This window comes from Bradyrhizobium sp. SZCCHNS3052 (assembly GCF_032484495.1).
Lineage (GTDB): Bacteria > Pseudomonadota > Alphaproteobacteria > Rhizobiales > Xanthobacteraceae > Bradyrhizobium.
In genome coordinates this window covers 1-114587 of record NZ_JAUETB010000007.1, presented here as the reverse complement: position 1 = coordinate 114587, position 114587 = coordinate 1, and the positions used below count along the sequence as shown (strand labels likewise).

The window sequence follows — 114587 nt, the reverse complement described above, 5'->3', positions numbered from 1 at the left end:
GTTTCGTGTCGTTGGGGCAAAGTCACGGCGAAGATCGCGACATGCCCGATCGTCAAAGAGTGCCGCCTGTCCCCACCGGCTTCAAGGCACTTGCTGCGTGGAAGTTGTCCCCGGCGACACGGGAATAATTCCCGAATGGAACGGGAAGCCCCTCACCTCTGGGCCAAAAGAAAAGGCCGGGATTGCTCCCGGCCTTCGTGATGGGATCGCCCGGTCGAGCCGGGCGATGACTTCAGAGCGTTGGCTCACTTCGCCTCGGCGCGCTTCGGCGGGGTGGCCGGCCACGACTTGATCAGGGTGTCGTAGTCGATCGTCTCGCCCTTCGGCTTCTCGTTCGCGAGCTTGCGCTGCGGAGCGATGTTGCCGTCCTTGGCCGACTTGTTGAACCAGAACTCGGCCGATTCCTTCTTGTTCAGCTTCGGACCGCACTCGCCCTGGACCTTGGACTTCTCCAGACGCTCGAGGACGGAGTCCTGAGCGGCCGCGAGCGCGTCCATCGCCTGCTGCGGGGTCTTCGCACCGGACGACGCATCGCCGATGTTCTGCCACCACAGCTGCGCCAGCTTCGGATAGTCGGGCACGTTGTTGCCGGTCGGGGTCCACTGCACGCGCGCGGGCGAGCGGTAGAACTCGATCAGGCCGCCGAGCTTCGGCGCACGCTCGGTGAACGACTTGTCCCAGATGTCGGATTCACGGATGAAGGTGAGGCCGACATGGCTCTTCTTCAGCGACACCGTCTTGGAGACGATGAACTGCAGGTACAGCCAGGCGGCCTTGCGGCGATCCGGCGGGGTCGACTTCAAGAGCGTCGCAGAACCGGCGTCCTGGTAGCCGAGCTTCATGCCCTCCTTCCAGTACGCGCCATGCGGCGACGGCGCCATGCGCCACTTCGGCGTGCCGTCCGCATTCACGACCGGCAGGCCGGGCTTCACCATGTCGGCGGTGAAGGCGGTGTACCAGAAGATCTGCTGAGCGACGTTGCCCTGCGCCGGGACCGGACCGGCCTCGGAGAAGGTCATGCCCTGCGCCTGCGGCGGCGCATACTTCTTCATCCAGTCGAGATACTTCGCGATCGAGTAGACGGCCGCCGGGCCGTTGGTGTCACCGCCGCGCTCGATCGACGAGCCGACCGGACGGCAACCTTCCATGCGGATGCCCCATTCGTCGACCGGCAGGCCGTTCGGGATGCCCTTGTCGCCGTTGCCGGCCATCGACAGCCAGGCGTCGGTGAAGCGCCAGCCGAGCGAGGGATCCTTCTTGCCATAGTCCATGTGGCCATAGACCTTGACGCCGTTGATCTCCTTGATGTCGTTGGTGAAGAACTCGGCGATGTCCTCATAGGCCGACCAGTTCACGGGCACGCCGAGGTCGTAGCCATACTTGGCCTTGAACTTGGCCTTGTAGTCCGGATTGGTGAACCAGTCGTAGCGGAACCAATACAGGTTCGCGAACTGCTGGTCGGGCAGCTGATAGAGCTTGCCGTCCGGAGCGGTCGTGAACGACTTGCCGATGAAGTCGTTGACGTCGAGCATCGGATCGGTGACGTCCTTGCCCTCGCCCTTCATGTAGTCCGACAGCGCGATCGTCTGGCCGTAGCGGAAGTGGGTGCCGATCAGGTCGGAGTCGTTGATCCAGCCGTCATAGACGTTCTTGCCGGACTGCATCTGGGTCTGCAGCTTCTCGACGACGTCACCTTCCTGGATGATGTCGTGCTTGAGCTTGATGCCGGTGATTTCGCTGAACGCCTTGGCGAGAGTCTTCGACTCGTATTCGTGAGTCGTGATGGTCTCGGAGACGACGTTGATCTCCATGCCCTTGAAGGGCTCGGCGGCCTTCGCGAACCACTCGAGCTCCTTCTTCTGCTCTTCCTTCGACAGCGTCGAAGGCTGGAATTCGCTGTCGATCCACTTCTGGATCGTGGCGTCGTCCGCACGTGCCGGCACGGACAGCGTCATAGTGGCGGCGAACAGCGCAGCAGCGCTGGTCATCGCGAGATAGCTCGCCTTGGTCAGGTGATGCTTCCTAGGTTTCAAGTGTCGCATGCTTTCCTCCTTGAGCGACAGACGTATCCAGGTCCGGGTTGCCCCCGGATCTGCCCCTTTTCACCTGCGTCAGACGGTGCGGAAGATCGCAACGGCTGATGCAAGCGAAATTGCGGTCGCGAGCCACAGGCTCGAAACCTCAAACCCTTCCTCGCCGATCGGCAAGGTCGCAATCGTGTCGGTGCCGACCAGACCGATCCATACGAGATGAATGACGGCGGCCGAGATCAGCGAGATGAACAGCCGGTCGCCGCGCGTGGTCGGGATGCGCAGTACGCCGACCCGCTCGGCCTCCGGGTAGCGCGCGGCGAGCACGATCATGACGCCGAGCGTGCATGCGAGCGCAGCAAAGAAGATCGCGGTCGGCAAGGTCCATGCCATCCATGCGATGCTGTTCATGGCTATCGGCTCCAGGCGGTAATGGGCCCCCTCCCCCGCTTGCGGGGGAGGGTTGGGGTGGGGGCGCCGCGCGTCGGAGCACCCGAGAGGAGAGATGCCCCCACCCGTATCGCATCTGACGATGCGATACGGCCTCCCCCGCAAGCGGGGGAGGCGGAACGGAGGCCGTGGCAACAAGCGTGCGTCATCACACCCGTCCCAGCGCGAAGCCGCGCGCGATGTAGTTGCGGACGAACCAGATGACGAGCGCGCCGGGGATGATCGTGAGCACGCCGGCAGCCGCGAGCAGGCCCCAATCCATTCCGGACGCCGAGACGGTGCGCGTCATCACCGCCGAGATCGGCTTGGCGTCGACGGAGGTCAGCGTGCGCGCGAGCAGCAGTTCGACCCAGGAGAACATGAAGCAGAAGAAGGCGGCGACGCCGATGCCGCTCGCGATCAGCGGCACCAGGATCTTCACGAAGAAGCGCGGAAACGAGTAGCCGTCGAGGAACGCCGTCTCGTCGATCTCGCGCGGCACAGACGACACGAAGCCTTCGAGGATCCAGACCGCGAGCGGGATATTGAAGATGCAATGCGCCAGCGCCACCGCCCAGGGCGTATCGAACAGGCCGATCGCCGAATACAGATTGAAGAACGGCAGCGCGTAGACCGCAGCCGGCGCCATGCGGTTCGACAGCAGCCAGAAGAACAGGTGCTTGTCGCCAAGGAAGCGGTACCGCGAGAATGCATAGGCCGCCGGCAGCGCCACGAGGATCGAGATCACCGTGTTGATGATCACGTATTTCAGCGAGTTGATGTAGCCGGAATACCAGCTCTCGTCGGTGAAGATGCGCATGTAGTTGGCCAGCGTCGGCTGATGCGGCCACAAGTTCATCGTGGTGACGATCTCGTTGTTGGTCTTGAAGCTCATGTTGACGAGCCAGTAGATCGGCAACAGCAGGAAGACCAGGAATAGCGAGATGATGATCCGACGGCCCGGAATGGTGTTCATCACGCGCCCCCTTTCACCGGCCGCCGCTCGGCGCCGGCATTGGTCATGATGGTGTAGAACACCCAGCAGACGATCAGGATGATCAGATTGTAGACCAGCGACAGGGCAGCCGCCTTGCCGAGATCGAACTGGCCGAGCGCGATCTTGACGAGCTCGATCGAGATGAAGGTCGTCGAATTGCCCGGCCCGCCGCCTGTGACGACGAACGGCTCGGTGTAGATCATGAAGCTGTCCATGAAGCGCAGCAGCACGGCGATCAGCAGCACGCGATGCATCTTGGGCAGCTGGATCGCGGTGAACACCGCCCAGCGCGAGGCGCCGTCGATCTGGGCAGCCTGGTAATAGGCGTCGGGGATCGACTTCAGGCCGGCATAGCACAGCAGCGCTACCAGGCTGGTCCAGTGCCAGACGTCCATCAAGATGACCGTGAACCAGGCGTCGGCGTCGTTGGAGACGTAATTGTAGTCCAGGCCGATGGCGTTGAGCGTGTAGCCGAGCAGGCCGATGTCGGAGCGGCCGAAGATCTGCCAGATCGTGCCGACCACGTTCCACGGAATCAGAAGCGGCAGCGCCAGCACGACGAGGCAGAACGCCACGGTCCATCCGCCCCGCGGCATCGACAGCGCCACGACGATTCCGAGCGGAACCTCGATGGCCAGGATCGCGAGCGAGAAGATCAGGTTACGCCCGAGCGAGGCGAGGAAGCGGCCGCCGAGATCGGTCGAGGGATCGAGCAGCTCCTTGAACCAGCCGACGCCATTCCAGAAGAACTGGTTGTTGCCGAACGTGTCCTGCATCGAATAGTTCACCACCGTCATCAGCGGCAGGACAGCGGAGAACGCCACCAGCAGGAACACCGGCAGCACCAGGAACCAGGCCTTGTTGTTGATGGTCTTGTCCATCACTCAGGCTCCCTCGACGAGACGGCTGTCGGCATAGACGTGGACATAGGCTGGATCGAACTTCAGCCCGATCGCCGAGCCCTGCGGCGAGAAGCCGGCCGGCAGGCGCGCGGCGAACTTGACGTCGCCGACGCGGACGCGCGCGAACCGGATGCGGCCGAGATCGTCGACGCGCTCGATATTGGCGTCGAGCAGGCCCGGTCCGGGCTGAGCGACATCGACGAATTCCGGGCGGACGCCGATCTCGATCTTGGCGCCGGCCGGCAGCGCGTCGTAGCTGCGCGACAGCGTCAGGGTGTGGCCATCGATGCGGGCCTCGCGGCCCTTCACCTCGGCGGAGAGGATGTTCATGCCGGGCGAGCCGATGAAGTAGCCGACGAAGGTGTGCGCGGGCTTGTCGAACAATTCCGCCGGCGTGCCGCTCTGCACGACGCGGCCGTCGTGCATCACGACGACGGTGTCGGCGAAGGTCAGCGCCTCGGTCTGGTCGTGGGTGACGTAGATCATCGTCAGGTCGAGCTCGCGATGCAGCGCCTTCAGCTTCGAGCGGAGCTGCCATTTCAGCTCGGGATCGATCACGGTCAGCGGCTCGTCGAACAACACGGCGGCGACGTCGGAGCGCACCAGGCCGCGGCCGAGCGAGATCTTCTGCTTGGCGTCGGCGGTGAGCCGTGTCGCCTTGCGATGGAGGTCCGGCGTCAGGTCCAAGAGCCGCGCGATCTCGGCGACGCGCTTGTCGATCTCCGCTTTCGGCACGCCGCGGTTCTTGAGCGGAAAGGCGAGGTTCTCGCCGACCGTCATCGTGTCGTAGATCACCGGAAACTGGAACACCTGCGCGATGTTGCGCTCGCGGGTCGAGGCTTTGGTGATGTCGGTGCCGTCGAACAGGATCTTGCCGTGCGAGGGCGTCAGAATGCCGGAGATCAGGTTGAGCAGCGTGGTCTTGCCGCAGCCGGACGGGCCGAGCAGCGCATAGGCGCCGCCCTGGCGCCAGGTCATCGTCACCGGCTTCAGCGCGTAGCTCTCGATATCGCCGCTGTTGCCGTTGTAGGCGTGGGCGAGATCGACGAGGTCAATGCGGGCCATGCGGCATCTCCCTCAGATCGCCGGCGCGGCGACCAGGCGGTCGCCGGCGTCGAACACGAACACATTGGACGGATCGAGCACCGCGTCGAGGATCTCGCCGGGCTCGTATTCATGGACGCCGTGCAGCACGGAGACCCAGTTCATGCCGTCGCGCGTCAGATGCACGAAGCTCTCCGATCCCGTGATCTCGGTGACCGAGACGATCGCAGGAAAGGCATGGCGGCCGTGGCTGCCGTCGCCTTTGCCAAGCCCGAGCTGATGCGGGCGGAAGCCGACGCGGTAGGCGCCATCGGGCAGATCAGCATAGAGGCCTACCGCCGGCGCCTTGACCCCGCCGGCGTACTCCACGCTCTCGCCGCGCTTCTGGATCTCGACCGTATTCATCGGCGGGTCCGAGAACACCTGGCCGACACGCAAGGTGTCGGGTCGGCGATACACGGCCGCGGTATCGCCGGCCTGCAGCGCCTGCCCTTCCCACATGCAGATGGTGCGGCCGCCGAGCAGCAGCGCCTCCGACGGCTCGGTGGTGGCGTAGACGAAGATCGCGCCGGATGCCTCGAAGATGCGCGGCAGCTCGGTGCGCAGCTCCTCGCGCAGCTTGTAGTCGAGATTGGCGAGCGGCTCGTCCAACAGCACGAGGTCCGCACCCTTCACCAGGGCGCGCGCGATCGCGGTGCGCTGCTGCTGGCCGCCGGAGAGCTGCAGCGGCGTACGCTTCAGATAGGGCTCGAGCCGGAGCAGCCGGGCTGCTTCCGCCACGCGCTTCTCGATCTCCTGGCGCGACTTGCCTTGCACGCGCAGCGGCGAAGCGATGTTCTCATAGACCGAGAGCGAGGGATAGTTGATGAACTGCTGATAGACCATCGCGACCGAGCGCTGCCGCACGTCGGCGCCGGTGACGTCCTTGCCGTCGACCAGCACCCGCCCCGTGGTCGGCCGGTCGAGGCCGGCGAGCAGGCGCATGATCGAGGTCTTGCCGGACAGCGTCGGCCCGAGCAGCACGCTCAGCGTACCGCGCTGCAACGTCAGCGAGACGTCGCGAATGGTGGTCACGCCGTCGACAATTCGGGAGACGTGATCGAGCGTCACGCTCATGCGCGCCCTCCCGCCTCACGCGCCGGCACGGCGGAGCGCTCGCGATTGGCTGTGATCCACGCATCGAGCGCGGCGATCTCAGCCGCCGACATCCGCAACCCCAGCTTCGATCGCCGCCACACGATGTCCTCGGCCGTCAACGCCCACTCGTTCGTCATCAGGTACCTGACTTCACGCTCCGTCAAGGTGCCACCGAAATCCTGGCCGAGATCGGCCAAAGATGTCGCACCGGCGAGCATGGCCGCAGCCCGCGTGCCATAGGCATGGGCGATCCGCTTCGCATGTGCATCCGACAGGAACGGATAGGTCTTGCGGAGATCCGCAATCAACGGCCCGACGGCCGAAACCTTCATGTCGCCGCCGGGCAGCGACGCCTTGCCGGTCCATCCCTCCTCCGCCTTGCCCCCTTTCAGATAGGGCGCGAGACGCTCCAGCGCCTCTTCCGACAGGCGCCGGTAGGTGGTGATCTTGCCGCCATAGATCGACAGCAGCGGCAAGCCGCCGGGCGTATCGAGCTCGAACACGTAGTCGCGGGTCGCCGCCTTGGCCTCGCTGGCGCCGTCGTCATAGAGTGGCCGCACGCCGGAATAGCTCCACACAACGTCGGCCGGCGTCACCGGCTTGGCGAGATATTCCCCGAGCGCGGCGCAGAGATAGGCGATCTCCTCGTCGGTCGCCTTCACCTTGGCCGGATCACCCTGATAGTCGCGATCGGTGGTGCCGATCAGCGTGAAATCCTGCTGATAGGGAATGGCGAAGATGATACGGCCGTCGGCGTTCTGGAAGATGTAGGCGCGATCGTGATCGTAGAGCTTGCGCACCACGATGTGCGAGCCCTGCACCAGCCGCACCTTGGCCTTGGCATTGACGCCGGCGCCGGTCGCCAGCACCTGCTCGACCCAGGGACCGGCGGCATTGACCAGCGCGCGCGCCTTGATGGTCTCGCGCTCGCCGGTCTGCATGTTATCGGTCGTGACCAGCCAATGGCTGCCATCCTGACGGATCTCGGTCGCGCGCGCGCGGGTGCGGATGACGGCGCCGCGATCGGCAGCATCCCGCGCGGTCAGCACGACCAGACGCGCATCGTCGACGAAGCAGTCGGAATATTCGAAGCCCTTGCTGTAGCGCCCGGGGATCAAGGGGCGGCCGACCTCGTCGCTGCGCAGGTTCACCGACCGCGTCGGCGGCAGCAGCTTGCGGCCGCCGAGATGGTCATAGAGGAACAGGCCGAGGCGCAGCAGCCAGGCCGGGCGCAGCCCCGAATGATGCGGCAGCACGAAGCGCAGCGGACGGATGATGTGGGGCGCGATCTGCCACAGGACTTCGCGCTCGATCAGCGCCTCGCGGACCAGCCGGAACTCGTAATATTCGAGATAGCGCAGGCCGCCATGCACGAGCTTGGTCGACCAGGACGAGGTTCCGCTCGCCAGATCATTCATTTCACAAAGGAAAACGGAATTTCCGCGTCCGGCCGCATCGCGCGCGATGCCGCAACCGTTCACGCCGCCTCCGATAATGGCGAGGTCGTAGATCCGCTCCAACAGACGCATCCCCCGGCAATCGCCTTGACTGCGGCGATTTCACTTTCGGTTTCGAGTTAAACACAAACGAAAGTGAAAGCAAATCGAAATTCGCATGTTGGGCCGCGGTTGGGCAAAACCTGCCCAAACCGGGATCAAGGAGCCTGCGAGAGTGGCGGAAAGTCAGGCGCGGCGGAGCACGGCGGACCCCGCCGTTTCGGTTGCCTCTGCGGCGTCGTCGGCCTCGTCGGCGGACATCGCCGAGACCACCTCGATGCCGCGGCTATGGCAGAGGCTGGCCAGTCCGTCCGGCAGCGGCCGGTCGGTGACGAAGGTCTGGATCTGGCTGAGATGGGCGATGCGCACCGGCGCGCTGCGGTGGAGCTTGGTGGAATCGGCCACCAGCATCACGCTGCGGGCATTGGCGATGATCGCCTGCGCCACCTGGACCTCGCGATAGTCGAAGTCGAGCAGCGCGCCTTCCTCGTCGATCGCGGATGCGCCGATGATCGCATAGTCGACCTTGAACTGGCCGATCAGCTGCGTCGCGGTCGATCCGATCACGCCGCCGTCTGAGCGCCGCACCGTGCCGCCGGCCACGATCACCTCGATGCGCGGATGCGGATAGAGCAGCATCGCGACGTTGAGATTGTTGGTGATGACGAGCAGGTCCTGGTGCGACGACAGCGCGCTCGCCACCTCCTCCGTCGTGGTGCCGATATTGATGAACAGCGAGGAGCCGTTCGGAATCCGCGCGGCTGCGACCGCACCGATCGCCTTCTTCTCCTCGGCAGCGACGAAGCGCCGCGCCTCGTAGGCGAGATTCTCGACCCCGGAGGCGATGATGGCCCCGCCATGGATGCGCGTCAGCGCGCGCTGCTCGCACAGATCGTTGAGGTCCTTGCGGATGGTCTGGGCCGAGACTTCGAAGCGGCGCGCGAGATCCTCCACCATGACGCGGCCGGAGGCGCGCGCGATGTTGAGGATGTCGGTCTGGCGTTGAGAGAGGACGGCCATGGCAAGCTTTCGGGGACAAGCTGCACCATGGTGATGCTGATCGAGTCAAGCGTCAATCGGCAAGCACTGGGCGCATCGCAGCAATCGCCTGAAACGTCGCGCGCGGTCTGGTCCGGCCGACGTCCACCGCGTGCGCCCGTCTGCTCAGGCGGCTGCGCTCAGCTCGCCGGTCACGAGCCGAATCGCGGCGCGTTCGGCTTCGCGGGCATTGCGAAACACCTGGCCCTCGAGGGCATTGAAGCGATGGGACGCCGCGAAGAAGCGGAAGCCGCCGCGGTCGCGGACGACGATCCCCGCCGCCTGGGAGCTGACCTCGATGATGTAGGTGTCGGACATTGCGCAATCCCGTCGTTCATTCCGGGGCGTATAACCGAGCTCCATGACGAATGTTCCGTGCAGGGAGCCACCGGCCATTCCGATGTGAATGCCAACAGGAAATTGTGTGGATGTTATGTTGGCTGCGCTGCACGCACTCACGCCGTGACCCCTTGCCGAATCAGTGCGGATCATCCGGCACGAGCGTCACCTTGCGCAGCGACGCATCGGCTCCGCCGAGACGGTGTTGATGCTGACCGAGCAACTGATAGATCGTGCGCAGATCCCTCAACACCTCGACGTGATGTTCACGAAACGCGCTGAGCTGATTCTCGTAGACGCAAATCCTGCGCTCGGCGTGGAGAAGCCGCTGCTGCAGCTTCTTCAGGACCTGCAAGGTCAGTTTCTCGTCAACGTCCGACATGGACTTCCTCCCACCCTGTTCGCGCAACACGCCCCCGCCGTTTCCTCTGTGCCGGCAATTTTTTCCGGCTGGCATTTTTTGCCTTGTGGATCGAAAACGAACTGCCGTCAGCGCTGCTCGTCCGAATGTGTCACTCGAAGCGCGCAATACGGCAGAGACGCGGCAACGCGCAGCCAAGCAACCAGAACTTGCAATTATCGTAAAGACGCCCGTCCTGTGGACAAGGCGCATCTCGCGCGAGAGTGATCGCGGCAGCCGCCGAGCGCGCATGCTCGGCCTTCGCGTCTCCGTCCCGCCCGACCCAAACAAACGCGCATCGCCGGATCGCGGTTCCTTATGCCGAGCGAGCGACATATGCGGCGGATTAACAGAGGTTACTTGCGCCGACAGACCGCGAATGTGATCAGGCTGTGACGGAGCCGTCGCGCCGGATCGGCTGCGGCCGGCCATCGTCGTCGATCGACACGTAGGTGAAGTTGCCGTCGGTGACGAGGATCGGCTGCTCCTCCTTCCGGCGCAGCACCCAGGCTTCGAGACGCACTGTCATCGAGGTGCGGCCGACGCGGACGAGATGCGCATAGACCGAAACGAGATCGCCGACATACACCGCCTTGCGGAAGTTCATCGCCTCGATCGCGACCGTCACCGTGCGCGACTTCGCGACCTTGGCGGCGTACACGCCGCCGCCGACGTCCATCTGGCTGAGCAGCCAGCCGCCGAAGATGTCGCCATTGGCATTGGTGTCGGCCGGCATCGCCAGGGTGCGGATGCAGAGATCGCCGCGGGGCTCGGTCGGCGCGGACAGCGCGGCATGGACGGTCGCTTCGGTCACGTCGGGTGGTCTCCAATTGCAGCAGCGTTCAAGAGGCGCAAGTCCGTCAGTCCGGCCTCGCCATTTCGAACATCGCCTCCTGCATGATCTCGAAATAGTCGCCGCGACGCCCGGCACGGACGATCGGATGCGCCAGCGCCGTCTGGTAGACGCCATCCTTGATCAGCGTCTTGTCGATATGCACGCCGACCACCTCGCCGAGCGTCAGCCAGGCCTGCGCCTTGGCACCGTCGGCGCCCTGCAGCTGGATGATCTGCGTCACCTTGCACTCGAACGCGACAGGGCTTTCGCCGACGCGCGGCACGTTGACGAACTTGCAAGCTACCGGCGTCACGCCCGCAAGCTTGAACTCGTCGACCTCGCGCGCGACATGCGCGGCGGTCGCATTCATCTGCGTCGCCAGGCCGCGCGTCACCAGGTTCCAGACGAACTCGCCGGTGTCCTGGATGTTGGCGACCGAGTCCTTCCACTGCGTCGAGGAGAAGCCGATGATCGGCGGCGTGTAGTTGAAGGCGTTGAAAAAGCTGTACGGCGCAAGGTTGACGTGACCGTCCGGATCACGCGACGAGATCCAGCCGATCGGACGCGGCGCGACGATGGCGTTGAAGGGATCGTGGCGCAGGCCGTGGCCGTTCTTCGGTTCGTAGAAATGCAGATCCCGTTCGGTCACGCCGTCGTCCCTTCCGTCATTGCGGGGAGCGCAAGCGACGAAGCTTCGCTCGAATGACGGCGAACTTAGCTTGCAGCGCGCCTGGAACCAAGGCCTGACAGCACGAAATCGATCATCTCGTCGATCGTCGGGCCCGGCTTGGTCGCGCATTGCGCGATCATCTGCGGATGGAAGAAGCGCATCATCGCGGTCGTCGCACATTTTGCCGCCAGCGGCAGATCGGTGACCGCGAATTCGCCGGACGCCGCGCCCTGCCCGATCACCCGGCCGATGATTTCGGTGATCAGCAGCATGTGCGCCTCGCAGACGTCCCAGCTCTCCTCCATCGCCACCGCGACCATCTCGTGCAGCTTGCTGTCGCCGACATAGCGCTCGGTGTTCATGCGATGGATCGTGCCGAGCAGCTCGCGCAGCCGCGGCGCCGCCGGGCCGGGCCGCTCCGCGATCATGATGGCGGCCGCCTCGACCTGGGCCATCAGCGTGTGGGCGACCCCCCGGTGGATCGCCTTCTTGGAGTCGAAGAACCGGTAGACATTCGCCGGGCTCATACGGAGCTCCTTGGCGATGTCGGCGACGGTCGTCTTCTGGTAGCCGATCTGTCGAAACAGGCGCTCAGCAACGACGAGAATGCGCTCGTGCGTATCGGATTCGATATGGTCGGAAACCAGGGTCATCATGCCTGCGATCTTGTTGGTCCTTCATTCGGCGGCCTCGGCCAGAGGAAGCGCGGGCCTCGGCACGTCAGTGTGCTGCGCTGCGGAATGATCCGCGTCTTTCGCTCCGCGCTCGTCCAGACTCTTGCGGAACCATAGGGCATACAATCCAGGCAAGTACAGCAGCGTCAGGAAGGTTGCAACGAACAACCCGCCCATGATGGTGATCGCCATCGGGCCCCAGAACGCCGAGCGCGACAGCGGGATCATGGCGAGGATCGCGGCGAGCGCGGTCAGCACCACGGGGCGGGCACGGCGCACCGTGGCCTCGATGATCGCCTCCTTACGGGTCAGGCCATGGGCAACGTCGGTCTCGATCTGATCGACCAGGATCACCGCGTTGCGCATGATCATGCCGGCGAGCGCGATCAGGCCGAGCAGCGCCACGAAGCCGAACGGCGCGTTGGCGACATTGAGCCCGAGCGAGGCGCCGACGATGCCGAGCGGCGCGGTCAGGAACACCAGGATCAGCCGTGAGAAGCTCTGCAGCTGGATCATCAGCAGGGTCAGCATCACGATGACCATCAGCGGAAACAGCACGAAGATCGAGGCATTGCCCTTGGCGGATTCCTCGAACGCGCCGCCGGCCTCGATCCGGTAGGCGGGCGCGAGGTGGTTGCGGATATCCTGCAGCTTCGGCGAGATCTGGTTGGTGACATCCGGCGCCTGGACGCCATCCGCCACGTCGGCGCGCACCGTGATCGCCATGTCGCGGTTGCGACGCCACAGGATCGGCTCCTCGTGGGAATACTCGATCTTGGCGATCTGCTGCAGCGGCACGGCCACGCCGTTCTTCGAGGTGATGGTGAGGTCGCCGACATGGGCGAGATCCAGCCGTTCGGACGGCGCCGCACGGGCGACGACGCCGACCTTCTCGATGCCGTCACGGATGGTCGTGACCTGCACGCCGGAGATCAGCATCGCCAGCGACTGCGACACGTCCTGCGGGGTCAGGCCGAGCGCGCGGGCACGATCCTGGTCGACGACCAGCTTGAGGTAGGGCGACTGCTCGTTCCAGTCGAGCTGCGGATCCCTGACATTCGGGTTCTGGCGCATGACGTCGCGCACCTGATGGGCGATCTCGCGCACCTTCGCCGCATCCGGGCCAATGACGCGGAACTGGACCGGGAAGCCGACCGGCGGACCGAAATTGAAGCGATCGACGCGGACGCGCGCTTCGTTCAGCTCGCCATTCGCAGCCGCGGTCTCGATCTTGGCCTTGATGCGCTCGCGCGCGGCGACGTCCTTGGCGACGATCACGATCTCGGCGAAGGCCTCGTTCGGAAGTTGCGGGTTGAGGCCGAGCCAGAACCGCGGCGAGCCCTGCCCGACATAGGCGGTGTAGGTCTCGATGTCCTTGTCGTCCTTGAGCAGCTTCTCTGCTGATTTGGCAGCCTTCTCGGTGACACCGAATGCGGTGCCCTCCGGCAGCCGCAACTGCAGGAACAGCTCGGGGCGTTCCGACAGCGGGAAGAACTGCTGCTGGACGTGGCCGAAGGCCACGATCGATGCCGCGAACACGCCGACCGTCGCAGCGACTGTGGTGATGCGGTGATCGACGCACCAGCGGATCACGCGGCGCAGGCCGCGATACATGCGCGTATCGTAGATCGCGTGCTCATCATGGTCGTGATGAACCTTGATGTCGGGCAGCAGCTTGACGCCGATATAGGGCGTGAAGATCACCGCGACGAACCACGACGCGACCAGCGCGATGGCGACGATCCAGAAGATGCTGCCGGCATATTCGCCGACCGCCGAATTGGCAAAGCCGATCGGCAGGAAGCCGGCGGCCGTGACCAGGGTGCCGGTCAGCATCGGGAACGCGGTGGATTCCCAGGCAAACGACGCGGCGCGCATCCGGTCCCAGCCCTGCTCCATCTTCACCACCATCATCTCGACCGCGATGATGGCATCGTCGACCAGCAGGCCGAGCGCGATGATGAGGGCGCCGAGCGAGATGCGGTGCAGGTTGAGCCCCATGATGTTCATGACGATGAAGACGAGTCCGAGCACCAGCGGCACCGACAGCGCCACCACGATGCCGGTGCGCCATCCCAGCGCCAGGAACGAGACGAACAGCACGATCACCAGCGCCTCGACGAACGAGTGCACGAACTCGCTGACGGCGTGCTCGACCACCTTGGGCTGGTCTGCGATCTGCTCGATCTCGATGCCCTGCGGCACCGCCTTCATGAAATCGTCGGCGGCGGCGTGCACCTCCTTGCCGAGCTCCAGGATGTTGGCCTCCTTGGCCGTGACCACGCCGATGCCGAGCGCGGGCTTGCCCTCCTGCCGCACCTTGAAGCTCGGCGGATCGACGTAGCCGTGGGTGACGGTCGCGATGTCGCCGAGCCGGAACACGCGTCCGTTGCTTTCGACCGGCGTCTCCGCCACCGCCTTGGCGCCGTCGAGCGCGCCGGTAACGCGCAGCGGCACGCGCTGCGACGAGGTCTCGACCGTGCCGGCCGGGGTCACATTGTTCTGCTTGGCCAACGAATCGAACAGGGCCTGCGGTGTGATGCCGAGCGTGGCGAGCTTGGCATGGCTGAACTCGACATAGATGCGCTCGTCCTGGGTGCCGTAGAGATTGACCTTGGTGACGCCGGTGACCTTGAGCAGGCGCTGGCGCAGGCCTTCGGCGGTCTTCTTCAATTGCGCATAATCGGCGCCGTCGCCGGTCATCATGAACAAGATGGAATCGACGTCGGAGAACTCGTCATTGACGAACGGCCCGACGATGCCCGACGGCAGCGACGACTGCACGTCGTCGAGCTTCTTGCGGATCAGGTAGAACAGATGCGGCACCTCTGCCGGCGGCGTCGAATCGCGGAAGGTCACCTGCATCGCGGTGAAGGCCGGCTTCGAATAGGTCTGCACCTTCTCGAAGTAAGGCAGCTCCTGCAGCTTCTTCTCGATGGGGTCGGCGACCTGGCTCTGCATCTCGGCCGCCGTCGCGCCCGGCCACATCACCGAGACGTTGACGACCTTGACGGTGAAGAACGGATCTTCGGCACGGCCGAGCTTCTGATAGGAGAAGAAGCCGGCGACGCCGAGCGCGATGATCAGGAACAGCACCAGCGGCGGATGATTGACCGCCCAGGCCGACAGGTTGAACCGCTTCATGGGTGCTCTCCGATGATCCGATATCGCTATTCCAGGCCATTCTCAGTGATCGTCATTGCGAGCGAAGCGACTTGTCCGCCATAGCCCGAAGGGCGACGGTGGAAGCAATCCAGGAATCCTTCCGTGGAAACAGTCTGGATTGCTTCGTCGCTTCGCTCCTCGCAATGACAACCATTACTTTCGTCATTCCGGGGCGATGCGAAGCATCGAACCCGGAATCTCGAGGTTCCGGGTTCGCACTGCGTGCGCCCGGAACGACAGGAGAACTAGAACGTCAGCGCTGACACGACCCGCACCTTCTGGGCGGGATCGATCTTCTGCACGCCGAGCGCCACGACCTTGTCGCCCTCGTCGACGCCTGACGTGACGAGCACATCCTTGCTGTCATAGGCCTTCACCTTCACCGGCTTCAGCGTCACCTCGCCCTTGTCGTTGACGACATAGAGCGACGGATCGCGGCCCTCGCTGAACAGCGCCGACAGCGGCAGCCGCGCGACGCGCGTGGTGGCGGGATCGGCGAGCGTCAAGGTCGCGGTCATACCGAGCGAGACGGCTTCGCCGGCGTCCGGCAGCGAGAACTTGGCGAGATAGGTGCGCGTCGCGGAATCGGCGGTGGGCGCGATCTCGCGCAGCTTCGCCGCATATTTCTTGTCGGCTTCCGACCACAGCGTGACGTAGGCGCTACCGGTCTTGGCGCGTTCGAGCAGGGTCTCCGGGATCGCGACCACCGCCTCCTTCTCTGCGAAACGCGCGACACGGATCGCCGCCTGGCCGGCGGCAACGACCACGCCTGGCTCGATCATGCTCGCGGTGACGACACCGCGCGCGTCCGCAACCAGCGTCGCGTAGGACAGCGAGTTGCGGGTCAGCTCGACCGAGCGTTCGGCACGGTTGAGCCGTGCCCTCGCCTCGTCGGCGGACGCCCTGGCCTGGTCCATCTGAGCATCGGTGGTCCAGCCCTTGGCCCGCAGCTCCTTGGCTCGGGTCTCGGCGGCGGACGCCTGCGCAAGCACGCCGGTGGCGGCGCGGAATTCGGCTTCGGCCTGCTCGGCCTGGAGCTTCAGGTCGACCTCGTCGAGCGTGGCGAGCGGCTGGCCGACATCGACGGTCTGGCCGACCTCGACCAGGCGCTTGGCGACCTTGCCGGCGACGCGGAAGCCGATATCGGCCTCGATGCGCGGCCTGATGGTGCCGACGAAGCTGCGTTCAGGCGTCTCGGCCTCGTAATGCACGGGGGCGACCAGTACCGGCCGGATTGGCTCGGCTTTCTGGGCGACGGTTTCATTGCACCCGGCCAGGGCGACGGCCATGGTGGCCAGCGCAAGACCAGTCAACAGCTTGGAATAGCTCGCGAAAATCAGGCGGATCAACATGGGGCACCCTCGCTGCAGTTGCGAGGAAGTGTCGAATGTTGAGTGACGATTGTCAATATTCGTCAGTGATCATGACTTCGTGAACATCTGGACAATGTTGCCGCAGGTGCTCATTGGCGCGGCAGGCGGGCTCTGAACTGCGTCAATGCCCACCCCCGCCGTCCTTTCGGGGCCGTGCCGGACAACGGTCGAAAGCCGAATGCCGATCACAGCATGCACGTGGGACTCACTCCGCCGGCGCCTGGTCCGCGAATTCGACCCTGCTCTCATGGCCGCCGAAGAACACGAGCAGCCCGGCGATCAGCGGCAACACCGACAGCGCGAGCAGGCCGTGGGTGGTGGAGCCGGTGGTGTCCTTGATCCAGCCGACCAGATAGGGACCGCCGAAGCCGGCGAGATTGCCGATCGAGTTGATCAGCGCGATGGCGCCGGCCGCTGCCGTGCCCGACAGCCACGCCGTGGGCAGTGTCCAGAACACGCCGAAGACGCAGAACACGCCGATCGCGGCGACCGTCAGCGCGACCATGGTGAGCGTGGGATCGCCGATCACGCTCGAGGCGGCCAGCGCGACAGCGATCAGGATCAGCGGCGCGCCGACATGGATCACGCGCTCGCGCGTCGCATCGGAATGCCGCGCCCACAGGATCATCGCGACGGTGCCGAACGCATAGGGGATCGCGGTGACGAAGCCGGTCTGCACATTGGTCAGTCCGAACGCCTTGACGATCTGCGGCAGCCAGAACTGCATGCCGTAGAGCGCGCCGACGAAGCCGAAATAGATCAGGCTGAGCACGATCACCTTGGGCGACGCCAGCGCCTCACCGAGCGTCATGTGTCCGGCGGCCTGCTTCGCCGCCGTTTCGGCCTCGAGCCTTGCCGCGAGCCAGGCCTTCTGCTCCGCCGACAGCCAGGTCGCGTGCTCCGGCCGGTCGGTCAAATAGAACCAGGTGACGACGCCGAGGATGATGGACGGAATTCCCTCGATGATGAACAGCCACTGCCAGCCCTGCAGCCCCATCAGGCCGTGCATGCCGAGCAGCAGGCCGGAGACGGGCGCGCCGATGACGGTCGAAATCGGCACGGCAACCGCGAAGGCGGCGAGGAAGCGCGCGCGATACTGCGCGGGATACCAGTAAGTGAGATAGAGGATGATGCCGGGAAAGAATCCGGCCTCGGCGACGCCGAGCAGGAAGCGCAGCGTGTAGAAGCTCCAGGGGCCGGAGACCACGGCCATCAGCGCCGAGATGATCCCCCAGGTCACCATGATGCGGGCGATCCAGCGGCTGGCGCCGAACTTCTCCAGCGCGAGATTGCTCGGCACCTCGAAGATGAAATAGCCGATGAAGAAGATGCCCGCGCCCCAGGCGAACACCAGCGGCGAGAATTTCAGCTCCGCGTTCATGGTCAGCGCGGCGAAGCCGAGATTGACGCGATCCAGATAGGAGAAGAAATAGGCGAGCACCAGAAACGGAATCAGCCGCCAGGAGATCGCGCGGATGGTCGCGGCCTCGATGTCGGAGCGGCCGGGTGCGGCCGGAGTGGTGGCGGACGGACTCATCGATCTCCTCCCGGGAGCTTTCTGGACATTGATAGTTGAAGGCGGTGTTGAGCATCGGTCGTGGCAAGTCAATCGGAAAACCTGACATCCCACAGCCCACCGGCGCATCGCGGGGGCGCGGCGCGCGCATGACGCCGCTATCCTCCTGGCGGCCGCCGCGCGCCGGCAAGCGCCGCCGCGCCGCGATGGCGTTTGCGACGGCACTGATCATGATCGCGCTCGGGCTCGGCCTGCGCTTCCATGGTCTCGGCCTCGGCCTTCCCGCCTTCATCGTCAAGTATGGCGGCTCGGTGCTCTGGGCGACGATGGTCCATCTGCTGCTCGTCGCACTGCTCCCGCTGATGTCGTGGCGGCTGATTGGCGGGCTCGCGATCGCAATCGCCGCCATCGTCGAAGCCTCCAGGCTGATCCACACGCCCTGGCTCGACAGCTTCCGCTTGACCTTGGCCGGCGCGCTGCTGCTCGGACGGATCTTCTCGCTGTGGAACATCGCGGCCTATGTCGTCGGCGTCGTCATCGGCATCTGGATCGACCGATGCGCGACGCGGCCTGCTGCGGCATAGGCCTGTCCACGGCAGGCCGCGATATCAACCGACAGCTCAGATCGGCCCCGCGCCGGCGCGGCCGAAGAAGGCCTTCAGCTCCTCCGCCAGGATGGCAGGCTGTTCTTCCGGAATGTAGTGACCGCACCCGGAGATGATGATGCCCTCGACGTGATCGGCGACCTCCCTGAGCGGCGCGGCCATGTCCACGATCGATCCCTGGTCGGCACCGACGGCCAGCACCGGCGGCTTCAGCTTGCCCCTTTGTTTCAGCTCGCGGTTCTGAAGCGCGGACAGTGCGGCGGCACGATAATAAGCGAGCCCGGCGCGCAAGCCGCCGGCCTTGGTCAGCACGCGGGCGTATTCGTCGAGATCGCTTTCGGAGAACGCCTGGGGATCGGCCCCTTTGCGGCGCAGGAACCACGCGAGATAGTCGCGTTCGCGGCCATGGATCAGCATCTCCGGGAGATCCGCGACGGCGTGGAACGCGAAGTGCCAGGTGCGCCACGCGCGGTCGGGCGCGAACGGCAGCGCCTCGGGCAAGGTGACGCCCGGAATTCCTGCATCGAGCAGGGCCAGACTGCGCACCTCGGCTTCGAACAGGGCCGCATAGGGATAGGCCACCCACGCGCCGATATCATGGGCCACCAGATGATAGCTGGTGACGCCGAGCTGCTGCAGCAGGCGATGCACCGCCGTGGCCAGGGCCTGCGTGTCGTAGCCTTCCGCTGGCCGGTCCGAGTCGCCCTGCCCCGGGAGATCCGGCGCGATGACCCGATAGCGCGACCCGAGCAGCGGCATGACCTTGCGCCAGGCAAACCAGCTTTCGGGGAAGCCTGCGAGCAGCACCACCACCTCGCCATCCGGCGGGCCACCGCTGACATAGTGCAGCCTGACACCCTCGACTGTCTCGAAGCGGTGGGTGAATCCCGGCAACGAGGGCTCGGCGCGACAGAACGGCTCAGCCGCGACCAGGCGCGACGGACTTTGGGCAGAGATGGCGTTCATCAACTCGGGCACGATCATTCTCCTTATTATAGAACAAATGTTTCCTAATTTGGCACGATGTCACGCGAACAAGGTCGCGGCTTGATTTGCGACGCTCATCATCTCGCTCTTGGCACGCCCCGTCTTGCCGACCACCCGCAGCCCCTGGATTACACAGAAAAGAGCGCCAGCCACGGCTTCCGCGTCGAGATTCGGCCGGATCGATCCGTCGGATTGTCCGAGCTTGATCAGATCGCACACCAGGCTCTCAACCCGGCGCATCGCCCCGCGGACCTTGGCGGCGGCCTCCGCATCCAAGGTGGCGAGCTCCGCCGCGCTGGTGACGACCATGCAGCCGCGCCGGCCCTCGCCGTCACTGGCGGACTCGGCATAGAACTGCAGCAAGGCCCGCAGCTTGTCGCGGCCGCTGTGCTGCGCATCGAGACGTTCGCGCACCTGTCGGTCACGCCGCGCGATGTAGTAATCGAGTGTCGCGAGGAAGATCGCGCGCTTGTCCTGGAACGCCTTGTAGAGACTTCCCGTCGCGAGCTTCATCGCGGCGCGTAGCTCGGCCAGCGACGCCGCGTGGTAGCCGCGCTCGCTGAAGACCACCAGCGCCCTGCTCAAGGCGGTGTCCATGTCAAACTCGCGCGGCCGGCCAGGCCCACGGCGCTCGACGGCATCCTTCGGAGACTTCATCATGGCCGGATAATAGGAAACAATCATTCCCAATTCAAGCGAAAACGGACCCGTTGCTCCCGGCCTCAATCTCCAAGCTGAAACTTCTGGAACCGGTGCAGCTCATCCTCGATCTGCCGCTTCAGCGCCTTGCGCCGCTCGCCACGCGCGGCCTTGCCCTGGCCGACCCAGCTCCATTTCTGCATCAGGAGCTTGCCGTTCTGGCGGTCGGTCTTGAGGTCGAGCGCGGCGACGATCTCGTCGCCGACCAGGACGGGCAGCGCGAAATAGCCGAACAGGCGCTTGTCCTTCGGGACATAGGCCTCGAAGCGATGATCGTAGTCGAAGATCGCCTGCGTCCGCTTGCGCTGGATGATCAGCGGATCGAACGGCGACAGAATGTGCACGCGCGCCGGATCGATCTCGATCGGCGCTGCCAATGCAGCAGGCGTGATCCAGTGCTCCTGCTTGCCGGCGCCCTCCGCCGTCACCGGCAGCAGCTCGCCGCGCCGGACCCTGGCATCGATGACCCGGCGCACCGCGGCTTTGCTCGGCGCATTGAGATGGCAGAGCGAATCGAGGCTGACGACGCCTTGCGCGCGCAGGCCGCGGTCGAGCAGATAGGCCGCGATCTCGCGATCATTGGCGCCCTTCGGCAGCCGTTCCCAGCCGAAATGCCGGGTGGTGAGGTCGTAGGTCTTGAGCATGCCGTCGCGGCCTGACACCGTCAGCACGCCCTCGTAGAAGCCGAGCTGCAGCGCGCGCTTCGACGGCTTGCGGCTGGCCCAGGCGTGGTCCTTCTCGCGCAGAACGTCGTCGTCGATGTCGCGGATCGTCAGCGCGCCGCCTTGGCGGATCAGCCGCATGACCTTGCGCGTATCCTCAGGCTTCACGGTCGTGAGCCAGCGATGGCCCTCGCGGCGGTGGCGGCGCATCGCCGGAACGAAGTAGCGGAAGTCCTGCACCGGAATATAGGACAGCGCGTGGGTCCAATATTCGAAGACGGTCTTGTCGGTGCTCTGCGCCTGCCTGAGATCGGCGCGGCGATAGGCGGGAATGCGGCTGAACAGGATGTGGTGATGGCAGCGCTCGATGACGTTGATGGTGTCGATCTGCACATAGCCGAGATGGGCAATGGCGGCGGCGACCGCCTCGGGGCCCGCGCCGAACGGCGCCTCGGCATCGAGCCGCTGCGCGCGCAGCCAGATGCGGCGCGCCTGCGGCTTGGGGAGCGGGATGGGCGTGGAAACGGCGGGCATGCCGCGCAATGGTGCGAGATTCGCCCCCGCTCCCGCAACGGCAAATCAGGCCGGCGAGATCCCCTAGCGGAACCTCAAGGCTTGGACTTGTCCGGAATGCTGCCGGTGGCGATCTCGGCCTTGCAGCTGGCGCGGCCGGGATCCGGCGCACGGCACTTGTAGATGCGGCCGGTCAGGCGGTCGACCAGCCAGGCCGTATCCTCGGAGGGACTTTCCAGGCCGACATAGCGGTTGCCGACCGCAGTGATCAGCGTCGACAGCAGGATCGATGCCGCAATGATGCCAGCTCCGATCAGCGTCGACATGGAACCCACTGATCCCGTCTGATCCTGACTGCTTGCCCGATGGGACTGATAGTCGCGCCTGTGCGATGGGTTGAACACGGCTTTGCTTTTCTGTTCGCGTTTCTTTGACTACGAATCCACTCGCCGTTCGCGTCCCTCAGGTTTGCGATTTTTTCCCGGCGAGCGCTATCCGGTAGAACCGCATCTGGCCGATTTGTTGTTCGCGGACCGGCCACCTGCCGATCGCTTTGCGGCAGCGCGCGGCGCATCCCGCGGACCACTCGCTTCGCCCCTCAAGGGCCGCCCGGTCCGGCAACGTGACGTCGATCACATTTGATGCTTTGAACCCGTTCTATCGTTCACGCATCCAATGGCCATAGGGCATGACGACCCGAGGATAACGACGATGACCCCATATTTTGGACGCTTTGCAGTTCAGGCGGCGGCGTTCTCCGCCATGCTGGCGATCGGCGCAGGCACCGCGCTCGCCGGCGAGGCCGTGTCGGCCGACAAGATCCTCAACGCGCTGAAGCCGAAGGCCGTGACGCGCGGCATTTCGGTCGGACCGCAGGCGACCCCGCAGGCCGACGCGGCAGCGCAGGCGAAGCAAGCGGCCTTCATCGACAGCATGCGCAACCGCAAGACCCGCTCGCTGTCGCTCGGCGAGCGCGAGCAGATTGCCGAGATCGCGGCCACCAAGCCCAAGATCGATCTCGAGATCCAGTTCGACTACAACTCGGCCGAGATCAGCAAGGCCTCGATGCCGGCCGTGCAGGAGCTCGGCAAGGCGCTGTCCGATCCGAACCTGAAGGGCTCGACCTTCGTGGTCGCCGGCCATACCGACGGCATCGGCAGCGACGGCTTCAACCAGGATCTCTCCGAGCGCCGTGCCGACACCATCAAGCGCTATCTGGTCGAGAAGTTCGCCCTCCCCGGCCAGGACCTCGTCACGGTCGGCTATGGCAAGACCAAGCTCAAGGACGCGGCCAACCCGGCCGATCCGCTCAACCGGCGGGTCCAGGTCGTCAACATGGACACCAAAACCGCGGCGAAGTGAGCGCTCCGCCGCGCATCGCCCCGCCTGCCCACGGTCCCTGGCGGGCGGGGCGCTTTTTGTCCGGTTTCAGATCCAGCTCTGGAACAGCATCAACCGGGTGAAGGTCTGCATCGTCGTGCCGATGAAGGCGGCGCTGACCGGCAGCATCGCGACGAAGCCCAGGATCGCGACGGCGACATAGCTCAACAGCACCCAGCGCGGCCAGCGGGTCAGCACATGGACGAGCGCGAGGCTCGCCAGCGTCGCCGACGGCAGGTAGTAGTAGATGAAGCTCAGCGCGCGCGGCAGCAGCGCCCAGGGCAGATAGCAGCCGAGATAGAACGCTAGGATCAGGAACGCCGTCGCGCTGCGCGTCGCGATGAAATCCCGGACGCAGATCGCGATCGCGGCAAGCGCCGGCCACAGCACCAGCGGATTGCCGAGCAGCACCACCGCGGCGATGTCGGTGTCGCTCGTCTTGTCGAACAGGAACCAGACCGGACGGACCAGCAACGGCCAGGTCGGCCACGCGCTCATATAGGTGTGGCCGGCGATCGCCGTGGTGACGCTGTCGTCAAAGATGCGCCGCTGCGCCTCAAAGAGGCCCGCGACGGACAGGCCGTGCAGCGGGACGAAGGTCGCGAGATAGCAGACGGTGGGCATCGCGACGAGGCACAGCACGATCTGCAGCCAGCTCAGTTGCGGCCATTGCTCGGGCCGATACCAGTCGGTCGGCTCGCCATCGCCGAACGAGGTCTGCCAATGCTGCAACAGCTTGATGAGACCGACGATGAGAAGCGCCGTCAGCAGCGGAAACAGCCCGCTCCATTTGCAGGCGATCGCAAGGCCGAACAGCGCGCCCGCCAGCGCGAACACGACCTGCGGCCGGCGCTGCCGGAACGAAAACAGAAAGGCCGCGATCCCGAGTAGGCTGAAGGCGAGCGCGCCGATGTCGAGCATCGCGATGCGCGCCTGCACGAACAGCATCTGGTTGAAGGCCGCGAGCAGCGCCGCCGCAATGGCGGGCCATTGCGCCGCGAACAGCGCCAGGCCGCACAGATAGATCGCGGCCACGGCGAGCCCGCCGAGCACGGTACCGGGATAGCGCCATGCGAAGGCGTTATCGCCGAACGTCCTGATCGACAGCGCAATCAGCTCCTTGGCGAGCGGCGGATGCATCGGGTTGAGCTGCGGCGTCGCCGGCGCCAGTCCCAGCATCTGCCGCGCCGCCGGCACGTAATGCACCTCGTCGAAGACGAATTTCGGCGGCGAGGCGAGCCCGATCATCAGCACGACGTGCGCGATCGCGAAGATCAGCAATGTCGTCATCACACAGCGGCGGACCGACAGAGCGCCATCCTGCGCAACCTCGCCGTCCTCTTCGTCGTCATCGCGGCGAGCAGCAGATACCTTCATGGGCCTCCGCGTTGAACTGATCTCACGGTGGCGGCAACTAACCACCGAACGGTCATAGAGGCAAACTTGTGCCTATTTTACAACAACCCCGCGCGCCGTCTTCGGCTAGATTGGGCAAGGAACAATCTTCGGTGTGGATATGAATCAGCGTCGCCGAGCCTGTGTCGCTGCAATCTCGGCCGCCGCCCTGCTGGGCTTGGCGGGCGGGGCAAGCGCCGACGGCCGCATCGGCGAGGCCGTGCTGGTGCAGAAGGACGTGCTGCGCGTGGCAGGCGCGTCGAGCAGTCCGATCAATGTCGGCGACGGCGTCGTGCGCAACGAGACGGTGCGCACCGGCAATGACAGCGCCGCGCGGCTCGTCATGATCGACAGCACCAATCTCTCGCTCGGCGCCAACGCCACCCTGACGCTTGACCGCACCGTCTTCAACGACGAGACCAGCTATCGCGACATCGCGATCCGGCTCGGCACTGGCGCGTTCCGCTTCGTCACCGGCCATTCCGAGAAAACCGCCTACAAGATCAACACGCCGCTCGCGACCATCGGCGTGCGCGGCACCATCCTCGACATCCGCTCGCAGCGCGGCCAGACCATGGTCGTGCTGCAGGAAGGCGCTTCGCGGGTCTGCACCCTCACCTTCCAATGCCTCGAGCTGACGCAGCCGGGCGACACTGCGATCATCACCGCGACCGGCAACGGCCGAAGCGCAATCAAGAAGACCAGCAATCCGTCCTGGAGCTTTGCAGCAACCTGCGCGTCGACATCGGGCCTTTGCACGGTCACCGATCTCGCCAGCAATGCGCCGCCGCAGGACTTCACCGGCATCCTGTGCGGGCGATGACGATGAGAACGCACCGCGGTCAGCTTGCTCTCCTGATGACCGCCATCGCCGGCGGGCTGCTCGCGCTTGCGCTGCAAGCCGCGCCGGCCGCCGCGCAGAGCAGTTGCGGGGTGGACAATTTCGCGGCGGCGCCGTGCCCCACCCCGTCGCCGTCGCCGACCTCCTCGCCCACCGCGACGCCGACGCCGTCGGCCACGCCGACATCGACCTCAAGTCCGACACCGACGCCCTCTCCCTCGATCTCGCCGACCCCGTCGCCGTCGCCCACCGGCGCGGGAAACAGCGCGAACGCGATCAACGGCCTCGCCGACCAGCGCTTCAACCAGATGATCACCAACCGCGTGCTCGGGCTGGTGCTGCTAGGCGTCAACGAGCAGGTCAACTGCAACGACTGCATCAGCGCATTCGGCTCGGCCGGCTCGTTCTCGGCCGGCATCCATGGCCGCAAGCAGCTCACAAACAATCTGGCGCTGCTCGCGGGCCTCGCCTACACGCACTACGACGAGAACGGCTACCACGTGACGTCGGCGCCGATCGGCGCCTTCGCACTGCGCTACGACTTCGTCGACTGGGGCTCGTCGCGGCCGTTCTTCGACGTCGGCACGATCCTGACGCCCTATGAGCGCGTGCGCTACGGCCGGAGCTATGCAACGAGCCTCGGTAACGTCACGGTGGACGGCACCACCACGGCATCGAACTACGCGGTCTACGGCCGCGCCGGCTGGATCAGCCGGCTCTCGCCGCGCGACGAGCTCGCGGCGTCGGTCGAGCTGTGGCAGTTGTGGCAGCACGTCGCCGGCTATCGCGATCCCACGGTGGCCTTCAACCCGTTCGATGCGACGATCGCCGGCGGCACCGACCGCACCAGCCTGGTCAAGGTCGGTGGCCAGTGGACCCACCTGTTCGGCACGAGCATCGAGGCCAACATCAATGGCGGCTACGTCCAGTCGTTCGCGACCAGCTCCGGCATCGTCGCCACCGTCACCGGCAACGGCACGGTGACGCCGACCATGGGCAACCAGGGCTGGTTCGAATATGGCGGCCGACTCGGCTTCCGCCTCCCGCAGGGCTGGATCGCCGATCTGTTCGTCAACGGCACGCTCGGCCCGCAGCCGGTCGGCAACACCATCCACGGCGGCATCGGCCTGCGCGTCCATTATTAGCGGCTGGCGCTGGCCCCTGGCGGGTGCACCAGGGCCGGCTGTTCGCCGACATCCTGCGAGTCGGGCTGCCGAGCGCGCTCAACGCGGTCATGGTCAATCTCACCGTCATCCTGGTGACCGCGCTCTACGCATTGGTGTGCAGCCGCGTTCTCTCGCCCCGGATCTGGCGCTCGCCTCGTTAGCGCGACATCCACCGGCGGGCGCAATCCGACCGCTTGCAACTCACAAGCCGTCACCGCCAAATACAGGCAATTCGCGCGACTGCTACCAATGAGTGGTGCGAACGGGCACCTGTCGATGATCCGGCAAACGGGCTGATAACCTTCCGCTTCCGCTACTCCGCTGCCGGTTTCCTTTACGGAACCGGATTCAGCATGCGGTAACGTCTGACCGCCACTTCCTTTGCAGCAGGGGCTCGCATCCGCCGGCATCGAGCCTCGGACAGCCATCAGCAGGAAGCGTCGCACATGACCGCATCGATTTCGTCGAAGACTCTTCGCGATCTGGCATGGAGATTTGGCCGCGCGAAGGACGGCCAGATCAGCATGATCTTCGCCATCACCATCATCCCGATCCTGGTGTCGGTCGGCGCCGCAGTCGATTTCGCCAAGTCGAGCGACACCAGGGCGCAGTTGCAGAAGTCGGTCGACGCCGCGGTCCTCGCCGGCGTGACCCAGGCGAGCGCGCAGCAGGTGTCGACCGCGAGCGCGGTGTTCTCGGGCAGCTTCAAAGGCCGGTTCGGCACCGGCACAACGGCGACCTTCACGCCCAACAGCGACGGCTCGCTGTCGGGCACTGCGACGACCTCGGTGAAGACCTCGTTCCTCAACGTGATGGGCACGACATCGCTCGGCGTGACGGCGTCCGCAACGGCCAAGGCCGGCGCGCAGACCACGTCGCCCGTCTGCATCCTGCTGGTCAGCACCATCAACGCGCAATCATTGCTGGTGAATTCCGGGGCCCAGCTCAATGCGCCGAGCTGCGAGATCCACGTGCTGTCGACGCAGAGCCCGGCCGCGATGTTCAACGCCACGCTCAACGTCAAGCGCATCTGCATCAAGGGCACCAACATCACCAAGAACGGCGGCGTCACTCCGCCGGCCGAGACCGGCTGCGCGGCGATCTCCGACCCATTTGCCGGCAAGCTGCCCGCCGTCACGGTGGGCGCGTGCACCACCAACAACAAAGTCTATGATCCCGGCTCGGTCACGCTCAATCCCGGCGTCTATTGCGGCGCGACCAATTTCAACGGCTCCGGCACGCTGACGCTCAATCCGGGCCTCTACATCATCAAGGGCGGCGCGATGACCTTCAACTCGGGGTGGACGGTCACCGGCAGCGGCGTCACCTTCTACCTCGTCGACCAGAACGCGACGCTCACCTTCAACGGCAACGTCAATGCGACGCTGTCGGCGCCGACCAGCGGCACCTACGCCAATATCCTGATGTACGAGCCGAGCGGCCTGTCGACGACGAACCTGCCGATCAACGGCACCAGCAGCTCGTCCTACACCGGCCTGATGTATCTGCCGAGCCGCAACGTCACCATCAACTCGGTCTCGACCATGAGCAGCAACAGCGTCACGATGGTGTTCAACACGCTGATCCTGAACCAGACCAACTGGGCGATCGCGCCCGGCGCACTGTCGATGTCGGCGGCCAGTGGTCCGGCCGGCACGGCGTTCCTGTCGAGGTAGGTGCCATAGCTGAGCCAATTCTCGTGAGCGCCGTTTCAGTGGCTGGTCGCAGGGACTGACGACCCGGCTACACGAAAAGATATCAGCTCCTCTTTTAGGAGATGAAACGGAGCTGCATCCCGCCACCGATACTGCTTCCCTCTCCGCGTTCTTCACGGCAGAGGGAACGCGGTGTCGCTGGCGGCTGCAGCGTCGTTTCAGCACTGCAAGGGCTTCACCAGCTCACCAGAGCCGCTCGCGCCCTGCGTCTCGGCCGCCGCCTCTGCCGACTCCCCAAGCGGCCGCGAGCCCGCCCACTCACGCCTTCGTCGCCACGCTCTCCCCTTGACACCCTCTCCCGTTTCAGATGATGTTACGTTATAACATTCCATAAAGAGGCCGCATGCCCGCCCGCCGGCACCGACCCTTTCCCCTGAAGAGGCTGTTCGATCTCGATGCGCAAACTCCCCGTCACGGTCTTGTCCGGCTTCCTCGGGGCTGGGAAGACCACTTTGGTCAGCCACATCCTGAACAACCGCCAGGCTCGGAAGCTGGCGCCGCGCCAACGAGGCGGCCTGATCAGCATTCATCCGAACAACGGCTCGGGTGCAACGACCAGCGAGACACACGCGCGACAGTCGCCCCTGCTTCGCGTGTGAGAGGGAAGGCGGTATAGCCGCTCCCTGCCCGGCGGAGCCGTCGCGAGACGGCTCCGCCATTTCCTTGATGGCTACGACTTCGATTCGGCAGGATCGCGGTGCACCGGGTCGATCCACAGCACCGTCTCGGGCTTCTCGACCGGCTCGATGTCGATGTTGATCGCGACCGCCTCGCCGTCGCTGCGCACCAGCACGCATTCGAGCACTTCGTCCGGGCTCGCATTGATCTCCTGGTGCGGCACATAGGGCGGCACGAAGATGAAATCGCCGGGACCGGCCTCCGCGGTGAACTGCAGCCGATCGCCCCAGCGCATCCGCGCCTTGCCTTTCACGACGTAGATCACGCTCTCGAGATGACCGTGATGATGCGCCCCGGTCTTGGCGTCAGGCCTGATCGTGACCGTGCCCGCCCACAATTTCTGCGCTCCGACGCGCGCGAAGTTGATCGCCGCCTTGCGGTCCATGCCCGGCGTCGACGGCACGTTGGAATCGAGCTGATTGCCCGGAATGACGCGGACGCCGTCGTGCTTCCAGCGCTCGTCGCCGTGATCGTGGGAATGGCCGTGCGCGTGATCGTGAGAGCCTGACATGATTTCTTCTCGGGATTTCGTCGGTTCGAGGGAACCAACCGTTCTTAGCCGAAATGCCGCAGCGAAGCTATTCGCAGTTCCGCGCGAACCTTTCTGCATTGCGTGCGTTGGATCGGTGGAGTTCACACGAACAACGGAGGACGAAATCATGGGTGCCACCACCGACAAGATCAAGGGCGTCGCCAACGAGACCATCGGCAAGGCCAAGCAGGGTATCGGCGAAGCCACCGGCTCCGAGCGCCTGCAGGGCGAGGGTGCCGTGCAGGAGATCAAGGGCAAGGGCCAGCAGGCGCTGGGCGATGCCAAGCAGGCGACCAAGGACGCGGTGAACACTGCCGCCGGCGCCGCCAACAAGAACCTCTGAGCAGGATCGGCGCGACCGCTGAGGTAGCGCGATGAAGCTCAATAGAAACTAAAAGGATCGGCTCCTCGTGGGCCGATCCTTTCGTTTTATATCACGTCCGAGAAATAGCTCATGCTTACGTCCGTCATCGCAAGCGAAGCGACGCGATCCAGAGTCCCGACCGGACACTGGATTGCTTCGTCGCCTGCGGCTCCTCGCAATGACGGCGGTGAGAGCCTTTGCATCAACTCGGCTCGTGATGAGAGCGGGCGAAGGCAGCGTCTCTACTTCACGCCGAGCAGTTCGACGTCGAACATCAGCGTCGCGTTCGGCGGAATCACGCCGCCGGCGCCGCGGGCGCCGTAGCCCAGCTCGGGCGGAATGATCAGGGTACGCTTGCCGCCGACCTTCATGGTGGCGACGCCCTCGTCCCAGCCGGCGATCACGCGCTTCATGCCGATCGGGAATTCGAACGGCTCGTTGCGATCCACCGACGAGTCGAATTTCTTGCCCTTCTGGCCGTTCTCATAGAGCCAGCCCGTATAATGCATCACGCAGGTCTGACCGCGCGTCGGCGTGGCGCCGGTGCCTTCCTTGGTGTCGATGATCTGCAGTCCGGAGGGAGTGGTCATGGTCTTTCCTGTGGGTTTGGCGGAACTGGTCTGTGCCGAGACCGCGCGGGAGCCCAGCAAGACACCGGCCGCGGCCGATGCCGCCGCCATCATCGCAACTCTTCTGTTCATCGGACGCCGCATGCTCCAGACCGCCTCTGCTCGTTCACGGGAGCCGCGGTTTAGCTCATGCGGGAGCGGCTGACCAGCCCGGCATCGATTTCCGAAAAAAATAATTCTCTTGCCAATAATCGGAAATCATGATTATCTCCGCGCATCCCGCCTCATTGCGGAGGGGCGTTGCGCGCGATCGTCACGACACGCGAGGCGGGGAGCGATGGCCGCGATCAAGCCGCAGCGCATTTTCGGATGCGCGGACGAACGGCAGCTCGCGGACGTGAAGTCGCAGCGTCCTGATACCCCGATGCTGGTATCACGCGCAGTGCGCGCAAGCGCATTGTCGCAATGGTGGCCAACAAGCCCGGCGCACCAGGGAGACTGCGTATAAGCGTGAAGACCGTCGCGCAGGGAATGCCGGTTGAATCGGCTTTGCCTGTGGTACCTGCCGCCTGCATTTTTTTCGCAGGCGGGCCATGGGTGAGGCCTTCACCCGGCATTCCCTGCGCCCTCTGCCTTTCGAGAGGGACGAACTGATCGCAGACCTCGGGCGTCCGTGCCGCGAGAACGAGACCATGTGTCGATCGTTGTTTGAGCCGTGTATCCGCCCCCGTCCACCGCCGTCGTCCCGGACAAGCCGTGACGCGCGCCGCGTGTCGCGGCGCCGATCCGGACCCATACGCCGCGGCGGACGTGACGTGCGAAGAACTAACGGCTGGCCTGCCTCAAACCACTGCCTGGGGTCATGGGTCCCGGCGCAAGGCCGGGACGACAGTGGTGTGTGTGGATGCAGCTTGCGTAGCCACCATCGTCATTGCGAGGAGCGAAGCGACGAAGCAATCCAGAGTGACAGCCACGGCTCTGGATCGCGTCGCTGCGCTCGCGATGACGAATGGCGCCGCCTCAATACCCCAGCGCGCAGCCGTCCTTGCGCGGGTCGGAGCCGCCGGTGAGCGTGCCCTTGTCCCAGTCGATCCAGATCGCCTGACCGCCGCCGAGCGGCGACACCACCTTGGTGGTCTTGTGGCCGATCTTCTGCAAGCCCTCGACCACCTCGGCCGGCACGCCGTCCTCGAGCTGATAGACGCCCTCGTAATGCAGACCCCTGGCCATATCGATCGCTTCCTGCACGTCGCAGCCGTAGTCGAGGATGTTGGTCAGAACGTGGGTCTGGCCGACCGGCTGATACTGGCCGCCCATGACGCCGAACGACATCTGGGCGCGGCCCGCCTTGGTGGCGAGCGCCGGAATGATCGTGTGCAGCGGACGCTTGCCCGGGCCGATGCAGTTCGGATGGCCCGGCTGGATGCGGAAGCCGCCGGCGCGGTTCTGCAGAAGCACGCCGGTCTCGTTGGAGACGATCGCCGAGCCGAACGAATGCGCGATCGAGTTGATGAAGGAGCAGACGTTGCGGTCGCGGTCGACGACCGTGATGTAGACGGTCTCCGGATTCATCGGCGGCGCGACGTTCGGCAGGTCGAGCGGCTTGTCGAGGCTGATCTGCGAGATGTACTCGTCGGCGAACTCCTTGGCGAGGATGCTCGCGACCTCGGTCGTCATGTGCGCGGGATCGCCGATGTGCTGCTCGCGCATCATGTAGGCGATACGGGCGGCCTCGGCCTCGAGGTGGAAGCGCTCGACGCTGAGCGGATCGATGCGCGTGAGGTCGAAGCGCGAGAGGATGTTGAGCATCACCAGCATGGTGATGCCCGGACCGTTGGGCGGGCACTGCCAGACGTCGTAATCCTTGTAGGTGGTGCCGATCGGCGAGGTCACCTCGGTCTGGTGGTTGGCGAAATCCTCCAAGGTGTGCAGGCCGCCGATGCCGCGCAGGGTCTGCACCATGTCCTCGGCGACGGCACCGGTGTAGAAGCCCTTCGCCCCCTCCTTGGCGATGACGCGCAGGGTCTGCGCCAGCTCCGGCTGGCGGATCACGTCACCGACCGCTGCCGCCTTGCCATGCGGCAGAAAGTAGCGCGCGGTGTTGGTGCCGTTCTTGAGCTTCTCGAACTGGTTGTTCCAGTCGAACGCGACACGCGGCGCCACCACATAGCCGTCCTCCGCGGCGCGGATCGCGGGCTGCAGCAGCCGGTCGAGCCCGAGCCGGCCGTGGTCGCGCAGGATGCGGTCCCAGGCATCGATCGCGCCGGGGACGGACACCGCATGGGCCGAGGTCAGGGGGACCGAATGGATCTTGCGCTCGAGGTACCAGTCCACGGTCGCGGCGGCGGGCGCCCGACCCGAGCCGTTATAGGCCATGATCCGGCTTTCGCCCCTGGGCTGTACCAAGGCGAAGCAGTCGCCGCCGATGCCGGTCGATTGCGGCTCGATCACGCCGAGCAGGGCGCAGGCTGCCACCGCGGCGTCGGCCGCGGTGCCCCCGGCCCGCAGCACCTCGATCCCGGCCAGCGCCGCCTGCGGGTGCGATGTCGCGATCATTCCGTTCTGGGCGTGGACCGTCGATCTGCCTGGGAAGTGGAAGCTTCTCATCGTTGCTCGCTGCGTGATCGTGTGGTGGTTGGAATACCAGTGCTGGCCGGCTACATCGCACATTCCTTCCAGGCTCGGCAATGCCCGGGGATACCAGCTTTTCTATGGTCAGCTCTGCTGGTAAACGGCCGCATGCCCCTCGCCGTCGCCGCCTTCTATCAGTTCGTCGCCCTGCCGGATTTTCGCGACCTGCGCGCGCCGCTCCACGCCTTTTGCGCCGAGCGCGGCATCAGGGGCAGCGTCCTGCTGGCCGAGGAGGGCATCAACGGCACCGTGGCCGGGACCGGGCCGGCAATTGCCGCCCTGGTAGGCGCGTTTCGCGACGGAACGCTGTTCGCCGGCCGGCTGGACAATCTGGAGCTGAAATACTCGCGCGCCACGGCCATGCCGTTCCGGCGCCTCAAGGTGCGGCTGAAGCGGGAGATCGTGACGCTCGGCGATCCCGCCGCCGATCCGACCCGGCAGGTCGGGACCTATGTCAATCCCGCCGATTGGAACGCGCTGATCGCCGCGCCGGATACCGTCGTGCTCGACACCCGGAATGCGTTCGAGGTGGCGATGGGGACGTTCGAAGGCGCGGTCGATCCAGGCCTGCAGAGCTTCGGGCAGTTCAAGGATTTTGCAGAACGCGCACTCGATCCTGCCAGGCACAAGCGGATCGCGATGTTCTGCACCGGCGGCATCCGCTGCGAGAAGGCGAGCGCGCTGCTGCTGGCGCGCGGTTTTTCCGAGGTCTACCACCTCAAGGGGGGCATCCTGAAGTATCTTGAGGAGATCCCGGAATCCGAGAGCCGCTGGCGCGGCGGCTGTTTCGTGTTCGACGAACGGGTGGCGCTCGGTCACGGGCTGCGGGAGCACAGCGAGGCCACCATCAAGGCCGCTCCGGAGGGCGCACGCGATGAGCAGTTCTGAGCCATCAAACGCGGAACTCGGCGAGCGGATCGACACGCTGGAGATGCGCCTCACCTTCCAGGACGACACGATCGAGACGCTGAACCAGACCATCACTGCGCAGTGGCGCGAGATCGACGCGCTGAAGCGGCGGATCGCCCTGCTGGTCGAGCGGCTCGAGGACGCGCAAGGCAACGCCGAGGGGCCGCGCAATGAGCCTCCGCCGCACTACTGAGCGGGCGGCGATCTCAGGCCGGGACGGTCGCCGGCGCCTTGCCGGCGGGCAGATCGATCACCTCGCCGGCCATGATCAGGCGGTCGCGGCCGGCGTCCTTGGCGGCATAGAGCGCGCGGTCGGCCGCCTCGATCAGCGAGGCCGGGCCGGCGGAGCGCTCGAAGCCCGGCCGGCACACCGCGCCGCCGATGCTGGCGGTGACGATGCCCACCGGGTTGTGATCGTGGACGATGCGGGCCTCGTGCAGTGCCCGCCTGATCCGCTCGCCGAGCCTGGCGCAGCCCCCGGCATCGGTGTTCGGCAGCAGGACGGCGAACTCCTCGCCGCCGTAGCGGGCCGCCAGATCCGAGCTGCGCTGCGCCTCGTCGGCCAGAATGCCGGCCACGGTGTGCAGGCATTCGTCGCCGGCCGGGTGGCCATAGGCGTCGTTGAAGGCCTTGAAGTGGTCGATGTCGATCATCAGCAGCGCCAGCGAAGTCTTGTCGCGGTAGGCCCTGCCCCACTCCTCCAGCAGCCGCTCGTCGAACCGGCGGCGGTTGGCGAGCCCGGTGAGGCCGTCCTCGATGGCCAGCGTCTCGAGCCGGCCCTGCAGCGTCTTCTGCTGCGTCACGTCGCGGGTGACGGCGACGAAGCCGTCGAGCGCGCCATCCGGCTGACGGGTGGCGCGGATCGTGGTCTCGACCCAGATCTCAGATTTGTCGCGGCGACGCATGCGATAGGTGGCGCGCGCCTCGTCGACGGCGCCCCTCCTGAGCTGATCGAGGATCTCCTGCAGTTGCGGGCGATCGAGCGGATGCACACCGGACAGCGCGCGCTTGCCCAGGAGCTGCGACGGGTGCCAGCCCAGCACGCGCATGGTCGACGGCGAAACGTAGCCGATGCAGTCGTCCAGCTCGATCCGCGTCACGATGTCGCTGGAGCCTTCGGCGAGCAACCTGAAGTTCTCCTCCTTTGCCGCCAGCGCCGCGGCGAGCTGCTGCCGCTGCAGCAACTGCTTCGCGAGGAAGATGCCGATCGCGATGACCAGCGCAACCAGACAGACCAGCACCGTCAGCCGGACCAGCGCGTCACGCGTCCATTCCGCCAGGACCTCCGCCTCGGTGCGCGTCACGAGAATGAGGAACGGATAGCGCTGCGCGTGCTGATAGAACCCGATGCGTTCGGACGGTTCGCCGAGCCGCCGGAAATGCAACGGCCCCGACGCCGGATGATAGGGTATCGCTTCAGGTATGGGGTGCCCAAGCGTCTGCGGGTCCGGTTCCGCATTGTCGGCGAGGACGGCTCCGTCACGGCTCATCAGGCTGATCGTGCCCTGACGACCGACGGCAAACTGACGGTAGAACTGAGCAAAATAGGCAACGTCGATGGTTGCCAGCACGACGCCGCCGAACCGGCCATCCGCGTGATTCCAGCGCCGCGACAGGGTGATGACCCATTGACCGCCGGCCCTGCTCTGCACCGGACGACCGATCAGCAGCGAGCGATCGGCCGAAATCCTGTGGTGTGCGAAGTAGTCGCGATCGGCATTGTTGTAGTTGGTGAGCGTGACGTCCTCGGTGGTGGCAAGCCAGTCGCCGTTTTCGCCATAGGCGAAGATGCCCCGGATGCGGCCGAGATTGGCCTTCCTCGTCTTCAGAATCGTCTGCAGTCGGGCGATCGCACCGGGCTTGCCGTCATCGGTCTCGAGCGCGGCGACGACGCCGCGCAACAGCGAATCCGCAAGCTCGAAGGTATCCTCGACGTGCTGGGTGAGCGAGTGAGCGAGGTTGCCGAGATCGGTTTCGGCATTGCGCACCTCCGCCTGTCGGGAAGTCCATTCGCCCCAGACGCTGTAAGCGAGAATCGTGACCGACACGAGCGCGAGCACGCCAGCCGCCCACATCGGCAGGCGGCTTCGATCAACTCTGGTCGCACCAATGTCCATTCCGCGGGACTCTCCGGACGCCGCGAGAGTCCCATGGACATCTTATTTAACTCTGAAATGCGATTGGTCCGAAGGCGTCCGCACCGACCCGTAAGACTACGGCCGCTCCCGTACTACTACGGACAAACAACGGCGGCGCCACGCTCGAGGCGGGCATTCAGCCTGTTAGTTCAGCGAACGAACACCGATCGCACCTTTTCCCAAAGCGATGGCGAATGGTCCAGGTCAATGTCATCGCCCTTCACGCGGGTCGTCGAGGGCTGCTGCAGGCTCACCGGATCCGATGCCGGAAACGTGTCCATCAGTCCCTTGTCGAGCTGCGTTGCAGTCGCACGGTCGAGACGCGCAGCTTCGCGCGGATCGACCGCGTGCTTGTCGTGCGGCGCGGGATTGAATTTCTCAGCCATGATGAATCTCCCTGTGGAACGACAACGCAGGGGCGGCGGACGTGTTCCCCTCGATGTGACGTCCCGCAACTGTGGGGACGATCGCATCTCCGGCGATTCCCGAGCCGATATGACCTTGGCCGGAACCGCGTGGGCATGTATCACGGACGGTAAACTGTTCCCGAAGGTTGCGGAGCCCGAGCGTGAGTGAGACTGCCGTGAACAAGCCTTTCATCGACGTGCTGGCCGGTCGGCGCCAGAGCGTGCCTCCGGTCTGGATGATGCGGCAGGCCGGCCGCTATTTGCCGGAGTACCGCGAGGTCCGCGCCAAGGCCGGCGGCTTTCTCGACCTCTGCTTCAATCCTGAGCTCGCAGCCGAAGTCACGCTGCAGCCGATCCGGCGCTTCGGCTTCGATGCGGCAATCATCTTTTCCGACATTCTGGTGATCCCGCATGCGCTCGGCCGCAGCGTCCGCTTCGAGGTCGGCGAGGGCCCGCGGCTCGACCCGCTCGATACGCCGGAGAAGATCGCGACGCTGTCGGCGAAGGCAGATTTGTCGAAGCTGCAAGCGGTGTTCGAGGCGCTGCGCCGGGTGCGGGCCGAGCTGCCACCGAGCACTGCCCTGATCGGCTTTTGCGGCGCCCCGTGGACGGTCGCGACCTACATGGTCGCGGGCCAAGGCACGCCCGACCAGGCACCGGCGCGGCTGCTGGCCTATCGCCATCCCGAGGCGTTCGGCGCGATCATCGACGCGCTGGTCGACAGCTCGATCGGCTATCTCTTGAAGCAGCTGGAGGCCGGAGCCGACGCGCTGCAGATCTTCGACACCTGGGCCGGGGTGCTGTCGCCGCGCGAGTTCGCGCGCTGGTCCGTCGCGCCGACGCGACGCATCGTCGAGGGCGTGCGCAAGGCGCGGCCGGATGCGAAGATCATCGGCTTTCCGCGCGGCGCCGGTGCATTGCTGCCGGGCTACGTCGCCGAGACCGGAATCGATGCCGTCAGCATCGACTGGACGGCGGAGCCGGGCCTCGTGCGCGAGCGGGTGCAGAGCAAGGTCGCGGTGCAGGGCAATCTCGATCCGCTGGCGCTGCTCACTGGGGGCGCGGCGCTCGACCAGGCGGTCGATGACGTGCTGGCGAGCTATTCCGGTGGACGGCACATCTTCAACCTCGGCCACGGCATCCTGCCGGAGACGCCGATCGCCCATGTGGAGCAGATGCTGGCGCGGGTGCGCGCCTACAAGGGATGACTTGCTAGCGCGGCCGGCTGCGCTCGATCAGCTCGGCCGCGCCGTTGGCGAGCAGCTCGAGCCCGACCGCCCGGCCGAGCTCGCGCGGACGATCCGCCGGCGCCGAGCGCTGTGCTTCAATGAAGCGGCCGCCGTCCTCGTCGAGCACCGAGGCGGTCAGCGTCAGCTGTTCGCCGTCGATGGTCGAAAATCCTGCGATCGGCGAGTTGCAGTGGCCGTTGAGCACCCACAGCACCTCGCGCTCGGCGTCGGCGCAGGTCCGCGCCGCTGCATCGTCGATCGTCGCCAGGATGCGCCGCGTCTCCCAATCGGAGGCAGGGCACTCGACGGCGACGATGCCCTGCCCGACCGCCGGCAGCATGTCGGCGACCGGGAAGTCGTACGAGGCGCGATCAGAAAGACCGACCCGCTCCAGCCCGGAGCGCGCCATGATCAGCGCATCGGCCGGTCCCACGGCGCCGCCATCCGGCAGCCGCTGCAGCTCGCCATTGTCGAGCTTGCGGATGCGGGTGTCGGCCGCGCCGCGGAAATGGATCAGCTCGGCGTGCGGAAACAGCCGCCGCGCATAGGCGGCCCGGCGCACGGCATTGGTGCCGATCTTGAAGCCCCGGCCGCCATCGTTGCGGAATTGGTCCAGCGACAGCCCGCGCCGCAGCACCAGCACGTCGCCCGGCGGATCGCGCGACAGCAGCGCGGCAACCACCAGACCGGGCGTCTCCTCATTGCCCGGCATGTCCTTCAGCGAGTGCATCGCTGCATGCAGCCGGCCGTCCAGCATGGCACGGCGGATCTCGGCCACGAACGCGCCACCCTTGCCGCCGTGGGTGAGCAGCTTGCTGGTCTGGTCGGAATCGCCCGTCGTCTCGAACTTGACGATCTCGATGTCGAGCGACGGAATCGCCGCCTGCAGCCGACGGGCGATCTCCTCCGTCTGCGCCAAGGCCATCGTGCTCTTGCGGGTGCCGATCCGGAAACGTGTCACGAACTCATTCCTGCGTCAGCGCGCGTCCTGCAAGATCATGTCGGAGGCCTTCTCCGCGATCATGATGACCGGCGCGTTGGTGTTGCCCGAAACCAGATCCGGCATGATCGAGGCATCGACCACGCGCAGGCCGTCGACGCCGCGCACCCGCAGGCGTTGATCGACCACGGCGGCAGCATCGGTCCCCATCCGGCAGGTCGAGGTCGGATGGTAGATCGTGCTGCCGGTCTGCCGGCAATAGGCCAGGATGTCGTCATCGCTCACGATCTTGGACCCGGGATAGGCTTCATCCGAGACATACGGCTTCAGCGCCGGTGCCGCCAGGATTTTCCGCAGGATCCGGAGGCCCTCGATGTTGGCCCGCCGGTCAATTTCACTGGCGAGATAATTGATGCGGATTTCCGGCGGCACCGTTGGATCCGCGCTCCTGATCCGCAGCGAACCGCGGCTTTCGGGCCTGAGCTGGCAGACCGAGGCGGTGAAGCCGGAGAAGGTGTGCAACTTCTCGCCCATCTTGTCGGTCGAGAACGGGATGAAGTGGATCTGGATGTCCGGGCTCACGAGCCGCGGATCGGTCTTGAAGAACGCGCCGGCCGTACCCGCAGCGATCGTCAGCGGACCGTTGCGGAAGGCCGCATAGCGTACGCCAGCCAGCACCTTGCGCACCGGATTGTTGACGATGTCGTTCAGTGTGATGCGCTGGCTGCAGCGCATCACGATGCGCACCTGCAGATGGTCCTGCAGGTCACTTCCGACACCGGGCGCATCGAGGACCACGTCGAGGCCGTGCTGCTTCAACAGCTCGGCCGGACCGACCCCGGACAGCTGCAGCAGTTGCGGCGAGTTGTAGGCGCCGCTCGACACCAGAATCTCCTTGCGAGCGCGGGCCGTCCGCATTCGGCCGCGCTGGCTGAACGTGACGCCGCGGGCCCGGCGCCCCTCGAACAAAATCCGCTGGGCCAGCGCGTCGGTCTCGACGTGGAGGTTGCTGCGGCCGAGCGCCGGCCGCAGGTAGGAGGCCGCGCTGCTGGCGCGGCGGCCGCGACGGGTCGTCGTCTGGAAGAACCCCGCCCCCTCCTGGCTCGCACCATTGAAGTCGCCATTGAAGGGCAACCCGGCCTCGACCGCCGCTTTCACGAAGGCTTCAGACAAGGGGTCCTCGTGCCGCCAGTCGGACACCGGCAGCGGGCCGTCGACGCCGTGGTAGTCATTGGCGCCGCGGGACTGATTTTCCGCCCGCTTGAAATAGGGCAGCACGTCGTCATAGCCCCAGCCGACATTGCCGCGCTGGCGCCAGCGGTCGTAATCCTCGTGCTGGCCGCGCACGTAGAGCAGGCCGTTGATCGAGCTGGAGCCACCGAGCACCTTGCCGCGCGGCTGGAACACGGAGCGGCCGTCGAGTCCGGGCTCCGGCTCGGTCTGGTACATCCAGTTGACGGTCTTTTCCTTGAACAGCTTGCCGTAGCCGAGCGGGACGTGGATCCAGATGTTGGTGTCCTTTGGACCCGCCTCGAGCAGCAGCACCGTGTGCTTGCCGTCGCTGCTGAGCCTGTTGGCGAGAACGCAGCCGGCCGAGCCGGCACCGACCACGACGTAGTCGAACTCGATGTCCGCCTCACGCAACACCACGCTGCCTTCCATCGCTTCCCCACCGGCCTTGTTGTTCTTTCATCCTCGATGATACCAAAAAGCAAGGACATGCAAGCGGCAAATCAGCAGGTCTGGTCGGCCATCTCAGTCATTGCGGCCTCAGCAGGCGCGCGGCGTGCCGCGCGATCATCATTTCCTCATTGGTGTGGACCACGCGCACGCGCACCCGCGATCGATCCGAAGATATCAAGGAATGGTTCGCACGATTGCGGTCCTCGTCCAGCGCGATCCCGAGCCATTCGAAGCCTTGGCAGACGCGCTGGCGAATGTGCCATGCGTGCTCGCCGATACCGCCGCAGAACACGACCGCGTCGATGCCCGAGAGGACCGCGGTCATGGCGCCGAGTTCGCGCCTGATGCGGTCGACGAAGTAGTCGATCGCCTGCCGCGCCTCCGGCGTGCCGGCGGCCTCCAATTCGCGCATGTCCTGCGACAATCCCGACAATCCCTTCAGGCCCGAATGATTGTAGAGGAGATCGGTGACCGCCTCAGCCGTCATGCGCTTCTCCTGAAGCAGATAGAGAACGACGCCAGGGTCGAGCTGACCGCAGCGCGTGCCCATCGGCAGGCCGTCGAGTGCCGTGAAGCCCATCGACGAACCGATGCTCTGCCCATCCCGGATCGCACACATCGAGGCGCCGTTGCCGAGATGCATCACGACCACCCGGCCCTTCTCGTCGAGCGGAGCGATCTCCTTCAATCGCGAAACGACGTATTCATAGGATAGGCCGTGAAAGCCGTAGCGGCGGATGCCTTGGTCGTAGAACTCACGCGGCAAGGCATAGGTATCATTGACCCAGGGGTGCGAACGATGGAACGCCGTGTCGAAACATGCGACCTGCACGGCGCCAGGAAAGGCGCGATGGGCGGCGCGGATACCGGAGAGATTGTGAGGCTGGTGCAACGGCGCGAGCGGAATGAGCTTCTGCAGGTCATTCAGAACATCGTCATTGACGACGATCGGCTGCTTGAAAGCGAGCCCGCCATGGACGACGCGATGACCGACGGCGTCGACTTCGGTGCGCCCGATGGCGCGCTGCAGTACCTCGAGCACGACGCCGAGAGCCGCCTCGTGATCGGTGGCGCTCGCTGCATTGAGGCGTTCATCGGCCAGCGGAGCGCCCCTCAGCTTCGCTTCGAGATGCGGCGCGGCACTGCCAAGCCCTTCGATCTGGCCATACACGGTCTCCACAAGGTCGGCATCTTCCTCGAACAAGGCGAACTTGATCGAGGATGAGCCGGAGTTGAGGATCAGGATGTGTTGCATCGGTGATGCCGCCTCGTGACGAAGGATGAACTGATAAACTGCAGAAAATGCGAATTATTTCCATGACGATCCGAAGACGAACAAAACGCTAGGTTGTATTCTGGCGCCGAGATGACCGTCGGACCCGCGGGAGGGCCACTGCGTGAATATGCCTCGACATCTCCTGCCGACCACCGTGGTCGGAAGCTACCCGCAGCCGGATTGGCTGGTTGATCGCGCAATGCTCTCGAAGTCCGTTCCCCGCATTCGCATGCAGGGCATGTGGCGCATTCCCCGGCCGCTGCTCGACGACGCTCAGGACGATGCGACCATCGTCGCGATCCACGACATGGAACAGGCGGGGATCGACATCGTATCGGATGGCGAGATCCGGCGCGAAAGCTACTCCAACCGGTTCGCGACCGCGCTCGACGGCGTCGATGCCGACAATCCCGCCATCATCATCTCGCCGTCCGGGATCAAGACGCCAGTGCCGCGCGTCGCCGGTCCGATCACGCGGACGCACCCGGTCGAGCTGCGCGACATGGAGTTCCTCCGCCATAACACCAAGCGTGCCGCCAAGATCACGCTGCCCGGGCCGTTCACATTGAGCCAGCAGGCCCAGGACGATTTCTACGGCGACGACGAGGCACTCGCCATGGCTTTCGCCGAGGTCGTCAATGCCGAGGCCCGCGACCTGCAACGCGCCGGCGCCGACGTCATCCAGCTCGACGAGCCCTGGGTCCGCAACAATCCGCAGGCGGCGCGGCGCTATGCCGTCAAAGCGATCAACCGGGCTCTGGATCATATTACGGTGCCCACCATCGTTCACGTCTGCTTCGGTTATGCCGCCATCGTGCCGGGCTCCAGCAAACCGAGCGGATATGCGTTCCTGGCCGAGCTTGCCGATTGCCACGCCGCGCAGATCGCTATCGAGGCGGCGCAGCCGCGGCTCGACCTCGGCGTTCTCAGGGATCTCTCGACCAAGACCATCGTGCTAGGCGTCCTCGATCTCGGCAATCCCGAGGTCGAGCCGGTCGCGGTCGTCGCCGAGCGCATCCGCAACGGCCTCAAAGTGGTGGCGCCGGAGCGGCTGGTCGTGGCGCCGGACTGTGGCATGAAATATCTGCCGCGTGCGACCGCTTTCGGGAAATTGAAGGCGATGTGCGCGGCGGCGGCGCGGGTGCGCGAGGAGCTCGCCTGAAAGCCCAATGTGGCAGATGCGGCGCATGTCAGGCGCGACCGCTCCACGATGGCGCCACCCTGCAAACCCATTTCCGGAATAAGGCAGGCGGTGAGCGCCGGGGGTCGGCTGGCCCGATTTCGTCGCGAGGGAGGCTCCGATGGCCGTCTGCATCACGTCGAGGAACGTCGCCGCCGCGATCGGCATGCTTGCTGGCGCAGCGGCGAGCGGGACCGCGATGGCCGACCCGCTCGACGACATCATGGGCGGCCTGATGCGCGACGCGCGCAGCTCGTTTGCGCGGATGGTGCCGATCGGGCTCGTACCGACCATGCCATCGCTCCAGCCGCCTCCCATCCAGCAGCCAACGGCACTGCCACCATCCTCTCGGCCCGCGCTCCCGCCCCAGGCTCAGGCCGTCAAGCCGCAGGCGGTAGCGAAACCATTGCGCCCCCGGCCGCCGCTCAGTCCCGCCGCGGCGACGTTGGCGGCTGCCGATGCTGCCGAGACGGTCGCCGACGCCAATCTCGATGCCGCGCTGGCGGCCAACGAGAAGGCCATTTCCGACCGCGACGTGGCGGAGGCGCTGGCGAAGGCCAATCCCACCGCAGCCAACATCGCGGCGGCCAAGGCCGCGGCCGAGGCGGCATACACCGCCGAAGCGAACCTCACCGACGCGCTGTTGGCCGACAAGGAGACCGATGCACGTCTGAAGGCCGCACGCGCCGCCGTCGCAGCGCAGCAGAGCGGCCGGAAGTCCTCAGGCAAGCCGCCTTCGGCGACGCCGGTCAGCCTCGCCGACAAGTAGCCGGCGGCGCACTCACAGCGCGTCGGCCCGCTCCAGCGTGTCGATCGTGACCACGCCGTGGGCGCGGGAAACGCAGGCGCAGAGCTTGCGGCTGTCGTGCTTCTGCTCGGCGCTGAAGAACACGTCGCGATGATCGATCTCGCCCTCGACTTCGACCACGTCGACCGCGCAGACGCCGCACTCGCCGCGCCGGCAATCCGCCATGACCTCGTGGCCGGCGGCATTCAGCACGTCGAGCATCGAGCGGTCGCGCGGCACAACGATCTCCTCGCCGCTGTCGCGCAGCCGGACCTTGAACGGCTCGGTCGACAGCCGGCCGCTCGATCCGAACGTTTCATAGCTGAGATCGGCCGGCACGCGGCCGCACGCCGCCCACGCGCTGCGCGCGGCATCCAGCATCCGCATCGGTCCGCAGAACAGCACGGCTGCTCCGGACGGCAGACTCGAAAAAAGATCGGACAGGTCAAGCCGCTGCGACTGGTCCGCGGCATACACCGTGAGACGGTCGCCGAGCAGCGCCGCGAGCTCATCGACATAGGCCGCATCACCGCGCGATCGCACCGCATAGTGCAGCGAGACGTTCGGCGTCTTGCGCAGCAGCGCGTGCGCTGCTCCGACCAGCGGCGTGATGCCGATGCCGCCGGCGACCAGACAATAATGCGGACGCTGCCAATCGACCTGCAGCAGCGAGGTCGGGCTCGCCACATCCAGCCGGGCGCCGGGCTGCAGCGACCACAGATAGCGCGACCCGCCGCGGGAATCCTCGGCGAAGCGCACGGCGATCCGGTAGCCACGCGGGTCCGCCTCGCCGACCAGCGAATAGGAGCGGACATCGGGCTGGCCGGCGGCGAGGACGCCGACCTTGATGTGGCTGCCGACCGGATAGGGCGCGCAGACGTAGCCGTCGGGCCGCAGGATGAATTCGCGGATGCCCGGCGCAAGGTCGCGTGTCGAGACCAGGGTCGCAGGCGACCAATTGTCCTGGAAACGCATGATCGCCTCCTCAGCCGTTGATCTGCGTCTTGATCAGCACCGCCGCGGGCACCAGGTCCATCGGACCACGCGCCTTCACGGCGAGCCGCAGGTTGCGGGCCGCCAGCCGGGCATGCTCGCGCATGATGCTCTCGGCGCGGGCGCCCTCGCGGTTCTCGATCGCATCGATGACGATGCGGTGATGCTCCTGCGCGACCACCAGGATGTGACGCGCCTCCGGCAGCGCCGATTGCGCCATCACGAAGCCGCTCGGCGAGGCGAACGGCAGCGCGCTGGCGCGGTCGACCTGGCGGATCACCGGCGGGCTGCGCGACAGTTCGGCCAGCAGGGCATGAAAGCGCGCGTTCAGCGCCACATAGGCCGAGAACGCGTCGAACGAGAGCTCGGCCGGCGCGATCAGCTCGTCGATCTGGGCGAGGCACTCGCGCATCGGCTCGGTGTCGCGCACGGACACGCCGCGCTCGGCGGCGAGCCGCGCCGCCAGTCCTTCCATCGTGCCGCGCACCTCGATGGAGTCGAGCACGTCGCGCTCGGAGAACGATTTCACCATGAAGCCGCCGGACGGAATGGCCTCCAGCAGCCCCTCCTCCTCGAGCCGCACCAACGCCATGCGCACCGGCGTGCGCGAGACGCCGGCGGCCTCCACCGCCTGCAGCTCGGAGATGCGCTCGCCGGGGCGCAAGCCGCCGGTGAGGATCAGGTCGCGCAAGGTGAGCTGCGCACGTACGGTCTGCGAGATCGAACGCTCGCTGTCACGCTCGGCCATTCCATTCTACTCCGCGGCTTCACGCAGCGGCGTTTCGCGCGCGATCATCCGATCGATGATCCGCCGTGCCCACATTGCGCCTGCATCGATGTTGAGGTTGTAGAACACGCGTCCCGGATTCTCGTCCATCGCGCGCTGCTGCGCTTCCAGGATCAGCTCGTCTTCGCGGAAGATGCCCGACACGCCCTCGCGGATCTCCGTCGTCAGCCGCTGCTCGGGGAGCTGGTAGTTGCGGGCGAACGCCCAGAAATAGTGGCAGGTCTTGTCGGTCTCCGGCGTGATGGTGTTGAGCACCATGCCGTTGACGCCCTGCGAGCGGTCGCCCTCCGGCGCGCCCGTGCCGGCCGGTGCGACGCCGACGTCGATCGTCACCGTGCACGGCGCTTCGAAGCGGATGATCTGCCAGCGGTCCACCAGACCGGGCTTGCCGAGCTGCTTCGCCCAGAACGGCGGCGGCTCGATGCCGCGCATCCAGCGCGTCACGGTCGCGGTGCGCTCGCCATGGGTGACGTCGAACGGCGCTTCCGCCACCGCGTCGTTGCCGATCGACGAGCCGTGCACGAAGGTCTCGTGCGTGAGGTCCATCAGATTGTCGACCACCAGCCGGTAGTCGCATTTGACGTGGATGGTCTTGCCATCGCCGGCCCAGGCCGGATCGTGATTCCAGTGCATGTCGGGAATGGCAGCCGGATCGGCCAGCGCCGGATCGCCCATCCACAGCCAGATGAACCGATGCCGCTCGACCGCCGGATAGGCACGTACGCAGGCCGAGGGGTTGATGGTCTCCTGCGACGGCATGAAGGTGCAGCGGCCCTGCGGGCTGAATTTCAAGCCGTGATAGCCGCAAACGACGGTGTCGCCTTCCAGCCGGCCCTTGGACAGCGGCACCAGCCGGTGCCAGCAGGCATCTTCGAGCGCGGCGATGGTGCCGTCGGCCTTGCGGAACATCACGACGTGCTTGCCGCAGATCGTCCGCGGCAGCAGGGCCTGCTTGACCTCGGCGTCCCAGGCCGCGGCGTACCAGGCATTCATCGGAAAAGAAGCGGCCATGGCGTGTCCTCGTGGCGGTATACTTCTAGCTGGTCATTGTATACATCAAACGGGGGAGGAGGCGCAAGTTCCGCCTTCTCCCGGCGGAAAACCGCCAATCCTGTATACAGCCGCACGACGGTTCCGCTCCAAGGAACAAGGCTGACAGACAATCCCTTCTGATTCAAGCACTTGCGCTGATTCCGCTAGGCACTCCGAAAAGACTCACCCGCTCGGTAACGGCCCCAGAGATCCGCCGGATCAGCCCCCTCGGCGAGAGCTGTTCCGTTCGGAGCGCGGCACCGGCGACGCAGGGGCCGATGATCACAGCCCCTCGCCCCGCAGCCACGCGGCGCCGCGCGCATAGAGCGCTTCGACCTCCGGCCCCTTCAGCCCGGGCATGTCGCGCTTCACCGTGTAGCCGATGCGCGTCTGCAGATAGGCGAGATGCCGATACCCCACGGGAAATTGCTCCAGCAGCGCGCGATCCAGCGCCGGCACCGCGCCCGGCGTCACCGGGTCCATGCGATCCTTCTCGTAGATCGGCTGGCGCAGCACGATGCCCCATTTGCCCGCGCGCTTCTCGAGGAAGTCGTAGAAGCGGCCGGTGCAGAGCACGTCGCACACGACGCCTTCGACCTCGGCCCGCTGTGAGATCGTCATCTTGGTCTGGGAGATCGCGCGATGGCCGGCGAGATCGACCGAGATGCCGCCGAGAAAGTGCAGGATGTTGACACCCTTGGCCCAGGCCGCCTTGCTGATCTCGATGAACTCGTCACCGGTGCCCTGCGTCCACGTCGCCATCATCCGCCCATCCGGATGCCACACCGTGCGGAAACGCTCCCAATCACCGGCATCGCGCCAGATCGCCCAGTTCTGCAACAGTTCGCGGATCTGACGGTCGTCCTCGATCTCGGTGGCGGTCTTGGTCATGTGCATTTCCTCCGTGTTGCGCGGCTGCTGAATACATGGATCGGAGCAGCGCTGCAAAACTCACATTGCTGGTGATGAAGTCCAAAACGCGCCAAGCATTCGATGTCGTCCCGGGCAAGTCCGACAACGCGGAGCGTTGGCGGACGCCGACCCGGGATCCATACGCCGCGGCGGATGTGGCTGGGCGAGAATGGTCGACCATCGTGCCTCGCACATCTCCCTGGGGTTATGGATCCCGGATCGGCGCGCGCGTCGCGCGCTTGTCCGGGACGACAGTTGAGTAGATGTCGACACCTTCGACCTCATCACGGAGGCGAACTGATAAGCATCTTTCATCCCGCGGCACGTCGTGCCCGGGTGATGCAGCATTCGTGTCCCTCTGAACAACGAGAGGGCGCGAGGAAGGCCGGACCTCGGCTGAGGCCCGTGGCCCGCCTGCTCAAAAGAATGCAGGCGGCAGGTACCACAGGTACAGCCGGACAGACCCGGCCTTCCCCGCGCGATCGGTTTTAACGGTGTCCTTCGTGCTCTCCCTGGGGATCGGCTCTCTTGCCCCCATTTTGCGACAACGCGCCTTTGGCGCGTTGCGCAGACCTCAGCGCCGAGAGGCCAGGACCACACGACTTCGCCGTACGTAACGCCTGCGCTCGTCGGCACAGCCGTCACGTCCATCGCAGCCCGCCTCCACGTTCGTGACGACGCGTACGTCCCTCTGCTCGAGGCGGGATACCGGATATAAGCATGATTTCTGAAAAACAGCAATCACTATTTTTGCCGCCGATCTCGTCCGGTGATGGCCTCGTGCCGTCGATGCGACAAAAAAGGTCCGGCCGGGCATGACGGAGCGTAAGCCACTGACCGCGAGCTGCGAGTCCTGGGTCGAGGTGCAGATCCGCATCTGCCCAGGACCATGGCGCATTCGACAATCTGCCGGCGCCGGCAAGCCGTTGGCGGATCTCGATCAGGCACATGACCCGCTTCTGGTGGGTGAAGCAGCTCGTCAGGCGCGAGCAGATCTCGATGCTGCCGCCGTCGCTCGAACTGCTGCGCAACGTCGAGAAGGTATTGGCGACCATCGAGACGCTGCCGGACGAAGCGGCGGTCCGTCGCTGTGATAGACCAGCAGCACGGCGTTGTCATGGTCAGCGGCTGTGGCGCGACGATCGTCAGCTTCGCTTTGCCGTTCGCTCCGGCCACAAAATCATTCGTCGTTCCGGCTCGCCCTTCGCGTTGGCGACAACGGCGGTCTTCGCATCCTGTTCGATCAAGGCCGGCCGGACCCCCGCGACGTGGGAAATGTTCTGCGGACCGACAGCGGCCGGCGCCGCGGCGTCGGCGACGAAGGCATGGGGATCGAGCGGCTTCGGCTGCTTCGTCTCCGCCGAGAAGAACGCCGCGTGCGTGACGAACGAAAGATGGGTCGCATCGGCGGCCCGGCTGGCGCCGGACGGCGCGAGCGCCGCCAGCATCAGCGCCGCACTTGTCCACCCGGCTAGGGGGTTCGATCGTTGCATGGTCTCATTCTCCTCGCGTCCGTGAACATCGACGCGCGATGCGCGTCGCGACAGGGCTATCTGCGCCCGAGCCCGCGGACTGTTCGCTCCAGGCACGACGAAGGTTACCGGTCCGCGTCGGTCGACGAACGGCGAGCTCAGTCGTGCGCGAAGACGCGCGGCGCGACCCAGCCGAACATGCGACGGCCGAACAGGCCGCCCGCACCGATCAGCAGGACAGCCGTTCCGACGTTCCACATCAGGATCATCACCGAGGCGTCGATCGTATGAAACAGAGCGAGCGCCGTCGACGTGATCGCAGATACGGCGACGCCGCCGGTCAAGGCGACGATGGTCGGCCGCAGCCGCGCCGCGTAGCGCAGCATCACCAGCAGGGCCAGCGACAACGGCAGGCTCGTCACGGCGAGCGTCGTGAAGCAGCGGGCCGCCTCGCCGGGGCTCATGCCGTCTGGACCGACCGCAACCCAGTCGGTGAGGCACTGATAGCCGATGTTGGACAGCCATAGCGCCAGCGCCGGCAGCGGCAGCAGCATCCACCACCGCGAGCGGTCGGGAAGGCTGACCAGGAATGCCGCAATCGCGGCCAGCACGCCGGTCAGGATCGAGCCGACGAGGCTGGTCACGAATGGCGCATCGTGCAGACGCTGCACCAGATCTGGACGGATCCCCTGGTTGACGGCGAGCAGCGCCACCACGGCACCGGCCCCGATCAGCCAAGTGCAGGCGCGCAACAGCGGGGGCCGCAGCCGCTTCACGGGCCGCATGTCAGTCGCAAGAGAGTTGATCAGATCGTCGGTCTTGATCATGGCTCGTTCCGCGGAATGAGCAGCTTCTGAAGGCTCTTCAGAGCGCGGTGCATGTTCACCTTCAATGAGGTCGTGGACATTCCGGTTGCCGCCGAGGCCTCCTTGAGCGACAGCTCCCTGAGCTTCAACAGCCGCACGGCCTGCTGCTGCGCTGGCGGGAGATTGTCGATCGCCAGCTCCAATTCGCGGCGGTCGGGCGCCGCCTCCACGCCGGTCTCGGGCTCGGCTGCGATCTCGTGCTCGGGAGACAGCACAGTCTCGCGCCGCCATTGGCGCGACTGCCGCCGTACTCGGTCGATCAGGCGACGGTTGGTGATGGTCACCAGCCACGGCGCGAACGGGCGCGTCGGATCATAGGTGTGGCGGATCGAGTGGATGGTCAACAGCACGTCCTGCACCGCATCCTCGATGTCGCTGCGCTGCCTGCAGTGCCGCGCCGCGAGAGAGCGAAGGTAGGGCGTGATCTCCTCCAGCAGCCGCTGATAGGCGACACGATCGCCCTCCTGGGCATGCGCCATCAGAATCGCCCAATCGAGCGCGCGGCGTCCCGGCTTGACGTCCGCCCCGCTCTGCGCGTCCACCGCGACGAGCCTCAGCCGCGGCGCAGGAGCGCTCTGGTCACTGCCCATCGGCGCTCTCCAGTTTTCGACCGAGCGGCACGACGAGTTGATCGACGCTGAAGGGCCCGTGCCCGAGCGCGATGATCGCAACCGCCATCGCAGCCCAGGGCAGATGAAAATTGGCCCAGCCATCCGGGACGACGAGCTGGATGAAGGCGGTCATGACCAACAGCCCGAGCGCGCTGACCCTGGTCGCCAGCCCGACCACCAGGAGCACCGGCAGCACGATCTCGGCCACGCCATCGAGATGAGCGAAGGCTGCGGGCCAGGGAAAGTCATAGGTCTGTCCGAACAGGTGAAGCTTGAATTCGTCCTCGAACAGATACACCGCGGACGGCGACAGCGACAGCAAGCCATCCCATTTGGTGAGTCCGGATTTGAAGAACGGCACCGCGAGCGCGATGCGCAGCATCGGCGGCGCCACGATGAGAGCCAGTCGCGCGAGCCGATCGATCGCATCCGACATGGCCAAGGTGAGCGCCCGGCGGCCCGCGATCGTGCTCATGACGCCTCCCCCATCGTCGCGCGGTCGAAGCCGATCACCGCTCCGCCATGGATCAGATCGTGGAGGGTGCCGGCGAGGTCGAAGCCAGCGTCCTCGCGCAGCGCATCGTCGACTGCCCTCAGCATCGACCGCCCGGCCGACAAGGCCTGAACGAACGCGAAACTGCCCGACGGGATCGCGCGAACCACGACGTCGGCCTCGGGACGGACGATCAGAACCGCCTCGCCGCCCGCGTCGAGATCGACCGGGCCGGGAATTCCCTCCGCGACATTCATCTGCCAGACCGTGAGCACGGGAAACGCCGAGCGGACCAGCCGCAGGGATGGATGCAGGCGCAGGCGGAGAGCCGGCAGATCGGCCGGCGCTAGGGCGGCGAAAGCCGCAGGTGTGACCGGCTGGGCTTCCGCCGCATGATAGGCCTCCGCCCAGGCGCGCTCGATCGCCGCGAGATCGGCCAGATAAGGCAGTGCCGATGCCGGTGCGAAGCCGCGAATGAACGCCGCGAAGCCGCTGCCATAGTCGAGCAGGATCGGCGAGCACGGCAGTTCGGACAGCAGATGGCGGCGCGCCATGGCCTGGAAGAACTCCTCCCCGACGATGCGATGAACCGCCGGATAGGCGTCCTTCAGCGTCGCCGTCAAGCCGGCCACGACATTGTTGCGATAGACGCCGAACCGGCGCCCGCTCGGCGTCCCATCCGGTCCAACCAGGCCGGGAGGCACCGGCTGCGCGGGATCGAGCAGTGCGCGCGCAAAGCCGCCAAGACGTTCAGCAAGCGGCGGCGTCACAGGCCACCTCCATCGTCGGCGAGAGCATGATGGCCTCGGCCCGGCGCGCCTCCGCCGCGAGCACCGGCCATGGCGGCACCTCGGCGTCCCACTCGATCAATGTCGGCACCGGGCCGGTCGCGCGGATCGCATGCGCACACAGCGACCAGACGACGTCGTCGACCGGCCGGTCGTGGGTGTCGATCAACAGCGGCCTGCCGTGCTCGTCGGCTTCGCGGGCGTGGCCGGCGAGATGGATCTCGACCACCTGCGCGAGCGGAAAGGCGGCAAGATAGCCATGCGGATCCCACTGCTGATTGGTCGCAGCGACATGGACGTTGCTGACGTCGAGCAGGAGACCGCAGCCGGTGCGACGCGCGATCTCGGCGATGAAGTCGGGCTCGGACCAGTTGCTCTCGGCGAACGCGACATAGGTCGATGGATTCTCCAGCAGCATCCGCCGGCCGAGCACGCTCTGCACCTCGTCGATGTGATCGCAGACGCGGATCAGGGTCTCGCCCGTATAGGGAACGGGAAGCAGATCGTTGAGGAAACCGGTATCGTGCGTCGACCACGCCAGGTGCTCCGAGAACAGCCCCGGCTCGTAGCGGTCGACCAGATGCTTGAGACGGCCGAGATGGGCCTGGTCGAGCGGGCGGTCGGCACCGATCGACAATCCGACTCCATGCAGCGACAGCGGATAGCGCTCGCGAATAGCCGTGAGATAGTGGTGCGGTGGCCCGCCCGCGCCCATGTAGTTCTCGGCGTGAACCTCGAAGAAGCCGATATCGGGCCACGTTTCGACGATGCCGCGATAGTGCTCGGCCTTGAGGCCGACGCCGCCCCGCGCGGGGATCCGTCCGGCCGTCGAGAATTGTGCGCGTGCCACCCGAAGACTCCGATCGAGAGAAATGGCGGGCTGCAAGCAGCCCGCCGGCAATGTCTCAGGCCTTCGGCGTCAGGCTACCCGGCCCCTTGGGGCTCTGCATCGTCGTGCAGGTGCCCTTGGGCTCAAGCTTGAACGCATTGCCCTGATAGTCGGTCATGCTGGTGCCCGCGCAGGTCGTGCCGGCGCCGGCGAAGCAGTCGTTCTGGCCCTTCAGCGCGACGCCGAAGCATTTCTCCATCTTGCCGTCCTTCATGGCCTTCATGGTCTCGGCCTGCTTGGCCTTCATCATCTTTTCCATGTCGCCCTTGGCCATCGTCTCCGCCGAGGCGGATGTGACGGCGAGCGCGCCGGCAGCGACCGCAAATGCACCGACGATCATTGCGGACAGCGTGCGATTGGACATGCGTGTTCCTCCATTCTCCGGGTTCAGCCTGCGGACATTGCAGGTGTCTGGCGGCCATCGGCGCGCCTGTACGATGGTTCGCTCCAGTGCGTTGGAAGGTTACGTCGTCTGCTTCGCGATTCATCATTCAGTTGCGCCCGAGATAGTCGAGCAGATCGGCCGCCGCCGACGACGACCAGTCGGCCGCACCCGGGAGGTATCCAACGATCAGTCCTGAAGCCGAGATCAGATAGGTGATCGGCATGCCATACAGCGTGAACGGCGCAGGCCTGCCGCGACCGTCACCGGATTGCGCCACGTACCCGTTCGGATCGAGGCAGATCGGCAGCGACGTCAGCCGCAGCGAGCGCACGAAACGACCGACACTGTCGCGATCGCTGCGGTCTTCGGACACCGCAACGACGTGCAGGCGCTCGCGCCCGACGCTGCGCGCGAGCCGATCGAGCTCCGGCAGCTCGATGCGGCAGGCCGTACACCACGAGGCCCAGAAGTTCAGCACGATTGGCGCGCCGCGCAGCGCGGCCAGATCGAGCGTACCGCCGTCGAGGCGAAACAGCCGCAGCGCCGGCAGGCTCTGCTGCGGCCGCAGCAGCGTGAGCTGATGACGGCCGGCTGCGAAGGCCGGGACCTCGTCGTCAGCAGACCCTGCCGAAGCGGGGCCGGCGCCTGCCATGAGCGCCGTCAACACACCGCCGATCACCTCGCGCCGTGTCGCAACAATCATCCCGCCCGTTCCTCGACGGCGAGGGCGGGCGAGGACTGCGGAACGGCCGGCCGGAACGCGATGAAGAAAAACAGCGGATTGGGCAGCCAGTACAGCCATCCGATCGACGGCTCGCGCCGGCCGTCCGGAAGCTTCAGGTCGAGCCACACGTACAGGAACTTGTAGATGCAGAGTCCGGGGATCCAGTTCGGACGAAGATGGCACGTTCTCAGGCAGCGCCGCCGGATATAGAAGTTGCCCTCGAACGGCGTGATGTCCCAGAGGCCGACCGGCCCCTCGGCGATCACCTCGCCGCTCGGACGATGGGTAATGCGCACGATGCGCGGGCGCCTCACATGCAATTGGATACCTCCCGCCGGCGTGTCCTGATGCTGCCATTCGACGGTACGATGGCGGACCAAGAAAGGTTACCAGGCCACACGCAGCCGCGGCGAAGTCATGCGCACCGGCGCGGATCGCGGTCAGCGCAGCGCGAGCTTTCGCCTTAGCCCGCTCACATCCAATTGACCGGTCGTGATCGATCCAGGGCGGCCGCCCCCGCTTGATTCATTCGACCGCGTCCGATTAGTTACGCCGCAACAACAGAACGGCGGAAACACAGTTTCACGACCTCCCAAGGTGTTGCACAAGGCTTCGTCGCACGATGTGCTCTTCCGGATGACGACTCTCCCCATCGCACAGGTCGGGCCGCTCTGAACCGTCGCGCTCAGCGCACCCGACCTCCTCAGCTTTCCACGCTGACGACCGCCGGTTCGGTCGGCCAGATCCTTTCAGCTGCATCCGACGCTCGTGCCGCCGGTGATCGATGCTGCATGTCGATCAGGACCCGGCGCTGCGACGGCCAACTCAGGAGCGACGCCCCGCATGATCTCTGCCGAACACCTGACCCGCCAATACGGGTCATTCACCGCCGTCGACGACGTCTCCTTTGAGGTCGGCGACGGCGAGATCGTCGGCCTGCTCGGGCACAACGGCGCCGGCAAGACCACCATCATGAAAATGCTGACGGGCTATCTCGAGCCGACCGCCGGCACGGCGACCATTCATGGCCATGACATCGGCACGCAGCGCCGTCAGGCGCAGGCGCTGATCGGCTACCTCCCGGAGAATTGCCCGCTGTATCCGGAGATGACGGTGGTCGAATTCCTCGACTACGCCGCGGAGCTGAGAGGAATCCCGCCGGGCGCCCGGGCGCAGGCGCTGCGCGACGCCATCGCCGCCACCGGCCTTGGGGAAAAAGCCACCGCGCCGATCGCGAGCCTGTCGCGCGGCTACCGGCAGCGGACCGGCGTCGCGCAGGCGATCCTGCACAAGCCGAAGATCGTGATCCTCGACGAGCCGACCAACGGCCTCGATCCGTCGCAGATCGCCCAGATGCGCGGACTGATCAGGGATCTCGCGAAGACCGCCACGGTGATCCTGTCGACCCACATCCTGCAGGAGGTGCGCGCCGTGTGCGAGCGCGTGCTGGTGATCAACCGCGGCCGGCTGGCGCTCGACACCCGGATGAGCGATCTCGGCGGCCCTGGCCGGTTGCGTCTCGTCACCAGCGGGCCGCCAGAACTGGTCGAGCGGCTGGTCACGGGGCTCGGCCTCGTGACCAGCGTGGAGCGGCTGACGGCCGCCGAGCCCGGCCATGCCTATGCGCTCAATCTCAACGGCCACGCGGCCAGCGCCGTGGCGCCGGCCGTCGCCCGCGTCATCACCGACAACAAGCTGGATCTGTTCGCCCTGCATCCCGAACAGCGCGATCTCGAAACCCTGTTTGCCGACATCACCGGCGCCGGCGCGCCGACCCCGGAGGCCCTGCATGCATAACGTTCTTCGTATCGCTCGCAAGGAGCTGGCCGTCTTCTTCGCCTCGCCTGCGGCCTTCATCTTCATGGCCGCGTTCCTCGCCGTCACCCTGTTCCTGTTCTTCTGGGTCGACCGCTTCTTCGCCCGCAACATCGCCGACGTCCGGCCGCTGTTCGAATGGATGCCGGTGCTGATGATCTTCATCGTGTCGGCCGTCACAATGCGAATGTGGAGCGAGGAACGGCGCGCCGGCACGCTGGAGTTCCTGCTGACCTCGCCGGTCGCGCCGCTGCAGCTGGTGCTCGGCAAGTTCCTCGCCTGCCTCGCTTTGGTCGCGATCGCGCTGGCGCTGACACTGCCGCTCCCGATCACGGTGTCCATGATCGGCCGGCTCGACTGGGGACCGGTGGCCGGCGGCTATCTCGCCGCGCTGGCCCTCGCCTCCGCCTACATCTCGATCGGCCTGTTCGTCAGCGCCCGCTCCGACAACCAGGTGATCAGCCTGATCGTCTCCACCCTGATCTGCGGCGCGTTCTACCTGCTCGGCTCCAACACGCTGACCTCGCTCACCGGCAACGAAGGCGGCGAGCTGTTGCGCCAGCTCGGGGCCGGCTCGCGCTTCGAGTCGATCGCCCGCGGCGTCATCGACCTGCGCGATCTCTATTACTATCTCAGCATCTTCGGCGTGTTCCTGGTGCTCAACCTCTATGTGCTGGAGAGCCTGCGCTGGTCGTCGCAGGGCCGCGCGCCGCAGCACCGGCGCTGGCGCATGGTGGCCGCGCTCACGGTGGCCAATCTCGTCGCCGTCAACCTGTGGCTCGGCCAGCTCCCCGCCGCGCGGGCCGATCTCACCGCCGGACACATCTATTCGATCTCGGACGAAACCCGGAGCTATCTCGGCCAGCTGCAGGAGCCGCTGCTGATCCGCGGCTATTTCAGCGCCCAGACCCACCCGCTGCTGGCGCCGCTGGTGCCGCGGCTGCGCGATCTGCTGAAGGAGTACGAGATCGCAGGACAAGGCAAGGTCCGGGTCGAGTTCGTCGATCCGATGCAGAACGCCGCGCTCGAGGCGGAAGCCAACAAGCAGTACGGCATCCAGCCGGTGCCGTTCCAGACGTCGAGCAAGTATCAGGCGTCGGTGACCAATTCCTACTTCAACATCCTCGTCAAATATGGCGATGAATATACGACGCTCGGCTTCCGCGACCTCATCGAGGTCAAGGAGCGCGGTGACGGCGACAGCGAGCTCGACGTCAATCTGCGCAATCCCGAATACACGATCACCCGCGCGATCAAGAAGGTGCTGAACGGCTATCGCGGCTCCGGCGACGTGCTGGCCGGCCTGCCGCACCCGGTGACGCTGGAGGCCTATATCTCTGCCAAGAACCTGCCCGAGCCGCTCGCCAAGCTGAAGACCGCGCTGCAGGAGCTGATCAAGGACGACCAGAGCAAGACGCCGGGCAAGCTCGACGCGAAGATCGTCGATCCCGACGCGGATGGCGGCCAGATCGCCAAGACCCTGCAGGACGATTACGGCCTCGAGCCGCTCTCGGTCGGCCTGCTCAACCCGAAACGCTTCTGGTTCCATTTGATCCTGAAGAGCGGCGACAAGACCGAGCAGATCCAGCTCCCGGAGCAGCTCGACAAGGACGGCTTGAAGCGCAACATCGACGCCGAGCTGAAGCGCTTCACGCCCGGCGCGCTGCGGACCGTCGCGCTGTACACGCCCCCGGCGCAGCAGCCGATGCCGCAGCTCGGCATCCCCGGCGGCGGCGGGCCGTCGTTCGATCTGCTGCAGCAGAAGCTGCAGGAGAACACGCTCGTCGACGCCACCCAGTTGAAGGACGGCCGCGTCCCCGAGCGCGCCGACATCCTGTTCGTCGCCTCGCCGCAGCAGCTCGATCAGAAGCAGCTGTTCGCCGTCGATCAGTTCCTGATGAAGGGGGGCACCGTGATCGTCGCCACCTCGCCCTACCAGCCGTCGCTGCGCGGCAATCTCGATGTGGCCAAGACGCCCTCGGGCCTCGAGGACTGGCTGGCGTTCCAGGGCGTGAAGGTCGGCGACAGCATGGTGCTCGACCGCCAGAACGCCTCATTCCCGATCCCGACCGAGCGCGACGTCGGCGGTGGCATCAAGGTGCGGCAGATCCGGCTGATGGACTACCCGTTCTTCGCCGACATCCGCAGCGACGGGCTGGCGCAGGGCGCGGCGCCCTCGGCCGGCACCCAGCAGCTGACGCTGTCCTGGGCCTCGCCGCTGACGATCGACGCCGACAAGGTCGGCAAGAAGCGGAAGATCGTCGATCTGATCCAGAGTTCGCCGCATTCCTGGACCGCCAAGACGACCAACGTCGTGCCGGACTTCAAGGCGCATCCCGACACCGGATTCCCTCCTGCCGAGAAGCAGGGGCGCCAGCTGCTCGGGGCCATGATGGAGGGCGAGTTCACGTCGTTCTTCGCCGGCAAGCCATCGCCTCTCGCCAAGGACGCGGCTCCGCCCAAACCCGATGCAAAGCCCGATGACGCGGCGAAGGCGGCGGCTGCGGACGCCAAGCCCAGCATCACCGGCGTGATCTCCCGCTCGCCCGAAAGCGCGCGGCTGATCGTGATCGGCTCGGGCACGTTCCTGTCGGACGACGTGCTGCAGCTCGCCTCCAGCGTCGACCGCACGCAGTATCTGGCACCGCTCGACTTCGCCCAGAACCTGGTCGACTGGTCGCTCGAGGACCGCGGGTTGCTGGCGCTGCGCAGCCGCGGCGGCCAGTTCTCGCGCACGCTCGCCCCGATGCAGAGCGGCGGCCAGATGTTCTGGGAATACCTGAACTATGCGCTCGCGCTCGCAGGGCTCGCCCTCGTCTACATCGTGCGCCGCGTGCTGCGGCTCGGCGCCCAACGGAGATATCTCAACATGCTCGGCATAGCGGAGGCGCGGACATGAAAGGGCTTCCCATCCTGCTCACCGCGCTGCTGGGTGGCCAGCTCGCGCTGGCTCTCACCTTCGCGGTCAACCGCTCCGATCATGCCGCGTTCGACGCCAAGGAGCCGCTGGTCGCGTTCGCGCCGGCCAAGGTCGATCAGGTCGCGATCGACGACGACGCCGGCCACACCGTCACGCTCGCGCGGAAGGACGGCAAATGGGTGATCCCTGCGTTGTCGGACTTTCCCGCCGACACGACCAAGGTCAATGGCCTGCTCGACCGCATCGCCGGCCTGAAGAAGGGCTGGCCGATCGCGAAGACCGATGCCGCGGCCGAGCGCTTCAAGGTCACCGAAAAGGTTCATGAGCGCCGCGTGGTGCTGACGAGCGGCGGCAGCCGGGTCGGCGAGTTGCTGGTCGGGACCTCGCCGGCCTATCGCCAGGTGCATGTCCGGGCCGGCGATGCCTCTCCGGTCTACGCCGTCGAGCTGGCGACCTACGACATCGGCGCGGAGCCCAGCGCCTGGATGCAGCACGACATGCTGGACACGCCGCGCGACAAGATCGCCAGCGTGAGCGTCGGTGACGTCACCATCGATGGCAAGGACGGCAAGTTCACGCTGGCGGGGCTCGGCAAGGACGAGAAGCCGCGGCCCGACAAGATCGATGCCCTGGTCAGCGCGATGGCGCATCCTCTCTTCGATGGCGTACGCGGCAAGGGCAAGGCGGCGCTGACCCAGACCGACGCGCCCGACATCACCGTCACGCTGAAGCGGACCGATGGAAGCCAGCTCATCTATCGCTACAAGAAGGACGCCGGTGGCGGCTATCTGTTCACGCGTTCGGCGGAGGACTATCTCTTCCACGTGAGCGCCGACACCGCTGCGCCGATCGTGCTGGCCACGCGCGCGGCATTGATCGAGCCGCCGAAACCGGACAAGGCGCCGAACGCCAACAGCTCGGGCAACAAGAACTCGAACGACAAGAGCTCGGAAGACAAGGTTTCGGGCGCGAAGAGCCCGGACGACAACGCCGCAAAGGCCGAGACGGCAGGCGCCAAGGCAGATCAGGCGCCGGCGGCTGCAGCACTGCAGGCTGCTCCGACGTCATCCCATGGCGCCGATCAGGCCTCTCACGGCGGCGCCGAGCCGCCAAAGTCGCCCGGAGGCTAGGTCCTCACGACGCGCGTATCCGGCTTCGCCGCGAGACTGGAGCCGGATCCCGCGCCGGGTAGCCTATTGTCGCTCGGCCCCGATCAGCCGCTGAGGAAAGGTATGATCAGCCAAGCGCCTCAATCCTTGGCTGTGCCACCGATGATCGTCAGTCGTGGGGGATGAGATTTTTTTCTCGCTCGGCGGCCGGTCGTGTCGGCACCGGCGATGCACGAACGTCCTTGGATCAGCCGGATCGCAACGACCCGGCTCGAGCGTAACCAATGGACCGCCCGGTGAACGAACGACGCGGCCTGCACTTGGAAGGAAGGGACGTCTGCCATGGCAAAGCACAAGAACACGATCTGTCTGTGGTTCGACAAGGACGCAGAGGCCGCCGCGCGCTTCTACGCCGAACTGTTTCCGGACAGCGAAGTGACGGCGGTCCATCGCGCGCCGGGTGACTACCCTTCCGGCAAGGCCGGCGACGTGCTGACGGTGCAATTCACGGTGTGTGGCATCCCCTGTCTCGGCCTCAATGGCGGACCTGCGTTCACCCACAACGAATCCTTCTCGTTCCAGATCGCCACCGACGATCAAGCGGAGACGGACCGCTATTGGAGTGCCATTGTCGGCAATGGCGGCCAGGAAAGCCAATGCGGCTGGTGCAAGGACAAATGGGGCATCTCCTGGCAGATCACGCCGCGCGCGCTCACCGACGCGATGGCAGCCGGCGGAGCCGAGGCCAAGCGCGTGTTTGCCGCGATGATGACGATGAAGAAGATCGACGTCGCCGCCATCGAGGCAGCGCGGCGGGGATGACCCTCGCCAGCCGGAGCGCAGCATCGCCGCGCTCCGGCGTCACGGGCGCAGGCACCGCAGATGCAGGAATAGCGGCACGCGCAGCCAGCGCCGGCTGCTGTCGCGGGTGATAATCGCTTCGGGAATGGACGGCTCGCGCAGCGCCTCGATCAGGAATCCCTCCGCTTCCAGCGCTTCGAAATAGCTCTGCAGCGGGCGATGCGCGCTGTGGAAGGTCATGCTGAGCCCGTCGCGCTCGATTGCGTCGCTGAAGGTGTAGGAGTCCAGATAGCTGCCCTGGATGACGAAGGGCGCATCCGATGCCAGGCTCGCGAACCGCCCGGCCGAGTTGAGCGGGTGGACGATCGCCATGCAGAAGCGGCCGCCGCGCCTGAGAACCCGCGCAAGCTCGCGCACCGCGGCCGGCATCGCGTCAACGTCCTGCAGCGACATGAAGGCGATCGCGAGATCCGCGCATGCATCGGCCAGCGGCAGCGCGGCCGCGTCCGCACGCACGACGCCGATCGTGGGATCGGCCGCCCGGGCCGCGGCGATCAACGACGGCGATGCATCGACGCCGACCACTCTGTGCCCTTCGGAGGCGAGATGTCGCGACAGCCTGCCCTCGCCGCAGCCGATGTCGAGCGTGAGCGCACCGGGCGGCGGCAGCAAGCGGCTGAATTGCTCGCGATGGTGGCGCCAGAAGCTGTCGTGACCCGGCGCTCTCGCCCAGGCGAGCCACCGGCCGGCCTCTGCTTCCCACTGCTCGCGCAAATTCATCGCGGCCTCCTCGCCCGACCCTGCGGATTCAAGAGCCGCGCTTCTTAAACTGCTTCCTCGCCCAAGTCATCAGCGGCGCGGGTCGTTACCTGACGGGCATGCCCGTCCGTGTGCCGCTCGAGACCAACAGCGTCCTGTCCGATGTCGCCACAGCGCCGCACAGGCAGCCGTTCGACGCCAAAACAAATGCCACCGCCGGGGAACCATGGGATGGCCAGCAGATTGGTTCCATGACGCAATCCCCGCACCCGGAGTCATGTCATGACCATGAAGATTCTTACGATCACGCTCGCAGCCGCCGCGAGCACATTGATGGCTGCAGCCGCCGCCGCTGCCCCGCTCACGGCCGGAATATCGATCCTCCCGGAGAGCAGCATCCAGCAGGTTCGCATGGTCTGCAACGAGAACGGCCGCTGCTGGCGCCAAGGCCGCGAACGCCGTGTCATCATCCGCGAAGACCGCGGCGCCTACGGCTATGGCCGGCACGAGCGGCGTGGCTATGAAGGACGTGACTATGAAGATCGTGGCGGCATCGGCATCCACGCGCCCGGCGTGAGCGTCGGAATCGGCCGATAACACGTCCGACGTCTGACTCGTGCCAAGGCATCGTGATCAGGACTGCACATGATCTACAAATGAGCCAAGCGTCCGACGTTCGCATGTCGATGCAACGATGCTACGAACGTCGGATGAGCCGCAGGGCCAGACTCGCTCTCGCTTCAGGCGATGGCGGCGACCAGATCCTCACGGCAAATAATTTCGGCTGGACCTCGCTATTGCGCGCGCACACACCATATGTTGATGATCACCGCGCGTCCCCCGGCTGCCATCGGTGACTGAGAGCCATGCGCTCCCGCCGCGACCAGAAGGCGGACAGCATGTCGAAAACTTCGAACACCTCTTCGAACACCACCACGTCCAGTGCGCGCGTAATTGGTGCGACCGCTCCTGGCGCCGCCATTCTTTGGGCTGCCGATCGTCGCCGCGATTCTGATCCGGTGGCCGCCGTTCGCAGCGGGGCGCTTGCGCCAGGTCACCCCGACAAGCCGTCCGAGCCGGCCAAGCGAGAGCGGTCATCGCTGCACGCGACGCTCGCCACCAGGGCGGAGAATGCGCTGGAGACGGCGGGCCTGATGCAGCAAGGCGGCGAGCGCGCTGCCGCGATCAGGAAGGCGACCATCCTCGCAAACGCCGCCGAGATACTCGGGCATTTCAACGGAAGTGTCCGTTCGCGAACGAAGTGACGCTGGGGCGGCCTGCTCCTGCGTACCATCGTGCCCGCCGAGGGCGGCATCCGGTGCAAGGACATGTCAGCCAATGCTCGAGATCAACCTCACCACAGAGCCTCCTCACGGCACGGTCGTGGACCCCGACTTTCTGCTGACGGAAATCATCGGGCTGAAGCGCCTGCTTTCCGAGGCCGAGAGCAATGCCAAGACCCGGTCCGAGCAGGCCGAAATCGAGGCGAGAGAACGCGAGACGGCGAGCAGGCTGCAAAAGCTCATTCTCGAGGAGCTGCACCATCGCATCAAGAATACGCTCGCGACCGTCACCGCCATCGTCTCCCAGAGCCTCCGCAACGTGCCGGCGACCAAGGATGCACAGCATGCCATCTCCGGGCGGCTCCTGGCCCTCGGACGGGCACACGATCTCCTCCTGCAAGCGAAATTTTCCAGCGGCGACCTCCGCACGGTGATCCGTGCGTCCGTCCAGGCGTTCGACACGCCCGACGACTCACGCTTTGCGATCACCGGACCCGACGTGCTGGTGACGCCGGATGCCGTCATCGCCCTCGCGATGACGCTCAACGAGCTATGCACGAACGCCCTGAAGTTCGGCGCGCTGTCCGTGCCAGAAGGACGCGTCGATCTGCTTTGGACCGTCGACCAACGCCGGGTCCGCTTCGCCTGGACCGAAAGACACGGCCCGGTCGTTCAACAGCCCGCCAGCCGAAGCTTCGGAACCCGGCTGATCGAAACGCTCGGCGTGCAGCTCGGCGGCGAGGTTCAGTTGACCTATGCGCCGTCAGGGCTCTCCTACACGTTCGACGCGCCGATCGCCATTCTCGACTCTCCCGTGAGACCGCCGATGCACGCAACAGAAAGGGATCTCCGATGTCGCTGAGCCAATTTCGCGTCGATGAGCAGCCGCATACGATGGACGGATTGCGCCTGCTCGCCCAAGATGGCGCCGTCGGCGTCGAGGCCTTCGTCAGCCGCAAGGTGATGGACATCTGGGCCGAGTCGATCGAGCACACGGGCGGCCGGCAGAGCCTGTTTCGTGTCCAATACAATGCGCTGGGACAATTGAACCTTGCTGCGATCGAGCGGATCGTGAGCAGGAAATATCGGCGCGGCGCCGCATCCAACCGGCAGCATCCCTTCATCGAGGTGCTGTTCTCGGATATCGCCGACAGCGGTGAAACGCTCAATCTGAGCGAGCTGGTGCGAGAGCCATTGCCGCCGTCATTCCATCGGCTTGCGTGAGACAGGCGGACGGCGCACCTCAGGTCTGACCGATCAGGGTGTGCGCGGACGCGGCGCAGATCTCCTCGAGGAAGTCGAGGAAGGCGCGGGCGCGCGAGGAGATCAGCTTGCGGCTCGGAAAGATCGCGGTCAGCTGGGCGGCGCGGGTGTCGAACGCGACCCCCCTGCCGATCTCGACCAGCCGGCCCTCGCCGAGCAACTCGACGCAATAGTGCTCCGGCAGAAAGGAAATGCCGGCGCCGTGGGCGACGGCCCGGCGCACCGCCAGCGGATTGTTGATGCGGGCGACATGCGCACCGACGTCGAAGCGGACGAGATGGCCGTGCTGCTTGATCATCAGGGTGCGATCGCCATAGCGCCGCTCGCAGATCATGAGATGGCGCTCCAGCGCGCGGACGTCCTCGCCGATGTCGTGCGCGGCGAGATAGGCGGGGCTGGTCACCCAGATCAGGCGGCCGCCGATCAGCACCTTCTGCGCCAGCTCGGAATTCTCCTGCACGCCGACCACGACCGCGATGTCGAAGCGGTCGGCCAGCATGTCGATCGCGCGCGTGGTTGCCTCGACATCGAGCTCGATGCGCGGATAGCGGCGGTGGAATTCGGCGAGCTGCGGCGCCAGGATCTCCTCGCAGAACGCCGGCGGCAGCGCCACCGAGAGCCGGCCGCTGGGCACGCCGACCAGCCCGGTCATGACCGCGTCGGCCTCCGAGACCTGATCCAGGATCTTCTGACATTGCTGGAAGAACAGCTCGCCCTCGCGGGTCACCCGGACGCGCCGCGAGTTGCGGTCGAACAGCCGGATGCCGAGATCCTGCTCAAGCCGGGCGACCGATTTGCTGACCGAGGATTTCGGCATGCCCAGGGACCGCGAGGCGCCGGTCATGCCGCCGGTCGCCACCACCGCATGGAAAACAGGAATGTCCTCGATCCGCCATTTCATCCGAGAGCCGCTCGTTCATCGAGAGAAACGATCCGTGCACGTTAGCATGATTGTCTAGCAGGGGAAACTTCGTATGGTCCGTCCCGGCGCGGCCGCGAGTGACAGTCAGCGGCGGCCCATTCGCGGAGGGACACATGGCCCGGATCATCGGCGGCATCGGCGCATCGCACTCGCCCACCATCGGCTTCGCACGCGACACCAACAAGCAGAACGACCCGGCCTGGAAGCCGATCTTCGACGGCTTCGCGGTCGTGCGCGACTGGGTGAAGCAGAAGGACATCGACGTCCTGTTCATGATCTACAATGATCACATCACCTCGTTCTTCTTCGATCACTACTCCGCCTTCGCGCTCGGCATTGACGACCGCTATGTCGCCGCCGACGAAGGCGGCGGACCGCGCAACGTGCCGCCGGCGAAGGGCCATCTCGGCCTGTCGCAGCACATCGCGATGGCGATGATGGCGGACGAGTTCGACATGTCGTTCTTCCAGGGCAAGCCGGTCGATCACGGCCTGCTGTCGCCGCTGTCGATGATGGGCGATGCCAGCGGCGCGTGGCCGGGCATGGTGGTGCCGCTGCAGGTCGGCGTGCTGCAGCTGCCGATTCCCAATGCGAAGCGGATGTGGAAGCTCGGCAAGACCCTGCGCAAGGCGATCGAGAGCTATCCGGAAGACCTGAAAGTGGCGATCTTCGCCACCGGCGGGCTGTCGCACCAGGTTCACGGCGAGCGCGCCGGCTTTCTCAACGAGGACTGGGACAACGAATTCCTCGATCTGCTGGAAAAGGACCCGGAGCGGCTCACTGCGATGCGGATCGCCGACTATGCGATCAAGGGCGGCATGGAAGGCGCCGAGGTGATCATGTGGCTGATCATGCGCGGCGCGCTGTCCGAGAACGTGAAGCTCGTGCACAGGCAGACCTACGCACCGTCGGTGACCAACATCGCTACCCTCGTGTTCGACGATCTCGGCGGCGCGCCCGACCCGCGGGAGATCGCGGCCTATCGCGCGCATATCGGACATGAGCTCGCCGGCGCCGAGACGCTGGCTGGCACCTATCCGTTCACCCATGGCCGCAGCCAGGCCAATTTCCGCATTAATGACTTCCTGCACCGGCTCGTGATCCCCGCGCATCGCGCGAGATTCGTTGCGGAATTCGACGTGCTGGCGGACGAGCACGGTCTCACGGACGAGGAGCGCGACCTGATCCGCAACCGGCGCTGGATCGAGATGATCAGGCGGGGGGTCAGCTTCTTCGTGCTGGAGAAGATGGCGGCGGTGATCGGCGTCTCCAACCCGGAGGTCTACGCAGCCTTCCGCGGCGAGACGCTGGAAGCCTTTCTGAAGACCCGCAAGGTCCCGATGCGCTACTCCGTCGCCGGCGGCGCCAAGGCGGCCGCGATCGACGGACATTGATACCGACGTACGAGCTGCATCGCCCGGCAGGGCGACGCAGCTCATGTCTGCGGCAGCTCGATCCCGCGCGCCTTGGCCCAGCGCTCCAGGACCTTGCGCTCGTCCGCGTGAGCGACGCGGTTGGCGAAGCCGCGGATCTGAACCGCGCGGTGCCGCGGGTTGAGCTCGATCGTCAGCAGCCGCTGCGTCTTGCCGGCGTGACGATAGCGCAGCGACCAGATCGAGGCGTGGCCGGCAATGCACTTGTCCGCGTAGCTCGCGACACAGTGATGCATCGCCCTGGACTCCGCGACGAGATCCTCGGCGGTCCGCAACTGCATGATGACATACGCGTCGCGCGTGGCCGAGCCCTTCGACGGGCTCCATGACCAGTCCGTCAGCGCGGCCCCCGGCCAATGCGCTGGCTCCGCGGTCCGTGCCGCCATGCGGCCACGGGCGATCTCGGCCCGCCGGCGCGCCGCCTCGATGCGCGCGATCACCGCGAGATCACGATGCCATGCGTTCATCAGCCGGCGCAGCGCGGCCAGCGAGCGGCCCTTAAGGCTGAACTGGCGCTCGCGCCGGCGACGATGCGCGATGTAGTCGCAGAGATCGTCGATCTCCTCGCCCGTCGTCGGATGTGCGCAGAAGAACTGCGCCGCCTCGCGCCAGAACGCGATCTCGCCACGCGGCGTCCGCGCAATCCTGGACCGGGCGATCCGCAACACGATCGCCGGATCGCTCGTGTAGGACCGCGCGATCGCCTGCCAGATCGCCTCGTCGAAGCCGACCTGCCCGAGCGGATGGAGGAAGGCGTGAACCTCCTTGCGCGACAGCCAAGCCGAGGCGCCTGCCTTGTACAGCGAGCCGCCGCCGGCGGCCGCGATGTACCAGCGCTTGCGCAGGATCGTCTCGTCGCGGCCGAGCCCGCCGTCATCGATCCAGATCAGCTCCAGGTGCTGGGCCACCGAATAGCGGCCGAACAGATGACGCGCAGCCGCCAGCCGCAGCCGCGCGGCGTCGCGCGTCTTCAACTGGGGCTTCCAGCCTTCTGGATCGCGAATGATGTCAGCCTCGAAGCCGCGCCGCGCCTCGCGGATCGCATTGTGCAGATCCGGCGGCGAACGCGTCGGCCGCACCGCGCGGCGCAGCGTCAGCTGATAGGCTTCAACCCGCGCGCGCTCGGCCTCCCGCCGGCGCACCATCAATGACTGTGCCATGGTCGTTCAACATGATGGAGTGACTGTCAGCCGAACGCACTGCGGGCGTCGGCACGGATCGTGTCGCGCACAGTGGACTTGACATGGCTGATGGCCTCTCGCGTTGAACGCTTTGGGTATTGAAACGGGCGACGCTCATACATCCGAACTGCAGATATTGCAAGCCGTCGCGCGCCGCTCCTCAGCGCAGGCATGTCACGAGGCATCGGCGGCGGGGCACGCCAACGCTATATTCTTTCAGCCGCGCATCATCACGAAGCGCGGCGCTGTTAGTTGCAAATGATTCTGTTCACCGACGAGCAGGATGCAGCGCCCAATCAGGCATGCGGCAGAACGTCGCACGCGCCCAACGAATATTTCTCCTCCGCCAGACAGAAACAAACAGACTGGAAAGCCGGCCCGCTGCCCGTTCGATGACGACTTTGCAGCGGCCGACGGCCCGATTGTGTAACTACAAAGCTCCTCACGTCACGACATGCACCATCCCGACGACCTGCATCGAAGCGATACAGGCGAACGCAGATGCATTGCCGACCAGGATTGTCATGCCGCGACAGCAGTAAAGTGCGAGGAGACGATCGAATGGCCACCAACTTCAATGCGACTGCGCTCGCCAACGGCACGTCCAACCTGCTCACGCGAGCGAGTGCGCTCAATCTGTCGACCGATCTGGTTCAAGCCGGCGTCGTCTTCGACGACGCCGTTCGCATCTCGCTCGGCCTCTATTCCGGCAGTCAAGGCAGCGGCAATTCGAACACCTTCCTGTCGAACTACACCACTGACATCCATGCGGTGCAGAACGATATCGCGGCCATCCTGGCCAACCCGAACGACGTGACGATCGGTGGCGAGACGTTTGCGCTGAACTCCACAGACATCGCCGCGCTGACCAACGTCCAGACCCAGCTCGGCACGCTGCTGACCGCGGCCGCGCAGACCACGAATGCGACGACATTGTCGACCGCGTCGCAGACCATCCACGCGTTGCAGACCGAGATCCTGTCGGAGATCAACAACGACGCGCATCTGTCGGCGGCACTCAACAACGTCACCTTCACCGCCAATACCGGCGCGACCGACGTTGCGTTCCAGAACCTGCCGGCAGGCGCAGACGATCCGATCACGCTCGCGGCCGCGACGGCGGGCACCAGCCTGAAGGTGGTCGGCGAGGTCTTCAATGCCGCAGTGAGCGTCATCTCCGGCGGCATCAACGCGACCAATCTGACCCAAGTGACCAACGACCTGACGGCCGTGCAATCGGGCCTCACGGCCATCCTCGCCAACGCGACCATGCTCGCGCAGATCGAAGCCGGAGAAACCACCAACGCGGCAGCCGCCACGACGCTTCATCTCCAGACCGTGCTGAATCAGGTCACGCTGCAGCTCGAGAAATACGATGCCGCCGCCGCGACCGGAAACACCACCGCGCTGCGCGGCACGGCGGACAATCTGCTCGACATCATCGACATCGTCCAGAACGACGCCGCTTTGAACGTCGCGGCCGGCGGTAACGGCAATCCGGGCCACACCGGCGGCTTCGCCGAGGATCCGGGCGGCCTCACCGGCACGGTCACGCGGTTCCAAGACAATCAGGCGCAAACCAATTTCTGGGCCACCTTCGTCGCCGAGGCGAACACGATCAACGCGCAACTGATGGCGATCGTGAACGGCAGCGGTACGGCCAGCCAGGCGCTGATCACGCAGATCGAGAACTACAACAATTTCGGCGCCAGCTTCGATGCCGCCCAGGGCGCCGTGTTCCAGGGCCGTTTCGACAACGAGCTCAACAATGGCACGCTGCAGGCGGACTCCGCCACCGCCATCAAAGGACTGCAGGGCATCCTGAACGGGGATACCGGCGCGGCGCTCACTTCGGACCTCGCGATGCTGACGGCTGCCGGTGAGGGCTTCGTCGCCGACGCGAACGACGTCAGCGGCAACAACATCGCGATCGGCGGGGCGACCTATGTCGGATCGGCAACGACGGTCTCCAAGGCGACATCGGTCGCCGGCCTCGCCCAGGGGACGACGAAGGTCACGGCCACGCCGAACATCGCAAACGGCACCGGCGGTACCAGCACGTCCACGGCCGCGACATCGAGCGGCGGAACCACGACCAAGGCCGGGACGACGACCGCGACCAACGCCACCGGCAATACGACATCGACGACCACCAAGACGACCACTCAAGGCTCTTCGCACCATCACCACAACAACACGACGGCCGCCGCCCACAACTCGACCTCCACCCACACCACGGCAGCGGCGCATTCTTCGACCGTCGTCGATCATCACCACCACGCACTGCACCACATCTGGGGCTGATATAGCCGACGGCGCGCGCCGGACATCGGTCACCGCTCCACGGTAGCTGTCGCGCAGGAGGTCGAGCTCGGCGCCCGCGAGCTGCGCGAGGTTGACCTCGACCTTGTCGCCGAAGCGCAACTGCTCCATGAGCGGAGCGAGGTGCGGAAAGGCCGCCGCCATCGTCTCGATGGTGGGGCGTTCGATCTGCAGCTTCATGGTTTGCACCTCGATGCCGTCCGACTCACGACGACACTCTCGTCGGCGGGCGCATCGCCGCTTCCGCCTTCGCCAGCAGCAGACGGTTCGCGGCGAGCGAGAACTCCTGCCAGGCGGCGGCGATGTCGCGCAGGATCGTCTGCAGATAATCCTTCGACGGCTTGTGCTCGAACGGAAAGTTCGACAGCGCGCAGGAGGTGCGGTTGAACGCTATGGCATCGTCGAGCAGCGACTGCATGACATCGCGAAACGGCTTCTGGATCTCGGGCATCAGGGCGGAGCGACCGCGTTCGACGGCGACGTCGCGCATGTCGAAGGTCAGTGCGTCCAGCACCTGCAGCGCCGCAGCGAACACCTGCTCGGTGGCCCCGAGAAGAGCGAGCTGGGTCAGCTGCTCGCGCTGCTGCGCGGCGAGGCCGCGGTTGAGCCGCTGCCGATAATCGTCGAACGCGGCATCACGCTGCGCGGCGACCCAGGCGCCGAACCAGGCGAGACTCGCTGCGTTGCCCGACATCCCGTCGCCGATCGCCGCGGCCGGGCGCGGCCCGGCGGTCTCGCCCATGCGCCGGGCCATCGCACGCTCGATGCGGCTGGCGGCGTTCAGGGCACCTTCGAGATAGCCGGCCGCGTGGCTTGCGGTTTCGGCGCCACCGAGATGCAACCGCCCCTCCCACAGCGCCCGCCGCAGCATCGGATTGGCGATCTCGCTGTGCTCGCCGCGCGGCGTGGTGCGATCCAATGCGCTGCAGGTGAAGCGCTCGGCCGCCCAGTCCTGATAGTGCTGCTCGCCGCCTTCCAGCGCGGAGCCGAACAGCTGCACCATCTGGCTGTCCATCAGCAGCGGCAGCCCGACACTGAAGGTCGCGCGCAGATCGGGCGAGAAGGCGAGGAAGCCGCCGAGCGCAGCACGGTCGCCGCCGGCATCGCAGGCGTCGAAGATCTCGCCGATCACGGCCTGCTCGTGACTGACGAACGCATTGCCGGACCGGCCCTGGTCGCGCCAATGCGCCTGGTCGTAGGCGATCACGACCTTGGCCTGCGCCGCCATCCAGGTCTCGGCGCCACGCATCGCCTCGAAGGTCGCGTCGTCCAACGCGGGAAAGAAGCCGACGTGGTCGATCAGCAGCCGCGGCGGCAGCGCGAGCACGGCGCGCCTGGCCTCGATCGCGACCGATTCCGTTGCTGTGGCGAAGATCAGCCGCACATGCGTGCCGCAATCGACGATACGCATCAGCTCATGGCCGAGATGGATGAAGGGCTGCGGCAGATCGCGCGCCAGCGCCTCGATCAATTTCGTCATGCCGCCGGAGAGCCGACGCGCGCCCTGGTGGACCGGCGGCCCGCTGATCTGCTCGGCCGGCTTGTCCGCCTCTTCCAGATGAAGGACCGTGCCGTCAGCGTGCTGGGCAAAGTCGGACAGGCCGAGCTCCGCGACCAGGCCGGCGAGCAGCGGCTGGGTGTCCGGCCAGAACCAGGTCGGGCCGAGGTCAAGCGCAAGCCCCGCCTTGCTCCTGGCCGACAGCACCCGTCCGCCCAGGCGATGTCGGGCTTCGAACAAAGCGAACGTGCTGCGGCGCTGCTGCAGGCTGCGCGCGAGTGCCATTCCGCACAATCCACCTCCGACAATGGCCGTTTCGAGCATGGCAGGACCTCGGCTGATGCGTTGCGATCGCGTCTCGACCGCGTCCTGCAAAAAGCTTGCAAGTTTTCGCAGGCGCGCGGATGTGCGTTTCCAAACATTGCTTGATTTTCGCACCGGCTTGGCTCACGCCATCACGATGAGCGATGACCGCGAGATCCTGGCCGCCAATGCGGCCTTCTATGCCGCCTTCACGGACGGTGATTTCGCGGCGCTCGTCGCCCTCTGGGCCGATCGCGACGGCATCTCCTGCATTCATCCCGGCTGGCCGGCGATCGTCGGCCGCGCCGCCGTGATCGGCAGCTGGCGCGACATCCTCGCCAACCCGGGTCGGCCGAACATCGTCTGCGCGGATCCGCACGCGATCGTCGACGGCGATCATGGTCACGTGCTCTGCATCGAGCTGGTGGACGGCGCGGCGCTCGCCGCGGCCAATCACTTCGCGCGCATCGACGGCGCCTGGCGGATGATCCACCACCAATCCAGCCCGATCGCGCAGCTCGCAACGCCGGAAGACGACGCCGACGGCCATCGCCTCCACTGACCGCCGCATCTGGCACGAAACTTGATGTGTCCTCCCTGACCGGCAGCAATGTCGGAGATTGTTGATTTTCGTCGCGTCGGATTCGGACCGGATGTCCGTCTCCACGCAAGGCGATCTGCGACGGCTGCGACCAGCAATGTGCAGATGCCGACGGGAGACAGGGATGGCACGCGTTCTGACCGCCTATCTAAAACGCAGCGATGTGCTGACGCGCACAGCGTTGCAGCACGCCATCGATCTCACGCTCGGCCAGGCGCGGGGAGCACTGGGATGAACATCACGGCTCCGCTACAGCCGACCGCGATTCATGCCGTTCCCGCCGAGCTCTGCGACTGCGGCTTCCGCTTGCTGATGATTCGGCAGTTCAACGTCGGTGCCGTGCCGCCGGCGTTCGCCATCATCGATCAGCGCGTCATGCGGATGCCGCAACGGCTCGGCCGCCACGGCGTGTCGTTTGCCGCGACGTTCCTGCCCGAGGTGATGGCGTGGCTGATCGATCACCTCGGCCGTCCGTCGCTGCATGACGAGACCGGCCGCTCCTATCGCAATCCGCGCTGGCCGGTGGTGTGCTGGCATGACCAGGAACGCTATTGGCCGAGCGGCGCTGTCACGGTCGAGTGGTTCGCCGAGGTCGCCTTTCAGGATCACGCCTCTTGGATGGCGTTCCGTACCCATTGGCATGACGACCTGATGGGCCGGAATGGCGACGTTGACGCATCCGGTGGAGAAACCGATGCGTGCGAGCGGGACGCGGCGGGAAAGGAATTTGCCGACGACGCGTTGCAGCGAGCATGATTTGCCAAAGTCGCGCGACAGCATGACCGGACCTTGTCCGCGCAATTCTGCCGCGTGATAGTCGAGTGGCCACAGCAGTTGCGGAGGTTCTCATGCGCTACGTCTCGTGGTTTGGAGGCTGGCTCGGCACCTTCCGTTCCGAGCGCATGGCGGAGCAGAGGACGACCGGACGAAACGCGGCCGTTCTTCCGCCGCGGTCCGCCGAGCTCTCGAGCGAGGACTTGTTCTACATCGCCATGCTTGGGCCGCACGTCTGACCGGCGCTGCCGCCGAGCGCAATCGGGGGCGGCGGGCTGGACAAACGGTCGTCCTGCCGCCACACAAGGGCGATTCCATGCGCCCCGGCCCCGGGCCGCGCACCGTGATTGTGGGTCCATGCCGCAGGTCTGCTCCACGGACGCATGAACGATGCCGGGGACCGCGGCGGACCTCACCTGCGGACTCCCGAATGACATCGCCGACGCCCTCTCACCTGCCCCGAAATGCATCCGATCAGCCGCGCCAGACGACCCCGACCGAGCTGCGGCGGCGCTGGCGCGCCGGCGAGGAGGTGGCGCTGCTCGACGTCCGCGAGGAAGGGCCCTATTCGCTGTCGCACCCGTTCTTCGCGGTGTCGCTGCCGCTGTCGCAGATCGAACTGCGCATCCTCGATCTCGTGCCACGTCTGAATGTACCCGTCGTCGTTTATGATGACGGCGAAGGCTATGCCGCCCGCGCGGTGCCGCGCATTCATGCACTGGGCTACACCGACGTCGCGATGCTCGCTGGCGGGCTGTCGGGCTATGCGCGGCATGGCGAGGTGTTCCGCGACGTCAATGTGCCGAGCAAGGCGTTCGGCGAACTGGTCGAGGCCATCCGGCACACGCCGTCGCTGTCGGCCGACGAAGCCAAGGCGCTGATCGAGCGCGAAGCGAATCTGGTCGTGCTCGATGCCCGCCGCTTCGAGGAATACCGCACCATGAGCATTCCGCGCGGGGTCAGCGTCCCCGGCGGCGAACTGGCGTTTCGGGCACGCGAGATCGCGCCGTCGCCCGACACCACGATCATCGTCAACTGCGCCGGACGCACGCGCTCGATCATCGGCACGCAGTCGCTGATCAATGCCGGGCTGCCGAACAAGATCTATGCGTTGCGCAACGGCACCATCGGCTGGACCCTTGCCGGCCATCAGGTCGAGCGCGGCAGGACCGCGCGCATGCTGGAGCGGCCAGGGGCGAGCTACGCGACCGCGCTGGCGGATGCCAAGGCCTGGGCCGAGCACGTCGGCGTCGGCGTGCTCGATGCCGCGACCTTCGCCCGCTATCAGGCCGAGGCTGGGACGCGCACGCTGTATTGCCTCGACGTTCGCACGCCCGAGGACTATGCCGCCGGCCATCCGGCTGGCTTCGCGTCGGCGCCGGGCGGCCAGTTGGTGCAGGCGACCGACGAGTGGGTCGGCGTGCGCGGCGCCCGCCTGGTGCTGTTCGACGATGACGGCGTGCGCGCGCGCATGACGGCGTCATGGCTGAAGCAGATGGGCTGGGACGTGGCGGTCGTGGGACCGGATGTCGTTGGAACGACCGAAACCGAAATCCGCGCCGCACGCCGACCGCCGCTGCCGCAGCTTGGCGACGCGGCAATCAGCGCCGAGCAACTCGCGGCCGATGCGGCGGCGTGGACCATCGTCGATCTCACGCGCAGTCCGAGCTACAAGGCCGGACACATTCCGGGCGCACATTTCGTGCTGGCGTCGCGCTTTTCATCGGATCTCGTCAAGCTGCCAGGCGATGGTCCGATCGTGCTGACAAGTGACGACGGCGCCGAGGCGGCCTTTGCGCTTGCGGATGCACGTGCCGCAACGACGCGTGAGCTCCGCGCGCTCACCGGCGGTACGCGCGCCTGGACGGCTGCCGGCCATGTGCTGGAGAGCGATCGGTCCTCATGGATCTCGCCTGCCGACGACGTCTACAAGCGTCCCTATGAGGGCACCGACAACGCCGCGGAAGCGATGCAGGCCTATATCGACTGGGAGCTGCAGCTCGTCGCCCAGCTCGCCAACGACAGCGTGTCGAATTTCCACGTGGTGTAGGTCGGCGACGGACTCGACCTCGTCATTCCGGGGCGCCCGCAGGGCGAGCCCGGAATCCATTTCACCGGGGGGCATGAGGACAGATGGATTCCGGGCTCGCGCGACGCGCGCCCCGGAATGACGACGGCGGATGCCGAAGAGCCCCGGCTAAGACGCCCTGTCAGAGAATGTGCGGCGTATAGCGCTCAGCGGCGCTGGTTGTAGACGTCGATGCAGACGGCACCGAGCAGCACCAGGCCCTTGATGACCTGCTGATAGTCGATGCCGATGCCGAGGATGGACATGCCGTTGTTCATCACGCCCATGATCATGGCGCCGATGACAGCGCCGCCGACCCTTCCGACGCCGCCATAGGCCGAGGCGCCGCCGATGAAGCACGCCGCGATGACGTCGAGCTCGAAGCCGAGGCCGGCCTTCGGCGTCGCGGTGTTGAGCCGGGCGGCGAAGATCAGGCCGGCCAGCGCGGCCAGCACGCCCATGTTGACGAAGGTCATGAACACCAGCCGCTCGGTCTTGATACCCGACAGCTTGGCCGCCTTGGCGTTGCCGCCGACCGCATAGATCTGCCGGCCGATCACCGTGCGGCGCGTCATGAAGCCGTACAGCGCGATCAGCGCGGTCATGATGACCAGCACGTTGGGCAGGCCGCGATGCGAGGCGATCAGGTAGGTAAAATACATCAATGCGCCGGCCAGCACGACGTTCTTGGCGGCGAAGAAGCCGAACGGCTCGACCTCGATGCCGTGCTCCACTTCGCGCGCGCGGCCCTTGACGCTGGCATAGACCAGAATGAGCGTCAGCACCGCGCCGATCGCGAGCGACGTGGGATAAAGGTGCGCCGCGCTCGGCATGAACTCAGGGATGAAGCCGGACGACAGCTTCTGGAACGTGCCCGGGAACGGCCCGACCGACTGCCCCTGCAGCAGCGCCAGCGCCAGACCCTTGAACACGAGCATGCCGGCCAAGGTGACGATGAAGGAGGGAATGCCGAAATAGGCCACCCAATAGCCCTGCGCGGCTCCGATCGCGGCGCCGACGATCAGGCAGGCGATGATCGCGAGCGGGAAGTCGACGTGATAGCGCACCATCAGCACGGCGGCGACCGCGCCGACGAAGCCCGCGACCGAGCCGACCGACAAATCGATGTGCCCGGTCACGATCACCAGCAGCATGCCCAGCGCCATGATGACGATATAGCTGTTCTGCAGCACCAGGTTGGTGAGGTTGAGCGGCTGCAGCAGGGTGCCGTCGGTCATGAACTGGAAGAACAGCATGATCACGAACAGCGACAGCAGCATGCCGTAGCTGCGCAGATTGTTCTTCAGGAAGCCGCTATGCGACTTCTCCTCCGGGAGCGAAACCGTCTTGTCGGTCATTGCTGGCGTCCTCCCGACCGCTTACGCGGCCGTCTCCTGGTTCTTGATGGTTTCGTTACGCATGATGGCGCGCATGATCTTTTCCTGCGTCGCCTCCGGCCCGGCAAACTCGCCGACGAAGGCGCCGTCATTCATCACGCAGATGCGGTCGCAGATTCCGAGCAGCTCCGGCATCTCCGATGAGATCACGACAACACCCCGGCCGGCATCCGCGAGCTCCTGGATGATACAGTAAATCTCATACTTTGCGCCAACGTCGATGCCCCGCGTCGGCTCGTCAAGGATCAAGACCTTGGGATCGGTCATCAGCCATTTCGACAGCACGACCTTCTGCTGGTTGCCGCCGGAGAGCTGGCCGGCCTCCTGATAGACGTCGGAGCAGCGGATGCGCATCCGGCCGCGGTAGCCGGACGCCGCCTTGAGCTCGGCGATGTCGTCGATCACGCCGTTCGGCGCGACCTGGGATAGGCTCGCCAGGGTGATGTTCTTGCGCACGTCGTCGGCCAGGATCAGGCCGAGCTGCTTGCGGTCCTCGGTGACATAGGCGAGGCCGGCATCGATGGCCGCCGGTACGCTGTTGAGATTGACGTCATGGCCTTCGAGGCGGGCGCGGCCCGTGATGTTGACGCCCCAGGAGCGGCCGAACAGGCTCATGGCGAATTCGGTGCGCCCCGCGCCCATCAGGCCGGCGATGCCGACGATCTCGCCGCGGCGCACCTGGAAGTTGACGTTCTTGATCACTTGGCGGTCGGAATGCTGCGGGTGGTAGACCGACCAGTTCTCGACCGTGAACACGGGCTCGCCGATCTTGGGCTGCCGCTCGGGGAAGCGGTGCGCCATGTCGCGATTGACCATGCTCTTGATGATGCGGTCCTCCAGGACCGGCTCGGCGCGACAGTCGATGCTGTCGACGCTGCGGCCGTCGCGCAGCACCGTGATGCGATCGGCGACGCGGGCGACCTCGTTCAGCTTGTGCGTGATCAGGATCGAGGAGATGCCCTGCTCGCGGAAGGTGACGAGGCGGTCGAGCAGCGCCTGGCTGTCGGCCTCGTTCAGGCTCGCGGTCGGCTCGTCGAGGATCAAGAGCTTGACGCGCTTGGACAGCGCCTTGGCGATCTCGACCAATTGCTGCTTGCCGACGCCGAGATCGGTGATCAGCGTATCCGGCGATTCCTTCAGGCCGACCTGGGCCAGCAGTTGCTGGGTGCGCCGGTAGACCTCGTCGCGATCGATGACGCCGAAGCGCTGCGGCGCATGCGACAGGAAGATGTTCTCGGCGATCGACATCAGCGGGATCAGCGCGAGCTCCTGGTGGATGATGATGATGCCGAGCGCCTCGGAATCGTTGATGTCGCGGAAGCGCCGCTCCTCGCCCTCGAAGATGATCTGGCCCTCATAGCGGCCATAGGGATAGACGCCGCTCAGCACCTTCATCAAGGTCGACTTGCCGGCGCCATTCTCGCCGACCAGGGCGTGGATCTCGCCCGCCTCGACCGTGAAGCTGACGTCGCGGAGCGCCTGCACGCCCACGAAGCTCTTGCTGACGCCGCGCATCTCGAGGATTGCCGTCATCGCCCTGTTTCCCGCAACACTTGAGCCGCCCTAAACGAGAGTAGCCGGCGAGCGCATGGCCGCGCTCGCCGGCCGGTTGAGATCACTCGACCTGCGACTTCTTGTAATAGCCGCTGCCGATCAGAACCTTCTCCCAGTTGCTCTTGTCGACGACGACCGGCTTGAGCAGATAGGCCGGGACGACCTTGACGCCGTTGTTGTAGGTCTTGGTGTCGTTGACCTGCACCTGCTTGCCGCTCAGCGCAGCATCGACCATGTCGGCGGTCACCTTGGCGAGGTCGCGGGTGTCCTTGAAGATGGTCGAGTACTGATCGCCGCGCAGGATCGCCTTGACGGACGGCACTTCGGCGTCCTGGCCGGAGATGACCGGCATCGGCTGGTTGCCGCTGCCATAGCCGACGCCCTTCAGGGACGAGATGATGCCGATCGAGAGGCCGTCATAGGGCGACAGCACCGCGTCGACACGCTTGTTGCCGTAATAGGCGCTGAGCAGGTTGTCCATGCGGGCCTGGGCGGTGGCGCCGTCCCAGCGCAGGGTCGCGACCTTGTCCATGCCCTTCTGACCGGACGCCACCACGAGCTTGCCGGAGTCGAGATAGGGCTGCAGCACCGACATCGCGCCGTTGTAGAAGAAGTAGGCGTTGTTGTCGTCCGGAGAGCCGCCGAACAGCTCGATGTTGAACGGGCCCTTGCCGTCCTTCAGGCCGAGCTTGTCGACGATCGACTGCGCCTGCAGCACGCCGACCTGGAAATTGTCGAAGGTCGCGTAGTAGTCGACATTCGGCGTGTCGCGGATCAGGCGGTCATAGGCGATCACGGTGACGCCCTTCTCCTTGGCCTGCTTCAGCGCGTCGGACAGCGTGGTGCCGTCGATCGCCGCGATGACCAGCACCTTGGCGCCCTTGGTGACCATGTTCTCGACCTGCGAGAGCTGGTTCGGGATGTCGTCCTCGGCATATTGCAGGTCGGTGTTGTAGCCGCGCTCCTTCAGCACCTTGACCATGTTGTTGCCGTCGTCGATCCAGCGCGCCGACGACTTGGTCGGCATCGCGATGCCGATCGTCGGCTTGCTCTGGGCCATTGCAGCGCCGGACAGCGCCACGGCGCCGAGGCCGGCCAGCGCGGCGGCCATGATGGTCTTGAAATTCAGCATGCTTCACTCCCTCTAAGATTTTCAGATTTGAACTAGGAATACGCGATTGCGTATCTTGATACCAGATGGCTGTTAGGCTGAACGACGCTCGACTCGATTGTTCCTCCTCTCAGATCGACAGCTTGACGTCAGGCTCGGCGCGACCGTGAGCGCCGACCTCGAGAAGGAAAGTCTGGCCATGGCCGGGGTCGGCCGCCTTGGCCGCCGCGTCCATGTCCTGCCAGGCCGACGTGACCAGCAGGCGCGACAGACCGGGGCCGACGAACGCCGGGCAGCTCGCCTGGCTGGCCGGAACCGCGATGCTGCGGAGATGCTCGCCCTGCGGGCTGTAGACATCGACACAACCGCCGCCCCAGCGTGCGTTCCAGATCCGCCCGTCGGCATCGACGACGGCGCCATCCAGCCCACCGACGCCGGCATGGCGCAGCAGGACCTCCGGCTCACCGCGCGGCAGGCCCGTCTCCGGGTCGAGTGCGACACGATAGAGGACGTTCTCGTCGGTGTCGGCGAAATAGCCGATCGTGCCATCCGGCGAGAAGCAGATCGCGTTGGGAATGGTGACGTTGGGGAACAGGCGGATGATCTCGCCGCGATGCAGCGCGTAGATCGAGCCCAGGCCGCACTCGGCGTTGCGGCCCATGGTGCCGATCCAGAACGTCCCGGAGGGATGAACCCGGGAGTCGTTCGACCGCGTCGCCGGATTGTCGGCTTCGAGCGGCAGATACAGGGATAGCGCACCGTCGGCGATGCTGCGGATGTAGAGCCCGTCCTCGGCCACGATCAACTGCCTGTTGGCATCGATACGGCCGAGCGCGCTCGCCATCCTGCCGAGGCCATGGCGGCGGAGTTCGCCGCTGCCGATCTTGGCCTCGAACAGCAGGCCTTCACGAATGTCGAACCACCAGGCGGTGTCGGTATGGGGATCGTAGGTCGGCCCCTCGCCGAGATGGCAGCGCTCGTCGCAGAGGATCGTGGTCGGCACCTGCTCCATCATGCGGACGCTCCCGCGGTCGAGAAGCGATACACCGTCTCGTGCTTGTAGACGTCATCGGGCGCAAGACGCGCGCTGGGAAAATCCGGACGGTTCGGACTGTCCGGCCAGACCTGCGGCTCCAGGCAGAGCGCGTCGGACTGACGATAGACACGCCCCTTGCCGGTCACGGTCCCGTCAAGATAGTTGCCGGAATAGACCTGCAGGCCGGGCTGATCGGTGAGCAACTCCATGACGCGCCCCGAGCGCGCGGACGCCAGCCGGGCGGCCAAGCGCACCCCCGCCTGCTGTCGAAGGCAGAAATTATGATCGTAGCCGCGACCGCATTTGATCTGCGGGTCGTCAGCGCGGATGCGGGCACCGACCGCATGCGGCTCGCGGAAATCGAACGGCGTGCCGGCGACAGCGTGCGGCGGCCCTTCCAGCGGGATCGCGGTCTCGTCGATCGCAAGATAATGGTCGGCTTCGACGGTCAGACGATGATCAAGGATGTCGCTGCCGGCGGCCAGGCCATCGAGATTGAAGAAGCTGTGGTTGGTCAGGTTGACCACCGTCGTCCGGGTGGTCCGGGCGCTGAAGCTGACAGCCAGCTCCATCGGCCCGGTCAACTGATAGGTGACACGAACGTCGAGCCGCCCCGGATAATTGGCCTCGCCGTCGGGACTGACATAGAGCATCGTGACCGAGGGCTGGGCGCCGTCTTCGGTCGCGACGATCTGCCAGAGCTTGCGGTCGAAGCCGTCGGGACCGCCATGCAATGCATGTGCACCATTGTTGGCGTCGAGGCGCAGATCCTGACCGTCGAGCGAAAAGCGCGCCTTGGCGATGCGGTTGGCGTAGCGCCCGACCGTCGCACCGAAGAACTTTCGGAGCTTGACGTAGCTCAGCAAGTCGTCATGACCGAGCACCACGTCATCGACAAGCCCCTGCGCATCCGGCACCAGCAGCGTCTGCAGCGCCGCGCCGTAGGTGATGATCCGCGCCTCGAAACCGTGAGCGCCACGCAAGGTGACGCGCTCGACCTCGCGGCCGTCCGGCAGGCTGCCAAACACATCCCTGGTGATCCGCGCTTCTGCCATCGCTCTAGTCCTCGAACGGCTCGACGAATTGCCGGCGGCCGAGCAGGAACGCATCGGCCACCAGCCGCAGCGGCGCAAGATCGACGTCGCTCGCGCCGGTCTTCGTCAGTTCGACGAAGCGACGATAGAGGCCGGGATATTCGCGTTCCTTCTCGTCGACCATCGGCTGATCGTCCGCGGTCATCCGCGCGCCGCCGAGCGACAGCTTCAACTGCCCGGCGTCGGTCTCGATCCGGATGTCCCAGCTCTGCGGCCCGGTCTGGCGGAAGTCGAACTCGGCCGCGATCGGCAGGTCGCTGGCTGTCGACAGTGACAGGTTGGCCGCGATCGGCGCCTGGCGGTTGGACGGAAACGACAGTTCGGCCTCGGTCAGGAACACCGGCTCGGGCAGGATGCGGGTCAGGATCGACAGCGCGTTGATCCCCGGATCGAACACGCCGAGCCCGCCCGGCTCCCAGATCCAGGCCTGTCCGGGATGCCAGACGCGCACGTCCTCCTTCCAGTCGATGCGCACGCTGCGGATCTGACGCGACGACAGCCAAGCGCGCGCCGGCTCGACGGCCGGCGCATAGCGCGAATGCCAGGTCGCGAACAGCGTGCGCTGCTTGGCAGCCGCGAGCGCGATCAGTGGATCGAGCTCGCTGACCGCCGCACCCGGCGGCTTCTCCAGCATCACGTGCTTGCCGGCCTCGAGCGCGGCCTGCGCCTGCGCGCGGCGCACCTGCGGCGGCGTGCATAGCGAGACGGCGTCGATCTCCGGCCCGTCGCGCAGCAGCTCCTCGATGGTGCCGAAATGCGGCAGGCCTGGCAGAGAGGCGTTGCGGCTCGCCACCGCCGTCAGGGTCACGCCCTCGGTGGCGGCGATCGCCGGCACGTGCTGATCCCTGGCGATCTTACCGAAGCCGACGATGGCGACACGAAGCTCACTCATCTCTAGCGTCCCCAGCGCAGCACGACTGGGTCGAGCCGGCGCGCAATCTCGATCAGTCCCTTCTGGGTCGCCGGATGAATTGGCGGCTGCGGCGCGCGCAGCGTGTCGTGGCGGATCACGCCGCCCGCCTTCATCAGGATCTTGCAGGTGGCAAGCCCGCACTGCCGGTTCTCGTAGTTGATCAGCGGCAGCCAGCGCTCATAGGCCGCCGCCGCGGCCTCGCGGTCGCCCGCGAAATACGGATCGATGACCTTGCGAATGCCGTCGGGATAGCCGCCGCCGGTCATCGCGCCGGTGGCGCCCGCGTCGAGATCGGCCATCAGGGTGATTGCCTCCTCGCCGTCCCACGGACCTTCGATCGCCGGGCCGCCTGCCTCGATCAGCGCGCGCAACTTGTCGGCCGCACGCGGCACTTCGATCTTGAAATAAGCGAGGTTCTCGATCTCCTTGGCCATGCGCGCCAAGAACGGCACCGATAGCGGCGTGCCGGCGACCGGCGCGTCCTGCACCATGATCGGGATCGAGATCGCGTCGGAGACGCCGCGATAGAATTCATAGATCGAGGTGTCCGGCACGCGGAAGGTCGCGCCGTGATAGGGCGGCATCACCATGACCATGGCAGCGCCCTTCTCCTGCGCCCGGCGCGAACGCTCGGCGCAGACAAAGGTCGAGAAATGCGTCGTGGTGACGATGATCGGCACGCGGCCGGCAACATGCTCCAGCACCGTGGTCATCACCAGATCGCGCTCGTCATCGGTCAGCACGAACTGCTCGGAGAAATTGGCGAGGATGCAGATGCCGTGCGAGCCGGCATCGATCATGAAGTCGATCGCTCGCTTCTGGCCTTCGAGGTCGAGACGGCCGTCGGCGTCGAACACGGTCGGCGCCACCGGGAAGACTCCCTTGTAGAGCTTTTTGGCGGAAGCGGTCATGGGCCCCTCTCAGTGATTGTCGCGCGGCACGGGCGAGCCGGTGCGGCCGACGAGGAAATCGAAATCGACGCCGCGATCGGCCTGCAGCACGTGATCGATGTAGAGCTTCTGATAGCCGCGGGCCGCATGCGGCTTCGGCGGCGTCCAGGCGGCGCGGCGTGCGGCCAGTTCCTCGTCGCTGACATGCAGATGCAGCCGGCGCGCGGCGACGTCGAGCGTGATCATGTCGCCGTTCTTCACCAGCGCCAGCGGTCCGCCGACGGTAGCCTCCGGCGCGACATGCAGCACCACCGTGCCGTAGGCCGTGCCGGACATGCGCGCATCGGAGATGCGGATCATGTCGCGCACGCCCTGACGCAGCACTTTCGCAGGCAGCGGCATGTTGCCGACCTCGGCCATGCCCGGATAGCCCTTCGGCCCGCAGTTCTTCAGCACCATGATGCAGGACGCATCGATGTCGAGATTGTCGTCGTCGACCGCGTCATGCATCTCCTCGACGCTCTCGAACACGACCGCGCGTCCCGTATGGTTCATCAGTTCCGGCGAGGCCGCCGACGGCTTGATGACAGCGCCGTTGGGGGCGAGATTGCCGGTGAGAATGGCGATGCCGGCTTCCGTCTTGAACGGGGTCTCGAACGGTGTGATGACCTCGGCGTTCCAGTTCGGAGCCTCGGCGACATTGTCCCACAACGTCTTGCCGTTGACGGTGCGCGCGTCCTTGTGCAGCAGGCCGCGCTCGCCGAGCGCACGCAGCACCGCCGGCAGGCCGCCGGCGTAATAGAAGTCCTCCATCAGGAAGCGGCCCGACGGCATCAGGTCGACCAGGCAATGCACGTCGCGGCAGAGCCGATCGAAATCATCGAGCGTCAGCTCGACGCCGACACGGCCGGCGATCGCGAGCAGATGCACGACGGCATTGGTCGAGCCGCCGATCGCGGCCAGCGTGCGGATCGCGTTCTCGAACGCCTGGCGCGTCAGGATATCCGACGGCTTGAGATCCTCGCCGACCATCTGGACGATGCGCCGTCCGGCCATGCGGGCCAGCAGGTTGCGCCGCGCATCCGCAGCCGGAATCGCCGCATTTTCCGGCAAGCCGATGCCGAGCGCCTCGACCATCGAGGCCATCGTCGAGGCCGTGCCCATGGTCATGCAGCTGCCGGCGGAGCGGTTCATGCCGGCCTCGGCCTCGTGGAATTCCTTCAGCGTGATCTCGCCGGCACGCAGCTGCTCGCTCATCGAGATGATGTTGGTACCGGAGCCGATGATCTGGCCACGATAGACGCCGCGCAGTTGTGGCCCGCCTGAAACACCGATCGCAGGCAGGTTGGCCGAGGCGGCGCCCATCAAGAGCGCCGGCGTGGTCTTGTCACAGCCCATCAGCAGCACGACGCCGTCGAGCGGGTGGGCGCGGATCGCCTCCTCGACATCCATCGAAGCGAGGTTACGGAACAGCATCGCGGTGGGGCGCATCGTCACCTCGCCGAGCGAGGAGACCGGAAACTCCAGCGGATAGCCGCCGGCATCGAGCACGCCCTGGCGGACATGCTCGGCGATGACGCGGAAATGCGCGTTGCAGGGTGTCAGCTCCGACCAGGTGTTGCAGATGCCGATGACCGGACGGCCCTCGAAGCGATCCTGCGGCGTGCCGCTGTTCTTCAGGAACGAGCGATAATAGAAGCCCATCTTGTCCTGGCGGCCGAACCACGCCTGGCTCCGCAGCGTCTTCTTCTCGTTGTCGTTGCTCATTCCCGGTCCGTTCGTGCAGCCGACTGGGCATGGCGCCGCCGGCCGTTGTAGATGACTTCGATCATGGCCTCGGAGGCGCCGTCGGCGTCTCCATCCGCGATCGCGTCGATGATGCGCTGGTGCCAGACCAGCACGGTGTCGCGATCGGCGGTCTCGATCGGGGCGCTCAGGACGAACGAGGCGCGCAACGCGGCCTCGATGACAGCGCCGATCGAGCGCATGAAGGGATTGCCCGAGGCGTTGGCGACCGCGATGTGCAGCGCAAGGTCAGCCTCGGCGAAAGCGACCGATGTCGATGGCTCGCGCTCCATCTGCGCCATCGCCTTGCGCATCGCCGCGACGTCGTCATCCGTACGGCGTTCCGCCGCGAGCGCCGCGGCGCGCGGCTCGATCGCCAACCGGATCTCGGCGAGGTCGGCGAGGAAGCGCTTGTCGATGCCCGCGTCGAGGTGCCAGGCGAGCACGTCGGGATCGAACATGTTCCAGTCCGAGCGTCCGCGCACCACGGTGCCGACGCGGGCCTTGGTCGACAGCAGACCTTTTGCAACGAGGGTCTTCACGCTCTCGCGCAGCACCGGCCGTGAGACGCCGAAGGTCGCGGTCAGCTCGGCATCACCCGGCAGCCGCGCCCCCTCGGCCAGTCGGCCGGAGATGATGTCGATGCCGATGCTGCGGGCGACCTCGGCATGGTTGGAATGCGCGCGCCGGGTCGGAATCGAGACGATGTGCGACGTCGTCATGTCGGCGCCCCCATCGGCTTGGCCCCTGCGGGCTTGACGGATGAGCGGCGCGCGAGCGCCATCAGACCTTGTTGCAACGCAATGAAGACGAACAACAGAACCCCCGTGGCGATCTTGGTCCACCAGCTCGACAGCGTGCCGTCGAAGTTGATGTAGGTCTGGATCATGCCCTGGATCAGGACGCCAAGGAAGGTGCCGATGACCGAGCCTTGTCCGCCCGTCAACAAGGTTCCGCCGATCACCACGGCCGCGATTGTATCGAGCTCGACGCCAACGGCCGAGAGCGAGTAGCCGGCCGCGGTGTAGAACGAGAAGACGATGCCGGCGAGGCCCGCAAGCACGCTCGACAGCATATAAATGCGGATCGTCATCGGCCCGACCGGAATGCCCATCAGGGCTGTCGCCACACGGCTGCCGCCGAGCGCGTAGACGTTGGCGCCAAACCGGGTCAAATGCAGCAGCAACGCGCAGAGCACCAGGATCACGAGCATCGCCATCGCGATCGCGGTGAGCCGTCCGCCGCCTGGCAGCCGGATCGCAAAGTCGGAGACGGCACTGTAGATCGGAGCGGTGATCGGAATCGACTCGGTCGACAGCAGGAAGCTGACGCCGCGCGCCAGGAACATGCCCGCGAGCGTCACGATGAAGGGCGGCAGCTCAAATACGTGAATGACCGCCCCCATCGCGGCGCCGAACAGCGCGCACAGCACGAGCACCATTGCGAACGCGGCAAACGGCGGAATGCCCCAGCGCTCGACCGCCAGAGCCACGAACACCGTCGTGAAGCCGATCACCGAGCCGACCGACAGATCGATGCCGCCGGAGATGATGACGAAGGTCATGCCGGCCGCGACGATGCCGAGGAAGGCGTTGTCGGTGAGCAGATTAGCGACGACGCGGGTCGAGGCGATGTTCGGGAACTGCAGCGCGCACAACGCGAAGCCGGCGACCAGCACAAAGGCCGTGATCGCAACCGAGGTCGATGCTCTCATGGCTTGGTCCTCCGCCAGCGTGCGGTGAAGCGCGAGAGATCGCCGAGCCGCGGCGACTGCGCCAGCAGCACGGCAAGCACGACGACGGCCTTGACCAGCAGATTGAGCTCCGGCGGATAGCCCGACAGCAGGATGCCGGTGTTCATGGCCTGGATGATAAGCGCGCCGGCCACCGCCAGCACCAGGCTGAAGCGGCCGCCAAACAGCGAGGTGCCGCCGATCACGACGGCGAGGATCGCATCGAGCTCGAGCCACAGCCCGGCATTGTTGGCATCCGCCCCCATGATGTCGGCGGCCGCAATGACGCCCGCGAGCGCGGCGCACAGTCCGCACCAGACATAGACCGACAGGATCATGGCGCGGGTGCCGACGCCCGACAGCTCGCTGGCGCGCGCGTTGCCGCCGGTCGCCTCGATCAAGAGCCCGAGCGCGGTGCCGCGCACGACCGCCCCCGTCACCAGCAGCATGCCGATCGCGATCACGACCGGCGTCGGCAGGCCGAGCACGGCGCCGTTGCCCATCCAGACCAGATCGGGCGAGGTGAAGGTGACGATCCGACCTTCCGTGATGAGCTGCGCGATGCCGCGTCCTGCGACCATCAGGATGAGCGTGGCGACGATCGGCTGGATACGCAAGAAGGCAACGAGGATGCCGTTCCAGAGCCCGCACACCAGACCGACAGCGAGCGCGGAGCCGATGACCACCGGCAGCGAATGCGTATCGGCGAGGCTCGCCGCGGTGGCGCCCGCGATCGCCATCACGGCACCGACCGAAAGGTCGATGCCTCCGGTCGCGATGACGAGCACCATGCCCAGCGACAGCAGCGCCACCGGCGTGCCGCGGTTCAGGACGTCGATGACGCTGCCGAACAGCCGGCCGTCCTGCAGATGGAGATTGAAGAACTGCGGCGACACCGCGCGATCGATGATCAGGATCAAGATCAGTGCGAGCGCTTGTGCCAGGCCACGGCGGGGAATGCGAAGCGTCATGATGCGGCCTCGCGCACGGACTCGGTATCCGCAGCGATCGCCGCAAGAATGCTGGAGACCTCGACGGCGTCGCCCTTCAGCTCCTCGACATGGGCGCGGTCGCGCAGCACGATGACGCGGTTCGAATAGGTCACGATCTCGTCGAGCTCGGAGGAGATCACAAGCAGCGCCAGCCCCTGCTCGCACAGCTCGCGCACCAGCCGGATGATCTCGGCATGGGCCCCGACGTCGATGCCGCGCGTCGGCTCGTCCAGAACGAGGAGCTTCGGCGACGTGGCGAGCCAGCGCGCCAGCAGCGCCTTCTGCTGGTTGCCGCCCGACAGCAGCCCGATCGGACGTTCCGGATCCGGCGGCCGGATGTCGAGCATGCGGATGTAACGCATCGCGATCTCGTCCTGCTCGCGCCGCGACAGTGGCCGGTGCAGGCCGCGCCGCGCCTGTAGCGCCAGCACGATGTTCTCGCGCACGGTGAGGTCGGCAACGATGCCCTCCGTCTTGCGCTCTTCCGGACAATAGCCGAAGCCGAGCCCGGCGGCATCGCGCGGCGAATTCAGCCGGACGGTCTCACCGTTGACGGTGGCCGCGCCGCTGTCGGCGCGCTCGGCGCCGAACACGAGCCGTGCCGTTTCGGTGCGTCCGGAGCCGAGCAGGCCGGCGAGCCCGACCACCTCGCCGCGGCGCAGCTCGAGATCGAACGGCGCAAGGTAGCCCTGCTTGCCATAGCCCTTGAAACTGATGCAGACCTCGCGCGCCTTGTCCGGCTGGCTCGCTGCGCGTTCGTGGGTGGTCTCGGCCAGCTCCCGCCCGAGCATCATGCGGATCAGGTCGAGCCGCGGCAGATCGGCAATCTCGCGCGTGCCGATCAGCCGGCCGTTGCGCAGCACCGTGACGCGGTCGCAGATCTCATAGACCTGATCGAGGAAGTGGCTGACGAAGATGATGCCGATGCCATCAGCCGCGAGCTTTCGCATCACCTTGAACAGGATCTCGACCTCGTGGCGGTCGAGGCTCGCCGTGGGCTCGTCGAGAATGAGGACGCGCGCCGACAGATCGACGGCGCGCGCGATCGCCGTGATATGCTGGACCGCGACCGAGTAGCTCGAAAGCGGTGCGCCGACGTCGATGTCCAGCCCATAATCCAGCAGCAGCGCATGCGCGCGCCGCCGCATCTCGGCCTCGCGCACGACGCCGAACCGCGTCGGCTGCCGGCCGAGATACAGATTTTGCGCCACCGAGAGGTTCGGCAGCAGATTGACTTCCTGATAGACGGTGGCGATGCCGGCATCGACCGCGTCCTTGGCCGAGCGCGGCGCGATCTCCCGATCGGCCAGCCGCACGGTGCCGGCGTCCCGCGCGAAAACGCCGGTGACGACCTTGATCAGCGTCGACTTGCCGGCGCCATTCTCGCCGAGCAGCGCGTGGATCTCGCCCTCACCCAGCATGAAGTCGACATCCTGCAGCGCCTTGAGCGCACCGAAGCTCTTGGTGAGGCCGCGGATCTCCAGAAGAGACGGACGCATCGCCGGCGGAGCTGAAGGATCAGACATGACGAACTACTTGGGCAAGACCGGAAAGTCGACGCCCGCACGCGATGCGGGCGCCACGATTGATTTCCGTCGTCCCGGCAACAGCCAGGACGACGGCGAGATCTTCGGCTCAGTAGCCGAGCCCCTTCTTGCTGTCGTAGACCTTCTGCGGATCGTCAGTCGCGGTGTAGAGCTTCGATTCCGTCTGGATCCACTTCGGCGGAACGGTGCCCTTCTCCTTGAAAGCCACGATTGCGTCGAACGCCGGGCCCGCCATGTTCGGCGTCAGCTCGACGGTGGCGTTGGCTTCGCCGGCGGCGATCGCCTTGAAGATGTCCGGCACGGCGTCGATCGAGACGGTCAGGATGTCCTTGCCCGGCTTGAGCCCGGCTTCCTTCATCGCCTGGATGGCGCCGACCATCATGTCGTCGTTGTGGGCGTAGACGGCGCAGATCGACTTGCCGCCATTCTCGGCCTTGATGAAGCTTTCCATCACCTCCTTGCCCTTGGCACGGGTGAAGTCGCCGGTCTGGCTGCGAACGACCTTCAGGTTGGCGTTCTTGGCGACGACGGCGTCAAAGCCCTTCTTGCGGTTGGTGGCGACGCTGGCGCCGACCGTGCCCTGCAGCTCGACGACGTTGCAGGCCTTGCCGCCGACCGTCTTGGCGAGCCACTCGCCTGCCACCTCGCCCTCGTGCACGCTGTCGGAGGTGACGGCGGTCAGATAGAGGTCCTTGCCGGAGGGATCGATGTCGCGGTCGAGCAGCACGACCGGGATCTTGGCTTCCTTGGCTTCCTTCAGCACCGCGTCCCAGCCGGAGGCCACGACCGGTGCGAGGAAGATCGCGTCCACGCCCTGGGCGATGAAGGAGCGGATCGCCTTGATCTGGTTCTCCTGCTTCTGCTGGGCGTCGGCGATCTTCAGGTTGATCTTGCGCTTGGCGGCTTCAGATTTCGAGACCGAGGTCTCGGCGGCGCGCCAACCGGACTCCGATCCGATCTGCGAGAAGCCGACGGTCAGCTCAGCGGCGCCAGCAGACGTGGCAAGCAACAAGGCGGCCGTTGCCGAGGCCGCAAAGAGGGCTTTCAGGGTCATCAGACGTTCTCTCCCAAAAAGGTACTGTTTTTTGATGCGCCGCCGCGAACAGCGGTGCCGACGCACCTATTCACCCGCCTCGACGGCCGGTGACGTCCGTTATTCCACGGAACACTTGGGATGACTAGTCATATTATTTGACTGTAATACTTTTTGAGAATGACAAGCGCCGACGGAGGCCTACGCTGCCGAAGATGAACGTCGGACACAAACAAAATTTTAAGTTGTGGACAGGCCAGATCAGCGCAGCTTCGTCGCCTCGCGGGCGCGCTGCTCGATCGCAGCCCAGGCACCGGCCTTGATGTCGGCCGCGGGGGCGACCCAGGAGCCGCCGATCGCAACGACCTTCTTATGCGCCAGCCATTGCGCAGCGTTGCCGGCATTGATGCCGCCCGTCGGGCAGAACCGTACGTTGGGGAACGGCCCGGCCAGCGCATCCAGCGCGGCGAGCCCACCGGCCGGCACCGCAGGAAAGAACTTCACCAGCTCATAGCCGCGCGTCACGCAGGCGATGAGATCAGAGGCGGTCTGAATGCCCGGCGCGAACGGCATTTCGCCCGCATTCGCGGCATCGAGCAGGCCGATCGACAGGCCCGGGCTGATCGCGAAGGCTGCACCGAGCCCGACGGCGCGCTCGTAGTCCGCCGGCGTCAGCACCGTGCCGATGCCGACAACGGCGTCCGGCACCTCATCGATGATCGCGCGTGCGGCATCGAGCCCCGCCTGCGTCCGCAAGGTGATCTCGATGACGCGGAGACCGCCGCTAACGAGCGCGCGCGCAAGCGGCACGGCATGCGCGGCGTCCTCGATCGTGATCACCGGAATCACCGGCGCCAGAGCGAACACCGCATCGAGCTTCGTGCGCTTGTCCAAATTGTTCATCATGCCTCGCTCATCGTCAGAATGTCCCGCGGCATCGCGGTGGCCGGGATCACGGCTCCCGGCGCCATGATCACGGCGCCGGCAAGCCGGTGGCCGGCCAACGCCGCCTTGCGGGGCGGCGCGCCCTTGATGCGCGCGGCGAGATAACCCGCATTGAAGGAATCGCCGGCCGCCGTGGTGTCGATCGGCTTGAGCACCGCAGGCGGCGCGATGTCGACCAGCACACCATCGGCATGGATCAGGCAGCCGCGTGCGCCGCGCTTGACGACGACCTCGCCGACCCCGGCTTCCTTGAAGCGGCGCAGGCTGACGGAGGCGTCGGCATCGCCGAACAGCATCTGCTCATCCTCGAGCGTCGGCAGCGCAACGTCGACCAGCGGCAGGATCGCGCGGAACGCGCGCTGCGCCACCTCGCGGCTGGCCCAGCCGCGCGGCCGGTAGTTGCCGTCGAAGACCACACGCGCGCCGCGCTTGCGCGCCACCGTCAAGAGCTCACGCAGCTTGGCCTTGCCGGTCTCGCCATAGAGCGAGAGGCTGATGCCGGAGAGATAGATCCAGTCGAAGCGGGAGAGCCTGTCGAGCATGTCGCGGTCGGCGCGATCGAACAGCTCGCGCGCCGGCGCGCGGTCGCGCCAATAGAGGAAGCTGCGCTCGCCCCGGGCATCGCGCTCGATCATGTACAGGCCGGGCACGCGGCCCTCGACCTGCAGCACCTCCGAGGTGTCGATGCCCTCGGCCTGCCAGGCCGCCAGCATCATAGCGCTCAAGGGATCATCGCCGAGCGCCGTGACGTAGGAGGTGGGCACGCCGAGCCGGGCCAGATAGAGCGCCGTGTTGAGCGTGTCGCCGCCGAAGCCGCGCCGGAACAGCGAGCCGTCCTCCTGCGCAAACTCCACCATGCACTCTCCGATGCAGGCGACTTTCATCGGCGTCAATCCATCCATCAAAACGTCAAATGAACCTTCATCGACCGGCTTCGATCGCTGGCGAGCTCGAAGGCGGCGACCGCCTGCTCGAATGGCAGCGCAGCCGAGATCAGCGGCTTGACGTCCAGCAGCCCCTCGCCCATCAGCCGCAGCGCCAGCTCGAATTCGCGGTCGAACCGGAACGTGCCGCGCAATTGCAGCTCCTTCGTGACCAGCGTGTTGACCGGCAAGGTCATCTCGCCGCCGAGCCCAAGCTGGACGATGACGCCGCCGGGCCTCATGACGTCGAGCGCCGCCCGCAGGGCGGCCTGGTTGCCGGAGGCCTCGAACAGCACGTCGAACGTGCCCTTCCCGCTCCGCCACGGATCGAGCGCCGACGGCTCCGCCCCGACATTGAACGCATGGCTGGCGCCGAGCGTGCGCGCCATCGCAAGCGGCGCGTCGGCGACGTCGGTCGCCACGATCTCGGCTGCGCCGCCGTAACGCGCGACCAGGATCGACAGCGCTCCGATCGGGCCGCAGCCGGTCACCAGCACGCGCTTGCCGAGCAGCGAACCGGCCTGGTGCGCGGCATGCAGGCAGACCGACAGCGGCTCGGCCATCGCGGCCTCTCCCAGCGACAACGACGGCGCGATCGGCACCGCCTGCGAGGCATCCACGGTGACGAACTCGCGGAAGCCGCCCTGCACGTGGGGATCGCGCATCGCGCTGCCCATGAAGCGCATGTCCAGGCACTGGTTGCGCCGCCCCTCGCGGCAATAGGCGCATTTGCCGCACGGCAGGCTCGGATTGACGGCGACGCGCGTGCCCTCGGCGAGGCCGGTCACGCCGGCACCGACCGCGGCGACGTGGCCTGCGATCTCATGACCCAGCGCCATCGGCTGCTTGATGCGGACCGTGCCGAAGCCGCCGTGATGGTAGTAATGCAGATCCGAGCCGCAGATGCCGCCGGCCTCGATCTTGACCCGGACCTCGCCGGGTCCCGGCGCCGGATCGGGAAAGCTGTCGATGCGCAGATCTTTCGGCGCGTGAATGACGACCGCACGCATGGCCGGCCTCCCTGTCTCGTGTCTTCCGCGATCCTACATCGCCGCCAGCATGCCGCCATCGACATAGATGGTCTGGCCGTTGACATAGGTCGACGCGTCGGAGGCCAGGAAGATCGCGGTGCCGACCAGTTCGTCGGGACGACCCCAGCGCTTCGCCGGGACGCGCGACATCAGCCAGTTGTTGAAGTCGGGGTTGCTCATCAGCGCCTGGTTCATGTCGGTCAGCATGTAGCCGGGACCGATCGCATTGGCCTGGATGCCGTGCGCGGCCCATTCGACGGCCATCGCGCGGGTCAGGTTGCGGATTCCGCCCTTGGCCGTGGTGTAGGGCCCGATCGTCGGCCTTGCCAGCTCGCTGCCGAGCGAGCCGATGTTGATGATCTTGCCGCTGTTGCGCGGAATCATCCGCTTGGCGGCCTCGCGCCCGATCACGAACGCGCTGGTGAGGTTGGTCTCGATGACGCGGCGCCACTCGTCGGTGGTGAACTCGACCAGCGGCTTGCGGTGCTGGATGCCGGCATTGTTGACGAGGATGTCGATCGCGATCCCCTGGTCATCGAAACGCGCGAAGGCGCTGACCACGGCCTGCTCATCGGTCACGTCGAACGGGCAGGCCTCGGCCTGATGGCCCGCGGCGCGGAATTCTTCCGCCGCCGCCAGCGTGCGCGCCGGGTCGGTGCCGTTGATGACGAGCCGCGCCCCGGCCTTGGCAAAGCCTTCGGCAATGGCGCGGCCGAGGCCGCGGGAGGAGCCGGTCACCAGCGCGGTCTTGCCGGAGAGATCGAAGAGTGAGGTCGACATCTGTTCAACTCGTGGACGACGTTCCGGCTGGCATCCTCGTTGACGGACAGCGCGCTGACAAGCGCGTTATCCGGCCCTGCCGATCAAACCGGGAGACGGTTAATGGCCGCGACAGCGGTCATCACCCCGCGGATCTCGGCGAGGCCCTTGAGCCGGCCGACCAGCGGATAGCCGGGATGCGTGCGGCGGCCGATGTCGTCGACCAGCTCATGACCGTGATCGGGGCGGAACGGTATCCGCCAGTCCGGATCGCCCTCGGCCTTGCGGCGCGCCTGCTCCTTGAGCAGCGTCGTCACGATCGCAACCATGTCGACATCGCCGCGCAGATGCTCGGCCTCCATGAACGAGCCGTCGAGCATCTTGGTGACGTTGCGCAGATGGACGAAGCGGATGTGCGGGGCGAACCGCTCGGCAAGCCGCGGCACGTTGTTGTGGCCGCCGGCGCCGAGCGCGCCGGTGCAGAACGTGATGCCATTGGCCTTCGACGGGACGGCATCGACGATGAACTGCAGATCCTCGGCTGACGACACCACGCGCGGCAGGCCGAACAGGTCGCGCGGCGGATCGTCGGGATGGACGCACAGGCTGACACCGTACTCCTCCGCCACCGGCACCACCTCGCGCAGGAAGCGCGCGTAGTTGGCGCGCAGCTCGGCATGGCCGATGCCGCGATATTTCTCCAGCATGCGGCGCAGGCCGGGCACGTCATAGCGGTCATAGGCGCCGGGCAACCCGGCCATGATGGTCGCGAGCAGCCGGTCCTTGTCGGCTTCGGAGGCCTGCGCCACCCAGGCCCTGGCGCGGTCGAGCACGTCGGAGGAGAATTCCGCCTCGGCGCCGGGCCGCTGCAGGATGTAGCAGTCGAACGCCGCCAGGCGATCCATGTCGAAGCGGAGCGCGGTGGCGCCGCCCGGCAGGCGGAAGGCGAGCTCGGTGCGGGTCCAGTCCAGCACCGCCATGAAATTGTAGCAGACGGTGGTGACGCCGCAGGCGGCGAGGTTGCGCAGCGACTGGCGGTAGTTGTCGAACAAGGACGTCAGATCGCCCTCGCCCAGCTTGATGGCCTCGGAGACCGGCAGGCTCTCGACCACGCTCCAGCGCAGCCGCAGCGATGAATCGCCTTCGATCAAGCCGATGCGCCTGATGATCTCATCGGTGCTCCACACCACGCCGTAGGGAATGTGATGCAGCGCCGTCACGATGCCGGTCGCGCCGGTCTGGCGAACCTGCGGCAAGGTGATGGGATCATCGGGTCCGAACCAGCGCCACGTCTGTTCCATGTCGTCACCTTCCAGAATGAATCAAGCGCGCGATCAGCGCCGCCGCCGTGCCCGCGTGCGCGGTTCGGCCTGCGACATCTCCTCCTGCCGGGCAAAAATGCCGTCAGCGCGGCGAAACACCTCGCGCAGATGCCGGCGCATCGCCGCGACCGCCTGGGCCTCGTTGCAGGCGGCCAGCCCGTCCAGGATCTCCTGATGCTGCGCGATCAGGAGCGGAATATGGCCGGCATCCTCGATCAAGGTCAGATGGCGGACGCGGTCGAAATGGATCTTGGTCTGACGGATCACCTGCCAGACATGGGGATGCCGGCTGGTGCGGGCAATCGTCTGATGGAACGCCTCGTCATGGACGTAGAACTCCGCCGGCGTCGCCGCCGCCTTCTGCTTGTCGATCAGCTCGGTCAGCTCGCGCAGCGCCGTCGCATCGATGTAGCGGACGGCCTCGGCAACCAGCGCACATTCGAGATGCTCGCGGATGAACTGCGCCTCGCCGAACGCCTCGCGCGACACCGGCGCCACCACGCTGCCGCTTTGCGGATAGATGCGCACGAGGTCTACATCGGCGAGCTTGATCAGCGCCTCGCGCACCGGCGTGCGGCTGACGCCGAGCCGCTCGCACAGATCGAGTTCGGCCATCGGCGTGCCCGGCGGCAGCGCGCCGGAGACGATGTCCTCGAGCAGCCGCTCGTAGACCTGGTCGGCGAGCCGCCGGCCGGCCTTGCCGTCCAGTCGTGTCAGCGGTGTCAGATCGTCATCCATGACGGCAGTCTACCCGATTCACAGGAAGCCGATCGAGATCCATGGCAGGAACACGATCAAGAGCAGCGCAACGACGAGTGCGGCGAGATGCGGCCAGACGTGGCGGATGACCTCGTCCGGCGAGGCGCGGCCGATGGCGCAAGCGAGATAGAAGCCGACGCCGAAAGGCGGCGTGAACAGGCCGAGACCCATCGCGAACACCGCGATGATGGCGTAGTGCACCTCGTGCACGCCCATCATGCGCGCGATCGGGAACAGCAGCGGCCCGAACAGCACCACCGCCGGCACGCCCTCGAGCACGCTGCCGAGCACGACGAAGGCGAGCGCCGAAATCAGCAGGAAGCCCCAGCGGCCGCCGGGCGCGGCCACCATGAGGTCGACGAGCTGCTGCGAGAAGCCGGACTGGGTCAGCGCCCAGGCCATGCCGGTCGCAGCCCCCACCACCAGCAGGATAGCGCCGGACAGCGAGGCCGTATCGACCAGGATGGGATACACCCGCTTCCAGTCGAACTGGCGATAGACGAAGATGCCGACCAGCACGGTGTAGATGACGCCGATCGTCGCGACCTCGGTCGCGGTGGCGACGCCCTCGACGACAGCCGAGCGGATCACGATCGGCAGACCGAGACCGGGAATAGAGATCGCAAACAGCCGCAGCCGCGTCTTGGCATCGAAACGCTGCGCGCCGCTCATGTCCTCCTTGCGCGTCTGCAGGAAGACGACGACGGAGAGTGCGATCAGGCCGACCACCGCCGGCAGCAGCCCGCCGGTGAACAGCGCCGCGATCGACACGCCCGTCACCGATCCGACCGTGATCAGCACGATCGAGGGCGGGATCGTTTCCGACATAACGGCCGAGGCCGACAGTAGCGACACCAGGTCACCTTCCGAGCTGCCGCGCTGCTTCATCTCGGGAAACAGCGCCGGCGCAACCGCGGCCATGTCGGCCGCCTTGGCGCCGGAGATGCCGGAGACCAGGTACATCGCGCCGAGCAGCACATATTGCAGGCCGCCGCGCAGATGGCCGATGAGCGAAACCAGGAACAGGATCATCGCCCGCGCCAGCCCGGCGATCTCGATCAGCGCACCCAGCAGCACGAACATCGGCACCGCCAGCAGCACCATGTGCGACATGCCCTCGCTGACCCGGCCAGGAACGATCAGGACCGGCACGGTCGTGCTGAAATGCAGATAGGCCACGGTGGCGAGCAGGAAGGTGAAGGCGATCGGCGTGCCGATCACCATGGCGCTGGCGACGAGCACAAAGAAGAAGATGAACAGATTGTAGTTGCCGAGATCCTCCAGCACAGGTGCGGCCGCATAGAGCGCCCCTGCACCGGCGAGCACCAGGGCCAGAGCGCCGACGATCTGCATGAGGCTCGCCTGCTGGATCAGCCGGTCGACCGCGGTGAGCAGCATCAGCAGCACGCCGACCAGCATCGCGGCCTCGCGATAGCCTTCGCTGATCTCGAGCACGGGCATCTGGCTGATCAGGTGGCTTTCGAGGTGGTGCCAGGACGGCATCACCAGCGCGACCAGCACGGTGCAGACCAGCATCAGGCCGAGCGCGTCGGTGCGCGCCCGCCACGCCGGCGACAGATTGCGGACGAAGGCGGTGAGCCGCATGTGCTCGGCGCGTCGCAATGCGACGACGGCGCCGAGCATCGCCAGCCACACGAACAGCACGGTGGCGAGTTCGTCGGACCAGATCAGCGGAGCATTGAACACGTAGCGCGCGGCCGTGGCCGCACCGAGCAGGACCAATTCGGCGACCACGATCGCGGCGGCCAGCGCCTCGACGGCGCGGCCTAGCAGATGATCGAAACGCGCAAAGGCACCATGCGACGGCACCGAGGTCGTCGCGGTCATGTCAACGGCCATTCCACCCTCCCCGCAAGATCCTGCTGATGTCCGCGCATGCGGACATGCATCAGGGATGCAACGGCAGCTCGCTCAGAGCTGGCCGACCGATTTCTCCAGCAGGCCCCACGCCTCGGCGCCGAACTTGGTCTTCCACTCGGTGTAGAAGCCGGCGGTGCGCAGCGCGTCGCGGAACGGCTTGGTGTCGACCTTGTTGAAGGTCACGCCGGCGGACTGCATGTCCGCCTGCGCCTTCTCGTTGAAGCTCTGGATGTCCTGGCGCTCCTTGACGGCGGCCTCCGACAGCGCCGCGGTGATGGCGTCACGGACGTCGGCAGGCATGACATTCCAGCGCGCTGCATTGGCGAAGATGTAGTGGCCGTCCCAGATATGGCCTGATAGCGCGATGTACTTCTGCACCTCGTAGAGCTTGGCGCTCTGGATCAGCGCCAGCGGATTCTCCTGGCCGTCGACGATGCGGGTCTGCAGGGCCGCATAGAGCTCGCCGAAATTGATCGGCGTCGGAGCCGCGCCGAGCGTCTTGAACAGCGTCACCCACAACGGATTGCCGGGCACGCGGATCTTGAAGCCCTTGAGATCGTCGGGCGAGGCGATCGGCTTGGCGCCGGAGGTGATGTTGCGATAGCCATTGTCGAGGCATTTCGGGAGCACGTGCAGGCCGACCTTGGCGAACTCGCCGCGCACATGGTTGCCGAGATCGCCGTCCATCGCCGACCACACCTGGTCGTAACTCTCGAACGCGAACGCCACCGCATTGATCCCGCCGATCGGCACCACCGTCTGGTTCACACCTGACGTCGACATGAAGTCGAGCGCGCCGCTGCGCACCTGCGAGAACATGTCGGGCTCGCTGCCGAGCTGGCTGTTCGGATAGACCTGCAGGTCGACTAGGCCATTGGTCTGCTTCTTGATGAGCTCGGACGCCTCGATGATGCGGACGACGCCGGGATGGGTGGCGGGAAACGCCGTGCCGTAACGCAGGCGATACTTCGCGGATTGGGCGTGGGCCGGTCCAAACGCCAGGGCTGAGGCCCCCGCGAGCGCGGTGCCGACGAAGCTTCGACGGGACATGGATGTGGCTGAAGACATTGGCAAACCTCCCCTGCCGGCCCGCTGTGGGGCCTTTTGTATGTCATTCCTGTAACCGAAGCCTATAAGGGATACCAAAATAGGTTTCAATAGATAACTTGTATCCAAGTTGTGAGGTTGCTATACAACGCCGGCTCGCGATCGAGATGAGCACTGAAGGGGATGGAGGGACGCGTGAAGAGCCTCGTGGTGGAGCGGCCCGGCCGCCTGTCGATCGAAACGCGCCCTGTCCCTGAGCCCGCCGCGGGCGAGCTCCGCATCAAGGTCGAGCGGGCCGGCATCTGCGGCTCCGACATCCATATCCTGCACGGCAGCAACCCGTTCGCGCGCTATCCGCGCGTGATCGGCCACGAATTCTTTGGCCGCATCGACAAGCTCGGCGACGGCGTCGACGCCAAGCTTGGCGCCCGCGCGGTGGTCGACCCCGTCGTCGCCTGCGGCCATTGCTATCCCTGCTCGGTCGGCCGCCCCAATGTCTGCGCTGAACTCGCCGTGCTCGGCGTCCACCGCGACGGCGGCTTTTCGGAATATGCCTGCGTACCGGCCGCAAACGCGCATCTGCTGCCGGGCAGCGTCGACGACGACAAGGCGCCGCTGGTCGAGCCGTTCTCGATCGCCGCCAACATCACCGATCATACGCGCGTGTTCGCTTCCGACGTCGCGCTGGTCTATGGCGCCGGGCCGATCGGGCTGACCGTGATCCAGGTGCTCAAGCACGTCTACGGCGTGAAGCAGCTGATCGTCACCGACCGCATCGATTCGCGGCTCGAAGCCGCCCAGCGCAACGGCGCCGACCGCGTCATCAACACGGCAAACACCGCCCTGCCCGCAGCGCTCGCGGATGCCGGCGTGAGGCCAACACTGATCATCGATGCCGCGTGCCATCCCGCCATTCTCGCCGAAGCGATCGAGATCGCCTCGCCCGCCGCACGCATCGGCCTGCTCGGCTTTTCGGCGGAGCCCTCGACCATCGTGCAGCAGAAGGTCACGGCCAAGGAGCTCGCCATCCACGCTAGCAGGCTCAACAGCGGCAAGTTCGCCAAGGTGATCGACTGGTTCGCGCGCGGCATCTTGCAGCCGGAGCGCCTGATCACCCATCGCTACGGGCTCGACGCCTACGCCACTGCGTTCGACACATTCGAGCATAACCAGACCGAATGCTGCAAAGTGCAGCTGATCTTTTAAGGTCCCGATATGGACCGCCTCAGCCCCGCCACGCTCCACCGCCTGCCTGCCGGCATCCTCAAGCCGGACTACGATCGCACGGCGGTCGCGACCGGCATCGTCCATCTCGGCCTCGGCGCCTTCCATCGCGGCCACCAGGCGGTCTACACGGATGCGCTGCTCAAGGACGATCCGCGCTGGGGCATCCTCGGCGTCTCCCTGCGCTCGCCCGACACGCGCGACGCGCTCGCGCCGCAAGGCGGGCTCTACAGCGTGACCGCGAGCGACGGCGCCGGCCAGCAGCGGCGCGTCATCGGCGCGCTCACCGGCCTTGCGGTCGCGCCGGAGGATCCGGCCGGCCTGCTCGCACGCCTCGCCGATCCCACCGTGCGCATCGTTTCCACCACGGTGACTGAGAAGGGCTACAACCACGATCCGGCGACCGGCACGCTGCGCGCCGATGATCCCGACATCCGTCACGACAGCGGTCACCTGACGCATCCTCGCAGCACGCTCGGATTCATCGTCGGCGGCCTGCGGCTGCGGCGGCAGCAGGGCCTGCCGCCCTACACGGTGCAGGCCTGCGACAATCTTCCGGCCAATGGCCATACCCTGCGCGGCCTCGTCATCGCCTTCGCCGAGCTGGTTGACCGCGACCTCGCCCGCTGGATCGCCGACGAGGTCCGCTTCCCCTCGACCATGGTCGATCGCATCGTGCCGGCCACCACCGACGCCGACCGCGCTGATGTCAGCACCGCGCTCGGCCTCGACGATGCATGGCCCGTCGTCACCGAGCCGTTCAGCCAATGGGTCATCGAGGATGATTTCGGCGGCGATCGCCCGGCGTGGGACATCAGCGGCGCGCAGTTCGTCCGCGACGTCGCGCCGTTCGAGCTGATGAAGCTGCGGCTGCTCAACGGCGCGCACTCGACGATCGCCTATCTCGGCTATCTCATGGGTTGCGAGACGGTGGCCGCGGCCATGGCCGAGCCCGACCTCGCCGGCCTCGTCGAGGACATGATGTGCGACGAGGTCACGCCGACTCTGCCCGCGCTCGGCGGCTTCGACGTGACAGCCTATCGCGCCGCACTGCTGCAACGCTTCCGCAATCCGGCGCTGAAGCATCTGACAGCGCAGATCGCGATGGACGGCTCGCAGAAGCTGCCGCAGCGCCTGCTCGGCACCATCAGCGACCGGCTCGCCCGCGGCCAGCCGATCACCCGCCTCGCGCTCGCCGTCGCCGGGTGGATGCGCTACGTCAGCGGCACCGACGAACACCGCCAGCCGATCGCGCTGCGCGACCCGCTGGCGGACAGACTGCGGGCCCTGGCGGATGACGCCGGCCCGGTTGCGGGCCGGCTTGCGCCTGCATTGTTGTCGGTCACATCGGTGTTCGGCACCGAGCTGCCGAACAATCCTCGCTTCACGGGCGCCGTTGAGGCAGCACTCGACAGCCTCTTCCTGAACGGAACCCGTGCGACTGTCGCGCAGACCCTGCAGAACCCAGGCGGACGTCACACCGGTCCTGATTGGGCGAACGCGACGTCAGCACCGACTACACATTCGGCAGCAGCTTGCCCGGGTTCATCAGACCATGCGGATCGAGCGCGCGCTTGAGCTGACGCATCAGCTCGAGCTCGAGCGCTGGCTTGCACAGCGGCATCTCCGCGGTGCGGAGCTGGCCGATGCCATGCTCGGCGCTGATCGAGCCGCGGCGACGGGTGATCTCGTCATGGACGAGGCGAGTGATCCGCGGACCGTGCCCGTCAAACTCGTCCTCGCTGATGTCGAGCGGCCGCATCAGATTGTAGTGCAGATTGCCGTCGCCGAGATGGCCGAACACCATGGGACGGATGCCGGGCAGCGCGGCGTCGACCGCCGCATCCATGACACCGACGAAATCGGCGATCTCGGCCACGGGCACCGCGACGTCGTGCTTCAGCGCCTTGCCTTCCCGCACCAGCGCCTCGGACACGCTCTCGCGTACGCGCCAGAACGCCTTGGCCTGGATGCCGTCCTGGGCCACGACGGCGTCGGAGGCAAGTCCTTCCGCCATCGCCTGAGCCAGCGCGGTTTCGAGACGCGCCGTCAGCGCAGGCTCGTCGCTGATGTCGCTGAGCTCGATCAGCACCGCTGCGTCGGGCAGCGCCGTGAACGGCAGCCGCGCATCCGGGATCTGGCGCAGGATCATGTCGAGCGTCGCCGAGGTCAGGAATTCGAATGCAGTGAGACGATCGCCGCAATGAGCGCGCGACAACTGAAGAAGCTTCAGCGCGGCAGCCGCATCGGGGACTGCGACGAACGCCGTCGCGCGCGCCGTCGGCTGCGGGAACAGCTTGAGCACGGCACCGGTGATGATGCCGATCGTGCCTTCCGAGCCGATGAAGAGATCGCGCAGCGCATAGCCGGTGTTGTCCTTGCGCAAGGCGCGCAGGCCGTCCCAGATGCGGCCATCCGGCAGCACCACTTCGAGCCCGAGAGTCAGCTCGCGCATCACGCCATACCTTAACACGGCGACGCCGCCGGCGTTGGCCGCGAGATTGCCGCCGACGGTGCAGCTCCCCTCGGACCCGAGGCTGAGTGGAAACAGCAGGCCGGCCGCGCCGGCGGCCTCCTGCACCTTCGCCAGCACGACGCCGGCATCGACCACCATGGTCTGGCCGATGGGATCGAGCGCGCGGACGCGGTTCATCCGCGCCAGCGACAGCACGATCGCTCCGCCGCTCGCATCGGGTGTCGCGCCGCCGGACAGGCTCGTGTGGCCGCCCTGCGGCACCACGGCGACGCGGGCCTCGGCGCAGGCCGCCATGACCGCGGCGACCTCTGCCGTCGACGCAGGACGCACGACGGCGATGGCAGCGCCACGATACTTGCCCAGCCAGTCGCGCAGATACGGCGCCTGATCTTCGGCTGCGACGAGAACATGCGCTGCGCCGACGGCGCTCTGCAGCCTTTCGATCAGCACCGTCATGACGCGCGATCCAACCCTTTGATGACCTGAGATGGCGATGCGCACAAACTAACAGCTCCGCCGATCGCGGCCCCAATACCAAGTTGTCCGCCATCCATAATCGATTGTTATGGGTGAGGATCAGGCCGGTGCCAGCGCCATCGGCGGGTCGATATGCGGAACGGCATCGACCAGCTCGCGCGTGTAGTCGGTCTGCGGATTGGCGAACAGCGCCCGGCTCTCGCCCTGCTCGATGATGAGGCCTGTGCGCAGCACGATGGTGCGGTCGCACATCATGCGCACGACATTGAGATCGTGGCTGACGAACAGAAAGGCGAGGTTATCCTCGCGCCGAAGCCTGTTCAGGAGCTGCAGCACCACGGCCTGAACAGAGACGTCGAGCGCCGCGGTCGGCTCGTCCAGCACCAGCAGCCGCGGCTTGCAGGCAATGGCGCGGGCAATGCCGACGCGCGCCTTCTGCCCGCCAGAGAGCTGATGCGGAAAGCGCGACAGCAGCTCGCGCGGCAGGCCGACACGCTCGGCGCATTCCTCGACCCGCCGGCGCAGTCTGTCGCCTGAGCGCATGTTCATCAGTCGCAGCAGCGGATGGGCGATGCAGTCGAACGCCGTGTAGCGCGGATTGAGGCTGTCGTTCGGATCCTGGAAGACGATCTGGATGTCCTTGCGCAGCTCGGAACGGTGGAAGTCGCGCGCCGGGATCTGGCCGATCGACTGGCCGTCGAACAGGATCTCGCCGGCGCTGGCATCGATCAGCCGGCAGATCATGCGCGACGTCGTGCTCTTGCCGGAACCACTCTCGCCGACCAGGCCGACGCTCTCGCCGCCGCGCATGGTCATCGAGAAGTCCGCGACGCCCACGGTGCCGTCGTCGAAACGCTTGCTGACAGTCCTGACGTCGAGCAGCAGCGGCGCGCCGTGCGGCGGAGGCGGCAGCTCCGTCACCGCGACCAACGGAATGCGCTCGCCGTCCGGCACCAGATCCTCAATGCGCGAGGTCGCCGTCGGCGACGCCGCGACCAGCCGTTTGGTGTAGGGGTGCTGCGGCCGATGGAACAGCGTGAGCGGCTCGGCCTCCTCGACCAGCCTGCCCTGCTCCATCACCACGACGCGCGCGCAGTAGCGCGCGGCCAGCCCGAGATCATGCGTGATCAGGATCGTCGCCATGCCGCGGTCGGCGGCGATATGAGCGAGCAGGTCCATCACCACCTTCTGCGTGGTGACGTCGAGGCCGGTGGTCGGCTCGTCCGCGATCAGCAGCTGCGGGCTGCAGGAGATCGCGATCGCGATCATCACCCGCTGGCACATGCCGCCGGAGAGCTCATGCGGATAGGCGCTCATGCGCCGCTCGGGATCGCGGATCTGCACGGCCTTCAAGAGTTGCAGCGCCTCGGCCTGCGCCTCCTGCCGCGACAGCCGTCTATGCGCGAGGATCGCATCCGCAATCTGCTGGCCGACGGTACGGATAGGATTGAGGGCCGCGCGCGGGTTCTGGAAGATCATCGCCATCGCAGCACCATGCAGGCTGCGCAGATCGGCGCCGCCGGCGCGGGTGATGTCCTGGCCCTTGAAGCGGATCCGGCCGCCGGTGATGCGGCCGGCCTTGTCGAGCAGATGGGTGATGGCAAAGCCGGTCACCGACTTGCCGGAGCCGCTCTCGCCGACGAGGCCAAGCATCTCACCCGGTGCCAGCAACAGAGACACGCCGCGCACGGCCTCGACGATACCACGACGGGTGGAGAAGGAGACCTTGAGGTTCTCGACCTCGAGCTGCGGTGCGCTCACGTTCTCATCCTCGGATGCGCCACGCTGATCATCTTCAATTCGCCCGTCATGTGCGCATCCGGGGATCGAGGATATCGCGCAGGCCGTCGCCGAGCAGATTGAAGCACAGCACCGCGCTCATCAGCGCAAGTCCGGGAAACGCCACCAGCCACCAGCGCCCCGTGGAGATGAAGCGGGCGCCCTCGGCGACCATGATGCCCCATTCCGGCGTCGGCGGCTTGACGCCGAGGCCGATGAAGGAGAGGCCCGCGGCATTGAGGATCGCCCAGCCGAGATTGAGCGACATCTGCACCGCCATCGCCGGCAGCACGTTCGGCAACAGGAAGCGCAGCACGACAGCGACATGGCTCTCGCCGCAGGCGCGCGCGGCCTCGACCCAGCCGAGATTGCGGCGGATGTTCACCTCGGCGCGGGCGAAGCGGATGTAGAACGGCAGGTTGATGATCGCGGTCGCGATCACGATGTTCTCGACGCGGTTGCCGAGCGCGGCGACCATCGCCATCGCCAGCACGAACAGCGGGAACGCCATCAGCACGTCGACGAAGCGGCCGACCGCCTTGTCGAGCCGGCCGCCGGCATAGCCGCAGAGTGCACCGATCACCGAGCCGAGCGCGAAGGACACAGCAACCGCCGTCACCGCGATCGTGAGGTCGAGCCGGCTCGCGACGATCAGGCGGCTGAGCACATCGCGACCGAGCTGGTCGGTGCCGAACCAGTGCGCCGCGCTCGGCGGCTGCAGCGCCTGCGGTACGTCGGAGACGACCGGATCATAGGGCGCGAGCCACGGCGCAAAGATCGCGATCAGCGCCAGCAGCAGCGCACCGCCAGCCGCGACAGCGGTGACCGGATTGCCGCGCAGCACGAAGGCAGTGTGGCGCAGGGTCGACGAGGCCTCGATCGTGCTCATGCTCACGCCACCGTCGCCCTGGGATCGGCGATGCCATAGAGTACATCGACCAGCAGATTGACGATCACGAAGATCGTCGCCATCAGCAGCACGAAGCCCTGCACCGGCGCGTAGTCGGAGACCAGCAGCGCATCGAGCGCGTAGGAGGCGACGCCGGGCCAGGAGAACACCTTCTCCACCAGCACATTGGCGCCGAGCATGGTCGAGAACACGATCCCGGCGATGGTGATGACCGGCAGGATCGCGTTCCTCAGCGCATAGGTCACGACGATGCGCCACCACGACAGCCCGACCGAGCGCGCCGTGCGCACGAAGTCGCTGCCGAGCGACACCAGCATCGAGGCGCGGGTGATGCGCGCCAGCGGCGCGATCACGAACAGCGCCATGGTCAGTGCCGGCAGCATCAGCTGCCGGGCCGCCGCCCACCAGCCCTCGACATCGCCGGCGAGCAGGAAGTCGATGATCAGGAAGCCGGTCCGCGACGGCGGCAGTGTGGCGAAGATATCGATGCGGCCCGTGGGGTCCGGCGCCAGGCCGAGCAGATAATAGAACACGTAGATCAGCAGCAGACCGGAGACGAAGGTCGGAACGCAGACGCCGAGCGAGCAGAACAGCCGCACGCCGTGATCGACCAGCGAGCCCGGCCGCAGCGCAGCCAGCACGCCGAGCGGCACCGCCGACACCAGCGCGATCAGCAGCGCCGTCAGGGTCAATTCGAGCGAGGCCGGCAGCCGCTCCTTGAGATCCTTGGCGACCGCCTGCCCGGTCATCATCGAGCGGCCGAGATTGCCGCGGCCGACGTCGTAGAGATAGATCGCGAGCTGGTTCGGCAGCGGCTTGTCGAGCCCGAGCTGCCGGCGGATGACCTCGATCTCCTCCTGGCCGGCATTGGGGCCGGAGGCAAAGAACACGGCCGGATCCCCCGGCAGCACGCGCATCAGCAGGAAGGTGAAGACCAGGACCCCGAACAGCGCCGGCAGCGACGAGACGAAGCGTCGTCCCGCCCGAGCCAAGGTTGCGCCGATCGTGCCCATGGTTATCAGCCGTCCCCGTTACTTGCGACTCAGGTTACGATAATCGACCTGCCGCGTGAACTGGTAGACGTAGCCGTCCACCGTCGGCTGCATCACCGCGTCCTGCGCCGCCTGCCAGATCGGGATCTGGAACATCTGGTCGAAATGGATGGCGTTGAGCGCCTTGCCCTGCTCCTCATATTTCGCCTTGTCGGCCTCAAAGCGCGCCTCCTGCGCGATCTTCTCCAGCTCGGCATTGTCAGTCGAGGAATAATTCCAGCGCTGCTTGCCCGTGTAGAAGTTGCGATAGAAATAGTCGGTCGAGGGCAGCCAGGCGACGATGCCTTCGGTGAAGAACGGCAGCTTCTTCTCGTTGATCGCGGTCGACATCTGCGCATCCGGCAGCTTCTGGATGTCCACCTTGATGCCGATCTTGGCGAGCGATTCCTTGACCAGCGCGGCCATCGGCTCGGCGGTCGCCGCCTGGCCGACATTGAAGCTGAAGGTGGTGGAGAAGCCGTCCGCCATGCCGGCGTCCTTCAGATAGGCCCTCGCCTTCTCCAGATCGAGCTTGATCGGCTGCGGGATCGGATAGCCGCCGCTCGGCGGCTTGCCTTCGGCCCACGTCGCGCCGTAGAGCGGCGCGCCGCGGCCGAACAAGGCCGCCTTGAACATGTCGTCATAGGGCAGCGCGTAAGCGATGGCGCGGCGCACATTGACGTTGTCGAACGGCGGGATGGCGTTGTTCATCGAGATGAAGGTCACCGCGTTGTATTGCGGCGTCGAGATCACCTTCAGCTTGCCCTTGCCTTCGAGCGACTGCACGTCGCTCGCCTGCAGGTCGATGACGAGGTCGGCGTCGCCGCGCTCCACGAGGTTGGCGCGCGTCGCCGGTTCAGGCACCGACTGGATGATCAGGCGCTTGAACGCCGCCGGCTTGTCCGGCGTGCCGCGATTCCAGGCCTCGTTGCGCTTGGCGATCACCTGCTCGCCGGGCTTGAAGGTCTCGACGATGTAGGCGCCGCTGCCGGCCGCGTTCTCCTTGGTCCAGTTCAGCGCCCATGGGTCTTCGGCCGTCGCATGCGCCTTGGCGAGCTTGGAGTTGATGATGATCGGATAGACGGTCGCGAGATTCGGCAGCGCCAGCTTGTCCGGCTTCGGCAAGGTCACTTCGAACGTCAGGGGATCAATGACCTTGAACTGATCGGCCGACGTCAGCGAGCCCGTCAGCAGTTGCGCCTTGCCGAGGATTGGCGCGGTGACGCAGCGGTCGAGCGACCATTTGACGTCCTCGGCCGTCACCGGCGAGCCGTCCTGGAACTTGGCGTCGGGGCGCAGCTTGAAGGTGATCTTCAAACCGTCAGAGCTGACCTGATAGGATTCAGCGAGCTCGCCGGTGATCGTGTCGAGATCGAACACCCACTTACCATTGAGCTGCTTGCGACCGAACGACACCAGCCGGTCGTAGGTCGACATCGACAGCGCGAAGGCCTCGCGCGTCGAGCCCGGAATGTTCGGATCGAGCGTGTTGACGGTGGCACCGGTGACATAGCGCAGAGTCTCGGCGCGGCTCTGCGCATGCGCCGATGGCGCAGCCAGCATCACCGCGAGCAAGGCGGTCACAGCGAACAACGAACGTTTGGACATCTCGAAACTCATCGCCCTTGTTCCCTCATTGGTCTCAAAATCCGGGACTGAAATACCCTGCCAGCGGTCACCGGCGACGCAAGCACATCAGATGGAAGCGCATCAGATGGGAGCGCATCAGATGGGAGTTCAGCAGCAAATCACGTGCCACGGCGCACCTCGGCCTGCTTCACATCGTAGGCCTGGAAGTTGGCCCAATGCTTGTCGATGTCGGCCTTGAACAGCCCGCGCGTCAGCCCATGCACGAGCTTCGGCACCGCCGTGGTCATTGCATTGATGGAAGATCCCGACGCGCCGAAGCTCATCGTCGAGGCAATGGCAAACACATGGACGTCGCGGATCCACGGCGTCCGGCCAGCCACACGCTCGCACAGCGCATAGTCGTCGGCGAGATAGGGAAAGGCGCCAAGCCGGTCGTTGCGCTCGCCGGCATCGGGCGTGTAGCGATCGCACCAACGCGCGATGTTGGCGGCAAAGCGCTGCAGCTCCGGACGCTTTGCGAAGTCCATCGAGATGCCCGTCGCGCTGACCACGAAATCGACTGTGACTTCGCCTTGCGGTGTCCGCAGCACGACTCCCTCTGACGTTTCGCACGCGATCAGCACAGGCGCGCCCTCATGCAGGTGGAACGCAGCATGACGGGCGCAGCGATCATAGGTGTGCTGCGGAAAGCCCTCGCGCAACTCGAGGACCGCACGCATGAAACGCCAGCGCCAGACGTCGTCGAGTTCGGAGAAATGCCGCAGGAAACCACGGAACGTCAGCCAGCGATAGGGTTGGATCAGTTGGATTTCCGTGCGGCGGCATAGCAGATCGACGCTGTTCGCACCGGCTTCGAGCGCAGCCGCCGCATTGTCGAACGCCGAGGCACCGGCCCCGATCACGGCGACGCGGCGGCCGCGCAAGCTGTCGAAATCGATCTCGGCGCCGGAATGGGCGCAGCGCGTTGCGGGCAAATGGCGCAGCGGCTCCGGAATGCTCCAATCGCCCATCCCCTCCTGCCCGGTCGCCAGCACGATCTTGCGGGCATAGATCGTCGTCTCACCATCCTTGCTGCGCACTGTCGCCTGCAGCAGTCCGTCAGTGGCCGGTGCGATATCGACGACTTCGCAGCCGTTGCGCACGGGAAGGTCGAGCACCTCGCGATACCAGGCGAGATAATCTGCCCAATATTCGCGCGGAATCAGATCAAGATTGCGCCAGCTCTCGCCGCCAAACTTCGCCTCGTGCCACGCCTGATAGGTCAGACAGGGGATGTCGAGATCGGGTCCGGTGAAGTCCTTCGGGCTGCGCAGGGTCGGCATGCGCGCATAGCTGAGCCACGGTCCTTCGCGGCCTGCCTCGGCTTTGTCGAGCACGAGAATGTTGCTGACGCGCGAGCGCAGCAGCGCGAAGGCGGTGGCAAGACCCGACTGGCCGCCGCCGACGATCAGCACATCGCGCGCAGGCCGGCCATCGGGACCGACGACGGGCGTCAGCCATGGCATGCTGGGATGGGCGATCCTGGCAAGATCGCCACGGACCAGGGCCGTCAGCGCGGCGAGGCCATCGCTCATGCCGGGAACCGGAATTGACACGCGCAATCGCGATCGAAACGCTCGCTGTCGCTCACGCTCTCTCCATCAGTCATGTCACCCGGCACGCGAAGCTTAGCAAAGCAGGTCCGGCACCGACCATACCGATTTGTCCGCCGCCCATAACAGCTTGTTATGGGGCGGCAGCGGCGGCTAGAGTCGACAGCCATCCACAGCGGGACAAGAGGTCGCATGCCGCTCAATCTGCGCCAGATCGAGGTGTTCCGCGCGATTATGATGACAGGCTCGATCAGCGGCGCTGTGCGGCTGCTCTCGGTGTCGCAGCCCGCGATCAGCCGGCTGCTGGCCTATACCGAGGATGGCCTCAAGCTCAAGCTGTTCGAGCGCATCAGCGGCCGGGTGCAGCCGACGCCGGAGGCCAAGCGGTTGTTCGCCGAGGTCGAGCACGTCCATCGCGGCGTCGCGCGCATCAACGACCTCGCCGACGAGCTGCGCGCCGGCGGCACGGGCACCATCCGCGTGGTGGCGAGCCCGAGCGCGGCCCACAGCATGGTGCCGGAGGCGCTGGCGCGGCTGCGCGGCCGCTTTCCAGATCTGCGCGTCGAGTTCGAATCGTTGACCCTGCTGGAGATCGTCAGCCGCGTCGGCACAGCCCGCGCCGATCTCGGCATCACTGTGCTGCCGGTCGACGAGCCGACAGTCGCGGTCGAGACGATCGCGGAGGGCGCGCTGCACGTGATCATGCCGGCCGACCATGCCCTGACGAGGCTGCGCAGCATCAGGCCGAAGGACATGCTGCCCTATCCGCTGGTCGGCTTCGGCCCGCAGACGCCTTATGGTCACATCGTCACGTCGGCCCTGGCCGGCGGCCCGGAGCCGACCACGATCGTGCGCTACACGCCCGACGCCTGCGCCATGGCCCGCGCCGGCGCGGGCCTTGCCGTGGTCGACCAATTCGTGCTGCGCGGCCGCGCCTGGCCCGACCTCGCGGCACGGCCACTCGCACCGAAGATTCCGATGCGCGCGTATCTCCTGACGCCTCGCTTCGAGCCGCTGTCTCGCAACGCGGCCGCGCTTGCGGACATTTTGCGCGGGCGCGATCGGAAGTCCGGCACGGCCAGGCGTTGAGCTACGCCGCGAGCCAGCCGCCATCCACCGGCAGCACGATGCCGGTCGTGAACGACGCCTCGTCGCTGGCCAGGAACAGCGCGGCGGCGGCGACCTCGTCGGCCGCGCCAAAGCGCTTCATCGCGTGGCGCTGGCGCGAGGCCTCGCGCACCGGCTCCGGATCGACGTGGCGCGCAAAGCTCCGGCGCAGCAGCGGCGTGTCGATCGCGCCCGGCGCCAGCGCATTGACGCGGATGCCGTCGGTGGCGAAGTCGACCGCCATGGTGCGGGTCAGGCTGATGATCGCGCCCTTGGCGGCGATATAGGCGCTGTTGCCCTTGCCGCCGGCGACCGCAAGCTGCGATGCCACGGTGATGATCGACCCGACCTTCTGCTTCTGCATGATCGGCACCGCGACCTTGGCCCACAGCCAGGTGCCGCCGACATTGGCGCGGAACACCGCGTCCCAATCCATGGGATCGGTCGTGACCACGGTGCCGCCGCAGGAGAAGCCGGCAGCGGTCATCAGCACATCCAGCCGGCCGCGCGCGGCTGCCACGCTCTCGACCGTCGCGTTTGCAAAATCCGCATCACCGACATCGCCGACATACACGCGGCCCTGGCCGCCGGCCTTGGCCAGGAGCAACAGGGTTTCCTCCGCGCCTGCCGCGTCGCGGTCGACGAGCGCAACATAAGCGCCCTCGCGCGCGAACATGACGGCGCTGGCGCGGCCGATGCCGGAGCCGCCGCCGGTGATGACCGCGACCTTCGCCTTGAGCCTCATCTCAGTCTCTCCCGTACTGATCGAACCAGCGGCCGAAATGCTCGGCCGATGCCGCGCAGTCGAAGCGCGCGCGCCAGCCGAACTCCTCGGCCAGTCGCATCGTCGACAGCCGGCCGCGGTTCGGCGCAAACACCGGCACCGTCGGCGCCTCGCCCTGCTCCGCAAGCCGGCAGACGAAGCCGGGGCGGCCTTGCGCGAAGGCGCGGCCCCAGGCCTCGGCCGTAAACGTGGCTGCGCAGGAGATGTTGTAGAGAGTGTGCTGCGGCCTCTCGGCTTCCAGCAACCGGCAGACGGCGTCGGCGACGTCGACCGCATAGACCCAGTCTTTGTCGCCCGGCTCGTTCAGCAGCGCCGGCGCATTGCGCGCGCAACAGGCCGCGATCAGCGCCTGCGGCGATGGCGTGTCGCGCACGCCGCCGCCGCGCTCGAACGGGCCGAACACCGCCGACAGGCGCACGCTGATCACGTCGGTTTGCCAAAGGTCCGACAGCCGCGCCGCGACGCGCTCAGAGGCGAACTTGCTGATCGCATAGAGCGACACCGGCTCGCACGGCGTGCTCTCCTCCAGCACGGCAAAGCGCTGACTGCTGGCGCCGTAGGACGCCGCCGAGGACAGGTTGATGACGCGGCGGATGCCGCTGCGCCGCGCCGCCTGCAGGATCGGCACCTGCGCCAGCAGATTGACCGCGAGGATGCGCTCGGGGTCGGATGCGTCACGCTCCGGACCGGCGGTGATCGCGGCGCCCATGACAACGGCATCGCAGCCGCCGGCGATCGCGGCCGCAACAGCGCTCGCATCGGTGACGTCGCCCTGCACGAGGTGCAGACGCTCGCGATACGGCGCAAAGGCGCGCTCCGCCGCGTTCGGCAGAGCCGCCGCGTCAAAGATCGTCGCGGCATGGCCGCGCTCGAGCAGCCCTTGCGCGATGTTGAGCCCGACGAAGCCGGCGCCGCCGAAGATCAGGACATGCATCAAGGAGGTCCTCGCCTGGACAGCGACCGACGAAGGGCATTCGGCTCTCGCCCCACGTCATGGCCTGGCGCCGTCCCGGCCATCCACGTCCGGCGGCATCCCGGGAAGCACGTGGATGCCCGGCTCGAGCCCGGGCATGACGGCGGAGAGCGGAGCGACCGCGTCAACATGATCAGCTACTCCAACAGCTCTTCGCGTCTAGAGCAGCTTCGCCCCAAAATTCTGCTCCGGGTCCATATCCGCGACCAGGCGCCCCGTCGGCTTCGCAGCCTCGCCGCCGCTGCGGGCGAGGAACTGGCCGGAGCCGGGCGCGGCCGACAGTCTGCCGTTGTCAATGATGACGCGGCCGCGCGACAGCACGGTCACCGGCCAGCCTTGCACGCTGCGCCCCGCAAACGGCGTGTAGCCGGCAAGGTCGTGCATGGCGGCACCGCTGATCGTGACGTGCTTGTCCGGATCCCACAGCGCGATGTCGGCATCGGCGCCGATCGCGATCGCGCCCTTCCTCGGATGCAGATTGTAGATCTTGGCCGGCGCCGTCGCCGTGAGCTCGACGAATTTGTTGAGGCCGAGCCGGCCCTTCGACACCATCGCATCGAACAGCAGCGGCAGCCGCAACTCCAGGCCCGGCAGGCCGTTGGCGATCTGCTTGAAGTTGGGGGTGGGGCCGGCGCGCAGCTTGCCGGTCTCGTCGAAGCGATACGGCGCGTGATCGGAGGAGATCGTCTGCAAATCGCCGAGCGACAGCGCCTGCCACAGCGCCTCCTGGTCGGGCGCGCGGCGCGGCGGCGGGCTGCACATCCACTTCGCGCCCTCGATGCCGGGCTTGTCGAGATCCTCGGCCGTCATGAACAGGTATTGCGGACAGGTCTCCGCGAACACCTTCAGCCCCTGCCCGCGCGCATCCCGGATCACTTTCGCACCTTCCGCGGTCGAGACGTGGAAGATCATGATCGGCTGATCGACGAGGGCGGCCATGCCGATCAGGCGGTTGAACGCCTCGGCCTCGGAGAAGCGCGCGTGGCTGATGGCGTGGTATTTCGGCGCGGTGTAGCCGCGCGACAGCAGCCGCTTCACCATCCAGGAGATGATGCCATGGTTCTCGGCGTGCGCGCACAGCATGGCGCCGCCCTCGCGCGCGGCGACGAGAATGTCGAGCAGCGGCTCGTCGTCGATCTTGAGCCGGTCGTAGGTCATGAAGATCTTGATCGAGCCGTGGCCCTGGCGGATCAGCGCCGGCAGGTCGCGCTCCAGCGTCTCCCTGGTCGGATCGGCGACGATCATGTGGAACGCGTAGTCGATCACGGCCCCCTTGCGCGCCAGCGCGTGATAGTCCTCGACCACCTGCGGCAACTGCATGCCGACATGCTGGGCCGCGAAGGAGATCACGGACGTGGTGCCACCGAAGGCGGCCGACGTGGTGGCGCTCTCGAACGTGTCGGCATTGACGATCCCTGCCGCCGAGAGCTGCTCGATATGGCAATGGCTGTCGACCCCGCCGGGCAGCACATATTTGCCGCGCGCGTCGATCTCGCGCTTCGCCGTTCCGAGCCCGCGGCCGATCGCCGCGATGGTCTCGCCTGTGATGGCGACATCGGCCTCGAACGTATCGGTGGTGGTGGCGACGCGCCCGCCTCGGATGATCAGGTCATAGGCCGGCTCGGTCATCGCGATCTCCTAGTTCTGCCAGATGGAACGCCGTGGACGCGAGGTGACCGCATCGGCCCCATTGCGTCAGCCGTGGCATAGTGGTTGCCTGTCACGCGCCGTCAACACTGAAGAAGCAGGTAGCTCCCATGTCCCGCCCGCGCATCACCGTGATCAATCCGAACTCCAACCAGGTGGTCACCGACGGCTTGGCGGCGGCGCTGCAGCCGCTGATGTTCGCCGACGGGCCGGAGATCGTCTGCGAGACCTTGAAGGAAGGTCCATACGGCATCGAGAGCCAGAAGGATGCCGACAGCGTCACCCTGCCGCTGCGGCGTTTCGTCGAGGGCGACAACGCATCCAGCGCGTTCGTGATCGCCTGCTACAGCGACCCTGGCCTGCATGTCTGCCGCGAGGCCACGGCACGTCCGGTGCTCGGCATCGCCGAATGCGGCGTGCTCACCGCGCTGACCCGCGCCGATACGTTCGGCGTGCTCGCCATCGCGCAGCGCTCGATCCGCCGCCACATCCGCTATCTCCGCCAGATGGGCTTGATGGATCGGTTGGCCGCGGAACGCCCGCTGGACATGACCGTGGCGGAAACGGCGTCAGGTGAAGGCACCTTGGCGAAGATGATTGCTGTCGGCCGCGCGTTGAAGGAGGAGGACGGCGCCGGTGCCATCGTCATGGGCTGCGCCGGCATGGCACGGCATCGCAAGAACCTGGAGGACGCGCTGGGAATTCCGGTGATCGATCCGACCCAGGCCGCAGTGACCATGGCGCTCGGCGCGGTGGCGTTTGCGGGGTGAGTGGTTCGCACATCCGTCGTTTGCCCCTGCACGGACCTGCCCGGCCGGCCATCTCACACTCCGCTGTCGTCCCGGCCTTGAGCCGGCAACTGTTATGTTGATGGAGTGATCGCATAAGGTTTTCGGTCGCGCATCATGGCA

Annotated in this window: 106 protein-coding genes and 1 pseudogene; 32 read left to right on the top strand and 75 right to left on the bottom strand. The window is 66.2% G+C overall.

From position 1 onward, the window contains the following. Positions 1-245: 245 nt before the first annotated feature. From QX073_RS21875 to QX073_RS21800, 16 genes are all read right to left on the bottom strand, one after another. Positions 246-1988, bottom strand: a complete 1743-nt coding sequence (locus tag QX073_RS21875) for an ABC transporter substrate-binding protein (RefSeq protein WP_315717375.1) — start codon at positions 1986-1988, stop codon at positions 246-248. A 123-nt stretch (positions 1989-2111) separates the two neighbouring features. Then, complete coding sequence (locus QX073_RS21870) at positions 2112-2441, bottom strand: DUF2160 domain-containing protein (protein ID WP_315717336.1); 330 nt, start codon at positions 2439-2441, stop codon at positions 2112-2114. Between the two features lie 187 nt (positions 2442-2628). Next, positions 2629-3435 carry a carbohydrate ABC transporter permease gene (locus tag QX073_RS21865; protein WP_315717337.1) on the bottom strand — a complete coding sequence of 269 codons (807 nt, stop codon included), beginning with the start codon at positions 3433-3435 and terminating at the stop codon, positions 2629-2631. Beyond that, positions 3435-4337 (bottom strand): sugar ABC transporter permease, encoded by a 903-nt coding sequence (locus QX073_RS21860; RefSeq protein WP_315717338.1) that lies wholly within the window; start codon positions 4335-4337, stop codon positions 3435-3437. Before QX073_RS21860 ends, QX073_RS21865 begins: the two co-directional genes overlap by 1 nt. 3 nt (positions 4338-4340) lie before the next feature. Further along, positions 4341-5423, bottom strand: coding sequence for an ABC transporter ATP-binding protein (locus QX073_RS21855; protein WP_315717339.1), 1083 nt, complete (start codon positions 5421-5423; stop codon positions 4341-4343). 12 nt (positions 5424-5435) lie between these two features. Further along, the gene (locus tag QX073_RS21850) at positions 5436-6518 is read right to left on the bottom strand and encodes an ABC transporter ATP-binding protein (protein WP_315717340.1); all 1083 of its coding nucleotides are present in this window, start codon (positions 6516-6518) and stop codon (positions 5436-5438) included. Next, positions 6515-8068 (bottom strand): glycerol-3-phosphate dehydrogenase, encoded by a 1554-nt coding sequence (glpD, locus tag QX073_RS21845; protein WP_316226343.1) that lies wholly within the window; start codon positions 8066-8068, stop codon positions 6515-6517. Before glpD ends, QX073_RS21850 begins: the two co-directional genes overlap by 4 nt. A gap of 153 nt (positions 8069-8221) precedes the next feature. Next, positions 8222-9055: a DeoR/GlpR family DNA-binding transcription regulator gene (locus QX073_RS21840; protein ID WP_316192127.1), complete on the bottom strand. Its 834-nt coding sequence runs from the start codon at positions 9053-9055 to the stop codon at positions 8222-8224. A 144-nt stretch (positions 9056-9199) separates the two neighbouring features. Further along, positions 9200-9391, bottom strand: a complete 192-nt coding sequence (locus tag QX073_RS21835) for a hypothetical protein (protein ID WP_315717343.1) — start codon at positions 9389-9391, stop codon at positions 9200-9202. Between the two features lie 160 nt (positions 9392-9551). Then, positions 9552-9794 (bottom strand): hypothetical protein, encoded by a 243-nt coding sequence (locus QX073_RS21830; RefSeq protein ID WP_315717344.1) that lies wholly within the window; start codon positions 9792-9794, stop codon positions 9552-9554. 403 nt (positions 9795-10197) lie between these two features. Continuing rightward, complete coding sequence (locus QX073_RS21825) at positions 10198-10626, bottom strand: acyl-CoA thioesterase (RefSeq protein ID WP_315717345.1); 429 nt, start codon at positions 10624-10626, stop codon at positions 10198-10200. A 46-nt stretch (positions 10627-10672) separates the two neighbouring features. After that, a complete protein-coding gene (locus tag QX073_RS21820) occupies positions 10673-11296 on the bottom strand; it encodes a flavin reductase family protein (RefSeq protein WP_315717346.1) in 624 nt (207 codons plus the stop codon). A gap of 65 nt (positions 11297-11361) precedes the next feature. Beyond that, positions 11362-11973 (bottom strand): TetR/AcrR family transcriptional regulator, encoded by a 612-nt coding sequence (locus tag QX073_RS21815; protein ID WP_315717347.1) that lies wholly within the window; start codon positions 11971-11973, stop codon positions 11362-11364. A gap of 21 nt (positions 11974-11994) precedes the next feature. Then, entirely contained in the window at positions 11995-15135 is a 3141-nt protein-coding gene (locus QX073_RS21810; protein ID WP_315717348.1) for an efflux RND transporter permease subunit, read from the bottom strand. A 266-nt stretch (positions 15136-15401) separates the two neighbouring features. Continuing rightward, a complete protein-coding gene (locus QX073_RS21805; protein ID WP_316167408.1) occupies positions 15402-16508 on the bottom strand; it encodes an efflux RND transporter periplasmic adaptor subunit in 1107 nt (368 codons plus the stop codon). Positions 16509-16734: 226 nt separating this feature from the next. Then, entirely contained in the window at positions 16735-18066 is a 1332-nt protein-coding gene (locus QX073_RS21800; RefSeq protein WP_316167406.1) for an MFS transporter, read from the bottom strand. Positions 18067-18194: 128 nt separating this feature from the next. On the opposite strand from QX073_RS21800, the gene QX073_RS21795 reads away from it, so the two are divergent. Continuing rightward, positions 18195-18629 carry a DUF2809 domain-containing protein gene (locus QX073_RS21795; protein WP_410051899.1) on the top strand — a complete coding sequence of 145 codons (435 nt, stop codon included), beginning with the start codon at positions 18195-18197 and terminating at the stop codon, positions 18627-18629. 36 nt (positions 18630-18665) lie between these two features. Here the strand turns inward: QX073_RS21795 and QX073_RS21790 are convergent, their stop codons facing one another. The 4 genes from QX073_RS21790 to QX073_RS21775 all read right to left on the bottom strand — a co-directional run bounded on the left by QX073_RS21790 (position 18666) and on the right by QX073_RS21775 (position 21837). Then, positions 18666-19628, bottom strand: a complete 963-nt coding sequence (locus tag QX073_RS21790) for an alpha/beta hydrolase (RefSeq protein WP_316167404.1) — start codon at positions 19626-19628, stop codon at positions 18666-18668. Between the two features lie 48 nt (positions 19629-19676). Further along, positions 19677-20234, bottom strand: coding sequence for a TetR/AcrR family transcriptional regulator (locus tag QX073_RS21785; protein ID WP_316226342.1), 558 nt, complete (start codon positions 20232-20234; stop codon positions 19677-19679). A gap of 125 nt (positions 20235-20359) precedes the next feature. After that, positions 20360-21532, bottom strand: coding sequence for a winged helix-turn-helix domain-containing protein (locus QX073_RS21780; protein ID WP_316226341.1), 1173 nt, complete (start codon positions 21530-21532; stop codon positions 20360-20362). A 74-nt stretch (positions 21533-21606) separates the two neighbouring features. Next, a complete protein-coding gene (locus QX073_RS21775; protein WP_315717355.1) occupies positions 21607-21837 on the bottom strand; it encodes a hypothetical protein in 231 nt (76 codons plus the stop codon). Between the two features lie 385 nt (positions 21838-22222). Here QX073_RS21775 and QX073_RS21770 point away from each other — a divergent pair, with 385 nt between their 5' ends. Continuing rightward, a complete protein-coding gene (locus QX073_RS21770; RefSeq protein WP_315717358.1) occupies positions 22223-22873 on the top strand; it encodes an OmpA family protein in 651 nt (216 codons plus the stop codon). 66 nt (positions 22874-22939) lie between these two features. Here the strand turns inward: QX073_RS21770 and QX073_RS21765 are convergent, their stop codons facing one another. Further along, on the bottom strand, positions 22940-24268 hold the full coding sequence (locus QX073_RS21765; protein ID WP_316226340.1) for a phospholipid carrier-dependent glycosyltransferase: 1329 nt from the start codon (positions 24266-24268) through the stop codon (positions 22940-22942). A 139-nt stretch (positions 24269-24407) separates the two neighbouring features. Between QX073_RS21765 and QX073_RS21760 the strand changes: the two genes are divergently transcribed. The 5 genes and pseudogenes from QX073_RS21760 to QX073_RS21740 all read left to right on the top strand — a co-directional run. Beyond that, entirely contained in the window at positions 24408-25109 is a 702-nt protein-coding gene (locus QX073_RS21760) for a FecR domain-containing protein (protein ID WP_315717360.1), read from the top strand. Further along, positions 25106-26272 (top strand): hypothetical protein, encoded by a 1167-nt coding sequence (locus QX073_RS21755; protein WP_315750362.1) that lies wholly within the window; start codon positions 25106-25108, stop codon positions 26270-26272. The genes QX073_RS21760 and QX073_RS21755 overlap by 4 nt, the downstream gene beginning before the upstream one ends. 23 nt (positions 26273-26295) lie before the next feature. After that, complete coding sequence (locus QX073_RS21750; protein WP_315750456.1) at positions 26296-26454, top strand: hypothetical protein; 159 nt, start codon at positions 26296-26298, stop codon at positions 26452-26454. A gap of 285 nt (positions 26455-26739) precedes the next feature. Further along, positions 26740-27969, top strand: a complete 1230-nt coding sequence (locus QX073_RS21745; protein WP_315717362.1) for a Tad domain-containing protein — start codon at positions 26740-26742, stop codon at positions 27967-27969. A 434-nt stretch (positions 27970-28403) separates the two neighbouring features. Continuing rightward, a pseudogene (locus QX073_RS21740) lies at positions 28404-28505 on the top strand (GTP-binding protein); the annotation flags it as partial. A 173-nt stretch (positions 28506-28678) separates the two neighbouring features. On the opposite strand, the gene QX073_RS21735 reads toward QX073_RS21740, so the two are convergent. Then, a complete protein-coding gene (locus QX073_RS21735; RefSeq protein WP_315717363.1) occupies positions 28679-29197 on the bottom strand; it encodes a cupin domain-containing protein in 519 nt (172 codons plus the stop codon). 148 nt (positions 29198-29345) lie between these two features. Here QX073_RS21735 and QX073_RS21730 point away from each other — a divergent pair, with 148 nt between their 5' ends. Continuing rightward, on the top strand, positions 29346-29561 hold the full coding sequence (locus QX073_RS21730) for a CsbD family protein (protein ID WP_315750360.1): 216 nt from the start codon (positions 29346-29348) through the stop codon (positions 29559-29561). 263 nt (positions 29562-29824) lie between these two features. Here the strand turns inward: QX073_RS21730 and QX073_RS21725 are convergent, their stop codons facing one another. Together QX073_RS21725 and ggt are read right to left on the bottom strand one after the other, a co-directional pair. Continuing rightward, the gene (locus QX073_RS21725; protein ID WP_315738722.1) at positions 29825-30262 is read right to left on the bottom strand and encodes an FKBP-type peptidyl-prolyl cis-trans isomerase; all 438 of its coding nucleotides are present in this window, start codon (positions 30260-30262) and stop codon (positions 29825-29827) included. Positions 30263-31171: 909 nt separating this feature from the next. Next, positions 31172-32758, bottom strand: coding sequence for a gamma-glutamyltransferase (gene ggt / locus QX073_RS21720; RefSeq protein WP_316226339.1), 1587 nt, complete (start codon positions 32756-32758; stop codon positions 31172-31174). A gap of 132 nt (positions 32759-32890) precedes the next feature. Between ggt and QX073_RS21715 the strand changes: the two genes are divergently transcribed. Next, a complete protein-coding gene (locus QX073_RS21715; RefSeq protein WP_316226338.1) occupies positions 32891-33670 on the top strand; it encodes a rhodanese-related sulfurtransferase in 780 nt (259 codons plus the stop codon). Continuing rightward, complete coding sequence (locus tag QX073_RS21710; RefSeq protein ID WP_315718252.1) at positions 33657-33884, top strand: SlyX family protein; 228 nt, start codon at positions 33657-33659, stop codon at positions 33882-33884. Before QX073_RS21715 ends, QX073_RS21710 begins: the two co-directional genes overlap by 14 nt. Before the next feature lie 13 nt (positions 33885-33897). On the opposite strand, the gene QX073_RS21705 is transcribed toward QX073_RS21710, so the two are convergent. Together QX073_RS21705 and QX073_RS21700 are read right to left on the bottom strand one after the other, a co-directional pair. Further along, positions 33898-35808, bottom strand: coding sequence for a diguanylate cyclase (locus QX073_RS21705; protein ID WP_316192141.1), 1911 nt, complete (start codon positions 35806-35808; stop codon positions 33898-33900). Between the two features lie 170 nt (positions 35809-35978). Continuing rightward, positions 35979-36215, bottom strand: a complete 237-nt coding sequence (locus tag QX073_RS21700; protein WP_316187212.1) for a hypothetical protein — start codon at positions 36213-36215, stop codon at positions 35979-35981. Between the two features lie 197 nt (positions 36216-36412). Here QX073_RS21700 and hemE point away from each other — a divergent pair, with 197 nt between their 5' ends. Further along, positions 36413-37444: a uroporphyrinogen decarboxylase gene (gene hemE, locus QX073_RS21695; protein ID WP_409998625.1), complete on the top strand. Its 1032-nt coding sequence runs from the start codon at positions 36413-36415 to the stop codon at positions 37442-37444. 4 nt (positions 37445-37448) lie between these two features. Here the strand turns inward: hemE and hemC are convergent, their stop codons facing one another. The 3 genes from hemC to QX073_RS21680 form a co-directional block, all read right to left on the bottom strand. Further along, entirely contained in the window at positions 37449-38426 is a 978-nt protein-coding gene (hemC, locus tag QX073_RS21690; protein WP_315750355.1) for a hydroxymethylbilane synthase, read from the bottom strand. Positions 38427-38441: 15 nt separating this feature from the next. Continuing rightward, the gene (locus QX073_RS21685) at positions 38442-40067 is read right to left on the bottom strand and encodes a choline dehydrogenase (protein ID WP_315750354.1); all 1626 of its coding nucleotides are present in this window, start codon (positions 40065-40067) and stop codon (positions 38442-38444) included. Positions 40068-40164: 97 nt separating this feature from the next. Beyond that, on the bottom strand, positions 40165-41343 hold the full coding sequence (locus tag QX073_RS21680) for an acetate/propionate family kinase (protein WP_315750353.1): 1179 nt from the start codon (positions 41341-41343) through the stop codon (positions 40165-40167). 148 nt (positions 41344-41491) lie between these two features. Between QX073_RS21680 and QX073_RS21675 the strand changes: the two genes are divergently transcribed. Together QX073_RS21675 and QX073_RS21670 are read left to right on the top strand one after the other, a co-directional pair. Further along, complete coding sequence (locus QX073_RS21675; RefSeq protein ID WP_315750450.1) at positions 41492-42526, top strand: cobalamin-independent methionine synthase II family protein; 1035 nt, start codon at positions 41492-41494, stop codon at positions 42524-42526. A gap of 139 nt (positions 42527-42665) precedes the next feature. Beyond that, a complete protein-coding gene (locus QX073_RS21670) occupies positions 42666-43313 on the top strand; it encodes a hypothetical protein (protein WP_315750352.1) in 648 nt (215 codons plus the stop codon). 12 nt (positions 43314-43325) lie between these two features. Here QX073_RS21670 and QX073_RS21665 read toward each other — a convergent pair whose 3' ends face one another. From QX073_RS21665 to QX073_RS21650, 4 genes are all read right to left on the bottom strand, one after another. Beyond that, positions 43326-44306: a PDR/VanB family oxidoreductase gene (locus QX073_RS21665; protein ID WP_315718243.1), complete on the bottom strand. Its 981-nt coding sequence runs from the start codon at positions 44304-44306 to the stop codon at positions 43326-43328. A gap of 10 nt (positions 44307-44316) precedes the next feature. Continuing rightward, a complete protein-coding gene (locus tag QX073_RS21660) occupies positions 44317-45072 on the bottom strand; it encodes a GntR family transcriptional regulator (RefSeq protein ID WP_315718241.1) in 756 nt (251 codons plus the stop codon). Between the two features lie 6 nt (positions 45073-45078). Continuing rightward, complete coding sequence (locus QX073_RS21655; protein ID WP_315750350.1) at positions 45079-46122, bottom strand: aromatic ring-hydroxylating dioxygenase subunit alpha; 1044 nt, start codon at positions 46120-46122, stop codon at positions 45079-45081. Positions 46123-46425: 303 nt separating this feature from the next. Continuing rightward, complete coding sequence (locus QX073_RS21650) at positions 46426-47034, bottom strand: nuclear transport factor 2 family protein (protein WP_315750349.1); 609 nt, start codon at positions 47032-47034, stop codon at positions 46426-46428. 969 nt (positions 47035-48003) lie between these two features. On the opposite strand from QX073_RS21650, the gene QX073_RS21645 reads away from it, so the two are divergent. Beyond that, complete coding sequence (locus QX073_RS21645; RefSeq protein ID WP_316226337.1) at positions 48004-48573, top strand: hypothetical protein; 570 nt, start codon at positions 48004-48006, stop codon at positions 48571-48573. A gap of 112 nt (positions 48574-48685) precedes the next feature. Here QX073_RS21645 and QX073_RS21640 read toward each other — a convergent pair whose 3' ends face one another. The 8 genes from QX073_RS21640 to QX073_RS21605 form a co-directional block, all read right to left on the bottom strand. Beyond that, entirely contained in the window at positions 48686-49354 is a 669-nt protein-coding gene (locus QX073_RS21640) for a DUF1109 domain-containing protein (RefSeq protein WP_315718237.1), read from the bottom strand. Further along, positions 49351-49983, bottom strand: coding sequence for a sigma-70 family RNA polymerase sigma factor (locus tag QX073_RS21635; protein WP_316171587.1), 633 nt, complete (start codon positions 49981-49983; stop codon positions 49351-49353). The genes QX073_RS21640 and QX073_RS21635 overlap by 4 nt, the downstream gene beginning before the upstream one ends. Beyond that, entirely contained in the window at positions 49973-50479 is a 507-nt protein-coding gene (locus QX073_RS21630; protein WP_409977990.1) for a DoxX family protein, read from the bottom strand. Before QX073_RS21630 ends, QX073_RS21635 begins: the two co-directional genes overlap by 11 nt. After that, entirely contained in the window at positions 50476-51267 is a 792-nt protein-coding gene (locus QX073_RS21625) for a DNA-binding domain-containing protein (RefSeq protein WP_316226336.1), read from the bottom strand. The genes QX073_RS21630 and QX073_RS21625 overlap by 4 nt, the downstream gene beginning before the upstream one ends. Next, the gene (locus QX073_RS21620) at positions 51248-52135 is read right to left on the bottom strand and encodes a DUF692 domain-containing protein (protein ID WP_316226335.1); all 888 of its coding nucleotides are present in this window, start codon (positions 52133-52135) and stop codon (positions 51248-51250) included. Before QX073_RS21620 ends, QX073_RS21625 begins: the two co-directional genes overlap by 20 nt. 55 nt (positions 52136-52190) lie before the next feature. Then, positions 52191-52538 carry a DUF2282 domain-containing protein gene (locus tag QX073_RS21615; protein WP_316175837.1) on the bottom strand — a complete coding sequence of 116 codons (348 nt, stop codon included), beginning with the start codon at positions 52536-52538 and terminating at the stop codon, positions 52191-52193. A 127-nt stretch (positions 52539-52665) separates the two neighbouring features. Next, positions 52666-53262 (bottom strand): TlpA disulfide reductase family protein, encoded by a 597-nt coding sequence (locus tag QX073_RS21610; protein WP_316167702.1) that lies wholly within the window; start codon positions 53260-53262, stop codon positions 52666-52668. After that, the gene (locus QX073_RS21605; RefSeq protein ID WP_315769939.1) at positions 53259-53597 is read right to left on the bottom strand and encodes a hypothetical protein; all 339 of its coding nucleotides are present in this window, start codon (positions 53595-53597) and stop codon (positions 53259-53261) included. Before QX073_RS21605 ends, QX073_RS21610 begins: the two co-directional genes overlap by 4 nt. A gap of 529 nt (positions 53598-54126) precedes the next feature. Here QX073_RS21605 and QX073_RS21600 point away from each other — a divergent pair. The 4 genes from QX073_RS21600 to QX073_RS21585 all read left to right on the top strand — a co-directional run bounded on the left by QX073_RS21600 (position 54127) and on the right by QX073_RS21585 (position 59949). After that, entirely contained in the window at positions 54127-55080 is a 954-nt protein-coding gene (locus QX073_RS21600) for an ABC transporter ATP-binding protein (RefSeq protein ID WP_316226334.1), read from the top strand. Next, entirely contained in the window at positions 55073-57997 is a 2925-nt protein-coding gene (locus QX073_RS21595) for a Gldg family protein (protein WP_316226333.1), read from the top strand. The genes QX073_RS21600 and QX073_RS21595 overlap by 8 nt, the downstream gene beginning before the upstream one ends. Further along, entirely contained in the window at positions 57994-59148 is a 1155-nt protein-coding gene (locus QX073_RS21590; RefSeq protein ID WP_316171582.1) for a DUF4340 domain-containing protein, read from the top strand. The genes QX073_RS21595 and QX073_RS21590 overlap by 4 nt, the downstream gene beginning before the upstream one ends. A gap of 321 nt (positions 59149-59469) precedes the next feature. After that, a complete protein-coding gene (locus tag QX073_RS21585; RefSeq protein WP_315718226.1) occupies positions 59470-59949 on the top strand; it encodes a VOC family protein in 480 nt (159 codons plus the stop codon). A gap of 39 nt (positions 59950-59988) precedes the next feature. Here the strand turns inward: QX073_RS21585 and QX073_RS21580 are convergent, their stop codons facing one another. Next, positions 59989-60708: a class I SAM-dependent methyltransferase gene (locus tag QX073_RS21580; protein ID WP_315718225.1), complete on the bottom strand. Its 720-nt coding sequence runs from the start codon at positions 60706-60708 to the stop codon at positions 59989-59991. Between the two features lie 267 nt (positions 60709-60975). Between QX073_RS21580 and QX073_RS21575 the strand changes: the two genes are divergently transcribed. The 4 genes from QX073_RS21575 to QX073_RS21560 all read left to right on the top strand — a co-directional run bounded on the left by QX073_RS21575 (position 60976) and on the right by QX073_RS21560 (position 63194). Further along, the gene (locus tag QX073_RS21575) at positions 60976-61284 is read left to right on the top strand and encodes a hypothetical protein (RefSeq protein ID WP_316226394.1); all 309 of its coding nucleotides are present in this window, start codon (positions 60976-60978) and stop codon (positions 61282-61284) included. Positions 61285-61553: 269 nt separating this feature from the next. Further along, positions 61554-61952 (top strand): hypothetical protein, encoded by a 399-nt coding sequence (locus QX073_RS21570; RefSeq protein ID WP_316226332.1) that lies wholly within the window; start codon positions 61554-61556, stop codon positions 61950-61952. A gap of 73 nt (positions 61953-62025) precedes the next feature. Then, entirely contained in the window at positions 62026-62832 is an 807-nt protein-coding gene (locus tag QX073_RS21565) for a sensor histidine kinase (RefSeq protein WP_316226331.1), read from the top strand. After that, a complete protein-coding gene (locus QX073_RS21560; RefSeq protein WP_315750346.1) occupies positions 62823-63194 on the top strand; it encodes a signal transduction histidine kinase in 372 nt (123 codons plus the stop codon). The genes QX073_RS21565 and QX073_RS21560 overlap by 10 nt, the downstream gene beginning before the upstream one ends. A 19-nt stretch (positions 63195-63213) precedes the next feature. On the opposite strand, the gene QX073_RS21555 is transcribed toward QX073_RS21560, so the two are convergent. Next, positions 63214-64134 carry a LysR family transcriptional regulator gene (locus tag QX073_RS21555; RefSeq protein ID WP_315750345.1) on the bottom strand — a complete coding sequence of 307 codons (921 nt, stop codon included), beginning with the start codon at positions 64132-64134 and terminating at the stop codon, positions 63214-63216. Between the two features lie 134 nt (positions 64135-64268). Between QX073_RS21555 and QX073_RS21550 the strand changes: the two genes are divergently transcribed. Beyond that, positions 64269-65549, top strand: a complete 1281-nt coding sequence (locus tag QX073_RS21550) for a gallate dioxygenase (RefSeq protein WP_316226330.1) — start codon at positions 64269-64271, stop codon at positions 65547-65549. A 41-nt stretch (positions 65550-65590) separates the two neighbouring features. Here QX073_RS21550 and QX073_RS21545 read toward each other — a convergent pair whose 3' ends face one another. After that, entirely contained in the window at positions 65591-66748 is a 1158-nt protein-coding gene (locus QX073_RS21545; protein ID WP_316226329.1) for a PcfJ domain-containing protein, read from the bottom strand. 582 nt (positions 66749-67330) lie between these two features. On the opposite strand from QX073_RS21545, the gene QX073_RS21540 reads away from it, so the two are divergent. Then, positions 67331-69073, top strand: coding sequence for a hypothetical protein (locus QX073_RS21540; RefSeq protein WP_316226328.1), 1743 nt, complete (start codon positions 67331-67333; stop codon positions 69071-69073). Between the two features lie 223 nt (positions 69074-69296). On the opposite strand, the gene QX073_RS21535 is transcribed toward QX073_RS21540, so the two are convergent. Next, entirely contained in the window at positions 69297-70913 is a 1617-nt protein-coding gene (locus QX073_RS21535) for a flavin monoamine oxidase family protein (protein WP_316226327.1), read from the bottom strand. A gap of 136 nt (positions 70914-71049) precedes the next feature. On the opposite strand from QX073_RS21535, the gene QX073_RS21530 reads away from it, so the two are divergent. From QX073_RS21530 to QX073_RS21515, 4 genes are all read left to right on the top strand, one after another. Further along, positions 71050-71454 carry a nuclear transport factor 2 family protein gene (locus tag QX073_RS21530; RefSeq protein ID WP_315718215.1) on the top strand — a complete coding sequence of 135 codons (405 nt, stop codon included), beginning with the start codon at positions 71050-71052 and terminating at the stop codon, positions 71452-71454. A gap of 276 nt (positions 71455-71730) precedes the next feature. Continuing rightward, on the top strand, positions 71731-72249 hold the full coding sequence (locus QX073_RS21525; protein WP_315750449.1) for a hypothetical protein: 519 nt from the start codon (positions 71731-71733) through the stop codon (positions 72247-72249). Between the two features lie 92 nt (positions 72250-72341). Beyond that, entirely contained in the window at positions 72342-72506 is a 165-nt protein-coding gene (locus QX073_RS21520) for a hypothetical protein (RefSeq protein WP_316226326.1), read from the top strand. A gap of 191 nt (positions 72507-72697) precedes the next feature. Further along, positions 72698-74317 (top strand): rhodanese-like domain-containing protein, encoded by a 1620-nt coding sequence (locus QX073_RS21515; protein ID WP_316226325.1) that lies wholly within the window; start codon positions 72698-72700, stop codon positions 74315-74317. A gap of 185 nt (positions 74318-74502) precedes the next feature. On the opposite strand, the gene mmsB is transcribed toward QX073_RS21515, so the two are convergent. The 21 genes from mmsB to QX073_RS21410 form a co-directional block, all read right to left on the bottom strand. Continuing rightward, on the bottom strand, positions 74503-75693 hold the full coding sequence (mmsB, locus tag QX073_RS21510) for a multiple monosaccharide ABC transporter permease (protein WP_315750338.1): 1191 nt from the start codon (positions 75691-75693) through the stop codon (positions 74503-74505). A gap of 21 nt (positions 75694-75714) precedes the next feature. Continuing rightward, positions 75715-77265: a multiple monosaccharide ABC transporter ATP-binding protein gene (gene mmsA / locus QX073_RS21505; RefSeq protein WP_315750337.1), complete on the bottom strand. Its 1551-nt coding sequence runs from the start codon at positions 77263-77265 to the stop codon at positions 75715-75717. Between the two features lie 82 nt (positions 77266-77347). Beyond that, positions 77348-78418: a multiple monosaccharide ABC transporter substrate-binding protein gene (gene chvE / locus QX073_RS21500; protein ID WP_315750336.1), complete on the bottom strand. Its 1071-nt coding sequence runs from the start codon at positions 78416-78418 to the stop codon at positions 77348-77350. 109 nt (positions 78419-78527) lie between these two features. Further along, the gene (locus QX073_RS21495) at positions 78528-79409 is read right to left on the bottom strand and encodes an SMP-30/gluconolactonase/LRE family protein (protein WP_316201586.1); all 882 of its coding nucleotides are present in this window, start codon (positions 79407-79409) and stop codon (positions 78528-78530) included. After that, positions 79409-80488, bottom strand: coding sequence for an aldose epimerase family protein (locus QX073_RS21490; protein WP_315750335.1), 1080 nt, complete (start codon positions 80486-80488; stop codon positions 79409-79411). The genes QX073_RS21495 and QX073_RS21490 overlap by 1 nt, the downstream gene beginning before the upstream one ends. A 4-nt stretch (positions 80489-80492) precedes the next feature. Further along, the gene (locus QX073_RS21485) at positions 80493-81419 is read right to left on the bottom strand and encodes a Gfo/Idh/MocA family oxidoreductase (RefSeq protein WP_315718205.1); all 927 of its coding nucleotides are present in this window, start codon (positions 81417-81419) and stop codon (positions 80493-80495) included. A 2-nt stretch (positions 81420-81421) separates the two neighbouring features. After that, a complete protein-coding gene (locus QX073_RS21480; RefSeq protein ID WP_316201147.1) occupies positions 81422-82351 on the bottom strand; it encodes a dihydrodipicolinate synthase family protein in 930 nt (309 codons plus the stop codon). A 9-nt stretch (positions 82352-82360) separates the two neighbouring features. After that, entirely contained in the window at positions 82361-84097 is a 1737-nt protein-coding gene (locus QX073_RS21475; protein WP_315718202.1) for an IlvD/Edd family dehydratase, read from the bottom strand. After that, positions 84094-84837 (bottom strand): FadR/GntR family transcriptional regulator, encoded by a 744-nt coding sequence (locus QX073_RS21470; protein WP_315718201.1) that lies wholly within the window; start codon positions 84835-84837, stop codon positions 84094-84096. The genes QX073_RS21475 and QX073_RS21470 overlap by 4 nt, the downstream gene beginning before the upstream one ends. Further along, positions 84834-85829, bottom strand: coding sequence for a galactofuranose ABC transporter, permease protein YjfF (gene yjfF, locus QX073_RS21465; RefSeq protein ID WP_316193109.1), 996 nt, complete (start codon positions 85827-85829; stop codon positions 84834-84836). Before yjfF ends, QX073_RS21470 begins: the two co-directional genes overlap by 4 nt. Then, positions 85826-86818 carry an ABC transporter permease gene (locus QX073_RS21460; protein ID WP_315718199.1) on the bottom strand — a complete coding sequence of 331 codons (993 nt, stop codon included), beginning with the start codon at positions 86816-86818 and terminating at the stop codon, positions 85826-85828. The genes yjfF and QX073_RS21460 overlap by 4 nt, the downstream gene beginning before the upstream one ends. Further along, entirely contained in the window at positions 86815-88365 is a 1551-nt protein-coding gene (locus QX073_RS21455; protein WP_316175846.1) for a sugar ABC transporter ATP-binding protein, read from the bottom strand. The genes QX073_RS21460 and QX073_RS21455 overlap by 4 nt, the downstream gene beginning before the upstream one ends. Before the next feature lie 109 nt (positions 88366-88474). Next, the gene (ytfQ, locus tag QX073_RS21450; RefSeq protein WP_315718196.1) at positions 88475-89440 is read right to left on the bottom strand and encodes a galactofuranose ABC transporter, galactofuranose-binding protein YtfQ; all 966 of its coding nucleotides are present in this window, start codon (positions 89438-89440) and stop codon (positions 88475-88477) included. A 240-nt stretch (positions 89441-89680) separates the two neighbouring features. Further along, the gene (eda, locus tag QX073_RS21445; protein ID WP_315750329.1) at positions 89681-90325 is read right to left on the bottom strand and encodes a bifunctional 4-hydroxy-2-oxoglutarate aldolase/2-dehydro-3-deoxy-phosphogluconate aldolase; all 645 of its coding nucleotides are present in this window, start codon (positions 90323-90325) and stop codon (positions 89681-89683) included. Then, the gene (locus QX073_RS21440; RefSeq protein WP_409977992.1) at positions 90322-91218 is read right to left on the bottom strand and encodes a sugar kinase; all 897 of its coding nucleotides are present in this window, start codon (positions 91216-91218) and stop codon (positions 90322-90324) included. The genes eda and QX073_RS21440 overlap by 4 nt, the downstream gene beginning before the upstream one ends. Before the next feature lie 47 nt (positions 91219-91265). Next, positions 91266-92297: an L-idonate 5-dehydrogenase gene (locus QX073_RS21435; RefSeq protein WP_316226324.1), complete on the bottom strand. Its 1032-nt coding sequence runs from the start codon at positions 92295-92297 to the stop codon at positions 91266-91268. A 33-nt stretch (positions 92298-92330) separates the two neighbouring features. After that, a complete protein-coding gene (locus QX073_RS21430; protein ID WP_315750327.1) occupies positions 92331-93098 on the bottom strand; it encodes a glucose 1-dehydrogenase in 768 nt (255 codons plus the stop codon). An 83-nt stretch (positions 93099-93181) separates the two neighbouring features. Beyond that, on the bottom strand, positions 93182-94378 hold the full coding sequence (gene uxuA, locus QX073_RS21425) for a mannonate dehydratase (protein ID WP_316171565.1): 1197 nt from the start codon (positions 94376-94378) through the stop codon (positions 93182-93184). A gap of 33 nt (positions 94379-94411) precedes the next feature. Further along, positions 94412-95137: a GntR family transcriptional regulator gene (locus QX073_RS21420; protein WP_315718189.1), complete on the bottom strand. Its 726-nt coding sequence runs from the start codon at positions 95135-95137 to the stop codon at positions 94412-94414. Positions 95138-95155: 18 nt separating this feature from the next. Continuing rightward, a complete protein-coding gene (locus QX073_RS21415) occupies positions 95156-97018 on the bottom strand; it encodes a TRAP transporter large permease subunit (RefSeq protein WP_315750325.1) in 1863 nt (620 codons plus the stop codon). Between the two features lie 72 nt (positions 97019-97090). Continuing rightward, entirely contained in the window at positions 97091-98107 is a 1017-nt protein-coding gene (locus tag QX073_RS21410) for a TRAP transporter substrate-binding protein (protein ID WP_316171564.1), read from the bottom strand. Positions 98108-98281: 174 nt separating this feature from the next. Here QX073_RS21410 and QX073_RS21405 point away from each other — a divergent pair, with 174 nt between their 5' ends. Both QX073_RS21405 and QX073_RS21400 read left to right on the top strand, forming a co-directional pair. Further along, positions 98282-99292, top strand: a complete 1011-nt coding sequence (locus tag QX073_RS21405; protein ID WP_316171563.1) for a Zn-dependent oxidoreductase — start codon at positions 98282-98284, stop codon at positions 99290-99292. 9 nt (positions 99293-99301) lie between these two features. After that, positions 99302-100888 (top strand): mannitol dehydrogenase family protein, encoded by a 1587-nt coding sequence (locus QX073_RS21400; protein ID WP_316226323.1) that lies wholly within the window; start codon positions 99302-99304, stop codon positions 100886-100888. Here the strand turns inward: QX073_RS21400 and QX073_RS21395 are convergent. The 6 genes from QX073_RS21395 to QX073_RS21370 all read right to left on the bottom strand — a co-directional run bounded on the left by QX073_RS21395 (position 100827) and on the right by QX073_RS21370 (position 109147). Further along, complete coding sequence (locus QX073_RS21395; protein ID WP_316192172.1) at positions 100827-102242, bottom strand: FAD-binding oxidoreductase; 1416 nt, start codon at positions 102240-102242, stop codon at positions 100827-100829. The genes QX073_RS21400 and QX073_RS21395 overlap by 62 nt on opposite strands. Before the next feature lie 120 nt (positions 102243-102362). Further along, positions 102363-104024: an ABC transporter ATP-binding protein gene (locus tag QX073_RS21390; RefSeq protein ID WP_316226322.1), complete on the bottom strand. Its 1662-nt coding sequence runs from the start codon at positions 104022-104024 to the stop codon at positions 102363-102365. Between the two features lie 46 nt (positions 104025-104070). Next, a complete protein-coding gene (locus tag QX073_RS21385; protein WP_316226321.1) occupies positions 104071-104931 on the bottom strand; it encodes an ABC transporter permease in 861 nt (286 codons plus the stop codon). Positions 104932-104933: 2 nt separating this feature from the next. After that, positions 104934-105965: an ABC transporter permease gene (locus QX073_RS21380; RefSeq protein ID WP_315718176.1), complete on the bottom strand. Its 1032-nt coding sequence runs from the start codon at positions 105963-105965 to the stop codon at positions 104934-104936. 18 nt (positions 105966-105983) lie between these two features. Then, positions 105984-107603 carry an ABC transporter substrate-binding protein gene (locus QX073_RS21375; protein ID WP_316226320.1) on the bottom strand — a complete coding sequence of 540 codons (1620 nt, stop codon included), beginning with the start codon at positions 107601-107603 and terminating at the stop codon, positions 105984-105986. A gap of 128 nt (positions 107604-107731) precedes the next feature. Next, positions 107732-109147: an NAD(P)/FAD-dependent oxidoreductase gene (locus tag QX073_RS21370; RefSeq protein WP_316226319.1), complete on the bottom strand. Its 1416-nt coding sequence runs from the start codon at positions 109145-109147 to the stop codon at positions 107732-107734. A gap of 210 nt (positions 109148-109357) precedes the next feature. Between QX073_RS21370 and QX073_RS21365 the strand changes: the two genes are divergently transcribed. Beyond that, entirely contained in the window at positions 109358-110254 is an 897-nt protein-coding gene (locus QX073_RS21365; protein ID WP_316226318.1) for a LysR substrate-binding domain-containing protein, read from the top strand. A 1-nt stretch (position 110255) separates the two neighbouring features. Here QX073_RS21365 and QX073_RS21360 read toward each other — a convergent pair whose 3' ends face one another. The 3 genes from QX073_RS21360 to hydA all read right to left on the bottom strand — a co-directional run bounded on the left by QX073_RS21360 (position 110256) and on the right by hydA (position 113658). Continuing rightward, positions 110256-111017, bottom strand: coding sequence for an SDR family oxidoreductase (locus tag QX073_RS21360; protein ID WP_316226317.1), 762 nt, complete (start codon positions 111015-111017; stop codon positions 110256-110258). A gap of 1 nt (position 111018) precedes the next feature. Continuing rightward, on the bottom strand, positions 111019-111990 hold the full coding sequence (locus QX073_RS21355) for an NAD(P)-dependent oxidoreductase (protein ID WP_316226316.1): 972 nt from the start codon (positions 111988-111990) through the stop codon (positions 111019-111021). Positions 111991-112188: 198 nt separating this feature from the next. Then, positions 112189-113658, bottom strand: a complete 1470-nt coding sequence (gene hydA / locus QX073_RS21350; RefSeq protein ID WP_316194358.1) for a dihydropyrimidinase — start codon at positions 113656-113658, stop codon at positions 112189-112191. A gap of 128 nt (positions 113659-113786) precedes the next feature. On the opposite strand from hydA, the gene QX073_RS21345 reads away from it, so the two are divergent. Then, positions 113787-114446 carry an aspartate/glutamate racemase family protein gene (locus QX073_RS21345; protein ID WP_315718169.1) on the top strand — a complete coding sequence of 220 codons (660 nt, stop codon included), beginning with the start codon at positions 113787-113789 and terminating at the stop codon, positions 114444-114446. Positions 114447-114587: the final 141 nt, after the last annotated feature.

Coding starts and splice junctions, on each gene's coding strand:
- mmsB (WP_315750338.1), bottom strand. CDS start 75,693: ATGACCGACAAGACGGTTTCGCTCCCGGAGGAGAAGTCGCATAGCGGC.
- QX073_RS21480 (WP_316201147.1), bottom strand. CDS start 82,351: ATGACCGCTTCCGCCAAAAAGCTCTACAAGGGAGTCTTCCCGGTGGCG.
- QX073_RS21860 (WP_315717338.1), bottom strand. CDS start 4,337: ATGGACAAGACCATCAACAACAAGGCCTGGTTCCTGGTGCTGCCGGTG.
- QX073_RS21700 (WP_316187212.1), bottom strand. CDS start 36,215: ATGGCTGAGAAATTCAATCCCGCGCCGCACGACAAGCACGCGGTCGAT.
- QX073_RS21660 (WP_315718241.1), bottom strand. CDS start 45,072: ATGGCCGAGCGTGACAGCGAGCGTTCGATCTCGCAGACCGTACGTGCG.
- QX073_RS21760 (WP_315717360.1), top strand. CDS start 24,408: ATGAATCAGCGTCGCCGAGCCTGTGTCGCTGCAATCTCGGCCGCCGCC.
- QX073_RS21635 (WP_316171587.1), bottom strand. CDS start 49,983: ATGGGCAGTGACCAGAGCGCTCCTGCGCCGCGGCTGAGGCTCGTCGCG.
- QX073_RS21800 (WP_316167406.1), bottom strand. CDS start 18,066: ATGAGTCCGTCCGCCACCACTCCGGCCGCACCCGGCCGCTCCGACATC.
- QX073_RS21550 (WP_316226330.1), top strand. CDS start 64,269: ATGGCCCGGATCATCGGCGGCATCGGCGCATCGCACTCGCCCACCATC.
- QX073_RS21795 (WP_410051899.1), top strand. CDS start 18,195: ATGACGCCGCTATCCTCCTGGCGGCCGCCGCGCGCCGGCAAGCGCCGC.
- QX073_RS21385 (WP_316226321.1), bottom strand. CDS start 104,931: ATGAGCACGATCGAGGCCTCGTCGACCCTGCGCCACACTGCCTTCGTG.
- QX073_RS21455 (WP_316175846.1), bottom strand. CDS start 88,365: ATGTCTGATCCTTCAGCTCCGCCGGCGATGCGTCCGTCTCTTCTGGAG.
- ggt (WP_316226339.1), bottom strand. CDS start 32,758: ATGAGAAGCTTCCACTTCCCAGGCAGATCGACGGTCCACGCCCAGAAC.
- QX073_RS21850 (WP_315717340.1), bottom strand. CDS start 6,518: ATGAGCGTGACGCTCGATCACGTCTCCCGAATTGTCGACGGCGTGACC.
- QX073_RS21715 (WP_316226338.1), top strand. CDS start 32,891: ATGCCCCTCGCCGTCGCCGCCTTCTATCAGTTCGTCGCCCTGCCGGAT.
- QX073_RS21360 (WP_316226317.1), bottom strand. CDS start 111,017: ATGAGGCTCAAGGCGAAGGTCGCGGTCATCACCGGCGGCGGCTCCGGC.
- QX073_RS21355 (WP_316226316.1), bottom strand. CDS start 111,990: ATGCATGTCCTGATCTTCGGCGGCGCCGGCTTCGTCGGGCTCAACATC.
- QX073_RS21705 (WP_316192141.1), bottom strand. CDS start 35,808: ATGGACATTGGTGCGACCAGAGTTGATCGAAGCCGCCTGCCGATGTGG.
- QX073_RS21580 (WP_315718225.1), bottom strand. CDS start 60,708: ATGAATTTGCGCGAGCAGTGGGAAGCAGAGGCCGGCCGGTGGCTCGCC.
- QX073_RS21520 (WP_316226326.1), top strand. CDS start 72,342: ATGCGCTACGTCTCGTGGTTTGGAGGCTGGCTCGGCACCTTCCGTTCC.
- QX073_RS21470 (WP_315718201.1), bottom strand. CDS start 84,837: ATGACGACGTCGCACATCGTCTCGATTCCGACCCGGCGCGCGCATTCC.
- QX073_RS21590 (WP_316171582.1), top strand. CDS start 57,994: ATGAAAGGGCTTCCCATCCTGCTCACCGCGCTGCTGGGTGGCCAGCTC.
- QX073_RS21735 (WP_315717363.1), bottom strand. CDS start 29,197: ATGTCAGGCTCTCACGATCACGCGCACGGCCATTCCCACGATCACGGC.
- QX073_RS21420 (WP_315718189.1), bottom strand. CDS start 95,137: ATGGATGACGATCTGACACCGCTGACACGACTGGACGGCAAGGCCGGC.
- QX073_RS21570 (WP_316226332.1), top strand. CDS start 61,554: ATGCGCTCCCGCCGCGACCAGAAGGCGGACAGCATGTCGAAAACTTCG.
- QX073_RS21765 (WP_316226340.1), bottom strand. CDS start 24,268: ATGAAGGTATCTGCTGCTCGCCGCGATGACGACGAAGAGGACGGCGAG.
- QX073_RS21650 (WP_315750349.1), bottom strand. CDS start 47,034: ATGACCAAGACCGCCACCGAGATCGAGGACGACCGTCAGATCCGCGAA.
- QX073_RS21745 (WP_315717362.1), top strand. CDS start 26,740: ATGACCGCATCGATTTCGTCGAAGACTCTTCGCGATCTGGCATGGAGA.
- QX073_RS21875 (WP_315717375.1), bottom strand. CDS start 1,988: ATGACCAGCGCTGCTGCGCTGTTCGCCGCCACTATGACGCTGTCCGTG.
- QX073_RS21395 (WP_316192172.1), bottom strand. CDS start 102,242: ATGACGGTGCTGATCGAAAGGCTGCAGAGCGCCGTCGGCGCAGCGCAT.
- QX073_RS21515 (WP_316226325.1), top strand. CDS start 72,698: ATGACATCGCCGACGCCCTCTCACCTGCCCCGAAATGCATCCGATCAG.
- QX073_RS21410 (WP_316171564.1), bottom strand. CDS start 98,107: ATGTCTTCAGCCACATCCATGTCCCGTCGAAGCTTCGTCGGCACCGCG.
- QX073_RS21585 (WP_315718226.1), top strand. CDS start 59,470: ATGGCAAAGCACAAGAACACGATCTGTCTGTGGTTCGACAAGGACGCA.
- QX073_RS21655 (WP_315750350.1), bottom strand. CDS start 46,122: ATGGCCGCTTCTTTTCCGATGAATGCCTGGTACGCCGCGGCCTGGGAC.
- QX073_RS21490 (WP_315750335.1), bottom strand. CDS start 80,488: ATGGCAGAAGCGCGGATCACCAGGGATGTGTTTGGCAGCCTGCCGGAC.
- QX073_RS21830 (WP_315717344.1), bottom strand. CDS start 9,794: ATGTCGGACGTTGACGAGAAACTGACCTTGCAGGTCCTGAAGAAGCTG.
- QX073_RS21555 (WP_315750345.1), bottom strand. CDS start 64,134: ATGAAATGGCGGATCGAGGACATTCCTGTTTTCCATGCGGTGGTGGCG.
- QX073_RS21665 (WP_315718243.1), bottom strand. CDS start 44,306: ATGCGTTTCCAGGACAATTGGTCGCCTGCGACCCTGGTCTCGACACGC.
- QX073_RS21485 (WP_315718205.1), bottom strand. CDS start 81,419: ATGAGTGAGCTTCGTGTCGCCATCGTCGGCTTCGGTAAGATCGCCAGG.
- QX073_RS21670 (WP_315750352.1), top strand. CDS start 42,666: ATGGCCGTCTGCATCACGTCGAGGAACGTCGCCGCCGCGATCGGCATG.
- QX073_RS21835 (WP_315717343.1), bottom strand. CDS start 9,391: ATGTCCGACACCTACATCATCGAGGTCAGCTCCCAGGCGGCGGGGATC.
- QX073_RS21730 (WP_315750360.1), top strand. CDS start 29,346: ATGGGTGCCACCACCGACAAGATCAAGGGCGTCGCCAACGAGACCATC.
- QX073_RS21675 (WP_315750450.1), top strand. CDS start 41,492: ATGCCTCGACATCTCCTGCCGACCACCGTGGTCGGAAGCTACCCGCAG.
- QX073_RS21755 (WP_315750362.1), top strand. CDS start 25,106: ATGACGATGAGAACGCACCGCGGTCAGCTTGCTCTCCTGATGACCGCC.
- QX073_RS21530 (WP_315718215.1), top strand. CDS start 71,050: ATGAGCGATGACCGCGAGATCCTGGCCGCCAATGCGGCCTTCTATGCC.
- mmsA (WP_315750337.1), bottom strand. CDS start 77,265: ATGACGGCAATCCTCGAGATGCGCGGCGTCAGCAAGAGCTTCGTGGGC.
- QX073_RS21840 (WP_316192127.1), bottom strand. CDS start 9,055: ATGGCCGTCCTCTCTCAACGCCAGACCGACATCCTCAACATCGCGCGC.
- QX073_RS21600 (WP_316226334.1), top strand. CDS start 54,127: ATGATCTCTGCCGAACACCTGACCCGCCAATACGGGTCATTCACCGCC.
- QX073_RS21865 (WP_315717337.1), bottom strand. CDS start 3,435: ATGAACACCATTCCGGGCCGTCGGATCATCATCTCGCTATTCCTGGTC.
- QX073_RS21870 (WP_315717336.1), bottom strand. CDS start 2,441: ATGAACAGCATCGCATGGATGGCATGGACCTTGCCGACCGCGATCTTC.
- QX073_RS21595 (WP_316226333.1), top strand. CDS start 55,073: ATGCATAACGTTCTTCGTATCGCTCGCAAGGAGCTGGCCGTCTTCTTC.
- QX073_RS21375 (WP_316226320.1), bottom strand. CDS start 107,603: ATGAGTTTCGAGATGTCCAAACGTTCGTTGTTCGCTGTGACCGCCTTG.
- QX073_RS21535 (WP_316226327.1), bottom strand. CDS start 70,913: ATGCTCGAAACGGCCATTGTCGGAGGTGGATTGTGCGGAATGGCACTC.
- QX073_RS21810 (WP_315717348.1), bottom strand. CDS start 15,135: ATGAAGCGGTTCAACCTGTCGGCCTGGGCGGTCAATCATCCGCCGCTG.
- uxuA (WP_316171565.1), bottom strand. CDS start 94,378: ATGGAACAGACGTGGCGCTGGTTCGGACCCGATGATCCCATCACCTTG.
- QX073_RS21560 (WP_315750346.1), top strand. CDS start 62,823: ATGTCGCTGAGCCAATTTCGCGTCGATGAGCAGCCGCATACGATGGAC.
- QX073_RS21805 (WP_316167408.1), bottom strand. CDS start 16,508: ATGTTGATCCGCCTGATTTTCGCGAGCTATTCCAAGCTGTTGACTGGT.
- ytfQ (WP_315718196.1), bottom strand. CDS start 89,440: ATGACCCTGAAAGCCCTCTTTGCGGCCTCGGCAACGGCCGCCTTGTTG.
- QX073_RS21430 (WP_315750327.1), bottom strand. CDS start 93,098: ATGTCGACCTCACTCTTCGATCTCTCCGGCAAGACCGCGCTGGTGACC.
- QX073_RS21575 (WP_316226394.1), top strand. CDS start 60,976: ATGAAGATTCTTACGATCACGCTCGCAGCCGCCGCGAGCACATTGATG.
- eda (WP_315750329.1), bottom strand. CDS start 90,325: ATGATGAACAATTTGGACAAGCGCACGAAGCTCGATGCGGTGTTCGCT.
- QX073_RS21785 (WP_316226342.1), bottom strand. CDS start 20,234: ATGGACACCGCCTTGAGCAGGGCGCTGGTGGTCTTCAGCGAGCGCGGC.
- QX073_RS21815 (WP_315717347.1), bottom strand. CDS start 11,973: ATGATGACCCTGGTTTCCGACCATATCGAATCCGATACGCACGAGCGC.
- QX073_RS21345 (WP_315718169.1), top strand. CDS start 113,787: ATGTCCCGCCCGCGCATCACCGTGATCAATCCGAACTCCAACCAGGTG.
- QX073_RS21415 (WP_315750325.1), bottom strand. CDS start 97,018: ATGGCCGTTGACATGACCGCGACGACCTCGGTGCCGTCGCATGGTGCC.
- QX073_RS21380 (WP_315718176.1), bottom strand. CDS start 105,965: ATGGGCACGATCGGCGCAACCTTGGCTCGGGCGGGACGACGCTTCGTC.
- QX073_RS21725 (WP_315738722.1), bottom strand. CDS start 30,262: ATGGCGGCGGCATCGGCCGCGGCCGGTGTCTTGCTGGGCTCCCGCGCG.
- QX073_RS21565 (WP_316226331.1), top strand. CDS start 62,026: ATGCTCGAGATCAACCTCACCACAGAGCCTCCTCACGGCACGGTCGTG.
- QX073_RS21400 (WP_316226323.1), top strand. CDS start 99,302: ATGGACCGCCTCAGCCCCGCCACGCTCCACCGCCTGCCTGCCGGCATC.
- QX073_RS21640 (WP_315718237.1), bottom strand. CDS start 49,354: ATGATCAAGACCGACGATCTGATCAACTCTCTTGCGACTGACATGCGG.
- hydA (WP_316194358.1), bottom strand. CDS start 113,658: ATGACCGAGCCGGCCTATGACCTGATCATCCGAGGCGGGCGCGTCGCC.
- QX073_RS21780 (WP_316226341.1), bottom strand. CDS start 21,532: ATGCCCGCCGTTTCCACGCCCATCCCGCTCCCCAAGCCGCAGGCGCGC.
- QX073_RS21540 (WP_316226328.1), top strand. CDS start 67,331: ATGGCCACCAACTTCAATGCGACTGCGCTCGCCAACGGCACGTCCAAC.
- QX073_RS21365 (WP_316226318.1), top strand. CDS start 109,358: ATGCCGCTCAATCTGCGCCAGATCGAGGTGTTCCGCGCGATTATGATG.
- QX073_RS21460 (WP_315718199.1), bottom strand. CDS start 86,818: ATGACGCTTCGCATTCCCCGCCGTGGCCTGGCACAAGCGCTCGCACTG.
- QX073_RS21615 (WP_316175837.1), bottom strand. CDS start 52,538: ATGTCCAATCGCACGCTGTCCGCAATGATCGTCGGTGCATTTGCGGTC.
- QX073_RS21710 (WP_315718252.1), top strand. CDS start 33,657: ATGAGCAGTTCTGAGCCATCAAACGCGGAACTCGGCGAGCGGATCGAC.
- glpD (WP_316226343.1), bottom strand. CDS start 8,068: ATGCGTCTGTTGGAGCGGATCTACGACCTCGCCATTATCGGAGGCGGC.
- QX073_RS21680 (WP_315750353.1), bottom strand. CDS start 41,343: ATGCAACACATCCTGATCCTCAACTCCGGCTCATCCTCGATCAAGTTC.
- QX073_RS21610 (WP_316167702.1), bottom strand. CDS start 53,262: ATGATTGTTGCGACACGGCGCGAGGTGATCGGCGGTGTGTTGACGGCG.
- QX073_RS21775 (WP_315717355.1), bottom strand. CDS start 21,837: ATGTCGACGCTGATCGGAGCTGGCATCATTGCGGCATCGATCCTGCTG.
- QX073_RS21435 (WP_316226324.1), bottom strand. CDS start 92,297: ATGCGTGCGGTCGTCATTCACGCGCCGAAAGATCTGCGCATCGACAGC.
- QX073_RS21630 (WP_409977990.1), bottom strand. CDS start 50,479: ATGAGCACGATCGCGGGCCGCCGGGCGCTCACCTTGGCCATGTCGGAT.
- QX073_RS21475 (WP_315718202.1), bottom strand. CDS start 84,097: ATGAGCAACGACAACGAGAAGAAGACGCTGCGGAGCCAGGCGTGGTTC.
- QX073_RS21645 (WP_316226337.1), top strand. CDS start 48,004: ATGACCCGCTTCTGGTGGGTGAAGCAGCTCGTCAGGCGCGAGCAGATC.
- QX073_RS21495 (WP_316201586.1), bottom strand. CDS start 79,409: ATGGAGCAGGTGCCGACCACGATCCTCTGCGACGAGCGCTGCCATCTC.
- QX073_RS21545 (WP_316226329.1), bottom strand. CDS start 66,748: ATGGCACAGTCATTGATGGTGCGCCGGCGGGAGGCCGAGCGCGCGCGG.
- QX073_RS21370 (WP_316226319.1), bottom strand. CDS start 109,147: ATGAGCGATGGCCTCGCCGCGCTGACGGCCCTGGTCCGTGGCGATCTT.
- yjfF (WP_316193109.1), bottom strand. CDS start 85,829: ATGAGAGCATCGACCTCGGTTGCGATCACGGCCTTTGTGCTGGTCGCC.
- chvE (WP_315750336.1), bottom strand. CDS start 78,418: ATGCTGAATTTCAAGACCATCATGGCCGCCGCGCTGGCCGGCCTCGGC.
- QX073_RS21770 (WP_315717358.1), top strand. CDS start 22,223: ATGACCCCATATTTTGGACGCTTTGCAGTTCAGGCGGCGGCGTTCTCC.
- QX073_RS21685 (WP_315750354.1), bottom strand. CDS start 40,067: ATGGAAGGCAGCGTGGTGTTGCGTGAGGCGGACATCGAGTTCGACTAC.
- QX073_RS21855 (WP_315717339.1), bottom strand. CDS start 5,423: ATGGCCCGCATTGACCTCGTCGATCTCGCCCACGCCTACAACGGCAAC.